Genomic DNA, 110452 nt, shown 5'->3' on the forward strand with positions numbered 1-110452 from the left:
GGCTGCTCGACCCGGCCCCGCATCGGAGGCTGCACCCACGACCATGACGAGGCAGACCGACGTACCCGCCGGGGCCGCACCCGCACAGGAGCGACTCAAGGTCCACGTCCGACAACAGCGCCCCGGTGCGGTCCCGGCCAGCCCGGCACAGGCGGGGCCCCGGGCCCCGATGCGCTCGCGTGGATGGGGCCGGTCGGCCTCTGCCTCATCGACGGCGGGCAATCTGGTTGGTGACCTCGTCGGCGCCGACGACGAGGACGACATCGGCCCGCGGGCCGTGTGGATCGGTGGCGACATCCCCCTCGCGATCCAGCTGACGTGGCGCGTCGACGGAGTGGTCGGCGTGGTCAACAGCCTGACCTTCCGCATCGACGACACCCGCCCGCCCGAACAGCATGATTCGGACAGCGTCACCCGCCCCTGACTGCTCCAGCACTGACCTCCGAACGCCCGGTGACGGCCGTCACGGCAGTCTGGCCGGCCCGGACTGCCGGGCCTTCCGAGCGCGCGCTCATCCGCTGTACGCCGGCTTCAAGGACTGACGGCGACCGGGACCGATGGCCTCAAGGCCGGACCTGCCCGGCCCTCGCGGCGGCACCCAGGCACCCGTGAGGCTGGCAGCAGGCCCAGACCCGTCCGGTGGGAACGGGTCCGTAAGCCGAAGGAGCTGATCGCCATGACGACTCTTGCCGGGGTACCGGAGCGTCCGGTCCGGGTGAACGCGGTGCTGGATGCGCCGCTGTCCCGGTGGCTGTGGCTCGTGAAGTGGATCCTTCTCGTCCCGCACTACGTGGTGCTGTTCTTCCTGTGGATCGCGTTCACCGTGGTGAGCGTGATTGCGTTCTTCGCCATCCTGTTCACCGGTCGCTATCCGCGCACCCTTTTCGACTTCAACCTGGGGGTGCTGCGCTGGAGCTGGCGGGTCGCCTTCTATTCGTACGGAGCGCTGGGCACCGACCGCTATCCGCCGTTCAGCCTGGGCGAGGAACCCGACTACTCGGCCCGGCTGGACATCACCTACCCCGAACAGCTCTCCCGCGGCCTGGTACTCGTGAAGTGGTGGCTGCTGGCCATCCCGCACTACATCGTCATCGGCTTCTTCCTCGGCGACTGGCACCTCGGCTGGTGGGCCGGCGGCCTCGTCGCCGTGCTGGCGTTGATCGCCGCCGTGACCCTCGCCTTCACCGAGACATACCCGAAGGATCTGTTCGCCCTGATCGTCGGCCTGAACCGGTGGGTACTGCGGGTCTCCGCTTACGCCGCCCTGATGACCGACGTATACCCGCCGTTCCGGCTCGACCTGGGCGGCACCGAACCGGACGGACCGGAGGAGCTGTCATGACCACCTTTGTGGTGGGGGCGTTCCTGATCGTGCACGGGCTGCTGCACCCCGGCGTGTGGACAGCACCCCAACAGCCCGACCAGCCGTCCCCGTTCGACCCCGGACACTCCTGGGCGCTGACCGCCGCCCACGTCTCCGCCACCTTGGCCAGAGCCACGGCGCTGGCCATCGCCTGGTACACCGCCCTGGTGTACGCCGTCGCCGGCGCCGGGGTGCTCGCGGGCAGCGACTGGTGGCCCACGGCCGCGCTGGTCGCGGCGGCGAGTGGGCTGGTGCTCAAGGCGTTCTGGTTCGACCCGTGGCTCAGCGTCGGCGTACTGCTGGACGTGGGCGTCATCGCAGCGGTGGCATCCGCCTGGCCCGGCTCCCTCTACTGAGCTGCTGCCGCCACCGGCTGCGCGACCGACAACAGGAACCGACCCACATGGGAACGCCAAGGTCCCGCTCTCGCGCCCGCCATCAGGACCGACACCGGTCCACGGACTCCCGGCAGCCCTGTGACCAGCAACGCACGATGAACACACGGCCTGTCTATGCCGCCTTCAGTGCTTCGAGCAGGGGCCCTCGCGCCGCTGCGGAGTGCTGAGTTGCGGCAGATCCGTCCGGCGAAGCGCAGCAGCAGGCCACTGAAAGCGATCGTCGACCCCAGCGACAGCAACCTGCCACAGTGGGGCGACACCCATGGCGATGCGCATCGGCATCAATACCGGCGCGCACGGCGACAGTATGGACAGCCAGGTCACCAGCCCGCTGTCCGGGCTGAAGGGCACCTGCGAGACGCCGACCACCCAGGCCAGGAACAACGGTGCGGCACCGACATCATGAGCCCGCCGACGTCCTCCTGGCGGGACACCGTGGTCCCAGCGCCGCGAACACCAGCGCGTAGAGGGCGAATCCAGACACGTGCCACCCCAGCACCCAGGCGACGGTGCCGATCGAGGGGCTGATCATGCCGGTGGCCAGGCCGACGCCGAGTACGGCCGGGACGACGAGCTGCTGCAGCCTGGTGCCCCGATGCCGGCCACCTTGCCCGCCTTCACCTGCCCGACCCCCTGAAGGGTGGTCGGCAACGGTGCCCGCGGTGGTCTTCTGTCCGAGCCGGGCGGCGGTGACCTCAAGCATCGGCGTCGTCGAGGTGTCCAGGAGGATCAGAAAGGCCTTGCCGCGCGCCCTCGGCGTACTTCGCCCCAGCACCTTGCTCATCACGTCCACGGCCATCGGGTCCAAACCCGAGAAGGGATCGTCCAGCACCAGGATCTCCGGGTGGTGTACCAGCCCGCCACGAACTGCACCCGCTGCTGGTCGCCCAGGCTCAGCCTCTGCACTTCGTCGCCGACCCGGCCGTCCACGCCGAGCCTTCCGGTCCACTCTCTCGTGGTCCTCGCCGCGTCGGTGCGGCTCAGCCCATGCAGCCTGGCCAGGTATTCCAACTGCTCGCCGACCCTCATCCGCGGATACAGCCCGCGCTCCTCCGGCATGTGCCCGATGCGGCTGCGGGTCTTCAGGGTGACCGGTGACCCGTCCCGGCGCACCTCCCCCGCTTCCGCCGCCAGCACGCCCGGCGCGATCCGCGTGGTGGTGGTCCTGCCCGCGCCATTGCTGCCGACGAAACCGAAGATCTCCCGCTCCCCGGCGTGAAATGATCACCATGTGGACAGCTCGGTCATCTCGCACCAACGAGGTGGCGCCTACCGGTCTTCGAGGTCGAGCAGGTCGGAGACGAGTGCGCCGAAGGCGCCCACCTGTTCGGACCGCGGACCGGACGACCGCGCACCGGACTCGGCCATCCAGCCTGTGGCGAGGGCTCCTGCCGCGTGCACCGCCCGCCCCAGGGGAGCCGTCGGCTGCATCGCACGGCCTGAGGCGTTTCAGCCGACGGCCAGATCAGGGCGCACCAGGGTCCCCGACGTCCCGTGGACGATCTCGTACGCGGCATCCAGCGCGCCGATCGCGGCCAGGGCACCGGTGCGTTCGACGAAACGGGCGGCGGCTTCCGTCTTGGGGCCCATGGAGCCGTCGGGGAAGCCGCCTTGACGCAGGTCGGCGGGGGTGGCGTCGAGGACGGGCTTGGGGTCGGGGGTGCCGTAGCCGTCGTAGACGCACGGCACGTCGGTGAGGATGAGCAGGAAGTCGGCCTTGAGGTCCTCGGCGAGCAGGGCGGCGGTGAGGTCCTTGTCGACGACCGCCTCGACGCCCCTCAGCGCGCCGGTGTCGTTGTCGGCGGTGACGGGGATGCCTCCGCCGCCGGCGCAGATGACCAGGGTGCCTCCGGCCAGGAGCTCGTGGATGGTGTCCGTCTCCAGGATCCGCTCGGGTGTGGGTGAGGGGACGACGCGGCCCGCGAGCACGTCGGGTGGCTCCTGGCCTCAGCCGATGGGCGCGGCCGCGGCCGGGTCCCTCTGCGCGTCGGCGGCCCGGCCCAGCTTCAGCAAGGACTCCTCGGCCGGATCCGGCACCTCGCGGCTGCTGCCGGACGGTGACGGGGCGCCGCCGGTAGACGGCGGCGGGAGCGGCACGTGGACGCAGGAGGACTTGCCGGACTCCAGTTCGCCGTTGATCGCGGTGATGCAGAACTCGAAGTTCCAGTTGCCCGGGAACAGGAAGGCGATCTGGTGCTCGGGGCCGTCCGTGACGTACGGGCCCTGCGTGTTCGAGCCTTCGGGCGCGTTCACGCTGCGCACCCACACCCGGTACCCGGCCGCCTCCGGGGACCCCTTCCAGTTCAGCTGGACGGTGGTGGCGTCGATGGACTTGACCGTGACGTCCGTCGGGACGGGGGGTGTCCCCGCACCGATGGTCACGGACCGGGCCGTGCCGGGGAAGCCGCCGCCAGCCCGGTTCCAGGTCGCGACCGCGACGAGGTAGTGGTGGCCCGGCACGAGTCCGTCGAGGTGCGCGGACGTTCCCTTGACGCCCGTGCTGCCGATGAACGACCCGGGCACGTCCCTGTCCCAGGTGATGATCTGGTACCGGTCGATGCTGTCGGTGTACGGGCCCTTCGCCGCGTCCCAGGACACGTCCACGCCCGTCGCGGTCGCCCGCGTGACGATGTTCCCGGGCGCGGCGGCCGTCTCGGGGTGCGAGGTGGCGCCGGCCATCTTCCAGGCCGAGGTGCCGTCGGTGTAGTTGTAGGCGCGGACCTGGTACTCCCAGGTCCAGCCGTCCTGGGTCCAGGTGGTGTCGAAGCGGTTGGACGGGACGATGGCCCGGTTCCAGTCGGAGGCGCCCACGACCCGGTAGAGGACCTCGTACCCGCGGGCGCCGAACACCGGGTTCCAGGTCACCTTGATCCCGCTGGGGACGGACTCCGCCTTGAGTCCCGACACCGGGGAGATCGGCCGCGCGGGGAACGCAGGGATGTGGTCCGGGGTCGACTGCCCGATCCCGAACTCCTCGTTGAGGGTGCGCGCGTAGGCGTAGGCGATCTGGTACTCACCCGTGAGGTTGGGGTGCAGGCCGTCGTAGCCGGCGGGGCATCCGGTCGTTCTGCAGCCGTAGGCCCTTTCCCAGTCGACCAGTTCCACCGGGGAGTTGGAGGTGCTCCAGGTCGGGACGGCGTCCTTGAGCAGGGCGTTGTACTGGTTGGTCTTGTCGACCAGGTCCTGGCGGCCGTCGATGAAGAGGCGGTGCGGGACGTTCGCCACGGCCATCTTGACGTCCGGTTTCGCGGCGCGGGCCCGGTCGACGAGGGCTTTCATGCTGTCCAGCGTCCCCTTCGCGTCGCTCACGAACCAGCCCATGTCGTTGAAGCCGAGGCCGAAGAGGATCAGGTCGGGTTCGTACTGCGCGACCATCGGCCCGATCAGGTCCTTGTCCTGGGCGGCCTGGCGGCCCCACACGGCGAAGTGGTCGCTGTCGAAGCCGGGCGCGATGTCCTGGTGGTAGGCGCCGGAGACGGGCGGGTTCGCCACCGAGGGGTTCTCGGGCGGTTCGTTCTGGAGCCGGGGCGGAGCGGGCGGGCCGGTCGGGTCGGGCTGCTTGGTGCCACGGTAGGGGCCGACGAAGTCGACGGGCACGTGCTGGTCCTTGAACCACTGCCACAACCGGTACCGCCAGGTCCAGTCGCCCTCCATCCCCTCGCTCATGGAGTCCCCGACCACCATCACCTTCAACGGCGGGTTCGTGGTGGGGTTCCCGCCCGCGCCCGGCGTGTCGTCGATGCCGCTGTCGTCGACCACCAGGTCGGCGGGGTTCACCACGACGTCGGCGGGGGCGACGATGTCGCCGGAGTCCCACAGGGCGGCCAACTGGGCCACGTAGCCCAGGGTCATGGCCCTGTAGCCGTCGTCGTTGGGCACTCCGTCGGCGTCCTGGGTGGTGTCCACGAAGCCGGCGTCGTGGGGGAAGGCGATCGGGACCTGCCGTACCGGCTGGCCCGCCCGGAGCGCGGAGGCGATGACCGCGCTCGACCGCGCGAGGTAGGAGGAGGCCCCGGTGTACATCTTGTCCCGGACGGCCGGCGTCCTGGACGGGACCGGATCGCCGACCAGCACCATCGTGCGGGGCAGGACGAAGTGGATCTGTTCGAGCAGGACGCGCAGTCGGTCCGCCTCCTGGGAGGCCGTCAGGTCTTCGTCGTCGGTGAGGTCGTTGGCGACGTCGAGCTGGAGCAGCACGACGTTGGGTCTGTAGGTGCGCAGGTCACCGACGAGGTGCTGGCGCAGCTGGTCGATGTTCTGGCCGGGGAACGCCTCCTCCTCGTTGTCGTCGTCCGTGACGCTCCCTCTGCCGACGGGGCCCACGTAGTCGAAGCTGGTCGTGCCGGCGTCCGCCGTACTCGCCAGGCTGCTCCTCTGGTCGAGGTACTCCTGGCATCCCGTCCCGTACCTGTGTATGAGGCATTCGCGCGCCGGGCCGCGCATGCCGCCGTACCTGTAGGGGATCGTCCGCCCGTTGCCGCCGTCGATCGCGAAGCCGCCGGTCGCCAGCGGGCTGTACTCCGCCACGCTGCTCGTCGGCGCGGGTGCGGGGCGGACCCAGACCGGCTGGTGGTCGGAGCCGCCCAGGCTGGGCTGCGCGCTCACCCTGTAGCTGCCGCGGTCCGAGGTCGTCCCGCGTAGTCCAGTTCCCGGCCGCTTCGGTGGGTGGGCTGTCCGCTGTTCAGGACCCGGGGAGCCAGGCCGTTCGGTGTGGTGATGATCGGCCAGTCCTCGCGCTGGGTCAGACCCCTGCCGTCCTCGGTCTCGGGCCTGACGTTGAAGTCCGCGCCCACCGTCCAGTCGTAGCGTCGGCCCTCCGGTTCAAGGGCTTCGACGCGGTCACCGATGGCGTCCAGCATGTGCACCGCGTCGTCGCCGCCGCCGGACAGCGCGTGATAGCTGAAGTACCAGTCGTCCCCCTGGCGGATACCGAGGGAGGGCCGGTTGCGCCCGCTGCTGTGGTCGGCTTCCACCACCGTGGCGTCGGTGATCTGGCTTTGCGACATCACGATCGTGTTCACCCGGCCGCCCGAGTCATCGGGATCATCGGGATTGTTGGTCTGCAGGAAGAGCAGGTACCACCTCGAGGGCCGCATGCTGGAGCGCCACTCGACATAGGTGACGAGGCGGTTGCCCTCCGTGCCCCGAGGGTTGGGCAGCTGTGCCGAGTTGTCCGGCGTTCCGGCTCCCACTTCCTGGAGCATGACGACCTGGGGGTACCTGGCTTCCCTGAGGATCGACGGCATGTAGTCGGTCCACAGGTTCACCCCCTCGGTGGTCGCTCCCTGCATGTTCCAGGTGAGGAAGGGGGTCTCGTTCGGAGGGAGCGCATGGGCCGGGGCGGCGGCCAGGACGGTGAACGGCACCACCACAAGCGCGAGCAACAGTGCCTGGACCGTGCCGAGGACGAGGGATGCGACGCGCGGTCCGCCGGACCGTGCCCGGGCGGACCTCCTTGTCCCCGATCGTCTGCGGGCCAGGCCCGGCGGGCGGGGCGCGATCTGTAAGACCATCGACTGGATTCGTCTTCCATCCGACTTGATCATGACAAACGCGAAGGTATCCCATATCCGTCGAACTGCCGCTTCCGGAGCCGGTTTTCAGACGCCGGGACTCGTCGGCCGACACACTTCGATGCCGGCCGCCGCCAAGCCGTCGACGGGGCAAGGGCTGCGGGAGTCCGTCAGACGCGGATCCAGCAGTAGAGGCGATGCCCTCGCTCGACCGCCCGGCCCGTCAGGCCGACGGCCCGCTCGAGGAACTCCGCGAGGCCGTCCGGGTCCGGCGGTACGGGGAACACGTCCGACGCGGCCCACGCCCGGGCGACGTCGTGCAGCGAACCGTGATCAGCGGCAGCGAGCGCGTCACGCAGGGCGTCCGTCAGCGACAGGCACAACAATTGTCCGTCGTCGGCCGTCGCGATCAGGTGGCCGTGCCTCGGGTCCGCCCGGACGGTCTCGGCCGACCGGCCCGAAAGGATCACTTCCGCCGGGAGCAGGTCGACGGTCGGATCCATGCCGTTGACGTCGAACCCGTCGTAGCCCGTCGCGGTCGATTCGCCGTCCTCGCGCACCACGGCCCGGACCGCGTCGCCATCGTCAGCGGCGGCGAAATAGCCATAGATGACTCCCATGCGGCGATCCTGCCATCCACCCCTGACAACCGCTCTCGGCCGACGCCCGCTCCGGAGGAACCACACCGTCTTCATCCGGTGGGTCAGCGGTGGCGCATGAGGGTGAGGGCGATGACGGCGGAGGCGAGAGGGTGACGGCCGTCGCCCTCGGCCGGGTTCCGGGGCGGCCGCCGTGCGGCGCGAGGGCCACCACGGAGGTCCGGTGGAAGGGCGCACGGTCCGGTCGACCGCGTCCGCCCTCCCACCGGGTCCCGGATCAGCCGAGCTTGGCCGCCTGGGCCTTGATGAGCGCGGCCGGCACGCTGTAGGCGATCGCCTTCTTGCCGTCCTCGGCCAGGGCCGCGAGGCTGAGCGAGTAGTACGTCGCGACGGTGTTGCCGTGACGCGCGACCTCGGCGTGCACGATCAGCGGGGACCCGTCCGCGTCAGCGGTCGCCGCGAACGCCACCGACTCGTCACCGTTCCCGGAGGCCTTCTCCCCCACGACCTTCGAGAACTTCTGCGGATCGTCCCCGCCCGTGGCGGTGAAGCCGCTGCCGCAGCCCTTGATCGCCTCGGAGACCGACGACATGGTCTCCTTCGCGCCGTCCCCCTCGTACGAGGAGAGCGAGACGAGGGTCGTCGTCGAACCGAGTGCGTCGGTGACGGAGTCCAGCGCCTTCTCGAGCTCCTCCGGCGACATGTCCTCCATGTTCTTGGTGGGGGACGCCGCCGCCTTGGCCGCCGGGTCCTCATGGGCCGTGCGGTTCACGTAGGAGGCCGAGTCGCCCGGCGCGAAGCCGGTGAGGACGTACGCGAGAGGCGCGCACTTCTCGTCGACGACCTTGACGTCCTCCTTGGCGGCGGCGAACGTCTCGGCCTTGCCGAGCGGAGCGACCTTGAAGCCCTTGACGTCGGCCGTCGTGACGATCAGTTTGCCCAGCTCGCTGTCGCTGAGGGGCTTCGCGGCGGCGGCCGAGTCCTTGCCGCCCTTGCCGCTGTCCTTGCCGTCGGAACCCGACCCGGACCCGCTGTCGGAACAGCCGGTGACCAGGGCCAGGGAGAGGACGGACACAACCGCTGCGGCTCCGGTACGAGGCCGCGCGAATCTCTTCATTATTTCGAAAATTCCTTCGACTATGGGGAGTTGCAGGGGAAGTCTGAGGTCAAGGTCAAAGGATCGTCAAGTCGATTCGTCCGGAGCGGCACGTTGGGCCCGGCGTTCGGCAACTCCTCATCCGTTTCCGCCCGTTCAGACGTGGTTTGACGTGCCGTCATCAGCCGTTGCCGCGGGTTGAACCTCACGCGAGGTGAGGATGCATCGTGGATCCATGACCGCATCTGCAACCTGGAAAGTGGGCCGGCTCGCGGAGGCCAGCGGGCTGACCGTGCGCACGCTGCACCACTGGGACACCATCGGCCTGCTCAGCCCCTCCCGGCGCACCACGGGAGGTCACAGGGAGTACACCGAGGACGACCTCGTCCGTCTCTATCAAGTGCTGGCGCTGCGCGATCTGGGTCTCTCCCTGGACAGCATCGCCGTCTGCCTCGACGCCGGGGTGGATCCGATACGACTGGTCCGCGACCATCTGACCGGCGTGGAGGCGTCCATCGCCGCGCTCGGCGTGCTGCGGGAGCGGCTCGCGCTGCTCGAAGCCGCACTGGCCTCGGGCCGAGAGCCAGGTGCCACGGCTCTGTTCGACGCGCTGGAGGCGATCGGTGGCACCGGCCAGGAGGGCGAGCACGCGCTGGGCCGTCATCTGGATGCCGACCAGATGCAGACCCTGCGGACACGTGCCGGGGCCCTCGGACCTTCGATGCGTTATCTGCTGGAGGTCGAGTGGCCGGAGTTGTACCGCAGGGCCGAGCGGCTCCGGACGGCCGGGACCCCTGCCACCGATCGAAGAGTGCGTCGGCTGGCCGCTCGCATGGACGAACTCAGCACGCTGTTCACCGGCGGCGACACCGGCATCTCCGCCGGAGTGCGGGCCGCATGGCACGACGATCCGGTCGCCCTGTCGGGAGACCCCGACGCTCCGGCCGACGACTGGCGTGAGCTGGCCGGGTACCTGGACCGCGCTCGCCGCGGCACCGCATGACCCGCGCCCACCGAGATCGCCGATGTCATCCCCCTGAACGCGGTAGCGTCCTCGGCATGCTGGACGGTCCTGATGTGTCGACGGCGCTGCGCGGCGGAGTGCGCACCCGCTTCCAGGCGTGGGAGTTCGTGCGCTGGTACGCCGATGCGTGGATGGACCGTCCGCTACGGCCGGAGGACGGCTGCACGACGGAGGAACTGGCGGACGCGGAGGACGATCTGGGCTTCGAGCTGCCGGCGGCGTTGAGCGAGGGGTACGCGCTGTTCGGCCGCCGGGACGACCTGACCCGGCAGCAGGACCCTCTGGTCCGGCCCGCGGGCCTATACGTCGATGACGCCTCGGACGGCATCCTGGTCTTCCGCCGCGAGAACCAGGACTGCGCCTCCTGGGGAATTCCGCTCGCCCGGATCGGGCAGGGCGACCCACCGGTGGTGGTCGAATCGCACCAGGGCTGGATCCCCTTCCTCGACCGGATGTCCCTGGCCTGGGTCGAACTGGTGCTGAGCGAATCGCTCTTCGGGACGGACAGCCGCTACGACGCCTGCGAGCTGCCCGACGCGTCGATGCCGAATCTCCACGCCCGCTATGCCCGGGTGGACCTGCCCGACCTCCCGATGTGGGCGAGCGAGGACGACTCGCCGGTGCGCTGGTACGCGGCCCCCGGCAGACTGGTACGCCGTGACGGACTTCAGGACCAGTCCTGGGTCCACGCGCGCGGGCACACGTTTTCCGATCTTGAGACCATCCGTGAAGAGCTGCCGGGCCCCTGGGTCGGATGAAACCGCGCCCACCACCGGCAGGAGCGCGTTCGTCACGCGGGATCGTACGGCGTGCGCGCTTGCGGGCAGCGGCAGAGACAGCCGAGGAGTTCGTCGAACAGGTTCCGCGAGATGGCGGTGCGGCGCTCGGCCGGTGTCCCGCTGGTGGTCGTGGCGGGCGTGTGGTCCGGCGGTTCCATGACACTTCTGCCGGGTAGGGCGCCCTCGGGCGGGGGAGCGAGTGGCGGGGGCGTCGTATGGGGCGGGTGGACCGGACGTGGTCCTGGCGGGTGGTCGGCGGTCTCGCCGTGCTGTGGCTGGTGGGGAGCCTGGGCGTGGTCTGGCTGCTGTTCGGCGCCCGACTGGTCGCACTGACCGGCATCGCCGGGCCGACCGGCACTTTCGTGGTCACCGACTGCTTCGAGGGGCTGGAGGACACCGACACCCATTGCCGGGGCCGGTACACGCCGTCCTCCGCGTCTACGGCCGCCGGTGCGGAGGCGTCACGGCCGATGCTGCTCCGCTCCGCCTCCGACGACTTCCGGCCGGGCACCCGACGCGAGGTCCGGCTCGTCGGTGACGTGGTCTTCGAACCCTCGCCGCTCGACGCCGCCGAATACGTCACCTTCGCCGGCTGGACGGCCGTCACCCTGGGTCTGCCCGGCCACTGGCTGCTCGCCTCCTCCCGTCGAGGGCGCTTCCTCAACGGCGAGAACTACGTCTTCGTCTGGCTCGCCTCTCTGTTCGGCGCCATCGCCCTCGGCATCATCGCCCTCCCGGTGGCCTGGCTCCTGGTGACCGTCCGGGGGTAGGAGAAGCCACGGGCTCGCCCAGGGCGACATGGACCGGGCCCTAGTCCTCGCCGAACTCCTCGGCGAGGAACTCCACTTCGCTCGGTCCGATGATGGTCAGCCATTGCAACGCGCAGCGGTTGGTGTGGTGTTGCAGGAGGTGGCGGGCCTCGTCCGGCCACGGGCCGTACTGGGGCAGTTCCCGCACGACGACCTCGTCCACGAAGTCGGCGTCCGGGTCGGCGATGTCGACCCTGGCGTGCACGATGCCCACAAGTCGCAGTGTCGCACTGGCATTCTCCGAGCTCAGCTCGATGACAGCCTCGCTGGGTCGCAGATCGCCCCGAAGGACGATCGACGTCAACCAGCAGAACTGGCCGCGCAGTTGCTCAAGGCTCACGGCTGCACACTATCCCGGGCGATTCCCGACAGGGCCGTTCCGTCGGACCGGGGTCGGCTTTCCCGGACCGCACAGGGCCAGTTCCGGGGTTCTGCATCACTCCCGGTGCCGGAGCCCCACAGGGTCACCACCGCCGTGACGCATGAATGGTCATGGCAGCGACCGTTCCCGGGCGTCGTCGGCCGGCCACACCCCGTGGCGCTCGCGAACGGTCCTCCACGGCCCGAACCGCTCCGGCGGATCACCGCGTTCCCCCGCCCCGCACCACGAGAACGAGCAGGTCAGGCGCCCGTCACACGGTCACCGGAAAGTTCCTGGCCGACGGCGGAATCAGCGGCCGCGACGCGAGGTTGTGATTGCCATGGCGACTCTTGGACTCATCGGCAGTGGAAACATCGGCGGCACGCTGGCCCGGCTGGCGGTGGACGCCGGCCTGGACGTGGTGCTCAGCAATTCGCGCGGCCCCGAGACCCTCGGCGACCTGGTCTCCGACCTCGGCCCGCGGGCCCGCGCGGCGACCCCCGCGGAGGCCGGCGCGGCGGGTGACTGGGTGGTGGTGACCGTACCGCTCAAGGCGTTCGACCAGATCCCGGTGGCTCCGTTGTCCGGGAAGACGGTCATCGACACCGGCAACTACTACCCGCAGCGGGACGGCGAGATCCCCGCGCTGAAGGACGGCTCCACCACGGAGAGCCAACTGCTCCAGGGCCACCTGCCGGACGCGCATGTGGTGAAGGGGTTCAACAACATCTTCTTCCGCCACCTGGGCGCGCTGGCCCGCCCGAAGGGAGCACCCGACCGCACCACGCTGCCCATCGCGGGCGACGACCCGGCCGCGGTGGCACACGCCGCCGAACTGCTCGACCTGCTCGGCTTCGACGCGCTGGCGTACGGCGGCCTCGCCGACAGCTGGCGCTCGCAGCCCGGCACCCCGGTGTACGGACTGCCGTACGCGGGCGACGCCGCCGACTTCATGAACGCCGAGGCCACCCCGGCCGGAGCCGACGTCGTCCGTGCCCGGCTCGAGGCCGCCACCCGCTGACACCCGCGTCACCCGCTGACACCCGCCTCCGCCGCGCCGAAGTCGGCCGACCCGAGCCGAAGGACGAGGGGGTCATCGGTCTCCGGGAGTAGGTCCTGCGCCTCAGGCGCGTCCCGTGCCTGCCTGGCTAGGGTCGGTCCTCATGGAGACCACGGAAATCGTTCGCCGCCGGACGGCGGAACGCGTGCGCGACACCCTGGAGCGGCTCGCCACCGAGCGGGACGTATGGATGTCGACGGCTCACCCCGATCGCGGGCCGCACCAGGTGCCGCTGTGGTTCTTGTGGGACGGGCGCGCGGTGTGGACGTGCACCGGCGCCGCTTCCGTGACGGCGCGGAACGTCCGCGAGGAGCCGCGTGTACGCCTGTCGCTGCCGGACACCTTCGACGTGGTGCTCCTCCAGGGGGAGGCGGAGTGCTTCCCGGACCAGGAGGTGCCCGAAGGCGCGGCGGAGGCGTTCACCGCCAAGTTCGGGTGGGATCCGCGCGCGGAAGAGGGGTCCTTTCTGTACATACGCGTGGTCCCGAGGACCGTGCGCGCCTGGCACGGCGAGCCGGAACTGCGCGGGAGGGTCGTCATGCGCGACGGGACGTGGCTCGGATAGCGGCCACCCCCGCGGGTGGGGCGACCGGGAGGAAGCCTCCGGGATCACGGGCATCACTATTGGACCGAAGCGGTCGGACTCCCGTCCGCCCGCTTCGGTCCGTTCGCGGCGCGTGCCGTGGAACGGCTGCCGGAAGGCGGCGCCGAAGCCCTTCGGGGCGCCCTCAGTCGGGCTGGAAGAACGCGAGCACCTTCTGGGCGGCGTCCGGCGACGCCAGCAGGTCGTGCATGCGCGCGGACATCCGGGCGGCGGCGCCGGCGCGTTCGAACATCTCGCGTTCGTATTCTTTGACGGCGGCGGGAAAGTCGTCCGGGTGCGCGGCCAGCGCGAGACCGAGCAGGGCACCGTCGAGCAGCGCCATGTTGGCGCCCTCCCCCACCGGGGGCATCAGGTGCGCGGCATCGCCGACCAGCGTGACGTCAGGCGCCGACGGCCAGGTCAGGCCGACCGGGAGGGTGGTGATCGACCGCGGCACGATCGTGTCGTCGCAAGCCTCGATCAGCGCGGTGAACCGTGAGTCCCAGCCGGGGAGCAGCTCGATCAGCCGCGCCCGGGCGGCGGCCGGGTCGTCGAACGGGATCCCGCTGGTGGCGAACCAGTCCTCGGCGGTGTTGTAGAAGCTGATGCCGATGCGGACGCGGCCGTCGCCGTTGCGCTGCGCGGCCAGGGATATCCCGTTGCCGAGCGCCCAGTAGGTGCCGCGCCCGACCATCGCCGCGAGGTCGGGGTGCGTGCGGTCGATGTCGGGGATGCCGACCTCGACGACGTTGTGGCCCATGTGCACCGGGCGGGCGTCGGTGAGCAGCGGGCGGACCCGGGACCGCGCGCCGTCCGCGCCGACCAGCAGGTCGTACGGCGCGCTGCCGCCGTCGGCGAAGTGCAGTCGGCCGTCGTCGGCGGACCGGAACGCGTGCCCCCAGCGCACGGTGCCTTCGGGAAGGGAGTCCAGCAGCAGGTCGCGCAGGTCGGCGCGGTCGACCTCGGGTCGCAGGAGCGGGGCGTCGTCGGGCGTGTCCTCCTGGAGCAGCAGGGTGCCGTCCGGTTCGAGGAGGCGCATGTCCTGGCCTTCACCGCGGGCGATCTCGTAGAACCCGTCGATCAGACCGGCCTCGCGCAGCGCCCGTTGGCCGGAGTGGATGTCGAGCATGCCGCCCTGACCGCGCGCGCCTCGTGACGACTCACGTTCGTACACGACGGAATCCATGCCGTTCACGTGCAGCACGCGGGCGAGCGCCAGGCCGCCGAGGCCGGCTCCGACGATGGCTATGGTCATGGTTGCCCCTCCTCGATACACCGTATCTTTCGATACACTGTATCGCTCGATGCGTTGTATCGTTGGCGGCATGTTGGTGTGGGAGAGACCGGAGCCACCGAATCGGCCCGTGCCGGCCTCGTTGAGCCGGGAACGGATCGTGCGGGCGGCGATCGATCTGGCCGACGCGGACGGCCTGGAGGCCGTGTCGCTGCGCAAGGTCGCCACCGCGCTGGACGTCCGTCCGATGCGGCTGTACGGCTACATCGCCGGCAAGGAGGAACTGCTCGACCTCATGGTCGACGCCGCCTACGCCGAGATCCGGGCGACCGGAGACGGCTGGCGGGAGGCTCTCCGGTCCCATGCCGAAGCCACCCGTCGCGCCGCTCACGAACACGAATGGCTCGCCGACCTCCTGGGTGGCCGACCCCAGCTCGGGCCGCACTCCCTGGCCAGCGGGGAGACCGTGCTGGCCGCGCTGGGCGACGTCGACGTGGACTCCGTCATGCCGATGGTCGCCGCGGTCAAGGCGTACGTGATCGGCGCGGTGCGTCGGGAGATCGCCGAGCGGCGTGCCGAACGGGCCACCGGGATGGACGAGAAGCACTGGCAGGCCTCGCTCGGGCCCTATCTGCAGCGGACCCTCGCCACCGGCCGATTCCCCGCGCTGGCCACGGTGGTGCGCGACGCCGCACACCTGGACGCCGACCAGACCTTCCGGACCGGCCTCGACTTCCTGCTCGACGGCATCGAAGCCCGCATCTCGAAGTGACACGCGACTGACGGACCGGACCGGTCAGGGAGCGCCGGGTCGGTGACGCCCGGTGCGTTCCGAAGGACGACCGCCCGCTTCCTCCTCGGCCGGAATCCACACCGTCGCCCCGATGTGACCGGGCACACCCCCAAGTGGCGCGCCCTGCCCTTGATTCCCGGAACGTCACGGCCAGGGCGAACATCCTCAAGGACGGAAAGTCTCGCCCCACGCCGTGTCCGCGCGGCGTTCGACGGAGTCCGAGGAAGCATGACCAGACGTGAATCCGTGCTGCGGCACGGATGGCGGGGGGCCGGAACGGGTCCTGGTCGTCCGCCCCAGGAGCACCGGACGAGGGCGGGGGCCCCGGCGCGCGGCCCGCTGTCCGCGGCACTGGCGATCGGTGTGCTGCTCGCGGCGCTGACCGGGTGCTCGTCCACGGACGACATCCGCTATGCCGAGGACTACGCCCGCCATGAACCCCTGCACGTGCTCGGCTACCCCTCCACCGGCTCACTCGGCGTCACGCAACAGCTCGTCTGGCGGATCGCCGACGATTCCCCCGACCGGCTCGCGGCACTCGCCACGAGTGACAGCAGCGAGGACACCGCACGCAGCACGGCCGACAACTGGATCGAGGCGTTCGGGAAGGGAGCGGGAGGGAAAGTCGCAGCCGACTTCTACGACGAGGGCTCCGAGCGTCAGACCGTCGTCCTGTACTTCCAGGACACCGGGCAGAGGAAGGAGATCAACGTGCGTCTCGACGGGAACGGGGGTGACGACGGCTGGCACGTCCTGATGGACGAGCCGTCCATGAAGGAAGCCACGGTGGAGCCGGCCTGGGCGCCTCGGACCCCGGGCGGCTCGAGGTCGTCCCACATCCGCTGACCCTTCCCCGTACGGCCGCGGCGCCCTCGCACCCGTGTCGCGCGTGCCGTCCGCATCCGTGTCGCGCGTGCCGTCGCGGCCCGCCCGGCGCGCTCGCGGAACCGGTCGCCCCCGGTCACATGGGTTCCATCACATTCCCCGGAAAGCGCGGATCGCCTGGACGTAGGCTTCGCTCAGCACGGGCGCAGCGGGGGACGGAGCACATGACGGCTGAGACGGCGCACAGGTGGGGGTCGGCCCTCGATTCGGTCGTGGTGTACGCGCAGGGCGCGGTCTGCCGCCGTTTGGCGCGGGGCAGCGTGCCGCCGGACGGCCGCGTCCGGGTGACGGGACTGCCGCGCTCGCTGGACCCCGGGTCGTTGCGGGCTCGTGTCACGGGCGCCTCCGGGCTGCGCGTCATCGAGGTACGGGTGGAAACCGAGGCCGAACCGCTCGACGCCGCCGTGCCCGACACCTTGCGGGGCGAGGTGGAGCGGTTGCGCGAGGAGCACGCGGCGGCGCAGGGACGCCGGGACCGGCAGTTGGGTCTGATCGAGGAGGTCGGGGCCCTACGGCCGGTCGCGCCGCCCCGCGGTCCGGACGCCCCGCACCGCCGCACCCCGGTCGACGCGTGGCTGGAGCTCGCCGAGTTCGTCGACGAGCGGCTGACCGGGCTGCACACCCGTCTCGTCGAACTGGAGGAGGCTCTGGGCGACGTGGAGCACAGGCTCCGTCTGGCCACCGACCGGCTCGCTCGCGCCTCCACCGACACGCCGGACACGCAGGTGGAGACCACGGTCTCGGCGGTCGTGACCTTCGACGGCACCGGTGACGCGGAAGTGGAGCTGGAGTACGGGGTTCCGGGCGCGGTATGGGTGCCGGCCTACCGTCTCACCCACCATCAGGGCGACAGCAGCGGCCGTCTGGTGCTGCGCGCCTCCGTCGCCCAGCGCACCGGCGAGGACTGGACCGGCGTACGGATCGCTCTGGCCACCGCCGACCTGCGTCGCCGCACCGACCTGCCCAGGCTGCGCTCCCTGCGGATCGGACGCCGCCAGCCCTCCCCCGCGCCTTCCGGCTGGCGCGAGCCGCCGACGGGGTTGGCCGATCTGTTCGCCGGGTACGACGGAGCGGGCCCCCGCCCCGCCACGGCCACCGCTCCCCTGCCCGTCGGGGGCGGCACCGTCGCCGCGGCGGGCGGCTTCGCGTCCGCTCCCGTTCCGCCACCGCAGCCGGTGCCGCCGGGGTACGGCCAGCCGCTCGCCGGGGCGTCGCCGACCCTTCTGGGTCACGGCCGGCCGTTCGCCGGAGGGTCACCGGCGGCTCAGGGCCAGGGCCGGCCGTTCACCGCGGCGCCGTCGGCACCTCAGGGGTACGGCGCGCCGTCCCCTTCCTTCTCTCCCGACAGCGCGTACCCGGAGGTCTTCGACAGCGGCGTGGGGGACTTCACGCCGCCGGCCCCGTCCCGACCGGCGAGCGCGGTCCCGTCCCGACCGGGGAGCAGGTCGCGTACAGGCGCGGCCTGGCCGGAGGCCCCCGCCGCCTCCGCCGCCGCGCCGCCTCCCTCGGCGCCCGCCGCCCCCGACCGGGATGCACCACAGCCGCCGTCGGCGGCGCCCGGTCCGCCGCAGCCGAGCGGTGCCGAACTCGACTACGCCGTCCTCGTCCTGTGCGGTCCCGACGGGCAGGGCGGTCGCCGAGGGAGGCTGTTCCCCGACTCCTCCTTCGATCCGGTGGCGGCCGAGCACCGCCGCCGCGCCGAAACGGTGGCCACGCTGCCGCTGCCCGGACACGCCGTACGGCCCCGCGAATCGGCCGGTTCCTTCGACCACCGCTTCGACGCCGTCGCCCGCGCCGACATCCCCTCAGACGGCACCTGGCACACCGTCACCGTCGGCGAGATCCCGGTCGGTCTGCGCACCGACTACCTCTGCGTGCCGTCCGTGGAGCAGACCGTGTACGCGACGCTGGTGCTCTCCAACTCCACCGACCAGGCGCTGCTGGCCGGCCCGATGGAGGTGAGCGTCGGCGACGACTTCCTGCTGACGACCGCGCTGCCCACGCTCGCCCCCGGCGGGGTGCGCCGGGTGGGGCTCGGGCCGGCCGAGGGCGTCCGGGTGACCCGCCGCACGAACCTGCACGAGTCGACGTCGGGGATGCGCGGCACCACCACCGTGCTCGACCACCGGATCCATGTGGAGCTGACCAACCGGCTCGCCGGGCCCGTCACCGTCGAGGTCCGCGAGCGGGTCCCGGTCACCTCCGACGCGGACATCCGGATCGAGGAACGGGCCGACTGGGCCACGCCCCGGGACGAGGCGGAAGGGGAACACCACGCGCCCGGCACCCGCCTCTGGCGGGTGGACCTGCCCGCCGGCGCCACCACCGCCCTAGACGGCGGCTACGAGATCCGCATCCCGTCCGCCAAGGCCCTGGCCGGCGGCAACCGCAGGAGCTGACCCACCCCATGTCCACGGCACCGGAACCGATCCCCCTCCCCGTCACCGCGGTCACCTGCCTGGAGGACCGCGCCCATGTCGAGCGCACCACCGCGCTCGACCTCGAGGCCGGAGTCCAGCGGCTGCGTCTGGGGCCCGTCAGCGCGCTGGTCGTCGACCGTACGCTCCACGCCGAGCTGACGGCCGAACACCCGGCGACCGTGCTCGACGTGCGGATCGTCCGCAGTTGGACTCCGCGCGGACCCCGGCCCGGCGACGACGACTCCGCCCTGCGCCACCGCGTGCACGCTCTCGAAGAGGAGCTGCTCGCCCTGGGCCGGAAGCGCGACCGGCTCCAGGCCCGCCTCGACGCACTCGGCCGTCTCGCCGCCGATCTGCTGCGGGAGATCGGCGAGGGCGCCGGCTCCGGCGAGACGGAAGGACCCCGCTGGGCCCTCGAACTGGACCGTGTGGACGACGATCGCGACTCCTACGGCGAGCAACTGCGCGCCCTGGAAGCCCGTCTGGCCTCCCTCACCACCGAACTCGTCAGGGCCCGACAGGCCATGAACCTCGCCGAGCAGGAGCCCGCCGAGCAGACCGGCGTCGTCGAACTGACGGTGGAGGCCTCGGTCGCCGGGCCGGCCGAACTGCGCTTGAGCCACCTCACCGCGTGCGCGCTGTGGCGGCCCTCCTACCGGGCCGTGCTCGACGGGGACCGTCTCACGCTGGAGACCGAGGCGACGGTCTGGCAGCGCACCGGCGAGGACTGGTCGGACGTACGGTTGACGCTGTCGACCGCCCGCTCCGCGCTGGCCACCGATCCGCCCCGGCTGAGCGAGGACCGGCTCACGCTCCAGGACCGCTCCTCCGCGGAGCGCCGGACCGTCGACGTCGAGCTGCGCGAGGAGGAGATCGCGGACCTCGGTCCGGCCCCCGTGCTCGGCCTGCCGGGAGTGGACGACGGCGGCGAGGTACGGGTGCTGCACTCCCCCGCACCGGTCGGTGTGCCCGCGGACGGCCGCGCCCACCGCGTGCCGATCTCCTCCTTCACCACGACCGCGAGCAGCGAGTACACCTGCGCACCCGAGCTGTCCCCGCTGGTGACGCACGTGGTGCGGTTCGACAACCTGTCCGGCCACACCCTGCTCGCCGGTCCCGTCGACCTCGTCCTCGGCAGCCGGTTCAGCGGTCGCGGCACCCTGGACTTCACCGCTTCCGGCGCTCCTGCCGAACTCGCCTACGGCAGCCGCGACGACCACCGGGTCACCCGGCACAGCGACGAGACCCGTGACACCGCCGCGATCAGTCAGCGCACCGTGCTCACCCGCACGGTCCGCGTGCACCTGTCCCGGTTCTCCACCCCCGACGAACACGACGAGCGAGTGATCGTCCTCCGCGAACGGATTCCGGTCTCGGAGATCTCTGCGGTGCAGACCCGGCTGCGTGAAGAGGCCTGCTCCCCCGCCCCCGACACCGTCGACGCCGACGGCATCGCCCTCTGGAACCTCGCCCTGCCTCCCAACGGCCGGCGCACCGTCACCCTGGTCTACGAAGTGACGGCGAGCGCCAAAGTCACCGGGCTCTGAGCCTGGTGACGGTTCTCGGGAGCGGCGCTGCCCGGTAGAGCCGCGCGGCACCCGCCCGTATGCCGCGGGCGGCGGCGAGGACGAGGAGGGCGACGACGGCGGCGCGGTCGTGCCGGGCGCGCGATACGGACCTGCGAGCGGTCCGCGCGGATCGTGCAGTTCTCCCACGTCCACAGGCCGCTCAGGGACGGGGCTCCAGCACCTCCAGGGCACCGGTCTCGGTGTCGTAGCTGCGCAGGGTGGTGAGCCGGACCGACAGCGGCGGCGCCGGCAGCAGTTCGGGGACTCGCCGGTCGGCGAAGGCGCCGGCCCGCCGGGAACGGCCGAGGGTGACGTGCGGGCTCCAGTGCGCGGGGTCGTGGAGAGGGTTGAGGGTCTCGGGCGGACTGTCGGAGGCCACCGCGTCCCACACCCGGTCGTGCAGGCCGGCCAGCGCGGAGTCGAGGTCAAGGCCCCAGGCCAGCACCGAGGTCGGCCGCTCGAAGCGGACCACGCCGGTGAATCGCACCGGCAGGGGCAGGGCGGCGGCCGCCTCGGCCAGTTCCCAGCGGATCGGGGCGGTCAGCTCCGGGCAGGAGGCCAGGGTGAGGTGCGGGCTGTTGGTCGGTGAGCGGTGACGCGCCTGACTGGGCAGTCCCGCATCTGCCAGCCGTCGCCAGGCTTCCCGGACCGCGAGGTCCGCCTCCTCGTCCAACAGGACCTCGACCGTACGCACCGACGCAGCTTACCGGCGACGGCCCGCGCTTTCCGCCGCCCGGCGGCCGGCACCCGCTCAGCCGGCCGACGTGTTCTGCGTCGCCTCGCGTGCTTCGGTGAGGGCTCGCTGCCTGAGGTCGCCGCCGAACAGCTGAATCCTGGTGGCGGCCAGGATGTCGTCCCTGACGATGGTCCGCCCGTCCCCGCTGCGGGCGGACGGGGCCCGGAGGGAGTCCTTGGGGAAGGGGGGTGGGGCCGGTTCGCCCGACATCACCAAAGTGGTGGTGCCGAAACGTTTGACCCCGCCCTCGCGGACGACCATGGCCGCGTCCCGGGCGAGGTCCGTCAGGAACACGCTCGCGATTCCGTCCAGGTCGCGGACCATCGCCGGGACGGCCGTCACCCCCTGACTCCGCAGCAGCTCCTTGACCCCGGCCTCGAACCTGTGGGCACCGGCCACAGCACTCGGCTTGCGGGCCCCTCTACGCTCACGAACAGGCACGATGACTCCCTCGGCGTCGTACAGGACACCGGTCCGGCCTCGAAACGTCGGGCTGTGGAGGTACCACTGGCACCCCACCTCGATCTCGACGTTCCGGTCGATCGCCGAGACGAGGTCCCGGGGAATCAGCTTCTTGCGGGCATCCTCCGCCGCTGCTCGCCTCGCGCCGTCGATGATCTCCGTCAGCACTGTCCGCGTCACCGACGCGGCGGCCCAGGCGGCCGACCGAGAGACGTGCATCGGGGTCATGTCCCTGAACACCGCTTTGACGAGAGAAGACTTGAACGGCGAGACACCCATGACCGGGACGGTCCCGGGACCGCTGCACTCAGGGCGTGCGGGCTGTGAGGTCATCAAAAGAAACGCTCCCTGCTGTCGGAGTTGCCACAAGCCCACACTTCACCACACAGAGCCGCTCTCCTCCCCCATCCTGCGTCGAAGCGGCACCCGGTCGAGGGCCTGACGGGCACATCCCGACAGCCGGGCCGATGACCAGCCACTTCCCGCACGCCCTCGTACAGCGTCTCCGGGGCGACGAGGGGAAGGACCTCAGCGAGTGACGCTGTCGCGGATCCTTTCCGCACGAGTCAGATCCGCCGGTGACCGGCGTCGCCCGCCGCCGGGCCGCCCTCCAGCACCGGGCGCCCGCGCAGCCGTACGGCGTCGAGTATGCGTTCGCCCATGGGATCGGAGTCCAGGTGGGGGTGGGCGTCGATCCGGAGGCGGCGTCCGCCATGGGAGACCACGTGGTAGGCGAGCACCTTGCCGCCGAAGAGCTTGGCTCCGTGGATCTGCCGTGAGAGCACGAGACGGTCGATGTCGTCCCAGGTCACGACGAGAGGGCGGCCGTAGGAGGTGTACACGAGACCGCCGGCGTACAGATGCGTGCGGACGAACCCCTTGGGCATTCTCCACAGCATGACCGGCAGCGCGACGATCACCAGGAAGAGCGCCGCGAGCAGGTAGAGCACCAAGGTGCTCGCCAGCTTCTGGAGGCCGGGTATGTCGGTCCCGGTCCTGCCCAGGACCCAGTTCACGCCCCACAGCGCCCCTACGATCACGGCGCCGACGGCCACGACGCCGACCACGATCTCCAGCGGGCTGGTGTTCTTGCGGGTGAAGACGTGGTCGCCCAGGGAGCGCTCGGCCGCGAGGCGGGTGACGCGGACGGACGGGGCGTACCCCTTCATCTGCGCGGCATCGGGGAACCGTTTGATGACGGCGACACCCAGGACCGTGAGGGCCAGACCCGCGAGGAGGACGGTGGCGGCGGACGAGGCCGGGGTGTCGCCGAAGACCAGCACTCCCAGGCCGTACAGCATCGTCGCCAGCCCGCCGAGCACCACCAGCAGCATCAGGCAGCCCAGGTTCAGCAGAGGCCTTTCGGAGTGTTGTTGCGCTTCGTCCGTCATGGCGTCCCCCCGGGGAAATCGTGGATGTCGTGGATGTCGACGCCGAATGTAGCCGTTCTCTGGCGGTCGGCCGGGCTTCCCGCCCCTCGGTGACAATGGCTCCGACACCGCCCACTGCCCGCCCGTCAGGTCTCCACGCGTCACGGACGAAGAACGAAGTTCATCAGGATCTCCGACTCAGGTCATCAGGGGCCGTCCGGGTCCAGGGCGTCGCGGACGGCGGCCAGGATGGCCTCGGTGTCGGCGCCCAGCGCGCGGGCGGATGACGTGAAGTCACGTGCGAGGGTGGCGAGTTGGGAGGCGTGGGGGCGGGTCGGGCCGGCCGGGGGCGCCGCGACCCGGGAGCCCGCCCCGCGGCGGGTGCGGATCAGCTCGGCGGCCTCCAGTTCGCGGTAGGCACGGGCCACGGTGCCTGGCGCGAGGCCGAGATCCGTGGCCAACTGGCGCACGGTCGGCAGCCGGTCACCCTCGACGAGCCGCCCGGTGAGGATCAGCGCGCCGAGCTGGGCGCGGATCTGCGCGTACGGCGGTACCTGACTGGTGGTGTCGACGCGGACGGCGGGCTCATTCATTGTCGGGGAACTCCTCCGCCGCGTCGTCGTCGACGGCCCGGGGAACCACCAAGGTGACCAGGGACCAGGCGACGGTGAACAGGTTCAACAGGGCCAGGGGGTAGAACACCCAGAAGGTGAGCGCGCCCATCGCACCGGCGCAGCCCGTGTCCGTCAGCGAGACGGAGACCATCAGCACGGCGTACAGCTGCTGGCTCGACACCAGCAGACCCCAGGCCCCGGTCACCGCCCACGCGCGGTCGCGCCGCTGCTGTTCCCCGCCCGGTCCGTGGGCGATGCGGCGCAGGGCCCATACGCAGGTGGGAGTGGCTACGGCGAGCGCGCCGAACATCGGGAGGCTGTAGTACAGACCGGGCCAGGGGCCCAGGGAGGCCTGCATCCCGTTGCAGGTGACGACGACGACCTTGCCCGTGCTGAAGATGCGGTCGGGGTCGACGGAGGCCGTGACGGCCGCGATCGCCAGCAGCACGGTGAGCGAGACCCCCTGAAGGGCGATCAGGGGGCCCATGCGCGGTGGAACATGGTCTCTGACCAGGCGCGGGGCGAGACTCGCGGTGCGTACCACGTCCTGGGGTACCAGGGTCAGCGCGTCGGCGAGAAGGACGCCCGCCACCGCGCACAGGCCGAAAGCCGTGATGCAGAACACGACGCGCTGCTCGAACTCGACGTCCCCCAGCGTGGACAGCACCTGTGCGGCGATGACGCCGATGGCCAGACCGGACCAGCGGGCGTAGTGGTCGGCGTGCTCGAGGAAGCGGCGCTGGAACGGGGCGGCGTCGAGCGTGTCGAGCATGGAGAGGTCCCCTCAGGTCATCTTGTACCAAGCAGCGGGTACAAGATGCCGTGGACGGAATCTTGTGTCAAATGCTCAGTACAAGTTGACGAGAAGAGAGACGGATTCCGACGCGAGGAGGTTCCTTCGCGGTGCGGAGAGAACCAACTCCGGCCTCTCCCCCTCCCCTTGTCCTGTCGGACGCGGCAGAGCGCGGGTACGGGCCTGTTGGCCCGTACCCGCGCTCGCGGAACGACTCTCGGGGGCCCGACGGCCCACCGCGCGGATGATCTGCGACTGGAACGCGCCTACGCCGACAGCTGCCACACCGCGTACGCCAACGCGTCCGCGTTCCGGTCCAGCGCGGTGTCGTTGATGTTCGACGTGGTGTCGCACGAGGAGTGGTAGCAGGCGTCGAAGGCCTTGCCCGCGGTGCCGCCCCACTTGGCGGCCTGGGCGGACGTCTTGATGTAGTCGGCGCCGCTGAACAGGCCGCCGACGGGGATGCCCGCGCTCTTGAAGGGCGCGTGGTCCGAGCGTCCGTCGCCCTCGGTCTCGATCTCCGTGGAGACACCGATCCCGGTGAAGTACGTCTTGAAGGTCTTCTCGATGGTCGGGTCGTCGTCGTAGACGAAGTATCCCGGGTTCGGCGAACCGATCATGTCGAAGTTCAGGTACCCGCTGATCTTCGAACGGTTCGCGGTGGTGAGGCTGTTGACGTAGTAACGCGATCCCACCATGCCCAGCTCCTCCGCGCCCCACCAGGCGAACCGGAGGTGCTTCGTGGGCTGGTAGTTGGACCGGGCCACCGCGAGTGCCGTCTCCAGCACGGCCGCCGAACCGGAACCGTTGTCGTTGATGCCGGGCCCCGCGGTCACACTGTCCAGGTGGGAGCCGGCCATGACGACCTGACCGGTGTTGCCGCCGGGCCAGTCGGCGATCAGGTTGTAGCCGGTGCGGCCGCTGGAGGTGAACTGCTGGACGGTCGTGGTGAATCCGGCCGCGTCGAGCTTGGCCTTGACGTAGTCGAGGGATGCCTTGTAACCGGTGCGGCCGTGCGCACGGTTGCCGCCGTTGGCGGTGGCGATGGACTGGAGCTGGGCGAGGTGGGCCTTGACGTTGGCCACGGGGAGGTCGGGCGCGGCGGCCGCTGCCACGGGGGCGGGGGCCGCCCCGGCTATGGAACCGCCGGTGAGCAGCGCGGCGGCCGCGACGACAGCGGTCGCCGAGGCACGCCCAGGAATGGAGAGCTTCATGTGGGGGGCTCCGAATTCCAGGGAAACCACCGGAGTTCCCACGAGGGGGCGTGAGGTGTCCGGGGATTCCACGGTGAGTGGGGTGCCTGGATGGTGAAGGTGGGACTGACATACCGTCAAGAGCAGTATTCGGTCACGCGCGTTCGTATACCGGATGCCCTTCGGGTATCGGCTCTGTACGGCGCGGGCACGGAGGGACATCACCCGGCGCACGACCGTCGTCAGGGTCCCCCGAACCCTCGCGTCCGATGCGCACCGACCCGGCCCGTCCCCCTGTTCCTGCAACCGCCCGCCCGCTCCTCGCGTCCGTCAGTAAGATCACCACAAGCGAGCCGGTACTCGCGAGCGAGGGGGAACGGGGATGAGCAACGGCAATACCGTTGTGCACAGAAGCAATTGGCCTTGGCGGGTCGCCGCGTCGGTCGCCGCGGCGACCGTGGTGCTCGGCGGCTGCAGTTCCGAGAGCGGCGGCAAGGCGGCCGGACCGAGCTCTTCGGCACCTTCGAAATCCGCGGCCGCGTCCGGCTCTCCCTCGGCCGCGGCGTCCACGTCCTCCCCAGGGGGTGACGCGTCACCGGGCACTCCGTTCAAGGCGGACCCCGCCAAGGTGCCCGGGACGAAGAGCCGGGCCAAGGCCCTGGCGGCGGCCGTCGCGCTGAAACCGCAGGGATGGGGCGCGGGCTTCAGGGCGCAGCAGCAGGCCGTGAGCACCCCGGGAACCGTCGCCCTGCTGGACGAACAGTGCCGGTGGGAGCGGCGCGCGCTGCCCAAGGGCGTCCTGGGCTCCCTGTCCCGCTACAGCGAGATCCCCGCCGCCGGCGGCAAGGGCGAGCTCAAGGTGAGTGCCGCGGTCACCGTGCACACCACCGTGCGCGAAGCCGACGAGCAGCTGGCCACCACCCTGGAGGAGCCGTTGCGCTGCCGGCAGCAGCAGGTCCGTACCGACGAGTGGATCTCGGGACTCATCTCGAACGCCACTCCCTACGGCCAGGGCAACAACACCTATTCCGACGACCAGGTCGTGGAAATGGGCAAGTACCTCACCGGGAAACACGAGCAGACCTACTACTGGTACGTCACCCGGCTCGGCACGGTGACCCTGGCGGTGTCGGTGAAGGGAGCCAAGGGCTACTCGGACGGTGAGTTGATCAAGTACGCCTCGAACGCCACCGCCACGATGCTCAGCCGCGTGGAGTCCGAGCTCGGAGGAGACAACTGATGGAGCCGCTGCGTTCGTCGGATCCCGCGCGTATCGCGGACCATCGCCTGCTCGGGCGGCTCGGCGCCGGAGGCATGGGCGTCGTGTACCTGGCGCGCTCGCCGGGCGGCGCGCTGGTCGCGCTGAAGGTGCTGCTCGCCGAGTACGCCGAGGAGCCGGGCTTCAAGGGCCGGTTCCGCCGCGAGGTCGAGGTCGCCCGACGGGTCGACAGCCCTTCGGTGGTACCGCTGGTGGACGCCGACCCGGACGCCGAATCGCCCTGGCTGGCGACGGCGTTCGTGCCCGGGCCGTCGCTGGCCGAGGCCGTGACCGCGTATGGCCCGCTGTCCGAGCGCGGTCTGCGCGTGCTCGGCATCCGACTGGCCGAGGCACTGGCCGAGGTGCACCGGGCCGGGCTGGTCCACCGGGACCTGAAGCCGGGCAATGTGCTGATCGCCCATGACGGTCCGCGGCTCATCGACTTCGGTATCGCCCGCGCGCCGGAGGACCGGACTCTCACGGCGACCGGAGTGGTGGTCGGCACACCCGGCTATCTGTCTCCCGAGCAGGCCGAGGGGCGGGTCGGGGACGGCATCGGGCCGGCGAGCGACGTGTTCTCGCTCGGCTGTGTCCTGGCGTTCGCGGCGACCGGCCGGGCGCCGTTCGGCAGCGGGGCGGTCGACGCCCTGCTGTTCCGGGCCGTCCACGACCCGGCGGACCTCGAGGGGGTGCCGACGTGGCTGCGCGACGTGCTGGACCGCTGTCTGGAGAAGGATCCCGCCCGGCGGCCGGACGCCGGTGAGCTGGTACGGGAGCTGACCGCCGACGGCGGCGCCCAGGACGGACGTGCGTCCGACGCCGTACCGCAGGACCAAGGGACACCCGAGGCCGCACCGCAGGACGAAGGGGCCGACGGCTGGCTGCCCGAGCCGGTCACCCGGCTGATAGCCGAGCGCTCGGCCGCCGCGCTCGCGCTGCCGGACATCGAGCACACGCTGGCGCCGTCCGACGCGCCGGCTACTCCCGACCCGGCGGAGCCCGACACGCACGAGACATCCGGGCCGGCCGAAGCCGACACCCGAGAGACGTCCGGACCGGCGGAGTCCCAGGACTCCCGCCCGGCAAGCCGCCGCCGTTTCCTGCTGGTCGCCGGCGGGGCCGTCGCACTGGCGGCGGGCGGGGGCGGGGCCTGGTGGGCGGCCGCCCGCGACAACGGCTCGGACGACGACCACCGTGCCTCCGCCACGTCCTCGCACCGACCGGTGCACACCATCGCCCTGCACGGCGACCTCAGCGGCCTGCAGCGGGAGACGGGCCGGGCCCAGGAGCGCGGACTGCGGCTCGCGGTCGCGGAGTTCAACGCGCGCAGCGACGCACCGTTCACCGTGAAGGTCAAAGCCGTCGACGACGGGGGTAATCCGGCGGCCTCGGCCAAGGTCGCCGCGCAGCTCGCCGCCGATCCGGCGGTCCTCGCCGTGGTCGGCCCGACCACCGACGAGACCGCGCAGGCGGCGCTCGCGAAGTACGACGCCGGGCTGCTGCCGGTCGTCGGCGTGTCTCCCGGCACGACCGCCCTGTCCCTTCAGGGGTTCCGATCGTTCCTGCAGGCACGGCTGCCTGACCCGGTGCTGTCCATCTATGCGAGCAACTACCTTCGCGGTCAAGCACGTTCACGCAAGGTCGGTATCGTCGTCGACCGCCCGGCCGGCGCCTACGGGACGGATCTGGCCAGTTCCCTCAGCAATTACCTCAACAGCATCCCCTACCCGTCCGTACCGGAAGTGGTCAGCGCGATGCGCCGCGACTTCGGCAGCACGGTGGACTCGATGCTCTCCGCTGGCGCCGACTCGGTGTTCTTCGCCGGTCTGCCCGACCGCGGAGCGCTGATCGCGGGGACATTGCGGGAACGCGCCTTCAAGGGTGCGCGGGTGTCCGGCCCGGCACTACTGGACGAACGGTTCCTGGCGCAGGCCCAGGAGGGGGCCGAGGGCTGGGTGATGGTGGCCCCGGTCATCGACGCGACCCGCAAGCCCGAGGCGCGAAAGTTCGCCGCCTCCTACCGCGAGCGCTTCAAGGAGGCGCCGCCCCGGTACGCGGCGGAGGCCTACGACGTGACCGGAATGCTGCTCAAGGCGCTGGCCGGACTGCCGTCGAAGAGCCGCACCCGGCAGAACCTGCTCACGGCCGTGCAGGGCGGGAAGTACCAGGGCATCACCAAGACGTTCGCCTTCCAGAAGACCGGCATGATGGCCATCGACGGCACCGGCGGCTTCCTCTGGCGGGTGGACAAGGGTGCCTTCGTCTATGACGGCCCCGCGCCGCTGACCGCCTGATGGAGCCCCTGCGGACCGGCGACCCGTCCCGGATCGGCCGCTATCGACTGCTGCGACGGCTGGGCGCCGGCGGCATGGGCGTGGTCTTCCTCGCCCGTGCGCCGGGCGGGGCGATCGCCGCGGTGAAGACGGTCCGGTCCTCGTACGCCGACGAGAGCGGGTTCCGGGCCCGCTTCCGCCGTGAGGTCGAAACCGCCCGGCAGGTCAGCAGCCACTGGGTGGTCCCGCTGCTGGACGCGGACGCCGACGCGGAGACTCCGTGGCTGGCGACCTCGTACGTGCCGGGCCCCTCGCTCTCCGAGGCGGTGCACACGTTCGGGCCGCTGTCGCTCGCGTCCGTGCGGGTGCTGGGCCTACGGCTCGCCGAGGCGCTGGAAGCGGTGCACGGGGCCGGTCTCGTGCACCGCGACGTCAAGCCGGCGAACATCCTGCTGGCCCCGGACGGACCGCGGCTCATCGACTTCGGCATCGCCCGCGCGCCGGAGGGCACCGCGCTCACGTCCAGCGGCGTGGTCGTCGGCTCCCCCGGCTTCCTGTCGCCCGAGCAGGCGCGAGCGCGGAGCGGTGAGATCGGCCCGCCCAGCGACGTGTTCTCGCTGGGGTGTGTGCTGGCGTTCGCCGCGACCGGAGTACGGCCGTTCGGCGACGGCGCGCCGGCGGGGGTGCTGCTGCGCACGATCTACGAGGAGCCCGATCCGGCGTCGCTCCCGGACGGCCTGGCACCCCTGCTGACAGCCTGTCTGCACAAGAATCCGGCTGACCGCCCGAGCCTCGCGCGACTCCGTGCGGCGCTCGGGGAGGGAACGGCCGCCGACTCCGCCGAACCGTCCGGCTGGCTGCCCGCGCCGGTCACCCGGCTGATCAACGACCGGTCGGCCGCCGTGCTCACCATCGGTGCGATCGAGCCGACCCAGATGTCCGCGCCGACGCCATCGGACACGGCGGGCAGGGCGTCGCCGGAGGCCGTGACGATGACGGCCGTCACCGCCACCCGCCCCACCGGGGGCACCATCGGCCGGCGCGGCTTCCTGCGCCTCGGCTCGACGGCGGGACTCCTCGCGGCGGGCGGCGGCGGGGCCTGGTGGTGGAGTAACCGGGCGAAGCCGGAAACGTCCACGCCGCCCGGGGACGGCCCTCGGCGCCCGGAGTTGGTCGTGGCGTTCCACGGCGATCTGACCGGCGCGAGCAAGAAGAGCGGGAAGGCCCAACTCAATGGCGCACGGCTGGCCGTCGAACAGTTCAACGCACGGAGCGGCCCCCCTTTCCGGCTGAAGCTGCGGACGTACGACGACGGCGGCGACACCGGGCGTGCCGAAGAGCTGGCCACCCGGCTGGCGAAGGACACGGAGGTGCTTGCCGTACTGGGCCCCACGACCGACGCCTGCTTCAGCGCCACCGAGAAGACGTACACCGAGGCGGTGATGCCCGTCGTATCCGTCTCGGTGGGCACCGACACACTGAGTTCGAGGTTCGGCACGGGCCTCTTCCGCTGCCATGCGGCGCTGCACGTCACGTACGGACTTCTCGCCGCCCCCTGCGTCCGCTACCTCAGCCACCACGTCGACGCCCGTCGCGTGTTCCTTGTGGACGACCGGGCGCAGGGCGACTTCGGCTGGACCGTGTGCGACCAGGCCGAGCGGGCGCTGCGGCAGAACGGCCGGGACGCCACGGTGAAACGTGTGGCCGCCAGGAAGATCGACTATGCGTCGCTCGCCGCCGAGGTGAAGGCCGCCCGCGCGGACGCGGTCGTCTTCACCGGGGACGCGAGCCGGGCCGCCGGACTCGCGTCGGCACTGGCCGACGTCCGGTTCACCGGCACCCGGATGGCGACCGAACGCGCCCTCGACCCACGGTTCCTCGCGTCGGCCGGTGCCGCCGCGAGGGGCTGGGTCTTCGCCACCGGTTTCACCGGCCCGACGGCCGGAAAACCCTCCGCCCGCGCGTTCACGGCGGCCTACCGTGCCCGCTTCCACACCGACCCCGGGTGGTACGCGGTCGAGGCCTACGACGCCGTGATGTTCCTGGCCGAGGCCTGCGACAAGAACGGCACCGTGCTGAGGGAACGGGGCGCGATCGCCCGCCGGATGCCCGAGATCACGCATCGGGGCATCACTCGCACGATCAAGTACGAGTCGGGGTTCGGCTACAGCCGCGACGCGATGTTCGAGTTCCAGGTCGTCGACGGCGCGTTCCGGTACCTGGGGCAGTACCTGGATACCGCGGTGTCGTGAAGCGGGGCGGCCGTCGTGTGTTCCGGCGGTGCGTACGTCCTGCCACGAACACCGGTCCGGCCCCGAAACCGTATGCCGTCGGCCGGTCTTCGGCACACGGCCTGTCCGCGGGCCCCGCGCACACCCGGAACTGTGGCTTCCATCATGGCAGATGTGATCTTGGCCTGATGGAATCACAGGATGCTCGGTTTCCTCCTGCGCCTCCTGCCTTTCTGGGTCCGCGAGCCCCTGCTCATCGTGGTCGGGTCCGTCTTCGGCGTACGCATCATGTATCTCGCCGTCCGGGACAGCGATCGGGTCGCGGCCGGTATCGGCGCGGTGTTCCTCGTGTTCACCGCGATACGCATCTACGTGGTGGTCCGGGCCCTGCGCGCACGCCGGAACCCGAGTCCGGCAACCTCCGCGAACGGGGCGGCAGTCGATGCTGCCGCCCAGCCCCAGCCCCAGCCCCAGGGTGCAACTGGACCGCGTTCCGGCCCGGGCACCCCGAAGAAGGATCACAACGCATGGGGCCAGGCCGTCGCGGCCGTGGCCTTGTTCGGGGCGATCGGGGCCGCGTTGTGGCTGGCCCCGGACTTCACGCCGTCCGACGTCAACACCTCGCAGCCCGCCTCGTGTTCGGACGGAACACACGAGAAGCTTCCGAAGGCCTACACGCACACGCCCCGGCCCATGACCGGTGAAGAACTGTGCAAGGCGCTCAACCGGCCGGACCTGGCCGAGCTCCTCGGAACACCTGGGGAGACCGCGACCACTGCTTCCGGCAGCAACAACACCGCTGCGCTGACCGATGGAAAGGTCGCCGAGCCGGAGGCCCAGGTCGCGTTCGACACGTACACCGTGAACGTCTCGGCCACTTACAACGACATGACCACCGATCAGTACGTGAAGCTGATGAAGTTCGGGAACGAGCAGAACATCAAGACCCTCACGGTTCTCGGACGGCCCGCGGTCCTCTTCTCGGACCACACCATGAAGCTCGAGATCAACCTCGGGAGCGGCGGATCCGGCGGACCGGTCCAGCAAGGCCCCCTGGCCAGGACGCTGTCCGTGGCCCTGGACCGTCATGACCGGGGCGGCTACTGCGACATCACCGTGTGGAGCGAGTCCGGAGCCCTCCCGGACGACAGCGCTCTCCTCCACATCGCCGAGAAGGTCCTTCCGGGGATCCCCGAGCGGTCCGCCCGATGAGACGCCGGCACCCGGGGGCCTCAGGGAATCGGTGATCCCGCCTCCAAGGGAGTGCCCGCCGTCCTCTCCGCAGGCAAGGCGCGCATGGTCCGAAGCGGCGAGAGGAAGTTGGGGAGGGCGCTCAGCGTCATACCGGCGGCGCCGATCCACAAAGTACCTGCCGCTCCGAACACAGAGCCCGACGCTCCGCCCAAAAGGCCGCCGAGAGGAACTCCGCTCCAGGAAACGAATCGAGCTGTCGCGCTCGTCCGGCCCAGGAGCGGATCCGGCGTCAGGGCCTGCTGGAAGCTCGACTGAGCCACCACTCGGACGACTCCGCCCAGCGAAAGGGCCGCGAGTCCGATCGCGGCCACGTACACGCTCCATCCCGTTCGCGCCAACGGCATGAGAGCGGTCAACGGACAAGTGACCAGTGACGCGAGCCAGATGACCGGACCTTGTCCGACCCGTTCGGAGACCTTGGCCGCCACCAGCGCGCCCAGCAGGGCACCGCACCCCATTCCCGCCAGAACGAGGCCGATACCGAAGGGCTGAAGACCCATCTCTCGATCCAAGAAGACCAGCAACATGGTTTGATACACGACCAGGAAGAGGTTGAATATCGCATCGCCCAGCATGATCGCGCGCAGGACAGGGCGCTTGACGACGAACTTCAGCCCTTCCTCGATCTCTCGAAAAAGTCGAGGACGCCCGTTCGGTTCCGGTTTCCGTTCGCGTTTCCGGATGGTGCTCGTCAGCAGTCCCGAGACGGCCATCCCGACCGAACTCACCAGAAGCGTCACAGGGGCTCCGACCAGGCCCACCAGCGGTCCCGCCACCGTCGGTCCGCCGATACTGGTCACCGAGCGCACGGCCGACAGTTTCGCGTTCCCTTCCATGAGATTGCCGCGCCCCACCAAGTGCGGAAGACAACTGACGTACGCGACATCGAAGAAAACAGTCAGTACTCCATGGATCAGAGCGACCGCGTAGAGCCACCAGATGGCGAGAAGGTCTGCCCACCACGCCACCGGTACCACCAGGAGGACCAGCGCGCGAGCGAGATCGGCACCGATCATCACCGACCGCTTCCGCATGCGCTCCACCCACGCGCCCGCCGGCAACCCGACCAGCAGCGATCCTGCCGTGGTCATCGCGGTCAGCGATCCCACCTGGAACTCGTCGGCGTGCAATACCGTGATGGCGACCAGGGGCAGCGCCAGAAAGACGATGCGATCACCCAGCTGACCGAACGCGGTGGCAGCGAACAATCGCCCGAAGTCCCGATGACGCAAGAGGCCGAGCCGGGAGGATTTTTCCATGGAACACCCCACTGTCGAACTTGCACTGCATCTCTGATGGGTTCGACGGTTACGGGCGGTCGACTCCGAACTCGTAGACCACTTCCCGGCGTGCGTCCGGAATGACCATGTCGGCCGTTTCCACCGGACGTCCGTCCGTGTCGAAGATGGTCCGCTCGATCTGAAGCACGAGGTCCCCCACGCTGATCCCCAGGAGGTTCGCCTGCGCCTGGGTGGCACGAGCCGGGCGCGGCACCTCGGTCACGGTCGAGATGACCACGCCGATGGAACGCATGCGCTCGAGCACGCCCTTTCCCGCCAGAGGGCCCGTCTCGGGCAGCACGACCGGCGTTCCGTCCGTGAGGGCCATCGGCTCCCAGGATTCGGAAAGCTGGACGGGCTGCCCGTCGGCGAGGAATTCGTAACGCGTACGGACGCAGAGGTCCCCGGGGCTGATGGTGAGCCGCTCGGCGATCGCCTCGGGGGCGGGGACGCGCACCTGGCTGTGCGAGTCCCAGGCATCGGCCCTGCCCCGCTCTCCCCTGTCGGGCCGGAGGAGAGGGCCCTCCCGGCGCTCGCGGTGCCGCGAGCGGACCAGTCGCAGGCGCTCGCGCGGCATGCGGACGTAGGTGCCCGAACCGGCGCGTCCTTCGAGGAGACCGTCGATGATCAAACGGTCCATGGCCCTCTGCATGACGTTGCGTCCGACCCCGTACTCCACGGCGAGCCGTGCCCGGGACGGCAGGCGCTCCCCGATCGCCCACTCTCCCCCGATAATCCGTGCGCGCAGCATGTCGGCCACTGCGAGGTACGGCGCCTCTCGGGGCATGGATGATCCTCCGGTTGTCCTGCTCCGCGCCGGCTGGTCGTTCCCAGGACGCATCGGCAAGCTACTGCACCGGGAAAAAGCTGCTGGAGTAGAAATACGCTCCGGGATCATGCCCCTGCCGCCGGGACGTCCCGGACGAAGCCTTCGGACTCCCGCCCGGCGAAAAGGGCGTCCAGCCGGGGCCACACTTCAGCCGCGGGTGATGGACTGTTCGATGAGGGTCACGGTGGCGCGGGGGTCGTCGACCTCGATGACGAGGCGGTCGTAGCTTTCGGCGTCGGCGAGTTCGATGACGACCGCCTTGTCCGGGTTCTTCACGTCCCAGAAGAGGCGTTCACCGTCGCGGCGGAAGCGGCCGGCGGTGATCACACCGGGGAAGTGGGTGCCGCCGACCCGGATACCCTTCGGTTCGCGGGCGATGCCGGGGTCGTGGGTGGCGCCACGCACGTGGGCGAGGGGGATCTCCAGGCGGCTCTTGAGGGTCCAGAGCTTGTCGAGGCCCTGGAATTCGGCGGTCAGCAGGCCGCGTTCACGGTCGATGGAGATCAGGGCCATGCGAGTGCTCCTTGGGGGCGGTCGGCTGGGCGCGCAGGCGCAGGCGCGCACCGAGGACGGTTGAGGCGAGTTGGGGGGCCGCGTCGCCGTGAGAGGGACGCAGGGCGTCCTCCAGCGCGGTGATGCCCTCCGCGACCAGTGCGGCGACCTCTGGGTCGTGGGGGGCGCGTTCGGCGGCGGCGAGGAGGAGGAGTCCGGCGGCCGGGCCGTTGTCGTACGAGGCGATGGCCGCCGCCAGGGCCTGCGCGGGGTCGGTGAGGGCGGCGATGGCGGCAGCGGTCGGACGGATCTCGTGGTCGAGGTGGCTACGGAGGGCGATCAGGTGCAGGTTCCGTTTGGAGCCGAAGACCTTGTAGAGACTGCCTCGGTGGATGCCGGTGGCCGTCACCAGGTCGTCCACCGAGGTGCCTTCGTAGCCATGGGTGGCGAAGAGGGCGGCAGCGGTGCTGACGGCCTGATCGGTGTGGAAGGCGCGTGGTCGTCCCATGTCCATGACCGTATGCGATTAAAGAACGATCGGTCAAGAACGAACGTTCTTTTACTGGGAGCGGCACCTGCCCGGAGCCGCTCCTCGCTCATGGGCACACGTCGGTGAGAAGCGCACCGCACCGGCACGAGGTTTCCACCTGAGTGCCGCGGCCCGGAGGGTACGGGAAGACCGCCGCGGCCGAGCCCGTTCCTGCCGGTCAGCCGGCGGGCTCGTCGGACAGCGTCAGGTTGGCTCCGGAGGCCGGGTCGAAGACGTGCATCTTGGCCGTGTCCACCCAGAGTTCGGCTCGGCTGCCCTCGCGCACCCGTGTCGAGGCGTTGAGACGGGTGACGATCTGGTGCCCGCCCGCGCCGGTGTCGGCCGTCCCCGAGTCGGCCGCGAGTTCGGCGAGTTCGGAGGTGGCGGTGGGCTGCCACTCGTCCTCGGTGAAGTAGGCGTACACGTCGGATCCCAGGGATTCGACCACGTCGATGTCCACGCTGAAGGTCGTACCCGATCCGATCTTGCCCCGGTCCACCAGGGCGGCGTCCTCGAAGGCTTCCGGGCGCAGCCCCACGATCAGGTCCCGGGGGGCGTCGTGCCGCTCGAGGGTACGGCGCAGCCGGTCGCCGAGGCCGAGGTCGCCCACCGAGGTGCGCAGGCGGCCTTCCTCCAATGTGGCGTGCAGGAAGTTCATCGCGGGCGATCCGATGAACCCGGCGACGAAGAGGTTCTCCGGCTGTTCGTAGAGGTGCTGCGGGGTCCCGATCTGTTGCACGACTCCGCCGCGCATCACCACCACCCGGTCCCCCAGCGTCATGGCTTCGGTCTGGTCGTGGGTGACGTAGATCGTGGTGCTGCCCAGGCGTTGCTGGAGGCGGGAGATCTGGGTGCGCATCTGGACCCGGAGCTTCGCGTCCAGGTTGGACAGCGGCTCGTCCATCAGGAACGCCTTGGGATTGCGCACGATGGCCCGCCCCATGGCCACGCGCTGGCGCTGGCCGCCGGAGAGGTTGGCGGGCTTGCGGTCCAGGTGTTCGGTGAGGTCGAGGATGCGGGCGGCCTCTTCGACCTTCTCCCGGATGGTCGCCTTGTCCACTTTGGCCAGCCGGAGCGCGAAACCCATGTTGTCGCGCACGCTCATGTGCGGGTAGAGGGCGTAACTCTGGAAGACCATGGCGATGTCGCGGTCCTTCGGAGTCTTGTCGTTGACGACCTGTCCGTCGATCAGAAGGGTTCCCTCGGTGATGTCCTCCAGTCCCGCGATCATGTTGAGGGTGGTGGACTTGCCGCAGCCGGAGGGGCCGACGAGGATGACGAACTCGCCGTCCCCGACGCTGAGGTTGACGTCCTTCACCGCCACCGCACCATCGGGGTAGCGCTTGGTGATGCCTTCGAGAACGATCTCTGCCACGGTCGGTCCTTCTTGTCCTGACGAACGGCTGCCGCCGGTCAGCCCTTGACGGCTCCGGAGGTGAGCCCGGCCACGATGCGCCGCTGGAAGAGCAGCACGAAGACGATGATGGGGATGGTGATCACCACGGCGGCTGCGGCGATCGAACCGGTGGGCTGGGCGAACTGGCTGCTCCCGGTGAAGAAGGCGATGGCCGCCGGCACGGTCCGGGCCGCCGAGGTCGAGGTCAGCGAGATCGCGAAGAGGAAGTCGTTCCAGCAGAAGATGAACACCAGGATCGCCGTGGTGAACACTCCCGGTGCCGCGAGCGGAGCGATCACCAGCCGGAACGCCTGCGCCGGGGTGGCGCCGTCCACCTTGGCCGCCTTCTCCAGGTCCCAGGGGATCTCCCGGAAGAAGGCCGACAGGGTGTAGATGGCGAGCGGCAGGGAGAAGGTCATGTACGGGATGATCAAACCGGTCCAGGTGTCGAAGATGCCGATGATCCGCTCGATGTTGAACAGGGGCGAGACCAACGAGATCGGGGGGAACATGGCGATCAGCAGCGACATCCCGATGAGCAGGCTCTTGCCGGGAAAGCGGAGCCGGGCCACGGCGTAGGCCGCCATGGTGCCCAGCACGACCGCGATCACCGTGGAGATGAGAGCGATACCGATGGAGTTGATCAGCGCCCGGGTGAACTCGGAGGTCTGGAAGATCCCCTGGTAGTTCTCCCATGTCCAGTCCGTCGGGATGAAGTTGCCGTCGGTGAGGGTGCTGGGCTCCTTGAAGGACAGGGCGATGATCCACCAGACCGGGAACAGGGCGTAGGCGATCACGAGGATGTTGATCACGGCCCACTGCGACACGCGTCGTCGTCCGGTGGCGGACATCAGCGTCCCCCTTCCTGAGCACCGGGGGCGGCTGCCCCGAAGAGTTTGATGAAGGCGAAGGCGATCAACGCCACACACAGGAAGATGAGTACGGAGATGGCCGAGCCGATGCCGAGGTTGAGCGCGGTGAAGAGGTTGTCGTAACCCAGGATGGACACCGAGCCGGTGCCGTGCGCGCCGGAGGTGAGGATGTAGATGTTGTCGAAGATCCGGAAGGCGTCCAGGGTGCGGAAGAGCAGGGCGACCAGGATGGCCGGCTTCATCAGCGGCACGGTCACCAGGAAGAAGCGCTGCCAGGCTCCGGCTCCGTCCACCTGGGCCGCGCGCAGCGTCTCCTCCGGCACCAGGGCGAGGCCGGCGAGCAGCAGCAGGGCCATGAAGGGGGTGGTCTTCCACACCTCGGCCAGGATGATCAGGCCGATGGCGGGCCAGTGTTCGGTGAGGGGCGCGGAACCCGAGGGCAGGAGAGCGGCCAGGTAGCCGGTGTCCGGGGTCCAGGCGTACTGCCAGGAGTAGGCGGCGACCACGGTGACGATGCCGTACGGGACCAGGATGGCGGTGCGCACCGTCCCTCGGCCGAAGATCGCGCGGTGCATGACCAGCGCCAGGGCGAATCCGAGGACGAGTTCCACGGCCACGGAGACCACGGTGACGAACACCGTCACCCACAGGGCTTCCCACCAGAACTCGGAGGACAGTACCGCGCCGTAGTTGCTGAGGCCGACGAATTCCGCTTGTTGCGGGAACCGCAGGTCGTATCGCTGGAGCGAGAGGTAGACGGCGTAGACGATGGGATAGGCGGTGACGGCGAGCATGACGATCACGGCGGGCGCGCACAACATCCAGCCCAGCCGGCGCTCCTGCCGGGCCCCTTCGGACAGGGGGCGGTTGCCTTCGGGCGCCTGTGCGTCCTGCGGAGCGGTCGGAGCCGACTGGGTCACGGGATCAGCCCCTTCGAGGCGAGGGCGTCCTTGATCTGGTCACCGATCTTCTGCACGTCCGGTCTGGGGTCGATCCCGTTCGGCGGGGACAGGGTGTGCGAGATCGCGATGGACACGTTCTGGTACGCGGGGGTCTTGGGCCGGATGCTGGCGTTCTCCAGGGAGGCCAGAACGGTGGAGGCGAAGGGGTAGTTCTTGACCAGGGAGGGATCCGAGTAGAGCGGGCGGAGCGTGGGCGGGAGGCCCCCCTTGAGCGCCGCGGTCAACTGGTTCTGCCGGTTCCGCAGGCACAGCGCCGCCTCGAAGGCGAAGTCGGAGTGGCGGGAGTAGGCGCCGACGGCCAGGTCGATGCCGCCGATCGTGGGCTTGGCCGACCGGCCCCTTTCGACCGCCGGGTAGGGCGCCCATCGGAACTGCTTGAAGAGCTCGGGGTTGTTCGCCTTCATCGAGGGATACACGAAGGGATAGTTGAGCTCGAAAGCCGCGCTGCCGGACTCCATGGCCAGGCGGTTCTGGTCCTCCATCTGGTTGGACAAGGACGGGTCGGCCGCAGCCGAGGTGGCCAGCGTCTTCATGACGGAGGCCGCACGCACGGCGGGCGGGCCCAACGAGGGAGCCGTGGCGGTGGCGTTCAGGACGGAACCGCCGGCGCTCTCCACCAGTGTGTTGAACCAGACCGTGAGTCCTTCGTACTGGGCGCCCTGGATCTCCACGTAGTGCGGCTTGCCCTGCTTCGCCAGACGGTCGGCCATCAGGAGCATCTCGGCCCAGGTCTCGGGCGGCGTGGGCACCAGGTCCTTGCGGTACCAGAGCAGCTGGGTGTTCGTGTTGTACGGGACGGCGTACAGCCGACCCTTCCACGTGGCCGTCCGCAGCGGAACCTCCAGGGTGTCCCGCGTGGCCTCGGTGCGATTGCTCCCCGTCCACGGCAGGATCCATTTGGCTTCCGCGAACTCCGCGGGCCAGGTGACGTCCAGCCCGATGATGTCGACCGTGTCGTCCTTGGCCGCGAGCCGCCGTACCAATTGCTGGCGCTGTCCGTCCGCGGTGCGGGGCAGCTTGTTGTAACTGATCCGGTAACGCCCACCGGACTGTTTGGAACAGACACTGGCCGCGCTGTCCAACGCACCCGAATCGTCGGGGAAGTTGTACCAGTTGAGCGTGACCGGCCCGCCGCCCCCGCCACCGCAGCCGGCCAGCGGAGCCGCCGACAGGCACAGAGCCAGCAGAATCCGCGGGAGGCCACGGATACGGGACAGACGCACCACCCGCACACTCCTTCCTGGCCAGGACCGAGAATCCGGACAGAACGAATGAAAGGTCGAATGCGCGACACATTAAGCCCATACCCGGCCTCACGCCCGCACGCCTCACCGATGATCATCCGATCGGCCGCCCTGAGCGCGGCACACACACCTCACAGCCGAGGCGGTCCGCGAGCAGCGGATTCGCAGTCGCCGCCGTCGTCGATGCCGTCGACAGGCGGCTTGTGCCCCCACGGCAGGGATGTCACGACTCTCTTTCCACGGTGATCCGCTGCCCGTCCCAGAGGAGCGTGTCCCCCGGCCCCGCGACGATCATCGCTTCGTCACCGCGCTGGATGACGTATCCGCCGTGCCCCGCGACGGCTCGGTAGCCGTGTTGGTGACACCAGCGCTGGGGGATGTCGATGAGCATCGTCCAGGTGATGGCGATCCGGCCGGGATCGACCGCCTCACGGTTGCAGACCATGCGCCGGAACAGCCTCGCCGATTCCAGGAGCGCCCGCCGGTCGCGCTGCCACACCAGCAGACCCACCGCTTCACACTCGTAGTCCCAGGCGAGGTCGAGCAGCGTCCCGCTCACGGCGCCCCTTCCTCACCATGGTGACCGGGGCGCCGGGCGAACGGCCGGGCGACGGCCCCGGAGGTGTCGACGTCGGTTTCCGGCTCGTAGCGTGCGCGCGGGAAGTCGGCGATCTCGCTCACTGCATCACCCCGAGGTCGATGGTGTCGATGAGTTCATTGAGTGCGTCCTGGTGGAAGTGCCCGGACAGCGGTTCGTGACGTCGTCCGGGTCGCCCACTGCCGTGGGGCGAACTCCTGCGGGTACCGATTCACCAACGTGGTGGACCGGGCCACGGACACGCCCGGGGCGAGGAGTTTGTCGTACGGCTTCCAGAAAGGCCGTGGCCTGTTCAGCGGATCGATTGTGGTGCTCCCCCGGTCGGTGCGACCGTCCGGACCGCCTCACCGGTGGCCGTATCCGATCGGTACGCGATCGACACGACCGGCTCTTTCCGGAGGCATATTCGGCAAGGCGTACTGCTCATAGCCTTGCGCGGGCCATGCCATGCCCCTTATAACCGTCCGTGCAGGCATCGGTGGGGATGGCCGGAAATGGCAGGTGCCGCCGGCCAGGGGGATCCTCAGCTCCGCCGGGATCAGCAGCAGCGCACGCCGACCCACGGAGACCCGAGAACATGACCGACAACGCCTTCCGCGATGCCATGACCCGCCTTGCCGTCGACCCGGCCTTCAGAGCCGAACTCGACGGTGACACCGAGGAGGTGGCCCGAAGACTCGGTCTGACACCCGCGCAGGTCGGCGAGCTCCGCGCCCTCCGCGTCGAATCCGGCACCGGCGAGGGGCCGGCCGCACTCGACCCGCGACTGTCCAAGTCGTCCCTGTTCTTCGGGAGCGCCGCACACGCGTTGGCGCACCATGACGTTCCGCACGTCCCGGTCGACCACCTGTCCGGTGATCACGCCTCCGTCGATCAGACCTCCGTCGGTCACACCACCGACCTGCCGGTTCCCGCTGACGGCCACGAGAGCACCGGCGGCTTCGACGTCCCTGCCACCGGTGCCCAGAGCCTGCTCGGCGGGGGGCTGGTCCAGGAGTCACCGGCCGACGTGAGCGGCGGATTCGGTGAGTTCGGTGAGTTCGGTGACTTCGGAGGATTCGGGAACGAAGCCGGGACAGACATCGGCGGGCTCGGGGGGCACGACGGTGGGGGTGCCGAGGGTGGCTTGGGCGACTTCGGCGGCTTCGGTGACGGCGGTACCGACGGTGGGTTCGGCGGCGGGTTCGGTGACGGCGGCGGCCTCGGGGGTCATGGCGGCGGCTTCGGCGGCGAGGGCGGCGGGCTCGGGGGTCACGGCGGCGGCTTCGGCGGCGAGGGCGGCGGGCTCGGTGACGGCGGCGGCCTCGGGGGTCATGGCGGGGGGTTCGGTGACGGCGGCTTTGGCACCGGGGGTCACGGCGGTGGCTTCGGCGGCGAGGGCGGCGACGGTGCCGGCCACTTCGGACACGGCGGTATCTACGACCGCGGCGAGGGCGGCGACGGCGGTGGGGACAGCGGCGGCGGCGACAGCGGTGGGGGCGGCGGCGACCAGGAGAACACCGGACGCCGACCCGGCGGTGGCGAGGGCGGCGGGAGCGGTGGCGGTGAAGGCGGCGGTGGCGGCGGTGAGGGCGGCGGCGGAACCGGTGACGGTGGCTCCGGCCACGGTGGTTCCGGCGGCGGTGAAGGCGGCGGACACGGCGGCTCCGGCGGTGGCGACGGCGGTGGGGGTACGGGCGGCGACGGTGGCGGCGGCGAAGAGGGCGGCGGACACGGTCACGACGGCGGCTCGGGCGGCGGTGGTGGCGGTGAGGGCGGCAGTGGCGGCGGCGACCAGGAGAACACCGGACGGCGGCCGGGCGGCGGCGGAGAGCCCGGCGGTGGTGGCGACGGCAACGGCGGCGGCAGCCAGGAGAACACCGGACGGCGGCCCGGTGGCGGCGGCGGAGAACCCGGCGGCGGCGGCGACGGGGGCGAAGGCGGCGGTGGCCGCGCGGGCATGGTCGACGGCACCGAGCGCATGCGCGGCGGTGTGAGCGCCCCCGGTCTCGGCAGCATCTCCACCCACCTCTCGCCCTCCGCGCCCGACACCGACGGCGGCTTCACCGACGGAACGTCTCTCAGCGGATCCGGCGCGGGCTGAACCGGCCCATGCTCTGCCACGCCTGCCGCGTCCACGTGCGACGCGACTTCCCGTACTGCCTGCACTGCGGCACGCTGCGCCGTGGCGCGGCACCGACGTCGTACGCCGCGCCGCACCTGCGCGGCCTGGACGATCCGACCCTGCTCGTCCCGCTCACCGGCCCGGTCACCACGCTGGGTCGGGGCGCGGACAACGACGTCGTCCTGGCCGACGCCAGCGTGTCGCGCAGCCACGCCCGGATCGTCCGCACCGAATCGGGCTTCCGGGTCGAGGACCTGGACTCGTTCAACGGCACGGCCGTGGCCGGCGTCGATCTGCACGGCGGCGCGGCCCGCCTCGCCGACGGCACCGAGTTGTCCGTCGGCGACGTGCGCCTGGTGTTCGAACAGCCCCGCGACGCCCACATCGGCCAGCGCACCCAGGTCGTCGGCACCCAGCTCACCCAACTCCCCGCCGCCGCACAAGAGGAGACGGCGCCGGAGGCGAACGGCCCGCTCACCGCACGTCCTCGCCGCCGCTCCGGCTGGGCGCTCAAGCAAGTCCCCACCGACCGCGGCGAACCCCGTTGGGTGCTGAACAACACCCGCACCGGCGTGTACCTGGAGCTGGACGAGCGCGAGGTCTTCCTCTGGCACGCCGTCGACGGCGAGAACACCGTACGGGACCTGCTGTTCGCGTACGCCGACCGCTTCGGCGAGCTCGCCCTCCCGCGCATCGAGGCGGCCCTCGCGGCGTTCGCGAACGCGGGACTGCTGCGCGGCCTGCCCGGCCGCCCCGAGGAAGCGGAGCGGAAGGGCTGGCGGCGCCCGGTACACGCGGTGTACCGGGCGCTGTTGAAGCTGGAGGTCTCCGTTCCCGGCATCGACCGGTTCGTCACCCGCTTCTACAACACCGTCGGCTGGCGGTTCTTCACCCGGACCGGAGTGGTACTGGTCTGGCTGTCGGTGATCGGCGGCCTGGCCGCGTTCTTCGTCGCCCAGGACCGGCAGCACCTGCTGGACTTCGGCGGAGCGGGCGTCCTGGGTCCGGTGCTGCTCGCGACCGGGTACATATCCGCCCTCGTCGTCCACGAGTTGACGCACGCGCTGGCCGTGAAGTCGTACGGCCGCAAGGTCAGGCGCGGCGGGTTCCTGCTCATGATGGGCATGCCGTTCGCGTTCGTGGACACCAGCGACATGTGGTTCGGCACCCGCTGGTCCCGGGTCGTCGTGGCGCTGTCCGGGCCGCTGTCGACGGCGGCGCTGGCCGGCTGGTGCGCGGCGGGCGCGGCCTTCCTGCCCGCGGGACCGGCCTCGGCCGTCCTCTTCCAACTGGCCTTCGGGCTCTATCTGAACACGCTCTACAACTTCAACCCCCTGATGCCGCTGGACGGTTACCAGGCCCTGACCGACGCGCTGCGGGTGCCGCGGCTGCGCGAGGAGGCGAGCGCGTACTTCCGCAAGGGCCTCTGGCAGGACCTGCGCGCGGGCAGCCGGCCCGGCACGCGGCAGGCGGGCATGGCCGCGTACGGCCTCGCGGTCGTCGTCGGCACGTACGGCTTCCTGGTCCTCGCCCTGCTGGCCTGGCGCTCCCGGATCGGTGACCTGCTGGACGGGTGGCTGTCCCCGGCGTGGACCACGGCCGTCGAGGTCCTCGTGGTCGCCCTGGTGGCCTTCCCGGTGTGGTCCGCGCCGGTGCGGTGGCTGGCCCGCCGGGTGCGGCGCCGACGCGACGCACGGGGTGCGGCACCTGCTCCGGCGACGGTCGCGGCCGTGGAGGGAACGGCATGAACGAGGACACCGGTGGACCCGGCCGGTGGGCCGTCCCCGACTACGAAGAGGTGCGTACGCTCGGCGAGGGCGCCGGCGGACGGGTCGTGCTGGCCCGGCACACCGCGACCGGGGTACCCGTAGCGATCAAATACCTCGGCGAACGCCTGCGTGACGACCGCGAGTTCCTCGCCCGCTTCCGGGCGGAGGCACGCCTCCTCGGCGAGTTGCGGCACCCGTGCGTCGTGCGGCTGTACGAGTACGTCGAGGCGCGCGGCGGAGCCGCGATCGTGATGGAGGCGGTGGACGGCGTCAGCCTCCGCCAACTGCTGCGCCGGCACGGGACGACGGGCCCCGAGGCCGCCCTGGTCCTGCTCAAGGGCTCGTTGTCGGGCCTCGGCGCGGCCCACACGGCCGGGGTGGTCCACCGCGACTACAAGCCCGAGAACGTGCTGGTCCGCGCCGACGGCACGAGCGCGCTCGCCGACTTCGGGATCGCCGTACGCGCCGGACGCGAGACCGAGGTCGTCGGCACGCCCGCCTACATGGCGCCCGAGCAGTGGCAGGGCCGACCGGCGGGACCGGCGGGCGACGTGTACGCCGCGGCGGCCGTGTTCCACGAATGCCTCACCGGACGCCGCCCGTTCACCGGCGACGACGTGACCGCGCTGCGCCTGCAGCACCTGAGGGCCCCCGTCCCCCTGGACGACGTGCCCGCCCCCGTACGCGGACTGCTGCGCCGGGGAATGGCCAAGGACCCCGCACAACGGCCGGGCATCGAGGACTTCCTCGCCGACCTGGAGCGGGCCGCCACCGAGGGGTACGGCGCCGGCTGGGAAGAACGCGGACGCCGCAGGCTCGCCGAACTCACGGCACTGCTCGCCCTGTTGTTCCCCTTCACCGCGACGGCGACCCTGGAGGCTCCGGCCCAGGCCCTGACGCTGCTCGGCCGGTTGAGGCGCGGCGGCTGGAAGGCCGCCGCCGGGGCCGCCGTGCTGGCGGTCGTCGCGGGCGGACTGACGTCCGTGGCGGCCCGTCCGCACGACACGTCGACGACGGTGGCCAGTTCGGTGCCCTCGGACGTCGACTCGCCGACGCCGTCGGCTCCTTCACCCTCCGCGTCCGCCACCGACGCCTCCGCCTCCCCCACGGCCGACACCACCCCGACCGGAACCCCCTCGGACAGCCCGACCGTCTCGTCCACCCCCACGGTGAGCAGCGTCCCGCCGGCGGAATCCCCCACACCGACGACCGCGAGCCCGGCCACGCCCACACCCGGCACGGTCACGATCACCATCGGCTCCTGGCAGCGGGGACAGACCCCCGGCACGCTGGTCGCCGACGTCACCGTGGACACGACCGGCACCGGGCCCGTGACCGTCACGGCCGACTACTACGTGGACACGCCCGCCGATCCCTACGGCCACCAGACCCGGCAGTTGTCCGGCGGCACGCACTACCCCGTGACCTTCGTGGCCGACTTCGCCAACCACCCGTGCCGGGGCACCTGGACGGTCACGCTCACCAGCACTCCGGCCGCCGCGAACGGACCACAGACGGCCTCCCTGGACGCTCCGCCGTGCTGAGCGACGACGAACGACGGCGAGAACGGACCGACATGACGACCACCACCATCGCCGGGCGCCCCCTGTCCGGCTGGACGCGGGACGCACGCCACGGCACCTGGCACGCGCTGCTCCCGGCCCGGCCCGGCGAGACCGAGCTCGGCGCGCTGCGCATCGACCGTGCCCTGCTCGCCCCGGAGGGCACGCGCGAGCGGCTCGCGGCGGCCGTGCTCGCCGTCGCGAGGCTCCGGCTGCCCGGGGTGCTCGGCACGGTCGACCTCGTCGCGGAGGCCGGGGAGGTGTGGCTGGTCACCGCCCGACCACCGGCTCCCACCCTCACGGACCTGCTGGCCCGCGGGGACACGGGTCCCGACGCGGGCAGCGCGGCCAGTGTGCTGAACGAGACCGCGCAGACGTTGCTCGCCCTGCACGCGGCCGGTCTCGCCCACGGGGCGCTGGACCCGGACACCGTCGTCCTCACCCAGGACGGCATCGCCCTGCTCGCCGAGGCCGCGCTGGGCACGGTGCTGGGCGACGCGCCGGACTCCGCGCGCCGCGGGGCGGACATCACGGCCTGGGCCGCGCTGTCCCGCACCCTCGGCGAGGCCTGGGCGGCCGCCGGAACCCCCGCGGCCGACCTGTTCGCGCGCTGTTCCGCCACCGCGGGTTCCGAAGGGCTCGCGGCGGCCCGGGCGGCACTGGTCGCCGGACGCGCGGTGCTCCCCGAGGGTTTCCTGCGGCGTACGGAACTCCGCGCGGCGGTGGCCGCTGCGGCTTCGGGGAGCACCACCGCAACGACGGCCGAGGAGACGGGCGCTGACACCCAGGGCGTGCGCCCTCGGCAGGAGGGATGCGAAGCCCCCGGTTCCGGCGCCGCCGGCTGCGACGTCGCTGGTCCTGAAACGGCGCAGCCGGGGGCAGCGGAGTCCGAGGGCGCGGGGGCCGGGAGCGCGAATGCCGGGGACGGGGATCCCGAAGGCGCAGACACCAGGGACAGAGGTTCCGAAGGCGCAGGCCCCAGCGGCAGGGATCCCGAAGACACAAGTCCCAGCGACAGGGGTTCCGAAAAGACAGGTCTGAACACAGGTCTTGGAGACGTGGTCCCGGAAGTGGACAGGTCCGGGCCCAGGCGTGCCGTGCCGGGCGAGCAGCTCACCGTGCCCGGCCGCACCCGCTCCGCCCCGCACCGGCCCCGCTCCGCCGTCCCGGACGATCAGGCCACCCTCCTCGGCAGACGCAACCGCACCCCCGCCGGGCCCCCGACGGCGACATCCACCGGGACGACGCCACCCCCGGCCGGCGAGGACGACGAGATCCTCCTGCGCTTCGGTCCCGGCGTCCCCCTCGATGCCCAGGACGTCCTGCGCGCCCAGTGGCGCACCGCGCCCGTACCACCTGACGGCCACCGTGCCCGCCGCCGAAGACGGCGGGCCTGGATCGCCACGACGGCCTTCCTGACCGCCGCGGCCGTCCTTCTCTGGCTGCTGCGCCCGTCCCCGGCTCCGGTGGTCACCGCCGTCGAAGTCCGGGCGCCCGCCGGGCGGTTGCACTGCGGACAGACCGCCGATCTGGTCGGCGTCGTGACCACGGACGGCCGCGGCGGCGCGGTGACGTACCACTGGCTGCGCAGCGACGGCCACGACTCCGGCGAGCTGGTCCGCATGACCCGCCGGGGCGACCGCAAGGTCACCGTGCACCTCCGCTGGACGGTCCGCGGCCCCGGCAGCTTCCGGGGAACCGCCCGCCTGCGAATCGCGCACCAGCCCGAACCGACCGAGGCGGAAGCGACCTTCACCTACGCCTGCTCCTGACGGCCCCGGCAACGGCCCGCCGTGGCCGGTCGACGTCACCGCGGTCCTTCCTCGGCTGACTCCGCCGGCGCGCACGGCGATCCGGTTGCACCCCGCCCCGGAACTCCGACACCGCACGGCAGTTCGGTCGGCGGGCCGCTTCTGTGGCCCGCCGACGAGCCCTGGCCGCACTGCGACGGGCCGCACGACCGGGCCGACCAGTCGCACGAGGGGCCGTGCGTGCTCGCGCCGGAGCGGATCACCGAATGTCCCAACCCGCTGGATCCGGGCGAGGAGATGCGACAGCGACTGGAGGACCAAGTCCCCGCCGCGCCCGGCAACGTCAACGTGAACAACCCGCCCGGGGTCTACGTCGGCAGCACCGACCATCTGCAGATCCACGTCTGTCCGGGGTCCCCGGATCATCCGCACACCGACCTGGTCCAGTGAGCCGCCGCTCTCCTCGTCCGGCTCCGGTCATGACCCGGCGGGCGGGACCCGGAGCGTGGCGATCTCACTCAGAACCCGTGCCGCCGGTGCCGGGTCGACCAGCCACTTCAGGTGGCTGCCGGTGAGCGTACGGACGTCGTAGGGGTTCTCCGGCGTCAGCGCGTCGCCCTCGCGGATCATCCGGTCCTGCATGGCGAGCGGCAGGCAGGTGTCCTCGGTCAGCCGGACGTACGTCTTGGGGATCCGCCCCCAGGTGTCGGCCCGCGCCCGGTCGTCGGGGGAGCCGACGTCGAGGTTCTCGTCGGGCTGGAAGGTGTTGAGGAAGACCATGAACTCCTCGTCCGTCCCGTCGGCGAGGAAGGCCGCTTTGAAGGCCGCGAGGACACCGGGGTCGGCGGTGCGGAAGTTGGAGCGCAGCAGTCCGAGCTCGGCGGGGTTCCCGACCATCGCCGACGCCAGCCCCGCGGCGTCGACCGCGGCCATCTCGGGCTCGGCGTAGTAGGCGCTGACCTCGAGGTCTACGGGGCACCAGGCGGAGACGTAGACGATGCGGTCGATCAGTTCGGGCCGCTGGTTGGCCGCGGCGGTGGCCGTCATGCCGCCACGGCTGTGGGAGACGAGGACGACAGGCCCGTTCCGCTTGGCCCGCTCCAATGTCCCGATGAGGTGCGCGGCGTTGTCGGCGAGCGTGACGCCCTTGATGGCCCCCGGCGCGGTGGCGAGCCCTTCGAGGTCCTGCGGCGCCTGGTAGGCCCGCGGGTACGTCGCGGCGAACCCGTGCCCCGGGAGGTCGACGGCGACGGAGCGGTGTCCGAGGAGGCCGAGTTCGGCCTGGAGCGGCGCGAAAGAGAAGGAGTTCGCGAAAGCTCCGTGAACCAGTACTAACGTCGGTTGCATCTGTCTGCTCGCTTTCTGGTCTGTGCGGCGTCGGTGGCACGCGCGTCGCCCGTTCCGGCACCGCGTGCCGTCTCGTGACCGGGGCCGGGGAACGAGACGTCGTCCGACGGCCCACCGTCCCCGCCGCGGAGGCGTCTTCGCGCGGGACGAGCGCCGACGGTCAGGCGCGGAGTCACGAGGGCGGCTCACGGGCAACCGCCCATGATCCGATGCGTCACAGTACTCAGGGAAAGATCATTCGCACTACTCGTACGGGTCGTTCCGCTTGTGCGCTTCGTTCTCCGTGCCCGCACGGTCTCGGCCTCGGTGGACGGACCTCGTCGCCACCGCCAAGGAGCAGGACCATGAAAAGCGGGGCCCGGCGACAGCCGGGCCCCGCCATCCGCTTCGAGTGGTCAGCCGCGGACGATGTTCTCCGCCTGAGGACCCTTCTGGCCCTGGGTCACGTCGAAGGTGACTGCCTCACCCTCGACCAGCTCTCGGTAGCCGTTGCCGGAGATGTTCGAGTAGTGGGCGAAGACGTCGGGGCCGCCACCGTCCTGCTCGATGAAACCGAAGCCCTTCTCGGAGTTGAACCACTTCACGGTGCCGCTGGCCATGCTGATGTCCTTCGATATCGCCGGGGAGGACCCCCGGCTGCTACATGAAACGGGCTGTCCGTCACCGGACAACACCCGACGTCCGTTCTACCCCAGAAAGCGGCCGCCGTCACTGCGGCTCCGGGGTGAGTTGGATCATGAGTCGCCGGCGGGCCGCCCGCATCGGCGGCGCCGACGCCGAGGACCGCTTGCTCCCGCGGTCCCTGATCCGTAAGCCCGCCGTGGCGCGGACACTACCGGCCATTTCCGTCTCAGGCATAGACATGACAGGTCGCCAGTGGTGTCATGCCGTTCGGGACAATCTTTTGCAACGTTAGAAACGCTGCCCCGGCAACCGCTCCGGGCGCCTCCTCTCCGCAGCCCCGTGCCAAGGGTCCCCGCGCTCACCGCACCGCACCGCGCAACGCACGGCCGACCGGCCTCGCCCCCGTACCCGGACATCTCCGAACGGCCGTCCGCCGTCGCCCACGCATCGGAGAGCGAATCACATGGCGACTCCCGAAGACTCCAGCGCCCGCGGACCCAGCCGTCGCGCGCTCTTGCGGTGGAGCGGCGTGCTGGCCGCCGCCACGGCCGCCGACGGGTCGTTCACCGCGCGGGCCGCAGGGGCTGCCGCGCCTTCCGAGGTCCGTCCGGCCCCGTCCGCGGGGGCCCTCGCCGGATCCACGTTCAGTCCCCTGCGCCCGCCCGCCGTCCCGCTGGCCGTGCGCTCGCCCTACCTCTCCACGTGGGTGCCCGCGGACAACCTGGCCGGGACCTGGGCCACCTTCTGGACCGGCCACGTCACGGCCCTGTGCGGCCTGGCCAGGATCGACGGCGCGGCCTACGTCTTCGCCGGATCTCCCGCACTGCCCGCCGGCCCCGCCCTGACCACGATGCGGCAGCTCTCGCTCCAGCTCACCGCCACCCGCTCCGTCTACACCCTCAGCGGCGGCGGGGTGACCCTCACCGTCACCTTCTTCTCCCCGGTGGACCTGGAGAACCTCCGGCGCCAGTCGGTACCGCTCAGCTATGTCACCGTGCAGGCGGCGAGCGACGACGGACGGGCCCACAGCGTCGACGTCCATGTCGACGCCTCCGGCGAGTGGGTACACGGCGACAACACCACCCCCATCACCTGGGCGCAGCAGCGGTCCGGCGGAACGACCGTCCTCAGCGCCCAGCCCGCCTCCCCCGCGGTCCTCCAGGAGAAGGGCGACCAGGCCGCGTGGGGGCGGCTGATGCTCGCCGCCCCCACGGACACGGGGACCACCTGGCAGATCGGCCAGGACACCGTGGTGCGCGCCGCCTCGGCGAGCGGCGGGCGCCTCGCCGGCACCGTGGACGGCGACCGGCCCCGGGCGATCGACGACCGCTGGCCGGTGCTGGGTTTCAACCGGGACTTCGGGACCGTCGGCCCAGGTGCGCCCTCGACCGCCTTCACCCTCGCCCTCGGCCATGTCCGCACGCCCGCCGTGAGCTACCTCGGCACCCGGCTCCAGCCCTGGTGGACCCACTACTGGAGTTCCTGGACCGACATGGTCGCCTGGTTCGACGCCGACCATGCCGCCGCGCTGGACGCCGCCACGGCCCTCGACCGGCGCATCCACGACGAGGCGGTCGCCGCCGCAGGCGGGGGCCCCACGGGTGAGCACTACGCCGCGGTGTGTGCCCTGGCGTTGCGCCAGGCCGTGGGCAGTGCCGAACTGGTGGACCGGGGCGGTGTCCCCTGGGCGTTCCAGAAGGAGATCTCCTCCAGCGGCAACATGTCGACCGTGGACGTGGTGTACCCGACGTTCCCGGTGTACCTGTACCTCTCCCCCGCTTACCTGCGGATGCTGCTGGAGCCGCTGCTGGACTACCCGGAGCACGGCGGCTGGCCCAACACCTTCGCCCAGCACGACCTGGGACGGCTCTACCCCGACGCGGACGGGCACGACGACGGCAACGAGGAGTCCATGCCGGTCGAGGAGTCGGCCAACATGCTCATCATGGCCGCCGCCGTCATCCAGCGGCTGCCCGCCGCCGACGCCGCCGCTTTCGCCCGCACCCACTACGCGATCCTGCGCCAGTGGGCCGAGTACCTGGCCGCCAACGCCCTCGACCCCGGCTACCAGAACCAGACCGACGACTTCACCGGCTTCATCGCGCACAGCTCCAACCTGGCGCTGAAGGGCATCGTCGGGATCGGCGCGATGGGCGTCATCGCCGGCGCCGACGGCAACACCGCGGACGCCGCCCACTACTCCGCACTCGCCCGCAGCTGCGTCAGCCGCTGGACGACGCTCTCCGAGGACTCCTCCGGCAGCCACCTCAAGCTCGCCTACGACCAGGACGGCACCTGGAGCCTGAAGTACAACGGCTTCCCCGACCGGCTGCTCGGCCTGGACCTGGTGCCGCTCGGCACCGCCGCCCGAGAGGCGTCCTGGTACTCGGCGCACGCCGGGGCGTACGGGGTGATCCTCGACCCGCGCAACGACTACACGAAGGTCGACTGGGAACTGTGGACCGCGGCTTGGCTGGCCGATCACCCCGCCACCCGCGACACGCTGGTCGACGGTGTCTACGCCTTCGCCGACAGCACCGCCCAGCGGACCCCCTTCACCGACTGGTACGTGGTCGCCACCGCCGCCCAGCGGGGCTTCGCCGACCGGGCCGTGGTCGGCGGGGCGTTCGCGCTGCTGCTGCCCCCGGCCGCCTCCGGCACCCTCTGGCGCCGGATCCAGAACCGCAACTCGGGAAAGGTGCTGGCCGTCTCCGGGATGTCGCTGGCCGACACGGCCGAGGTCACCCAGTACGCCGACAACGGCACCGCCGACCACCTGTGGACGCTGATCGACAACGGCGACGGCACCGTGCGGATCGCCAACCGCAACAGCGGCAAGGTACTGGCGGTGCACGACCAGAGCCTGGACGACGGCGCCCATGTGCAGCAGTACCAGGACAACGGCACCCCGGACCATGTCTGGTGGATCGTCGACGGCGGCGACGGCTGGTCGAAGATCGTGAACGTCCGCTCGGGGAAGCTGCTCGCCGTCGACGGGATGTCCGGCGCGGACGCCGCCCAGGTGACCCAGTGGCAGGACAACGGCACCGCCGACCGCCTGTGGCGGTTCCTGTAGCCCTGTTCCGTTGAAAGGCCCCTGTCAGGAGGACCAGCCATTGTCCGTTCATCCTCTGCCCCGAATCCTGCTGGTGCTGGCGCTGGTGCCGCTGCTGCTCGCCGCGGGCCGGACCCGGGCACCGGAGGCCGCCGCGCCACAGCCGTCGGCGGCGGCCGCGGTGTGCTCCGTGTACTGCGACACGCTGGACCCGTCGAAGGCCGCGCAGGAGACCTTCCCGGTGCCCGACGTGAACCTCAACGGCCGGCTGCTGCGGCTGCACGTCGACGACGCCGACGGCATGGCCTGGGCGAGCATCGACCGCGGGAAGCAGAACGACGCCGTCTGGCTGGACCGTTCCTGGGACGGTGGTGCCACCTGGGAGGGACTGCTGGGCAAGGCGACCGTCCCGGCGACGTGGACCGGCACCCGGACCCTGATGTACAACCTGTACGACCCCGGCGGCCACCGGCGTGGCCTGTTGCGTGCCTGCGGTGACGCACAGGGCGTGACCTGCACCGCGTGGGCGCACACCGCGGTCTGCGCGGCGGTCTGCGACGGCGGGGGCGCGGCCCCCGGCGACAGCCGGCCGGTGGCCCCCACCACCCTCGCCGGACGCACCATCGCCCTGCACACCGACAGCGCCGGAATGGCCTGGGCGACCCTGGCCGGCGGCCGGGCGGGCGACGAGGTGTGGCTGGACCGGTCCTGGAACAGCGGCGCGAGCCGGCCCGACGGCTCCTCGCTCGGCCGGCTGCCGGTGCCCGCCGGGGCGAGCGGGACCGGCACCACCCGGTTCAACATCACCGATCCGCTGGGCCGCCTCTACGGCGGCACGGTGCGGGCCTGCGGGCGCCCGGTGGAGGGCCAGAACGGCAGCTGCACCGCCTGGGCCCGGCCGGTGACCGGCCGCGCGTCCGCAGCGGCCGACGCGCTGATGTATTCGTACGACCCCACCACGGCCTACTGGCGCTCCAGTTGGTGGAACTCCGCGGTGGCGCTGACCACCGTCATCGACTATCTGCGGCAGAGCGGCGACACCAGGTACACCTGGATCGTCGAGCAGACCTTCAGGATCAACCGGGTGGCCTTCCCCGCCGGGGCGCGCAGCTCCGACCCCATCGACGGGGACTTCATCAGCCGCTCCACCGACGACTCCGAATGGTGGGCACTGGCCTGGATCGACGCCTACGACCTCACCCATGACAGCCGCTACCTCGACGAGGCCGTCACCATCGCGAATTACGTCAAGGGCCTCTGGGACAGCGGAAGTTGTAGTGGAGGAGTGTGGTGGGACCGCGAGCGGACGTACAAGAACGCCATCACCGCCACGCTGTACGTCCGTCTCACCGCCGCGCTGCACAACCGACTGCCCGGCGACACCGTCTGGCTGGGCCGGGCCACCACCGCCTGGAACTGGTTCCTGGACAGCGGGATGGTCAACGCCTCCGGCCTGGTCAACGACGGACTCACCAGCGGCTGCGCCAACAACGGCCAGACGGTGTGGAGTTACAACCAGGGCTTGGCGATCGGCGCCGCGGTGGAGGTCTGGCGGGCCACCGGCGGTGCCGCCGCGCTCGCCACCGCCCGGCGCCTCGCCGACGCCGCTCTCGCCTCCCCCGCGCTGGTGGACGCAGGCGTCCTCACCGAGTCCTGCGACGCGCTCACCTCGGACTGCGACGACAACGCCAAACAATTCAAAGGGGTCTTCATGCGGTACCTCCAGGACCTGGACTCCGTCACCGGCGACAGCTATCTCGCCTTCGCCACCGCTCAGGCCGACAGCGTCTGGACCGCCGACCGCGACAGCCTCAACCGCCTCGGCCAGCGCTGGTCCGGCGGTGGCTCCGCCGCCCATCCCAACGCCGTCGACTGGCGGACCCAGGCTTCCGCCCTGAGCGCGCTGCTGGCGGCAGGCTGACCGCGGAGCGGACCGCCCGGTCATGTCTCGGCCGCACAGGTCAAAGGGACACACGGGGAGAGCGGTACGGCGATGCGCGTCCTGGAGCCGGGGGATCCGCAGCGGTGAAGGTGGTCAAGGCCGAGCCGGCCGAAGAGCACGAGTTCCGGGCCCGGTTCCGCCAGGAGGTCGCCACGCTGCACCGGATGGGCGGCGAGTGGACGGCGCCGGGTTCAGCAGCACCGGCTCGGTGACGGCGCATTTCCAGGTGCGCCGGTCGCCGCCGAGGACGATGCGGTCGTCCGGACCGGCCGGCTCCGAAGGGCATGGCGGAGCAGGGCCAGGCCGGCGAGGACCACGACCAGTGCGCACACCCCGTTCCAGCCGAAGGCGGTGTAGGCGCGGACGCCGAGCCACGATCCGGTGCTGCCGCCCAGGAACGCGCAGGTCATGTACGCGGTGTTGAGGCGGGCGCGAGCCTCGGCGCGCAGAGCGAGGATGCGGGCCTGGTTGGCCACCTGGCCCGACTGCACGGCCACGTCGAGCAGCAGCATGCCCGCCCCCAGTCCGACGAGGCCGACGGGCCCGCCCAGGCTCCCGGTCAGCAGGAGGGCCCCGGCCGCGACGGCTCCGATCATGCATACGAGGTTGACGGCGTCGGGTCCGCTCCGGTCGGTGTGCCGGCCCGCGACCGGGGTGGCGAACATGCCGGCCGCGCCGACGAGGGCGATGACGCCGACCGCCGGGGTCCCCAGCTCGTACTCGGGGCCGGTGACGAACAGCGCGAGCGCGGTCCAGGCGGCGCTGAACGCGGCGAACACGAGGACTTGGTACTGGCAGGAGCGCCGCAGCAGCGGCTCGGTGCGCAGCAGGTGGACGGAGGCCGCGAGCAGCGTCGGGTAGGGCCGGCCGGTGCTCGGTGCGGTGCGGGGCAGCGCCGCCGCCGTCACGAGGGCGAGGAGCAGGGCCAGGGCGGCGGCGACCAGGCAGGGGGCGCGCCAGCCGAGCCACTGTCCGAGGGTGCCGGAGAAGGTGCGGGCGAGCAGGATGCCGCCGATCAGGCCGGAGAGCAGGGTGCCGCGCCGTTGCGGGGCGGTCAGCCCCGCGGCCATGGGGATGAGGATCTGCGGGATCACGGTGGTCAGGCCGACCAGAGCGCCGGCGACGGCCAGGACGGGGAGGGAGGGGGCCGCGCCGGCCAGGACGAGTCCCGCGCAGGTGAGGAGCAGCAGGGTGGTGACGAGGCCGCGGTGGCGCAGCCGGTCGCCGAGGGGCACTACCAGGAAGATGCCTGCCGCGTAGCCGAGTTGGGCGCAGGTGGCCACGAGGGCCGCGGACGAGGAGGTCACGTCCAGGTCGTCGGCGATCAGCGGGCTGAGCGCCTGCGGGAAGTAGACGTTGGCCACCGTGATGCCGCAGGCGATGGAGAGGAGCAGGATCAGCGGCCGGCTCAGAACCGGCCACCGCTCGTTTCCGCGGCGGTGCGGGCCGGCTGTGCCTCGACTTCATGCGCACCTTGCCGCTGCGCGGCACGGACGACGCCACCGAGGAACTGGCCACCGCCGAGGACCTGGCCGACTGGGTCGCCCAGTTGGGGCCGTACCCCGCGGACACGGCCGTACCGGTTCCGACGGCGGCCGTCCTCGGTCAGGCGCGGGCCCTGCGTGAAGCGGTCCATACGCTGCTGACGGCGGCTCGCGGCGACGGCGGGGCGGCCGCCTGCCCTCCGGGCGAACGCGAGCTGTCGAACGCGGCCGCCGCCGGGGCCCCTCCCGTCCCGGAAACCGCCGCTGGTGCTCGATGGAGACGTGCGGGAACAAGTCCAAGAAAAGCACCTGGCGCGCCAGGCACACGACCGCGCCCGACGCCTGACCGGCGGCGACCGCACCGCGCGGTTCCACGTGCCGTTCGGATCACCGGGGGCCGGCTCGGCGTTTCAGCCAAGATCGCTGTCGCCCCAGACCCTGCGGAGTACGGGTAGTTGTACCCGGAACATTCTGCATCCCTGTCGCCAGGCGGATCTCAGCACGTCCGAAAAACGTGCGTTCGAAGGCTCTTCGGTGTCGTTGAGCCAGACAACCCCGCATCCTCGCGCGCCGGGAAAGGGAGGCTCATTGCGCCCACGGCTCGGCACCGATCCAGCCGGTCCCGTGCTCCAGGAGGGCACCTTCCGTGAACCGGCCGACCGGCCCGGGCCGAACACGCCCTCGTCCGGTACGCACGTCTCAGGTGCGCAAGCCGTCCTGGACGCGCCCGCAGTCCCGCACTCCTTCGACCGCCCCACGCTCTCCCGAGGTGATGACGTGCCGCTCTCCCGCTCCCACGTCCGCGCGACCGTGAAGGAATGTCCGACCCGGTACCCGCAGGAGCGGGAGGCACTGGCCTGCCTGCCGTCCGTACTGGACGGCCCCCGCGACCCGTTCGGCCGTGCCGCCCGGCCCGGCCACGTCACCTGCGGCACGGCCGCCATCGACCGTGGCCGGCACGTGATCGACGTCCACGACATCGACGCCGCTCCGGCCGGAGGCGAAGTCGCGTACCAGCACCACGACTTCCGTTTCGTCTTCTGCCTCACGGCCGAACGGCCGCCCCCGCCCGCCGTCCGGGACGAAGAGGTTCCCGAAGCCCGCCTGACCGCCGGGAACGAGGGTCTCGACCGGCTGAACCCGAGTCCCGGTCTCGGCGACCTGATCCGTCGGCACGCGGCCGAACACCCGCCGGCCGCCGTCCCGGGGCCGGATGCCGGACGTCTGTACTCGCGGATGGGGCGGGGCCGACGATGAGCACCCTGGACACGGGTCCCGCCGCGGGCGGCCGGGCGGCAGGACGGACGGCACGGTCGGCCGACGGCGATCCGCCGACCGGCGCGCCGGATCCCGCGGCCGCGCGGGCGGCGATGGTCGCCCGGCTGGAGAGGACCGGAACGCTGCGGCCGGGTCCCGTCCGCGACGCCCTGCTGGCGCTGCCCCGTGAGGTGCTGATGCCGCAGGCGTACGTACGGCGCAGCGCCCCGGGCGAGGAACCCCCGCGGTGGGACCTGCTGGACTGGTCGGTGCCGCGGGACCGCCCCGAACTGCTCGGCCTGCTGTACGACGGGGCCGGTGTGCCCGTCCAGCACGACGGGGAGCCGTTGCTGGGCCGGAGGAGCGGATCACGGTCGGGGGCGTCGATCACGTCGATGTCGACGCCGATGGAGCTGACCGCCTCGCTGCTGGACGAACTCGACCTGCGCCCCGGTCACCGGGTGCTGGACGTGGGGACGGGCGCGGGGGTGACCGCCGCGGTGGCCTGCCAGGTATGCGGCGACCGGGGGGTGGTCACCCTCGATCGGGACCGGCATCTCATCGACGCGGCCGCGACCCGGTTGGCCGACCTCGGGTTCCGGCCGGAGACGGTGTGCGGATCGGGTGAACAGGGTCTGCCCGGGAGGGAGTTCGACCGCGTCTTCGTCTCGTACGCGATGGAGCGCGTGCCGACGGCTCTCGTCGAACAGCTCGCCCCCGGAGGCCGGCTGCTGGCACACGTCACCAGCGCGTCCCCGTCGTGGCCCGGCCTGGCCGTCATCGAGCGCACCCTCGACGGACGCGTCGGGGCGCACCTGCGGGCCGTGGAATTCGCCCACCGGGCCGGGCACGGCATGGAACGGATCCGGCTCAGCGACGAGTTCCGTCGGCGCATCGTCACCGGCCCCGGCACCTGGACCCAGCTGAGCAAGCTGGTGCCGCCCGCGGACGGCGACCGCGGCCTGTGGCTGGCGGCGGACCACCTCCTGAAAGGGCTGGTGCGGGACTTCGGCGCCGAGCACCTGGCGATCGGTGCGCCCGGCTGCGGGTCGTGGCTGCGCGTGCGACCGGCGGGGCGCAGCCGCTGGAACGTCACCGTCCACGGCCCGCGTGACATCTGGAAGGAGATCCAGGACCTGGCCGGTCAGTGGCGGGCGGCCGGCAGCCCCGGCGACTACCGCCTCGTCCTCGAACCGGACGGTGGCCAGCGGGCCGCTTCGGCATGCGGCCGTCTGTCCTGGCGGCTTCCCGCCCCCCGCCCGCCCGACGAGGGAACATCCACGTGATCTGCCCCGACATGTCCGTCCCCGGCCCGCCCCCGGACAGGACGGCACCGCACTCATCGACAGGAGAAGCCTGGTGAACGCCGACCCCACACTCACCGCCGCGGCCACGGCCGGGCCGCAGGACACCGCCGGGCGACCCCCGGTCCGCGCGGCGACACCGGCGGACGCCGAGGCCGTCATCCGGATGCGCTCCGAGCACGTCCTGTCCAGGCCCTTGGACGAGGACTGGATCCGCCGGTGCACGCACGAGCTGGCGCCACGGCTGACACCCTCGGGAGACGCGCGGGCCTTCGTCATCGACGCCCCGGACGGCACGATGGCCGCCTGCGCCCTCGGCCTGATCCATCCCGTGCTCCCGGCCCCGGCCTACTCCCACGGCCTGGCCGCCCGCGTGCAGGTGGTCGCCACCCACCCGGGGCTGAGGCGCCGCGGCTACGCCCGGGCCGTGGTCTCCGCCCTGCTCGACCACCTCGCCGACGTCGAGCACGTCACCCTGTTCGAACTGAACGCCAGCGTGGAAGCGGCACCGCTCTACCGTGAGCTGGGCTTCGCGGGCAACCCGGCGCTGATGCGGATGACCCGGCTCGAGGAGCCGACCGCCGCGAGCACCGCGGAGAACGGCACCACGTGGCTGCCGCCGCAGCAGTACGCCGAGACGGTTCCCAAGGCCACCGCGTTCGCGTGCCTGTACTTCACCGACGAGGAGGACCGGCCGCTCCAGTTGCACTCCGTCTACTCCCCCGCGCATCCCTGGCAGTTGGTCGGCGGCACGATGGACGAGGGCGAGCGGCCCTGGGACACGGCCGTGCGCGAATGCCGGGAGGAGACCGGCCTGACCGTCTCCGGGCCGCCCCGGCTCCTGGCCACCGTGTACGGGCTGCCCGGAGCCGAGTGGCCCTACAGCACGATCGGGATGGTCTTCGACGGCGGCCGCCTCACCGCGGCGCAGATCCGCGGCATCACCCTGGACCCGCGGGAACACGACGAGGTCCGCGTCCTGCCCCTGACGCGGTGGGAGGCTCTGATGCCGCCCCACGACTTCGCGCGCCTGAGCGCGGTGGACGCGGCCCGCCGCACCGGCGAGGCCGCGTACTTCGGCACCTGGGACTGGGACAACACCTGAGCAGCGGTGTCCTGTCGACGTCCCGCCACGGACTCCCGCGCCCAGGCCACCGTGAGCCACCCGCCCGGGCGGCGTTCGTCGAACTGCTCGCCTCGCCCGCGAGGAAAGCCGATCTCGGTCTGCTCGCAGTGATCAACGGCTGGCCCGCTCCGGAGAGCCTGGCACCGGCGTTCGACTGGTCCGTCCAGGCCGTGCGCGTCCGAACGGAACGGCAGTGAGCCGGGGTTCGCCGGCGCCCGGGCGGGAGCGGCTCGGAAGATCCTGGCGACGCGGTGCGAGACGCCGTGCCGCCTCCGTCTTCGCCTCCTCGTCCTCGTCCTCGTCCTCGTCCTCGTCCTCGGGGGACGGTTCCCGACGTACCGGTGCCGGCCGCCCGGATCCGGCTTCGCTCACCCTCTACCGTCCGCGCCCCGTTCACCCCACTCTGGAACGGACGGCCCGGCCGGATCGACCGGCCGGCCCGCGACACGAACGGAGCGTGACGGGATGAATTGCCCGCGCTGCGGCGGCACCGCACAGCAGGGCCCCGGCGGATCCTGGCTCTGCCCTCAGTGCGGCCCGATCTCGGGTACGGCACCGGGGCCGCGGGTAGAGTCTGGTCCGTGAGACGGCCACAGCGCACCCAGCACCCCGCAGCCGACACGGCCGCGACCGCCGCAGCGGCCGCCGCGTTCCTGGACACGCAGGAGATCACGACGACGGGCTGCCGCAGGTGCGGGACCGAGATCGCCGGGGTGAACGGACGCTATTCGTGCGGGGCCTGCGGATGGACGAACCCGTGGCACGAGGGGCACCGGGATCTGCCGGGTGCCGAGGACGATCCGGACTGGCCCGGCCGCAGGCGGAACTCCGGGAGCTGACGACACCCCGCCGGTGTGAGCTGCGGGCACCCGCCGTGTGAAGGAACCGGGGCAAGGGCGACGGACGTCTCCTCGAACGATCAGACGTGAGGAGACGTCGCGGTGCGGATCTACATCAGCGCGGACATGGAGGGCATCACCGGGCTGGTGGACGCCGACGACGTCCAGCCCGGCGGCCGGGACTACGAGCGTGGACGGCTGATGATGGCGGAGGACGTCAACGCCGCCGTCCGCGGCGCTGTCGCGGCCGGTGCCACCGACATCACCGTCAACGACGCGCACGGCCCGATGCGCAACCTCCTGCCCGAGTCGCTGCACCCGGCCGCGCGCCTCATCCGCGGCAAGCCCAAACAGATGGGCATGCTCGAAGGACTCGGTCCCGAGCACGACGCCGCGCTCTTCGTCGGCTACCACTCCCGGGCCGGTGCGCTCGGTGTGCTCAGCCACAGCTTCATGGGGCACGAGATCGAGGACATGTGGCTGGACGGCCGGCCTGTGGGCGAGATCGGCCTGGCCCACGCCACCGCGGCCGCCATCGGCGTGCCGGTGGCGGCCCTCACCGGTGACGACTGCGCCTGCGCGGAGATGGCGGAATGGGACACCTCCGTGACGACCGTGGCCGTGAAGTACGCGCGAGACCGGTTCTCGGCGGATCTGCGGCCGTCGGAGGAAGCGCGTACGGCCATCGAGAAAGCGGTCGCCGCACGTCTTTCCGTACCACCGAAGGCTCCGGCCGCCGCGGCGGTCCCCTCCACGCTCACGGTCCGCTGGCAGTCGGCTTCCGTCGCCTCGACGCTCCTGGGAATCCCCGGCGTCACCTCGACGGACACCCGGACCGTCCGGGCCCAGGGCGCTCTGCCGGGTCTCTTCCGGCTGTTCGGCGTGTGGATGCGGGTGGCGGCGTCCCTGACCGGTCAGCACCCCTACTGCTGACCGTCGCGAGCAGCCGCCCCCGCGCACGGCATCGGTGGACCGGGCGTGGGCGGCCGCCACCGACTCGGGTCGCGGGTTTCCGGGCACCGGATCAGGTGATGCGGTGCCCCCCGTCGACGTGCAGCACGGTTCCGGTGATGAATCCGTTGCGCATCACCGAGAGGAACGCCTGCGCGATGTCGTCGGGGGTCCCGACCCGGCGGGCCGGGAGCCGCTCGGCCAGCTCGGCGAAGGCCGCCCGTTTGTCCATGCCGAGTTGGTCCCAGATGGGGGTGTCCACCCACCCGGGGGAGATCACGTTCACCCGCACGGGCGCCAGTTCGATCGCCAGCCCGTACGCCAATGACGCGAGCGCGCCGTTGGCCGCCGCCATGATGGTGTTCGACCCGTTCGGCCGGTACGCGTTGATGCCCGAGGTGTACGTGATCGAGCCGGTGGCCCGCCCGGCCGCGTGCTTGCCGACCAGCCAGGCACCGAGCAGCTTGGTGTCCACGACGGCCCGTGCGGTCGCGGTGGCGACGTCGGCGGTCCGGCCGTACACGCCGGTCGCGTCCGCCGCGGTGACCACCACGTGCTCCACTCGCTCCACTCGGGCGAACAGTGCGGCCACGTCCTCCTCCCGCCCCATGTCGGCCGCGATCGCGCGGACCCTCCCGTGCCCGGGACGCTCCAGTTCCGCCCGGGCGGTCGCGAGCCGGTCCGCGGACCGGCCGACGATCGTCACATCCATGCCCTCGGCCAGCAGGGTCCGGGCCAGGGCGAGGCCCATACCGGAGCCGCCGCCGATGATGATCGTGTCAGTCATGATCCGAGGCTGCACCGCCGGACCCGTCGCGGGGAGGCCGCGTGGTTCCTGGGTGTGCCACGGCCACCCGGGAACGGGCCGGCCGGTGGCAGACTCGGCTCCGTGAACGCGATGGCGGAGTTCCTTCGGATCCGGCGCGGGCGGATCGGCCCGGCCGACGTCGGGCTGCCCACCGGGCCGGGCATCCGGCGCACCCCCGGGCTGCGCCGCGAGGAGTTGGCCGCGCTGGCCGGGGTGAGCGTGGACTACTACATCCGGATCGAGCAGGGGCGGGAGAGCACGCCCAGTGACGCGGTACTGGGCGCGCTGGCCCGGGCTCTGCGGCTCACCGCCGACGAGCACGCCCATCTGCTCGGCCTCGCCGACCAGGTCGCCGGGCGGACACCCCGCCACCGGCCGGCCGACCCGCGACCGGCCGGCCCCGGCCTGCGGCTGCTGCTGGAGTCGGTCCGGCCCAGCCCGGCGTACGTACTCGACGAGGTCAACGACGTGCTGGCCGCGAACCCGGAGGGACTCGCACTGATGCCCGGGCTCGGCGACTGGCCGCCCGGAGCGCGCAACACGATCCGGTACACCTTCCTCCACGCCTCCGCGCGGGCCCTTTTCGCCGACTGGGACCGGGTGGCCCGCAACAGTGTCGCCCACTTGCGCACCGCCGAACTGACCGCCCCGGGGCGGACCGCCGCGCTGGTCGCCGAACTCTCCGCGGCCAGCGGCGAGTTCGCCGCTCTGTGGCGTCGGCACGAGGTGTGGGTCAAGCGCGGCGGCGAGACCGCGTTCCGGCACCCGGTGATCGGTCCGGTCACTCTCGCCAACGAGGTGCTCGGTACCGCCGGTGACGGTCAGCGCCTGCTGGTCTACCAGGCCCGGCCCGGCACGGCCGAGCACGACGCCCTGGTTCTGCTGGCGTTGACCACCGAGGACGTGGGAGCCCCGTGAACTCGCGCTTCAGGACGTGATCTGACGAACGGTCACCGCCGGTACCGCGACCGACCGGATGTGCCCGGCGAGTTCACCGGCCGTCCAGTGGTGCTCGCGGTCCACCGACCGCACGTCGGCGAACCAGTCGCGCAGCGGGAAGGCGGGCCGACCGGTGCCGCGGGCCAGGTCGAGCAGGCGTCCGCGCCCGGAGGGGACTGCACGGCGCACGAGGTCGGACGCCAGTACGATCAGCGCCGTGAGCGGCTCCCCGCACGGCCCGACAGGCCACCGCACGAAAGGTGACAAGTTCGTGAAGGCCCTGCGCCTGCTGACCATGAACACCCTCTTCACCGGCGATGTCCCGGCTCGGCTGCGCGCCCTCGGCGCGGCGCTCGACCGGTCCGACCACGACATCGTCTGTCTGCAGGAGGTCATGTTCCGCCGCAACGCCCGGCTGATCCGCCGTGCCGCTCCCGCGTACCGGCACTTCGCCTGCTCGGGCACGGTCCTGCTCCAGGGCGGCCTGGTGCTGCTGTCCCGGTGGCCGATCAGCCGGTGGCGGTTCGTGCGGTACCCGATGACGGGCCCGGTGCGCGGTGAATTCCTCATGCGCAAGGGTGCCCTGCTGGCGTCCGTCACCACTCCGGACGGTGAACTGGTGGTCGTGAACACCCACTTGTCGGCCAACCGTGACGACGACTGGTCCCCCACCAACCGGTACATGCGGATCATCGACGCCGAACTGGCCCGGCTCACCGGGCTGATCGCGGACATCGACCCGTCCCTGCCCGTCGCCGTGGTCGGCGACCTGAACATCCCGCGCGACTCGGCGGCACTCACCGGCTTCGTCGCCGCGACGGGGCTGCGCGACGTCCTCGCCGGTGACACGCGTCCGACCTACCGGCCCACACCTCGATGGCCGTCGCCGCCGGCCCTGGACCACGTACTGGTCCGGGCCGCCGCCGGGGAGACGCTGGCCGGCGACGCCGACCTGGTGTTCCAGGACGAGGTGACACTGGGCGACGGCCGCCAGGCCTACCTGTCCGACCACTACGGCGTGCGGGCACGGCTGATCCGGACGCCATGAATGCCGGAGGGCAAGCCACCGGCACTCGGCCGGACTTGGTCCGCCCCACCCGGCAACCACCCCTCCGGTGGGCCCGGTTCACAACGGTGAGGCGCTTCCCGTCTCCGCGAAGTCATTGAGAAGATTTCTTTGCATAGATATCTTCTCATCATGTCCGATCACCAACCACGCGTGCTGTCCGACATCAACGCGCTCAAGGCCCTCGCCCATCCACTGCGTCAGGAGCTCCTGGCCAGGCTCCGGCGGCACGGACCGGCCACATCCGCCGACCTGGCGGCCGAGTTCGACGAGGATCGCGGCGCCACCAGCTATCACCTGCGGCAACTGGCCCGGTTCGGGTTCGTCACGGAGGACACGGAGCGTTCGTCCGGGCGCCGCAAGTACTGGCGTGCCGTGCCGCAGGACATGCGGCTGCCGCGCCACCCGACGGATCCCGAGACCGCTGCCGCCGCGGACGAGCTCGGCCGCCAGTGGCTGGCGAGCGCCGACCGCGATCTGACCGCCTACCTTTCCGACCGGCAGGCATTCGGCGATTTCACGGCCGCGGCCATGCACTCCTTCGGCGGCACCACGCTCACCGCCGAGGAGTTGACCCGGTTCGGCGAGGAGTACATCGCCTTCCTCTCCCGCTGGAGCCGCGCCCCGGAGCAGGCCTCCCCCGGCAGCCGGCACATCTCCGTGGTGTTCCACGCGTTCCCCACCCCTGAGCACGGAGACGCGTCGTGACCGCCCCGACCGCGCAGGGGAACGCCGCCCGACAGCCTTCGTTATGGCGCAACCGCGACTTCTTCACCCTGTGGGGCGGTCAGGCCGTCTCGACCCTGGGCGCCCAGACCAGCGGGACGGCGATGCCGCTGCTCGTGCTCGCGACCACCGGGTCGCCCTCCGACGCCGGGATCGTGGGTGCCGCCGGCACACTTCCCTACCTCGTCGCCCACCTGCCCGCCGGAGCTCTGGTCGACCGGTGGGACCGCCGCAGGATCCTGCTGACCAGTGAACTCTGCGCGGGCCTGGCACTCTCCACCGTCGCTGTCGCCATATGGCTGGGCAGAGTCACCGTCGCGCACCTCGCCGTGGTCGCCTTCGTGCAGGGACTGTGCTTCGTCTTCTTCGGGCTGGCCGAGCGCGCGGCCCTTCCCAGGATCGTCCCCGCGGCGCTGCTGCCCACCGCGACAGCCCACAACGAAGCCAGGAGTCGTGGTGCGGCTCTGGCCGGCCCTCCCCTGGGCGGCATGCTCTTCGGCATCGGTCGCGCCGTGCCGTTCCTGGCCGACGCCCTCTCCTATGTCATCGCCTCCGTCGGCCTGCTGTTCATCCGGAGCGATCTGCAGGACCGGACGGCGACACCGGCGGAACCGCTGTGGCGGGCGACGGCCGAAGGCCTGCGGTGGGTCTGGCGCCACCCCCTCATCCGCGCCGCCGTCTTCCTGATCGCCGCCGGCAACCTGGTCTTCCAGGCGCTCGTCCTGATCCTCGTCGTCCTCGCCCAGCACCACGGCGCCACTTCCACCACCATCGGTACGATGCTCGGCGTCTACAGCGGTGGCGGTCTGATCGGAGCGCTCGCGGCAGGCACGTTCCATCACCGGTTCGCGCCCAGGACCGTCATCGTCGGAGTCAACTGGATCTGGGCCGCGCTCCTGCCCCTGTTCGCTCTCGCCTCGAACCCTCTGCTGATCGGAGCCGTCGGCGCCGCCTGCGCGTTCGTCGGACCGCTGTGGAACGTCGTGATCATCAGCCATACGACGGTCCTGGTCCCCAACGAGCTGCTGGGACGGGTCACCAGCGCGGCCATGACCCTGGCCTGGGGAGTCATGCCCATCGCCTCCCTCGGCGCCGGCTATCTGCTCACCGCTCTCGGACCGGTCGGCTCCATATGGGTACTGGCCGCGGTGATGCTCGTCGTCGCGGTGGCCGCCACCGCCAGCCCGGCCGTCCGTCATGCCCCGCGGCTTCCGCTCGGGACGGACGCCGACCGGACGACCCCTTGAGAGGAAGGTCTCGACCACGGGGTTCGACGTTCGAGCGGTGGGCGACCGGCGTCTCGAGCACCCGGGCCGCCCCGGCCGGCGTGGTGCGTCGGCTACCGCTTCTTGACGGCGTAGGTCAGGTGGGTCACCCGGGACGACGCGTCCGTGCGGGTCTGGTCGAGGGCGAGGCGGTCCGGGTCCACGCGGTCGAACAGGCGGATGCCGGTGCCGAACAGCACGGGCGCGAGGGTGATCGAGAACTCGTCGATCAGGCCCCCGTCCAGGTACTCCTGGATCGTCTCGGCGCCGCCCGCGATGCGGACGTCGCGGTCACCGGCGGCCTCGCGGGCCTGGTCCAGTGCGCTGGAGATGCCGTCGTTGACGAAGTGGAAGGTCGTGCCGCCGGGCCGCTCCCACGGGTCGCGCTCGGTGTGGGTGACGACGAACACCGGGGTGTGGAAAGGCGCTTCCTCCGGCCACGCCAGTTCGCCGGCGTCGAACATGCGCTTGCCCATGACGCTCGCGCCGGTGCGCTCGTACGTCGCCCGGGCGACGTCGTTGTCGAGTCCTTCCTCGCCGCCCTCGCCGAGCTTGAGGTTCTCCCGGAACCACCGCTGCGGGAACAGCCACGCCTGCAGCTCCGACCACTTCGTCATCCAGCGCCGGACCCTCGGGTCGTCCCGGCCCTCGGGAGAGAAGACGTCCTCGACGGGCACGGCCTCCGGCGCCATGAAGCCGTCGAGCGACATCGTCACGCTGAAGAACACTTTCCCGGCCATCAGCCCTCCGCTCCCTTCGGTGCGGTCCCGTTCCGCGCGGTCCCGTTCCGGACGAGTTCGGCGACGTAGGCCGCCAGGTTGGACAGCGTCTGCTCGCCGCCCTCGATCGCGTGGTACTTCTCCACCGCCTGGTCGCGCAGTTCCTTGGTGGGGAACACCGTGCGCATCACGATCCGGGTCTCCTCGCCGGCCGGCTCGAAGGTCAGGACCGACTCGAAGGCGTCGGGGTCGTCGCGGGACTCGCCGTGCACCAGCGCGATCCGCTCCGGCGGGACGATCTCGGTCCAGGTGATCCATTCCTGGTAGTCGGTCCCGTCCGGCCCGTGCAGCACGAAGTCCCAGACCCCGCCCGCGCGGAACTCGAAGGACCGCGTCGTGGTGGTGAACCCCTCCGGCCCCCACCACCGCGACAGGTGCCGGACCTGCGTGAACGCCTCGAACACCAGCTCCCGTGGGGCGTCGATGGCCCGGGAGATCACGATCTCGCGGTCCGCGGCCGTGCGCTCGGGCCCGCCGCCGCTACTGGTCGTCGTCATCGGGTGGCTCCTCCTGTCTCGCCTGCTTCAGATCTCTCACGTACTCGTCCAGCCGGTCGAAGGTCTCGTTCCAGAACCGTTCGAAGCCGCCCACCCATTCGTGGATCGGCCGCAGCCCGCGGGCGTCCAGGCCGTACAGACGCTGCTTGCCCGCCTCACGGACCCGCACCAGCCCGACCTCGCGGAGCACCCGCAGGTGCTTGGACGCCTGCGGCTGGCTCATCCCCAGGTCCCGCGCCAGTTCGGTCACGGACCGTTCGCCGCCCCGCAGCAGCATCAGGATCTCCCGGCGCTGCGGCTCGGCGATCGCGTTGAACGCGTCGGAGGTCGTCGCCGCTCGTGCCATGGCACCATCATATTCCTATATCGGAATGCGTCAATGGTGGCGGCCCTCCCCCTCGGACCGGCAGGCCATCGCGTTCTACCGCGGTCGCATCAGGCGCAGGTCCGAACCCCATGCGTCCAGGACCGCTCCGTGCCCGGCCCGCCGGGCCACTGTCTCGACCCGGGCGAAGAGGCGGCGCTGCGTGGACACGTCGCCCGTGGCCGAGACGAGGCCCACCGCATCGAGCAGCCGCCCGGTGTCCCAGCCGGGGAGCGGGAACCGGGCGAGCTCCCACTCCAGATACTTGTTGTAAGGGCGGGGACGACGGTCCAGGGCGAAGAGCGACTCCAGCAGGAACCGGACACTGTCCGCGGCGTCGAGCCGGGCGGCGAGGGCATGTCCGTCGCGGGTGTTCTTGACCGACCGGTAGAGGGAGTTGGCGTAGGCGTCGAGCCATTCGTCCGCCTCCCGGAAGGCTTCACCGGCGTCCAGCCGTGCCTTGTCGGCCAGGATCCGCGTGATGGTTCCGTCGAGCCGGTCGAGCACGACTCGTGCGCGGGCGAGGGCGTACCGCTCGAAGCCGGGCATGCCCGCGGCACGGAATTCGTCCAGGGAGAGGACGACGAGGTCGAGCTCCGGGGTGCGGTGTCCGGCGAACCGGGTGAGGTCCGTCGTGGCACCATCGGCCAGCACGACGTACAGATCGTGGTCGGAGTGTTCGGTGGTCATGCCCTCATGGGCCCGGGAGCCCTTGAGGACAAGGCCTACGACAGCAGGGTCCGCCGCGGCGAGGTCGACGAACGCGTCGAAGGTCATGGGCTTTCGAGCGGTCATTGCGCGATCTCCGGTGTGGGGTGGTGGGCATGGCAGCAGGGCGTCCCCCGGTCACCGGGGTCGCCCGCACCGTCCGCGGCGGCACTCGGCCGCCGCCCGGAGGATCAACGCACGCGGGGACCCTATCGACCGGCGCTCCGAACGGTCCCGGTTTCGGTCGTCCCAGGGCCGATGGCCACGTGGTCCGTCCCGAGCCCCTGAAGTTCCCGGCCGCCGGCGGAACTTGCCACCGGGCCGGCCGGCCCGGCTGCTGGAGGCCGGGGACGAATCCGTGCCGCACGCGGTGTTCCGGCGAGTCCTGACGGCCGACTCGTGCCGCCACGGGCCCGGATGGACCGCACCCCCACCGAGACCGGCCTCCGACGACCGCGCGGAACCACCTCCCGGCCCAGCCGACAAGCGCTGGCTCGTGCCCCGTCCCGTACCTCAGGATTCTCGGTGTGACAGACACGGAACCCGCCGGAGGAGAGACGCCGGACGGGCTGCCGGGCTGGTGCCTGGTGGCCAACGTGGCGCGAGAGACCGTGCGCGGCGAGAGCGGCCTCGGCATCCAGCACGGCACGAAGCACTTCCGCGCGGGTGCCCTGCTCTGGCTCCCGCCCGTCCGCTGGGATCCCGGCCATGGTCGCCGGCACGCGGTGGGCCGGCACCGGGGCAACGGTCGCCGGTACGTCAACATGGTGGTGCGCATGGACGACCTGGAGAACTTCCGGGTCAAGGGCGTCTACAGCGAAGCCCTGGTACGCGGCCTCAACGGATACGACCACGATCCGGCCGCCCCGCGGACCCTGCAGAACCCGTGGACCCGCGAGCGGGCCCAGGAGTGGGCGGATGCCCGGAACCACTTCCGGGAGCCCCTCTTCATCGAGGGCCACCCCTATGCCCACCCCCGGATCTTCGTCCCCAACCCTCCGCTGGCCGAGATCCGGATCGACGGTGAGACCCTCCACCTCGCCCGCTACGGCACCGGAGGGGCCCACTACAGCCGCACACCCCCTCCCACGGAGTGGATTCCCGGGCCCTGAGCGGGAGCGTTCCCGGCATCGGCGCGGGCGTCGACGTACGCGTCCAGCGCGGCGAACGTCGCTTCGGGGCGCTCGATGTGCGGCAGATGGCCGGCCTCCGCGATCGGCTCGAACCGCCCTCGCGCGAAAGCCTCCGCGTAGGCCCGCCCGTACGCGGGCGTGACGATGCGGTCGCTCTCGCCCCACAGCACGAGGGCCGGGATCCGCACCCGGCCGAGCCGGCCCAGGAGCTTCGGGTCGTGCATGTACGGATCACCGGCCAGAAGACGCGCATGGGCCATGTTGGCCTGCTGGAGCGCGATCCGCTCCTCGGTGAGGGTGGCCGGGTCCACGGCGAAACGGGCCGGATCGTGGAACGAGTACGCGGCGATCTCGTCCGGCCGCATCCCGAAGATCTCGCGGACCGGTTCTCCCGGGACGGCCACGCCCACCGCGTTGACCAGTACCAGTGAGCCGATCGCCGCGCCGTCGTCACGAAAGGCCATCTCGGCCGCGGTCCAGCCGCCGATCGAGGAGCCCACGACGAGGACGTCACGGTGGCCCTCGTCCCTGAGCCAGTGCAGATAGGTGATCGCCAGGTCGTCGACGCCGGTGAGCCAGTCGGGGCGTTCGGTCCCGTTCCAGCCCGGGTGTGTGGGGACGACGCCCCGCATGCCGTGCCGATCGGCCAGGTGCGCGGCGATGCCCTGGACGGTGGCGGGCCCGCCGCCTCCGTGCAGGACGAGCGCGAGGCGACCGTCGGCGGGCCCGGTCTCGGTGAGGGTGAGGGGGAGGTCGGGGCGCGGGTGGACGGTACGGGTACGCATCTCGGTGTCGGTCATGCGCCCCACGCTATATACGCATACGTATATACGCAACCTTAGATTCTGGATTAGGATGCGGCCATGACCGCGAACCATGAGGACCCGCCCTCCGCTCCCGCCGACCTCGAAGAGCTGGGGCGCGCCGTGAAGGAAGCGCAGTACCGGCACCACCGCGCGCTCGACACCCGTCTCGCGGCGGTCGGCACGACACTGGCGCAGTGGGACGCGCTGCGGGCGATCGCCCGTACGCCCGGAGCGTCCGCGCACGAGCTGGCGGTCGCGACCTTCCAGGGCGACCAGTCCTTCGGCACCCTGGCCTCCCGGCTCGCGGCCCAGCACCTCGTCGAGCGCCGGCCCGGTCGCGGCCGGCGTATCGAGCACCACCTGACGGAGGCCGGCGAGCGCGTCCTGACGGCGGGGCGCGCCGTCACCCGCGATGTCCTCGCCGCGTCCTTCGGCCCGCTGGACGAAAGCGAACGCGCCACGCTGCTCGGCCTGTTGCGCCGCATCGGCACTCCGGGCGAGGAACCCCAGGATCAGCGGCCACGCAATTGACAGGTCCCGTCGCCCTGGTGCGCGACGGAAAGAGGATCCGGGCGGTCAAGGGCCTGTACGACTTGCCCCCTTCCGAACTCCGTCACCGGCCCCCGGTATTCACGCCCCGGCGCTCCCGCCGCCCCGCTCGACCGGGATCCACAGCTGGGAGTCGGTCTCCGCACCGACCTCCACCGGCCGCGTCCGCAGCAGCTCCGGACCCGGCCGGCTCACGTACAGGTTCGAGGGGAACCACTGCGTGAACACGTCCCGCCACAGCTCCTGGAGGGCACTCGGATAGGGCCCGTGGTTGTCGAAGACCGCCCAGGTCCCGGCCGGCACGTCGAGGGCGTCGAGCTCTTCGGCGGCCGTCTCCGGACCGGTCACCACACCGATCCAGTAGTCCGCCTCGGCGCCCTCCTCCCGGCTGTCGGTCAGGTACACCACCGCCGACAGGACCCCCGCGGGCTCCCGGTGGGCCAGTGCCTTCATCCGTACGATCGCCTGCGCGTCCAGACTCCCCAAGTGCGCCGCGGCGGCCGCGTTGACCCCCTCGTGCACGAGGGGGACCCGGGCCTTCCTGCCGAGGACCCGGAACGGCTCCTTCTCCACGATCCGGTACCGCATGGCCGTACTGCCTTCGACGACGACGCGGAAGGACATGCGCGGCTGTGCCGTGAGCACCGCGCCCGTGCGCCGGGCCTCGGCCGGCCCGATGCCGTGCACCGACCGGAACGCCCGGGCGAACGCCTCACCCGAGCCGTACCCGTACCTCACCGCGACGTCGAGCAGCGTCAGTTCCCCGGCCAGCACCTCGGCCCCGGCGAGCGTCATCCGCCGGCGCCGCACGTAGAGCGGGAGCGGCATCCCGGCGAGCGCGGAGAACAGCCGCCGGAAGTGGTACTCCGACACCGCGGCGATCCGGGCCACCTCGGCCATGTCGACCTCCCGGTCGAGGCAGGCTTCCAGGTGGTCCAGCGCCTCGTTCAGCCGCTCCAGCACGCGTGTCCGCCCTTCCTTGCGCCCGAGTAGAGGAAATCCGATCGCGCCCCGCCCGACAGAACCGGTACGGGAATTGTCGGGCGGAAAGTCCTGGCCTCGACCGAGGCTTACACCATGACCGACATCAAGGGGTATTGCGATCCCCGGTTCGCCGCGGTCCGTGAGGCACTCGCGGTCCTGCTCGACAAGGACGACGTGGGCGCCTCGGCGGCCGTCTACGTCGACGGCGAGCCGGTGGCCGACGTCTGGGGCGGGTACGCCGACGCGGACCGCTCCGTCGACTGGGAACGCGACACCCTCACCGCCGTGAACTCGACGACCAAGAACATGACCGCCCTGTGCGCGCTGGTCCTGGCCGACCGGGGCGAGCTCGACCTGTCCGCGCCGGTCGCCGCCTACTGGCCCGAGTTCGCCGCGGCAGGCAAGGAGGACGTGCTGGTGCGGCACGTGCTGTCGCACACCGCGGGGCTTCCGGACCTGCCCGGGCCGACGACGGTCGAGGAGCTCCACGACTGGGAGGGCGTGACGGCGGGACTGGCCGCGCGGGCACCCGAATGGGAGCCGGGAACGGCCGCCGGCTATCACGCGCTCACCTTCGGCTTCCTCGTGGGTGAGATCGTCCGCCGCGTCACCGGCCGCAGCCTCGGTGAGTTCTTCGCCGAGGAGGTGGCCGGACCGCTGGGCGCGGATTTCCACATCGGACTCCCCACCGGTCATGACCACCGCGTCGCACCGCTCGTCCCGCCACCGTCGCTGACCGACGAATACGCCGCCGACGCACCGCCGGGGCCGGACGGCACACGCCGGAAGAACACCGGTGTCACGATCCGGGTCAAGGACGTCAACTCCGTCGCCTGGCGCCGCGCGCAGATCCCTGCGGTGAACGGTTTCGGCAACGCTCGCTCCGTCGCCCTCGTCCAGTCGGTACTGGCGAACCGGGGTTCGGCCGGCGGCGTGCGGCTGCTGTCCCCCGAGGGCTGCGGGCCCGCGTGGCAGGAGGTGTTCCGCGGCGACGACCGCGTACTGGGGACACCGATGTGCTGGACGGCGGGCTTCGCCAGGTTCGGCGACGCCTTCGGCTGGGGTGGCTGGGGCGGCTCACTGGTCGTGAGCGATCCCGGTTCACGCATGACGGTGGCCTACGTCATGAACCAGATGATCGACCGGGAGCGGCAGGAGGACGACCGCGGCATGGAGATCGTGACGGCCGCCTACAGCGGCCTGCGCTGACAGCGCGACGAGGGGATCGGGTCAGTTCCACTGCTCGTCGGCGAGGGAGGTGACCGGCTGGGGCTTGCCGATGACCGCCAGGGCGATGAAGAAGCCGATCTGGCCGATCGCGATGGTCAGGGTGGCCAGGGCCTTCTGGTCGTAGTGCCTGGCCACCTCCGCGTACAGCTCGTCCGTGACACGCTCCCTGCCGTACGGAGCGGGCTGCAGGGTGGCCTCCACCAGGGCCAGGGCGGCACGCTCGGCATCGGTGAAGCACGGGGCGTCCTGCCAGGAGGACACCGCCGTGATGCGCTCCTCCGACTCCCCCGCCTTGCGCAGGAAACCGGTGTTCAGGACCGTCAGATACGTGTTGCCGACGATCTGCCCGGCCCGCAGGTGGACCAGGCTCATCGTGGTCCGCGGCACCGAACGGTTGCCCGTCGCCCGGAACAGGGCCGCGCTGATGTCCTTCAGCTCGGGCACGAACTCGCCCGGGTTCGGCATCCGGGAGATCGAGGTGTTCGTCATGAGCGCACTCCTTCACATCCATCTGCTCAGCGTCTTCACCTCACTGACGGACCAGCGCACCGGAATGTGACAGGGACCCGGGAAATGTTCTCGGCCGGGGCCGGGGCCGTCAGCCGAGGGCGTCGAGCAGCTCGCGCTCGCGCCGGGCGCTGAGGCCGGCACGCCTCGCCCGGTCGAGGCCCTGCTCGCGCTCCCAGCGCAGCGTGTCGGCCAGCAGTTCCGATCGGGACCGGTGGCGCAGCCCCGCGGCACTCGCCGCGGACCCGCTCCGGGCCGAGAAGCCTTCCCAGCCCGGTTCGGCCACCCACATCGGCAGGGACTCGGGGCCCATGAACTCGCTCACGCCGTTCGCCAGCAGCCACGCCGAGTCGGCGGTGACCACCGGAGCGGTGTGTCCGCCGACGGCGCGGGACAGCTCGATCCACTCCCGGAACGGGACGACCGGGCCGACGGCGTCGTAGGTCCCGGTGCTCCCCGCCTCCGCGGCGTCGAGCAGCCAGGTGGTGAGGTCCCGTACGTCGACCGTCTGGGTCGGCGCGTCCGGTGCGTCGGGAACCAGCATCGGCCCCTGCCGATCGCGCGCGGCACGGGCCACCCAGTAGCCGGAGCGTCCGCTGTGATCGCCCGGGCCTCCGATGAGACCGGCGCGGGCGACGAGGAGGCGGTCGCCCACGACGTTCGCCGTCGCCTGCTCGCAGGCGACCTTGGCCTCCCCGTACGACGCGCGGTCGACCTCGCTCCGGTCCGTCGGGGCGAGGAGGGCCGCGGACTCGTCCGCGCCCGGCGAGGCATGGTGGGCGTAGGCGCTGACGGAGGAGACGTAGACCCAGTGCCCGGCCCTGTCACCCAGTGCGTCGACCGCTCCACGAACGAAGGCGGGCTGCCAGGACACCTCGACGACCGCATCCCATTCCCGGTCGAGCAGGGGCCCGTACGCCGAGGGATCGCGCCGGTCGGCGGCCACCAGCCTCGCGCCGTCCGCGACGTCCCCGCTCTCACCGCGGGCCAGGCACGTCACCCGGTGACCGCGTTCGACCGCCCGCCGTGACAACTCCCGGCCCACCCAGGCCGTACCGCCCAGAACCAAGATCTCCATCCCGCCACCCAAGCACTCCCGGGGCCGAACGCCCAGGCCGATCTGCCGACGGCAGATCGGACACGCCCGGGGACGGCTCCTCCGTCCGCACGGGGGTCGCCGTGCTCATGGGCGAGCCGGCCCGGCGACAGCGCCGAACACGCGATCAGGAGGTGCCGGCTCCCACTTTTTCCGCCGCGGCCAGGTAGGCCCGCACCGCGGGCCGCTCGTCGTCCTGGCGCGCGGCCACCGCCAGACGGGCCGGGGAGATGCCGCGGACCGGCACGGCGATCACCTCGTCCCGGACGACCAGCGGGGCGTTGCCGGTCGCCAGCAGTGCCACTCCCTGTCCGTTGGCGACCGCCTCGTGGGTCTCCTCGGCGCTGGCCACCACCCCGCCTATCCGTGGCGCGCGATCACCACGGGAGTCCAGGGCCAGCCAGTGGTCCCGCAGTGGACCGGCCTCCGGAGGGAGGGCGAGGAACGGCTCGTCGAGGAGATCGGTGAAGTCCACCGCGCCCTCGCGGTCGGCCGCGGCCCGCGCCGCCAGGGGGTGACCGTGCGGAAGCGCCACGACGCGCGGTTCCTGGGCCACGATCGCGTACCGGTAGCGTTCGCCGTCCGGGAGCGGCAGCCAGACGAACGCGACATCGCTGGACCCGTCCGCCAGTCCGGCACTGGGGTCGGCCCAGTTGACCTGCCGCAGGACCGGCCGTGCGTCCGGGTACAGGGAGACCAGCCGGGTCCGCAGGGCGGGCAGCAGCCCGCGGCCCGGGCTGGTGGACATGCCGATCACCAAGGTGTGCCGTTCGGCGGCCTTCGCCTCCTCCACCGCCGCCTCGGCGGCCCGCCAGGCGGCCAGCGTCTCGCGGGCGTGCGGCAGCAGGGCCTCCCCCGTCGCCGTCAGCCGCACCGCCCTCCGGTCCCGGCGGAACAGACACGCGCCGAGCTGTTTCTCCAGCATCCGTATCTGTTTGCTGAGCGCGGGCTGGGAGACGAACAGCCGCTCGGCGGCCCGTGTGAAGCTTAATTCCTCGGCGATCGTGACGAAGTAGCGCAGATCGCGCCCGTGGACGTCCATAACGCATGGCTATCACAACAGGTCTTGGACACGGTCCTGGATCCCGGCCGAGGATCGGTGCTGTCGGCGGGGATGTCCCGGACGGCAGTCGACGAGGGAGACGAAGAGATGACCGAGAACGGCAAGGTCTGGCTGGTCACGGGCGCGAGCAGCGGCTTCGGGCGGGCCATCGCCGAGGCCGCGGTCGCCGCCGGGGACACGGTGATCGGTACGGCCCGACGGACCGAGGCGCTGGCCGACCTGGTCGCCGCGTACCCCGACCGGGTGGAGGCGATCGGTCTCGACGTCACCGACGGCGGGCGGATCGACGCGGTGGCCGCCGACGTCCTGGCTCGCTACGGCCGGGTCGACGTGCTGGTGAACAACGCCGGGCGCACGCAGATCGGGGCGTTCGAGGAGACCACCGACGACGAACTGCGGGACCTGTTCGAGGTGCACGTGTTCGGCCCGGCTCGTCTGACCCGGGCGCTGCTGCCGCAGATGCGGGAGCGGGGCAGCGGATCGATCGTGAACATGAGCAGTTTCGGCGGGCAGTTGTCCTTCGCCGGATTCTCCGCGTACAGCGCGACCAAGGCGGCGCTGGAGCAGCTGTCCGAGGGCCTGGCCGACGAGGTGGCCCCGTTCGGCATCAAGGTGCTGATCGTGGAGCCCGGTGCCTTCCGCACCAACCTGTTCGGCAAGGGCGCGGCCTACTTCTCCGAGGAGCACCCGGCGTACGCGGAGAAGGTCGGCGCGACCCGGAAGATGGTGCGGGACGGTTCCGGCACGCAGCCCGGGGACCCGGCGAAGGCCGCGGCGGCGATCCGGCAGGCGCTGGAGGCCGAGAACACCCCGCTGAGGCTCGCCCTCGGCGGCGACGCGGTGGACTTCCTGGTCGGTCACCTGGATTCGGTGCGGGCCGAACTCGCCGCGTGGGAGAAGGTCTCCCGGGGCACGGAGTTCGACACGCAGTGACGATCCGGCGTGGGGTGGGACCCGGGCGGAACCCGTTCCTCCCGGGTCCGGCGCCGACCACGCCACCGGGATCACGACGACCGGGCCGGCCCCGGCCGGGCAAGGTCATGTCCGTCCACCGGGAGCCCCTTCCAGGGACACAAGAAGAGAGCGCTGTCAGTACCCTGACGCGGTGACGGCCAACAACACCCTCTTGTCGAGAGCCATGAGCGGCATCGTCAGCCCACCCCTGCTCCCGCTGCCCGACCGTGTCGCGGATCTTCTGTCGGAGCTGGGCAGTCCGCCGCGGCTGGCGGCCCACCTGCGGGCCGTCCATGACGTCGCGCACCAACTGGTCGACTGGATGGAGCGGACCCACCCCGCGGTGGTCTTCGATCGCGAGGCCGTGCTCTTCGGAGCGGCCACGCACGACGTGGGCAAGACGGTGCACCTCTCCGAGCTCTCGGGTCCCGGGGCCGCGCACGAGGAGGCCGGGCAGACGCTTCTGCTCGGCCACGGCGTCAGCCCGAGGCTGGCTCGCTTTGCCGCCACGCACGCGTCGTGGGCGGAGTCGCCCGTCGACGTGGAAGACCTTTTGGTGGGCCTCGCCGACAAGATCTGGAAGAACAAGCGCGTTCCCGACCTGGAGGATCTCGTCGTGGCTCGGCTGGCCGAAGCGACCGGCCGGGCGGCATGGGAGGAGTTCATCGCGCTCGACGGGGTTCTCGCCGACATCGGCGACGCGGCGGACGAGCGCCTGGCGTTCCAGGCGTCCTTCCCGGTCCACGGCTGAGGGCTCGGGGCCGTCGGGCCGTTCGCCCGGGTCCTTCCGGCCCCCTCACGCCGGGGTGCGGTTCACAGGTCGGGGTCGTACGGCGGGATGGTCCAGCGCAGTACCGCTTCACCCGCACGGGGTTCGACGGTGGCGGGGTAGACCTGTCCGTAGGCCCGCTCCCCGTGGTGACGCATGGAGTGGTCCCCGGGGTCCCAGCCGAGACCGAGCACCGAGCACCCTCCGACGTCGATGACACCCGCCAGCAGTGGGTGGCTCCAGCCCGCCCGGTTGAAACGGTGGAAGTCGGTATGGGCGTCGACGGAGACCATCAAGCCGTTGCCGGGTCCTTCACGGACCCAGGTCCGGAGCCGTTCGGCGACCGCTTCGGCCTCGGCCAGAGGAAGGTCGAGCCACCCGCGCGGGCCGTGTCCGCTGAAGTGCTGCGGGATGTGGTCACCGCCGAACCGCGCATGGACGGTGTCCCCGTACTTGCCCCAGTAGGTGACGTCCGCCAGGCCGTCGGTGGACCGGCCGTCCAAGCCGATGAAGTCGTCCAGCGCACGGGCGTCACCCAGGACCATGCCGCATCGGTCGACCGGCAGGTCGCCGAGCCGCACGGGTTCGCCGTCATCAGGGCCGGACCAGGGCAGGCCGAGGCCGACCTCCAGGACGGCGATCGTCGGTTCCTCGCCGAAGGGCGAGGCCGACGTCCGGGCCCGAACCTGCAGGGGCCGGTCTGCGGCGGCGGCTACAGCGATCGCCTCGCACGTCCAAGTGGACGGCTCACCGTCCTCGGGCCCGTACAGGTGGCCGCCGCCGGTGGCCATTGCGGTCCGGGCCCGCTCGGACAGCGGCCGGCCCACCTGCGGCCAGTGGTCGATCCAGCCCGCCATCCCCAGCACGAGCATCCCGGAGGGCGCGGTGACGGTGCCGAGGTCGACATCGGTCTCAGTCATCTGCTGATTGAACAGGCACGGGACCGAAAGGATCAAGACGCCGTCGTGTCCGAGGCCCGCGGCACGCTCCTGTGCCGTCATGGCTGACCGTTGTCCGTAGTCGTCACGGATCGACGAAGCGCGCGTCCTGACGATCGCCCCGCGGCCGCGCCCGTTTGCCGGCGGTCGCGCGTGCGGCACTGCCTCCGGTTCCGTGGAAACCCGATTCAGGAGCACACTGTGGCAGTGAACCCGAGCAGTCGCGCCTCACAGCAACCGCCCTTGCCTCCGAAGCCGGTCATGCCCGACGCGGCCGCAGCACGCCGTCACGGGCCTGCCGCGGTCGTCGAAGCCCGGTGGCTGTCCATACAACTCGCCTGGCAGTGGAAGCGCGACGTCCATGAGATCCGCTCGCCCGGACGTCCCTATCCAGGCATCGTTCCGTTGCTGAAGGCTGCTGCCGCAGCGCCCCGGCTGCGGCGGCTGTATCCGTTCACCAGCCACTTCGCTCTGCTCTTCAGCAGCCACACCAGCTACCCCTGGACCGTCCAGGCCGGCCCCGTCGAACCCCTGCGCAACGGATCGTTCAGGGTCCACCGCCGCGATCCCTCCACCGTGATCGGCACATTCGGAACCGCCGAAGAAGCCGTGGACCTCGTCGTGAGGCTCCTGCCCGCCGACTTCGAACCGGTCATCACCGTCCCGGCCGACAACCACGTATGAAGGTGCGCGGCCGCAGCTTTTCCTCACACGCCGGCGAACAGGCGTCGACCAGTAAGGGCAGTGCGTCGGTGGCCGCGCGCAGCGAGATCCACATCTGACGAGGAATGCTCGGCTCCCTGAGCCGAACACCTCCGTCCGGGTGGGGGGTTCGGCCGGGTGACCGCCAGAGGTCCCGTGACGCCGTCGTCGGACCTGCCGTCAAGGGACCTGCCGTCAAGCGGATTCCTCGGCCGCGTGTTCCTCGACGGTGCGGGAATCGGTGAGGCTCAGCGCACCGCCGGCCGTGATCAGCCCGACGAGGACCGCGAGAAGGCCGTAGATGATCCGTTCGCCGTGGAAGAACGACGCGACGAGGTCGCCGCTCCAGGTGCCGGCCGGGAGCTGGGTGGTGACCAACGCCGCGATCAGGGTGCCGACGACAGCCGTACCGACGCTGGAACCGACCTCCTGGGCGGTGTCGTTGAGGGCGGCGCCGATGGAGGTGCGGTTGCTCGGCATCGCGTCGACGAGTGCGACCGCGCAGATCGTCATCACGGTGCGCAGTCCCACGGTCATGAGCACCATGCAGACGGCGATGGCGGCGTACCCGTGGTCGACGCCCCAGGAGAGACCGGCCAGCGAGCCGGCCAGGCAGGCCGCGCCCACCAGACAGGCGACGCGGTGGCCGAACCGGCGCGCGAGCCACTCGGACAGAGGGGTCGCGACGAGCATCGTCACGATGATCGGCAGGTTGGCCAGGCCGGCCCGCACCGGGCTCCATCCGTAGGCGTACTGGAAGTGGAGGATCAGCCCGAACATCACGCTGGCCATCGCGATGGACGTCCCGATCTGCGCGATGGCGGCGCCGCGGACGGTGCCGTCGGTGAAGAGACGCAGGTCCAGCATGGGTGCCGCGCTGCGGCGCTCGTGCCGCACGAACGCGATCGCGGCGACGAGGGCGCCCGCGATCGACGCGAGGGTGACCGCCGAGAGCCAGCCGTGGTCGACACCGCTGGTCAGCGAGTAGCAGGCGAGTCCGATGGTGGTGATGCTCAGGACGGCGCCCGGCATGTCGAGCTTGTCGGCGGTCAGGTCCTCCGGCCGGTCGGCCGGGACGCCGAGGCGGACGCCTATGCACGCGATCAGGGCGATCGGGGCGTTGACGACCAGCAGCCATTCCCACCCCACATGGGCCAGTGCGGTGCCGCCGAGCAGCGGTCCGAGGACGAAGCCGGACATGCCGACGACGATCATCACCGTCATGGCGCGCATCCGCAGGGCCCCGTCGTCGAACAGGCGGAAGACCAGTGAGTTCGTGATCGGGGCCATCGCCGCGGCGGCGATACCGAGCACGGCCCGCAGGGCTATGAGTTCGCCCGCGGTACTGACGAGGACGACGCACAGGCTCACCGAGCCGAACACGGCGAGTCCGATCAGGAGCACCCGGCGGCGGCCGAGCCGGTCGGCCATCGAGCCGGCGGTGAGCAACAGACCGCCGAAGGTCAGCGAGTACGCCCCGGTGACCCATTGCAGCGCGGTCGTCCCGCCGCCGAGGTCACGGCCGATCGTGGGCAGCGCGATCGACAGCAGCGTGTTGTCGACCATCTCGACGAAGAAGGCCAGACAGAGGGCGGCCAGGGGGATCCATGCCGCCCGCAGCGACGGATAAGTGCGTGGTGGAGGGGCTTGAAGCGTGGTGGTGGTCATGGTGATCAGTCCTTCGTATCGAACGTCGTACGGTTATCGAACAGCGTACGATGCGATACAGTAGAACAACGTTCGATACGATGCAAGGACGACGGGAAGGAAGCCATGACACGCCTGCAGAACCGCTCGAGCGGGGGCCGTCGACGGGCTTCGCACTCGATGGAGTCCGTGCTCACCGAAGCGGTGGCCCTGCTCGACGAGGCCGGGGCGCCGGCGCTGACGTTCCGGGCGCTCGCGCAGCGCCTCGGCGGTGGCGTCGCCAGCATCTACTGGTACGTGGCGAGCAAGGAGGAACTCCTCGACCGCGCCACCGACCACGTCGTGGGCGCGGTGCTGGCCGACATCGAAGCGCTTCCGGGCAGCGACGACCCGATCGACGACCTGCGCGCGATGGCCGTGACACTGTTCGACGCGATCGTGCACCGGCCCTGGCTGGGCGCCTACTTCATGCGCAACACCGACATCCAGGGCAACGCCTTGCGCCTGTACGAGAAGCTCGGCCGGCAGACCCTTCGCCTGGACCTCAGCGCGCGACAGCGGTTCCACGCCGTGTCCGCGATCACGGGGGTCGTCGTCGGCTCCGCCGTGGACCTGGGTCAGGAACCGCCCGAGGAGATCCTCGCCGGCGCCGTGGACCGCGAGGAGTACCTCGGCCGCTTCGCCAAGACCTGGCGAGAGCTCGATCCCGAGGAGTTCCCGTTCGTGCACGAGATCGTCGACGAGTTCGACGGGCACGACGACGTCGACCAGTTCCGCTCCGCGCTGGATCTGACACTGGCGGGTCTCCGTCTGCAGGCCGGAGCCTGAACCGAGCCGGTTTCTCCGACGGCGCCTTCGGGCCCGGTGGCACCACCTTCCAGGTCATCCGTTCGGCGGACGGCGACAGTGCGGACGACGACAGTCATGCCGGGCCCGAAGGGGATTTTCTGCCGCGACACCGTCGTGCGGGGAACACTCCGGCGGACCCCCTCGTTCGACCTCAGGCTTACTGTTCCGAACCGTGAACCGAGGGAGTACCTTGCCCGACACCTCGTCCACCGTCACCGCATCCCCTCTCCCGCCTCTCGCCGCCCAGGCGGAACGTCTGATCGAGCTCGGGGTGCACGAACTCGCGCGGATCCCCGCCGACGACCTGCGCGCCTTCGCCGAGAACGCGGGCCGTGAAGACCGCGCCGCCCTGCTCGCCGTCCATCCCGACCACGCCCCCGCCTCCGCCCTCGCTCCGTTGCTCCGCCGCGACGACAAGCCGGGCTTCGTCGTCACCGACATGACCGACGTCGACCGGTTCGCCCCCTGCGCCGTCGAACTCCCCGACGCTCCCCTCTACCTCGTCACCGGCCTCGACCGCGGCGACCACATGGCCAACTGGAGCCCCGAGGAGGCACTGCCCGCCCTCACCAAGGAGGACCGCACCCCGCTGCTGCTCACGGAAGGCATCCACTGGGTGCTCCAGCAGCCGGCGGTCCTCGAACGCAACCGCTGCTTCATGACCATCGGTTCACGGCTGCGCAAGGCCAACGGCGCCCTGGACGCCCGTACCCCGGCGATCTGGATCAGCAACGGCACGGGGCGGGACGGCCGCGAGCGACGCGACGCCCCGAAGGTCGGCTGGTGCTGGTGGGGCAACCGCCACACCTGGCTGGGCTTCGCCTCCGCCACGGACCGCAGAGTCCGGTAGCACTCGGCCACACAGCCGTTCGCCTCGCCGCCCGGACCCGCGCCGCCGAAAGGCGGTCCGGGCGGCGGGTGAGCCGAGAACCTTCTCGGAGAACCGATCACACGGGGCTGCCGCAGCCGCCTCCGCGTCATGGTCAGGCCGTGGCCGTCTCGTACCGCGGTCGGCCGGTGGTGCGGTACGTCTGGATCGTCAGCCCCCTGGGGGTGGACCGCGCGTCGACCAGCCGGAGCCCCAGATCCGGTCCGGTGGAGGGGAAGAGCCGCGTGCCCTGGCCGACGACCACGGGATAGGTGAGCAGGACGATCTCGTCGACGAGCCGGTGGTGGAGCAGCCAACGGATCAGGGTGCCGCTGCCCCACACCTGCAGTTCACCGCCCGGCCCGGCCCGCAGCGCGCCGATGGCGTCCACGAGGTCACCGGACAGGACGGTCGTGTTCGTCCATCGAGGGTCGGTGAGTGTGGTCGAAGCGACGTACTTGGGCCGCGTGTTCAGCGCTTCCGCGACGGGGTTTCCCGGATCCGTGCCCGCTCCCCAGGAGCCGGCGAAGATCTCGTAGGTCCGCCGGCCGAACAGGAACGCGTCGGCGCGCTGGAAGGTCCGGCCGATGAACGTCGAGGCCTCGTCGTCGAGCAGGGGCGGGGCCCATCCGAAGCGGTCGAACCCACCGCCGCCGTCCCCGTCGGGCGCGTCGGGTTCGGGTCCGGTTCCCCCGTCGATCCGCCGGTGTCCCTGGGTCACTCCGTCGACGGAGATGTTCGTGACGGTCGTCAGCTTCATGGCCGCTGCTCCCTTCGCGTCGAGGTCGCCGTTCGGTACGACCGGACCGCGGCGCGGATGTCATCGGTCGTGGAGGGACCCGGACCGAGGGCGCCCGAGGGAAACGGCGGCCGCGCGAGACCGGGACGGTGGGTTCCCCTCACGTACAGCATGACGGCCCCGCGCGAGCGCGGAGCCGGCGCGCGGGGTCCGGTCGCCAGGTGCCGGGCGAGTCGGTCGATGGTGTCCCAGACGTCGCCGTTCACGACTCGGCGTCTCCTTCGGGGAGCGGCACGCCGAGGTGGTCACCCCGCCGGACCTCGGATCCCGGAGACGTCCGCCGCGCGTGGCTGTCGGACGTCGACGAAGTCGCCGCTCGCGCTGACGGCGGCGGTGGTACCGGTCCCCGCGAAGGCGAAGCGGTAGTACCCGTCGGAGCCGGCGGTGGTCGTGCCCGTCACCGCCCCGCCGCTGCCGCTCGTGACGGTCCTGACGGTGGTGTAGGTGCTGCTGCCCGACTTGCGGAACTGGAGACTCACCTTCTGGCCGCTGAACCCGACGTATTTGTCGGTGGCCCAGTCCGCTCGCGTGAGCGCCCCCTTCACCGTGATCGTCCTGCCCTTCTTCACCGGCTCGGGCGCGGCGTCGACGGTGAGCCTGGCGGCGCGCAGCAGCTTGAAGGTGTACTTGTCCTGGTTCTCGTAGGTGGCATCCCACGCGTCGACGTGGAGGTGGACCTTCCAGGTTCCGGCCGGAGCGCTGCTCTGGGTGAACACCTTGATCGGATCCACGGTGTAGGCACCGGTGCAGGTCGCCGTGGGCTTGGTATCCGCACAGTCGAGCATTTGACCGAGATCCGTGTAGACGACCGCGTACGACGGACTGAACAGGGGCGCGCTGATCTGGTAGACGCCGGAGGCGTGCGTCGCGGTGACCGCGACGGGGAACTTCACCACCGCATGCGTGCCGACCACCACGAGCTTGCCCCCGTTGACGACGACGCTGTCGACCCTGATCCGGCCGCCCCCGCCGCCTGCACGGGCGCGGTCGCGAACGCGCCGCCCGTGAGGGCACAGACCGCGCCGACGATGACCGCTCGCCTGATACCGGTGCACATGCGCCCTCCAGGAACACGAGACCGAAGACCTCCCGAACTCTCCTTCCAGAAAGGCTTGTTGACGATTCGGAGCGTACAACGGCTCACCGGTTCGGTGCCTCCGCGAAGCTCACGACGAGGGTGCCGGGCGACAGGTCCCCGCCGAGGCGCTCCACGGCCCTTCCGGCCCTGGTGCCGTACCGGCGGAGGGTGACCCGCCACCCTGACCGCACGTCGAAGCCGAACGCGTCGGCCGCGGCCGGCACGGGGCAGGACGCGAAGGACGAGCGGGACGGACGAACACGTTCGTCCCGAACGCATTGAACCTAAAATCGAGCCCATGCCTACCCCGCAGAACCGCCGCGAGCGCCCGGCCAAACCGGCCCTCACCCGTGAGGGCATCGTCGACACCGCCGTGTCCCTGATGGAGCAGGAGGGGCTGCAGCGCGTCACCATGCGCCGCCTGGCCCAGGCCCTGGACACCGGACCGGCGTCGCTGTACGTCTACTTCGCGAACACCGGCGAACTGCACGCCGACATCCTGGACCGCCTCATGGGGCGAGTCGACCTGGCCGCCACCGGCGCCGACTGGCGTGAGCGACTGGACGCGGTCCTCGCCAGTTACGAGGAAGTGCTTTTCGCCCACCCCGCGCTCGCCCAGTCGGCGCTGACCGCCCGCCCCTCCGGCAGCAACTACCTCGCACTGCTCGACACGCTGCTCGCCCTGCTGGCCGAGGGCGGCGTACCCGACCTCCAGGCCGCCTGGGGCGTCGACATCCTGCTGCAGAGCGCCACGTCCTCGGCCGCGGAGCATTCCGCCCGCCGCGAGGACTCCAGGGCGGACGAGGACTGGGCCCGGCTGAACGACGCCCTCGCCGCCGCCTCCCCCGACGTACATCCGCACGTGCGGGCCCAAGCCGCCCATCTGGTCTCCGGCACACCCGCGGAACGCCGTCGTTGGAGCGTGAACATGCTGCTCAACGGCATCCGGACCACCCCCGCGACAGCAGCGGACTCATGACGAACTTGTTCGTTACGAACATGTTCGTTAGATTGGAGGCATGACTCCGCACTACCCCACAGCCATCCTCGGGGGCGGCCTGGGCGGTCTGATGCTCGCCCGCGTCCTGCACGTCAACGGCACCGACGTCCCCGTCTTCGACCTCGAGCCCTCCGCCGGCGCACGCGTCCAGGGCGGAATGCTCGACATCCATGACGAGACCGGACAGCAGGCGCTGCGCCAGGGCCACCTGCACGGCGAGTTCCTCGCCAAGGTCCATCCCGGCGGTCAGGCGCTGCGCGTGACGGACAAGCACGCGAACGTCGTCCACGAGGAAGCCGACGACGCCGACGGCACCCGGCCCGAGATCGACCGCGGTGACCTGCGCGGCCTCCTGCTCGGCTCGCTGCCCGACTCCACCGTGCACTGGGGTTCCAAGGCCACCGGAGTACGGGGGCTGGCCGACGGCCGGCACGAGGTCGTCCTCGCCGACGGCCGCGCCTTCACCACCGACCTCCTGATCGGCGCCGACGGCGCCTGGTCGAAGGTGCGGCCACTGCTCACCGACGCCCGCCCCGCCTACAGCGGCGTCTCCTTCGTCGAGCTCGACCTCGAAGACGCCGACCACCGTCATCCCGGAGCCGCCGCGCTCGTCGGCGGCGGCATGTTCTTCGCCCTCGGCGACGACAAGGGTTTCCTCGCCCACCGCGAGACCGACGGCAGTCTGCACTTCTACGTCGCCCTGCGCATCGAGGAGACCTGGCTGCGCACCATCGACTTCGCCGACACCGCCGCCGCGAAGCAGGCCGTACTGGGGCACTTCACGGACTGGGACGACGCCCTGCGGCGCGTGATCGCCGACGCCGACGGGGCACTGACCCCGCGCTGGATCCACGCGCTGCCCGCCGGGCTGTCCTGGACCGGCCGCCCCGGCGTCACGCTCCTGGGCGACGCGGCCCACCTCATGTCCCCCTTCGCCGGCGAAGGCGCCAACCTCGCCCTGTTCGACGGTGCCGAACTGGGCCGCCACCTGCTCGCCCACCCGGACGACACCGGCGCCGGCGTGCGCGCCTACGAGCAGGAGATGTTCATCCGCGCCGCGGAGACGGCCGGTGAGTCCGCCCGGGCCCTCGACGTGATCTTCCATCCCCAGGCTCCGGCACCGCTCGCCGACACGTTCCGCGGCCTGCACGCCACCGGACGGTGACCCCGCCGCACGGAGCACCTCACGCGCCCGGCATCGCCCGAACCATCGCTCCTCTGCCGCGGCGACGTTTCACGTCCCTCAGAACGGCGCCGTTCCTTCACCGATGAAAGCCACGGACATCTCGTCGTCGGGGCCGGCGAGAAGACGGATCCGGCGCACCCGGCCGGTCTGCAGCCGCAAGCGGGCCTCGACGTCCCTCATGGAACTCGCCAGCCCTCCTGGAATGTTGTGCAGGACACCGCCCCACAACCCCGTGTCCGGGAGGAACAGGCCCAGGTCGACCTCCACGACGATCTGCTGATCCCCGACGAGAAGCCAGCCGTCTTCAGAGCGCAGGTGGGCTGCCACGCCCCCCCATCCTCCACCCGCGACAGGCTCGACGGGCGGCACACGACCGCCGTCGGCCGCCCGGCCAGGTGATGCCGCGTTCCGCGACAGCTCATCGCGAGGGCGGAGGGGCGTCGCAGGCCAGGTCCGGCCCCTACCCCCGCGTGGTGGTGTCGCGGGTGCGCACGCGGGCCGAGGAGTGCGGCGAGAGGTGGCGGGCCAGCACCTCCAGGGCGTCCGCGACCTCCTTGCGATCCTCGGGCGTGCTGTCGGCGAGGGCGGTGGCGAGCGCGTCCTCGATCGTGGTGGCCCTGACCTCGGCCACGCGGGCGGAGAGTTCGGGGGCCTGACGGACGAGCAGCCGACGGCGGTCGGCGGGGTCCGGCGCGGTGACGACGGCGCCGGCCTCCTTGAGGCGCGCGACCGAGGTGGACACCTGACTCTGCGGCAGGCCGGTGCGGGCGGCGATCTCCCCCACGGCGCTGCCGGGGTGGGCCGCCACGTCGCTGGCGACGATGAGCACGGAGCGCACGCCGCCGCCGTGCCGCTCGCCGCCTTCGGGTTCCGGCATCGCGGCTTCACCGATCTTCATCAGGGTGCGCCCGAGAAGGAAGAGCTCGACTCCATTCACGTCCTCATGTTACATCAATGGAGATGCATCGAACTTGATACATCTAGAAAGATGGATTACCTTCGTGGCAGACACCCGGAGACCGCCGGGTCGGGACAAGGAGCGGGACCGTGCGAAAGTGGCGAGCGAACCCCTGGGCCGTCCTGGTGACTCTGTCGCTCGGGTTCTTCATGACCCTGCTGGATCTCACCATCGTGAACATCGCGATCCCGGACATGATGGACGGTCTGGGCGCCTCGCTCGGCCAGGCCTTATGGGTGGTCAGCGGATACGCGCTGACGCTCTCGGCCCTGATCATCACGGCCGGCCGGCTCGGCGACCTGCGCGGCCCGCGGAACCTGTTCGCGGTGGGCCTCGCGGTCTTCACCCTGGCCAGCCTCGCCTGCGGCCTCGCCCCCACGACGACGGCCCTGGTCGCCGCCCGTGTCGTCCAGGGCCTGGGCGCGGCCCTCCTCACCCCACAGACGATGACACTGATCGTCGCCGTCTTCCCGGCCGAGCGGCGCGGCACCGCCATGGGTGTCTGGGGCATGGTCGCCGGCCTCGCCACCCTGTCCGGCCCGACGCTGGGCGGCTTCCTGGTCTCCGCCCTGGACTGGCGCTGGATCTTCCTGGTCAACCTTCCCATCGGGATCGCCGCCCTCGTCCTGACCTTCCTCGTCGTGCCCGACATCAGGCCCGGCCGCGCCCACCGCCTCGACCTCACCGGCGTCGCCCTGGCCACCGGCGCCCTGTTCTGCCTGGCCTTCGGCCTGCAAGAAGGCGAGGGCCATCACTGGGGCGCCGGGATCCAGGGACTGCTCGTCGCCGGGGCCGCGCTCGCCGCCGGGTTCCTGCTGCACCAGCGCCGCCGCCAGGACCGCGAACCCCTCGTCCCCTTCGCCCTGTTCCGCGACCGCAACTTCACCTCGATGACGGTCCTGGTCGGTCTGGTCTCCGTCGCGATGCTCGGCCTGGTCCTGCCGTTCAACCTCTATCTGCAGTCGGTCCTCCACCTCAGCGCGGTCAAGGCCGGCCTGGTGCTCGCGCCCTCGTCACTGGTGTCCATGACCGTCGGGCCGTTCGCCGGACGCCTCGCCGACCGCGTCGGCGGCCAGTACGTCCTGCTCACCGGGCTCACCTGCTACGCCGCCGGGATCATCACCATCGCCCTGACAGCGGCGCCGGGCACCGCCTGGTTCGCGTTCGTGCCCGCCACGCTGCTGACCGGTCTGGGCGTCGGCTGCATCATCGCCCCCATGTCCACCGAGGCGATGCGGTACGTGCCGCGGCACCTCGCCGGCGCCGCCTCCGGCGTCAACAACACGGTGCGGCAGACCGGTTCGGTGATCGGCGCCGCGGCAGTCGGCGCGCTGCTGCAGAGCCGGCTCGCGGCCGAACTCGCCACCGGCAAGACCTACGCGGCCGCCTTCACCGCCACCCTGCACACCACCGCGATCCTGCCGGTCGCCGTGCTGATCGCCGGCGCCCTGACCTGCCTCCTCCTACGCCCCCGCACCACGCGGCGCGAGGCGAGCGCTCCGGCCGCCGCCGCACCGCGACCCGCCACCACCCGCTGATCCGGAACCCCTCCCCGGCGGTCCGGTGCTCGGCGCCCGCATCGGGCCCCGAGCACCGGACCGTGTCGGAGCCGAAGGACGACGACCGGGCGCGGGACGGTGGAAGCCGCGCCGGCCTGCGACGGGGCTCGGCCGCCGCAGGCCGGTGGCCGACTCGGGCCGGCCCGCGGTCTAGCAGGTCTTGCGCACGTAGCCGCTGCTGCCAGCCGGTTTCACGTCCACGTCGCGCTGGACGATGCTCAGCGTGCGGCCCCACCCGTTGCAGGCCTTCGACCTGCCGGAGTTGGTGTACTCGATCACGATCACGTTGTTCCCGAAGGCGCTGGTGTAGTCGCCGCACTCGTCGTACTGGCCGCACTCCTCGGCCACGGCGAAGTCCAGGCCGTTGGCGGTGTGGTTGCCCGCCAGCTCGGGAGTGTTCTTCTGGGCGATGGCCAGGCCGTCCGCGTGGGCGCGGGCGGAGAGCAGCTTGACGTACGCCTGCGCGTTGGCGGCCGTCAGGCGATTCCCGGAACGGGTGTAGCTGTCGTAGTTGTCGGGCTCGATCGCCTGGAAGCCCTTGGTCTTGCAGCTGTCGATCAGGCTTCCGATCCTGCCGGCGATCCGCTGCCTCTTGCCGTCGGTGCCGATGTCGAGGAAGGCCTCGCCCCAGTCCTCGTCGTAGACGACCTTGCCGGACGAGTCGCGCAGCAGCAGGTCGGAGTCCCACTCGCCCTCCGCACCCGGCTGCGCCTGGAAGGCGTTGACGTAACAGATGTTGTACAGGCCCCCCGCCGGGGAGGCGGCGTTGTCCCGGGTGACGACCTTCACCCCGGCCGGCGGGGTGTAGGCACCGCCGATCTGATAGTCGAAACCGACGTGCGTGGGCGGCAGGGACACGGCCGCGGCCTGCGCGGAGGCAGTCGGGGCGACCAAGGCACCGACCAGCGCCGCCGCGCCGATGACGGTGCCCGTGAACTTGCGGGAAGTGGGACTGAAACGGCTCATGTGGATGAGCTCCCAGGGGGAAGAGGGCACGTCCCCGCCTCGGACGCGTAAGAACGTCCTGGCGACTTGGGCCGGGCTCGTGGCGCGAGGCCTGCATACCGGCTGGGCGTGTCTCTGAACACGGAGCACGGCTCCGTGTCGTCCGGGAGTAAAGCGACTGCCCGTGAAGATGTCAACGCAGGAACTCCTCTCCGACGAGTTCCCGCGTTCCGTCGCTCGCGGCGGACCATCCGGAACCCGGCCCGGGGGCGGTCCGTGTCGGCGGGATCCGCTAGCTTCTCCCCGACCGCCGCGCACTTGGAAGACAAGGAGGCCCGGACGTGACGTTCGCGCCCTGGTTCGCCGCCCTCGGCACCATCGACCGTGTTCCGTTCGCCGAGGCGGCCGACCGGTACGCGGGGTGCGCTCCGGACGGACTCACCGACACCAACAGCGACTGTTTCGGCGGCGACCTGGAAGAGGTCCTCGTCCATCGCGGCACCGTCCACCACACCGGCGACCTGGTCATCGGGTCCGACACCCACCAGCCCGTCTGTCACGGCGGCGACTGCGGCATTCACGTCGTGGACGGTGATCTCACGGTCGAGGGGACGCTCGTGTTCACCGAGTGGGACCAGGCCAACGTTCTGGTGGTCACGGGAGACGTACGCCTGCACGGCCTCCTGATCGAGGACGAGGCGCACCTGTACGTCGGGGGCGCCCTGCGGATCGAGGGGCTGCTGGTCTCGGGTCTCTCCCACGGCGGGATGCTGGCCGTCGCGGGGGACACGACCGCCTCGGCGTGCCTGTGCGCCGGCCCCGTGCACGAGCCGATGGTCCTCTTCGGCGCCCCTCCGGCGCATCCGGGCGATCCCGACCGCCTCGTCGACCTCACCGGCATGGATCAGGCCGGACTCGTCCTGCCGGAACTTCTCGACGCGTCGGGCCATTGGGCCGACCGTGCGAAGGTCCGCGCGGCCCTGCTGGACGGCCGGCCGGTGCTGAGGACGTCCGGCGGGCCGCGGAAGCGGCGGTGACACGCCGGCTTCTGCCGGACGGTACCGACGACGCACACCCCGGGATTCTCCGGGGAGGAACGGGATCCGCGGTGCTCACAGGTTCTCGACGGCCGTGAGCAGGCGGTTCACGGCCTCGTCGACCGTGGAACGGGGGCAGCCCAGGTTCACCCGCATGTAACCGTGCCCCTCGGCCCCGAACTTCTGCCCCTTGTCCAGCCACAGCCGCGCCTGGGTCAGCATGAACGTGTCCAGCGAGTCGGCGTCCATCCCCAGCCCCCGGCAGTCCATCCACGCCAGGTACAGGGAGTCGGCCGGCAGGACCCGCACCTTGGACGTGGCGGAGTTGACCGCCCGCGCGAAGTGCGCGTGATTGCCGCGCAGATAGGCGAGCAGTTCCTCCAGCCAGGGCTCGCCGTGCGCGTAGGCCGCCTCGGCCGCGACCATGCCCAGCACGTTGACCAGCGGGAACACGTTTCGTTCGTACTGACGGGCCAGTTCTGCCCGCAGTCCGGGATCAGGTACGAAGACGTTGGCGCTCTGCAGGCCGGGGAGGTTGAACGTCTTGCTGGGGGCGGTGCAGGTGATGCTGTTCCGTGCGAACTCCTCGCCGAGCGAGGCGAAGGGGATGTGTTCGCGGTCCGGGCTGATGACGAGGTCCTGGTGGACCTCGTCGGAGACGACCAGGACGCCGCTCCGGGCGCAGATCTCGCCCATGGTCCGCAGTTCCTCCTCGGTCCACACGTTCCCGGTGGGGTTGTGGGGATGGCTGAGGATGAAGAGTTTGGTGTCGGGACGGATGGCGGCCTCGAACACCCGGGCGTCGAAGCGGTAGCCGTCGTCGGTCCGCTGCAGCGGTGCGAAAGCGAGGTGACGGCCGTTCAGCAGGACGTCCTCGTGGAAGTGGACGTAGACCGGGGGCTGGATGAGGACCGAGTCACCCGGCGCGGAGAACGCCTGCACGACCGTCTTGAGCGTGGTGATGATGCCGGAGGTCTGCATCACCCACTCCCGGGGCACCTCCCAGCCGAACCGCTTGGCCTGCCAGCCGGTCACGGCGTCGAGGTAGCTGTCCGTCGCGCCGCCGGGATACCCGAACACGCCGTACTCCACGGCCTCGTGGAGTGCGTCGATCACCACCTGGGGCGCTCTGAAGTCGGTGTCGGCGACCCACATCGGCAGCGGGTCGGCCGCGGCCTCGTCAGCCGTCAGGAACTGGCGGGCACTGGCCCACTTCATGGAGTTGCTGTGCCTGCGGTCGATGACGGCGTCGAAGATCGAGCGGGCTCCGGCCGGGGGGCTGTTCCGTGGCGCCCGGTCGTGGGGGGTGCTGTCGGTTGCCATGGGTGGATGCTAGCCACGATCACGGACGAACCGTCCGCGGACTTGAGCGCGGCACGCGAGGCCGGTCCGTTCCCGGTCCGTTCCCGGTTCGACAAGGGCCGTCGTGCGTCACGGCGCCGTACGAGCCGGGGGAAAGGCGCGATGCCGGGCGACGGCGACGGTGAGCAGGCCGGCTGCTCCCAGGACCGAGGCGGCGGTGGCCACCGCGGTGACGCCTACGCCTTGCAGTACGGCACCGCCGATGATCCCGCCGAGCGCCATCGCGGCGTTCCACAGGGTCACGAGGACGGCCTGCGCGGTATCGGCGACGGCCGGGCCGCGTCGCATGCCGGCGTGTCCGGCAGCGGTCTGGAGCAGGGTGGGCATGCCGCCCCAGCCCAGACCCCACACGACGGCGGCGGCCCAGACGACCGGGTGCGCGGTCGTGACGGCGAACGCGGCGGTGGAGAGGGTGAAGAGTGCCGCCCCGGTCGACGCCAGCACCCGCAGGTGCCGGTCGATTTGCGCGGCCACGTGGAAGGTGTTGGAGTGCGTCACGTTCCGCGTGACGACGACCTCCGGGAGATCGCTCGTCGCCGGCAGGAGCGGGGCGAGCACCACCGGGTCCGGTCGGCCGCGGACCCGGTGGCCGGTGTCGTCGGCGGCGGTGCCGAACCGGTCGGTCCGAAGACTCAGGCCGTCCTCGAGCGTGACGAAGTCGACGCCGCCCGACGCGGCTGCCCGGGCCCGGGCGACCCAGTGGTCACCGGTGAAGAGTTCGGCCGGCCCCACCCCGCCGAGTACGACCACGACGCCGGGTGCCGGCCCGCGCCTTCCAGTGCGATGCCCACGCGAAACGATCCGTCATCCGGCATGACCCGATTCCAGGACACTCACACTGATGTGAAGGTCAACCGCACGGTCACTCCCGTGACCGGTCGACGACGGGCACGGCGGTGGCGGGGTCGTGGCCCGCGGCAACCAGCCGCATGACGAAACCCGCCACGTCCTCGAGCTGCCGGGCGTGCTCCAGCCCGCCTATCACGGCGGGCACGCCACCGAGGTCGCGGATCAGACCGGCGGCGACACCGAGCGCCGCGTCGTCGTCGCCGCACATCGCCACCGTCCGCTTCGGCCGCCCCGTCGGCGTCGGCGCCAGCCAGCTCGCCCCCGCGAACAGGTGCAACGCCTTGACCACATGGCTGCCGACGGCTCGCTCGGCGATGTGTTCCACCGCCGACCCGGTGGACAACTCGAGCAGGCCCGAGGCGTGGTCGACCGCGTTGGTGCAGTCGATCACGGTCTTGCCCGCCAACGACCCCTGGCCCGCCCCGGCGAGAGCGAGCACCTGGTCGACCCCCTCCCACGCCACGGCCACGACCACGGCGTCCCCCGCCCCGGCCACCTGTGCGGGGGTGGCAGCCTCGACCGCCCCGCCGAGCCGCTCGGCGATCGCCCGGGCCCTGTCCTGCGAACGGCCTCCGACGAGGACGTGATGCCCATGTCGCGTCCATGCCTCCGCCAGTGCCGCCGCCATCACCCCGGTGCCCAGAATTCCGATACGCACGCCGCTCTCCCCGTCTCGAAGACCTGATGTCCCGACTACGGTAGGAACCTCGGACCCACCGATCGGTAGGCCCGAATCCGGTAGGAAGAGACGCGTGGACAACCACTGCTCGCCCTTCGCCGCCGACTGTTCGGTGCGCCTGGCCACCGACCTGATCGCCCACACCTGGGACCCCGTGGTGCTGATGGCACTGCGGGCGGGCAGGCGCCGCCGCATCGACCTCCTGAACGGCATCGCGGGCGTCAGCGACAAGGTCCTGACCCAGGCGCTCCGCCGTCTGCACACCAACGGTCTGATCACACGGATCACCACACCGGCCGACCGCTCCGTGGCGTACGAACTGTCCGAACTGGGCGGCAGTCTCGCGGACGGGCCGCTGGCCGCCCTCGGCCAATGGGCGATCGACCACGTCGATCAGGTCCTCGCCGCCCAGGAGCACCACGGCGCCCGGAGCGGTTCACCCGGGTGAGCCGCTGCGGGCGGCGGGTCGCGTGAGGTCAGACTCCGCTCCCGCACCGGCCCGCCGACGGGGTCGAGGACCAGGTCCAGGCCCCGGCCGTCGGTCACCTCGGTCAGGTGGTCCACGACCGTCCCCGCCACCTCCAGATGCTCTCCAGCGGCCCCATCCGTCAACTGCTGCCGCTGGAGCCTGAGTTCGGATTCGGGCAGGCACCCGGTGCCGACCGGACGGCGGGAGTCGGTGTGCTTCCGTGCCGCACGGCCCGGGCGGCCCGACGGGCGGCGGCGAGGTTGTCGCGGACGGCCAGGGTGTCCGGGTCGGTGCCGGGTGGGGCGAGCAGGCTGTGCTCGATGTCGTCGTGTGCGAGCCATGCCGCGGTGCAGAGCGTGTTCACCGCCAAGGGGTCCCTCTGGGCCAGGGTGCGCAGGGTGACGTCCCAGACGCGGGCGACGGTGCGTTCGGCCGGAATGCCGTCGGCAGCCTTGTCGAGTCTGGTGCCCAGCCTGCGGCGGTAGCCGTCGAGGGTGACGCCCCGGTTCTGGGCGAGACAGGCGCCGGCCTGTTTCAACGCCAGGGGCAGACAGCCCGGTTCGGCGGCCAGGACAGATACGCGGCCTCACCGTACGCAGGACTTCCGACGAGCTTCCACGTGCGCGGGGACAGGCACCGCACGACGACGCCGAAGTTCACCCGGACGACTGGCGGGCCAGTTCCAGGTTCGACCGGTGGGGGCCGGAGAGCCAGTCCTGCTCAAGACGCGCGTCGATCGGTTCCTCTCCTCGCCGCAGCGCGTCGATGTACGCGCGATCGGCGGCAAGGCGGGCCGCCACCTCGGGACCCTCGGCAACGGCTCCATGACCGGGGACCAGGACATCGACGTGCCGGACAACCTCCCCCAGCCGGTCGAGTGCCGTCTCGTAGGCACTCACCTGATCGGGGCGGCGGGGGTCGAGGAGCGGGATCAGGACGTCGGAGAGCATGTCGCCGGCGAGCAGGACGCCACGGTCCGCGAGGAGAACCGCGGCGTGGCCGATCGCGTGCGCCTGGTGCTCGACGATCTCGCCCGGCACGGGTCCCCCGTCCGCGGGCAGCGGGGTGAGGAGCCCGATCAGCTCGAGAGGGACGCCCGACGTGCTCCGCTCCGCCATCCGCCGCGCCGCTTCCCGGGCTTCCCCGGCGGCTCGGGCGCCGCCGGGGGTGGCGTAGCGCGGCACGTCGCCGAACCGGGAATGCCAGAGCAGGTGGTCCCAGTGGGGATGGGTGGAGAACCCGGCGACCACCTCGATGCCGAGCCGGTCCACGTCATCGGCGAGCTGGTTCAGATCGGAACCGTCAATGCCGGGATCGACCAGGATCAGCCCGTCCTCCCCGCGTACCACGACGGCGTTGCTCCAGACCCACTCGCTCTGCCGGACCCAGACTCCGTCGGCCACCCGATTCAGCATCGGTCCACTGTGTCAGGTGTCCGCGCCCGGAGCGGGTCGCGACGCCCTCCGAGCCCGGATTCGCGACCGGATGGATCTCGCGGGTCGGGTCGCCCTCGGAGCACCGCCCGACTCCCCCGTCGGGCCGGTGCTCCCGGGGCGTGCGTCTTCCCCGGCGTACGCGAGGGCCTCTTGCGGCTCCGGCGGCGTGCCGGTGGACCCGGCACGCCGCCGGGTCCGCGCCCACCGCCGACCGGACGCGTCTCAACGGTTGACGGAGCGCATACCCGCCTCGTCATAGCGCTCACCAGCCGCCTCGGGCAGCTCCGCGTCGATGCGGGCCAGGTCGTCCTTGGTCAGCGTGATGTCGACCGCGGCGGCGTTCTGCTCCAGGTAGGTGCGGCGCTTGGTGCCCGGGATCGGCACCAAGTGCTCGCCCTGGGCCAGCACCCAGGCGATGGCCAGCTGGGCCGGGGACACCTCCTTCTCGGCGGCGATCTCCTTCACCTTCGCCGCCAGCCGCAGGTTCGCCTCCAGGTTGGCGTCCTGGAAGCGCGGGTTCTCGCGGCGCCAGTCGTTCGCGTCCAGCTCGTCCGGCGAGCTGAACCGGCCGGCGAGGAAGCCGCGGCCGAGCGGCGAGTACGGCACGAAGCCGATGCCCAGTTCACGGCAGGCGGGCAGCACCTCGGCCTCCACATCCCGTGACCACAGCGAGTACTCGCTCTGCACCGCGGTGACCGGGTGCACGGCGTGGGCGCGCCGGATGGTCTCCGCGCTCGCCTCGCTCAGGCCGATGTACCGCACCTTGCCCTCGGCGACCAGCTCGCCCAGCGCGCCGGCCGTCTCCTCGATGGGTACGTTCGGGTCGACCCGGTGCTGGTAGTACAGGTCGATGTGGTCGGTCCCCAGACGCTGCAGGGAACCCTCGACCGAGCTCCGGACGTGCTCGGCCGAGCCGTCCTGCGGGCCGACCGTGCTGATGTCGCCGGGTACGGCATCGTCCATCCGGTAGTTGAACTTCGTCGCGATCACGTATTCCTCGCGACGTCCCCGGATCGCCTCGCCGACGAGCGACTCGTTGGTGAGCGGCCCGTACATCTGCGCGGTGTCGAGGAAGTTCACCCCCAGGTCGAGGGCGCGCCGGATGGTCGCGATCCCCTCCTCCTGGTCCGCGGATCCGTAGAAGGCGGACATGCCCATGCATCCCAAGCCGATGGCCGATACCTGAAGGTCTCGCAGACTGCGCTTCTGCATACCGCGTCCCAGCCTCTCTCTGCACACTCGTTCGTCGTTCGTCGTTCGTCGGACAGCACGGAGCCCCTCGTCCATCTAGCGACGTTTTTCACGGCCCGGCATCCTGTGAGGTGCACCGGACCCGTGGGCTTCGTGAGCCGTACCGTGCGTGACGCTACGACCTGGAGCGCTCTCCAACGCAAGTCGGCCCCGGACCTGCCGGCGCGTTGCCGGGAGTCGCGGTGGACGCGGCGGCGGACGGCACCCCGCCGGAGAGCGGGGCCCCGCCCGTCGCTTCGAACTCCCGCTGGCGAGCGCCCGGGCGACGCCCACCAGCGCGTGTCACTGCTGCGCGAAGTGTTCCTCGAGCCGGCTGAGCAGGGCGGCGAACGCCGGGGACATGGTGGTGTCGGACCGGGTGAGAGTGGTCGAGCGGCCACCGTCCTCCACCGTGATCGTGTAGCTCATCGCGTCCCTGGCGTGGCCGGGCCGTTCCTCTTCTGCCTCCGGGACGGCCGCCGCCACCAACCGGTCCAGTTCCACCGCCGCGCTCTCGGGCAGGGCATCGGTGTCCAGCACCTTGGGCGGGAGACCCAGGCGGATCGCGGCCGCCTGCCCTCCGTGCGCTGCCCAGGTCACCTTCATCGGGCACGCCCTCCCGCTCGGCCGACCGGCACTCCTCGCCGTCGGGGCCGCCCGCGTCGACCGCCGGCGGTCATCTGCTCTTCAGCGCGGTCACGTCCTTGGCCAGCCCCGTCACCTGGGCGGCCAGTGCGCCGATCTGCTGGTTCACGGTCGCCAGGCCGCTGTCCCCGCCCGGACCACCGCTCCGGTTGGCGGCGAGGCTCCGCGCCCGGGCGACGCCTGCCAGGATCCCGCTGATCTGGATGCCCACGTCCTGCCAGGCCGCCAGTACGGCCAACTGCTCGGCGCTGTCGTCGCCGAACAGTTCCGCGGCCTTCCGGTAGGTGGTGTTCGCGAACTCCTGGAACTGGGTCTCGGAGTGGGAGGCCTTGAGCGATTCGTACCAGATGAGTCCGGGAGCCTCCCACGCGAATCCGCCGATGCGCAGTGCCGCCAGGAAGAACGCCTTGTTCGGAATGCCGGAGTTGACGTGCACTCCGCCGAAATCACCCATCTCGGTGTCCGGCAGTTTGACGTAGTTCTCCATGTTGTCGGGCTGGGGGTCCCTGCCGAACAGGTCGTTGTCGTACGCGTGCCCCGGGGCCTTCATCGAGCGCAGGGCGTCGGCGTCGATCCCGGGAGTGAAGATCTCGGGCCCGATCAGCCAGTCCGCCTCGTCGGCCGACTGCCTCAGCGACCACTGCTTGACCAGCGATCCGAAGACGTCCGACATGGACTCGTTCAGGGCCCCGGACTGGTTGTGGTACTCGAGCCCCGCGGTGTTCTCGGTGACTCCGTGCGCCAGCTCGTGGCCGATCACGTCGACGGATCCGGTGAAGTCGGAGAACATCCTTCCGTCCCCGTCACCGAAAACCATCTGCTGCCCGTCCCAGAAGGCGTTGTTGAACTTCTTGCCGAAGTGGACGAACGCGTTCAGACGCATCCCGTGGCCGTCGATCGAATTGCGGTTGAACACCGTCCTGTAGAAATCACGCGTCGCACCGAGTCCGTCGAACGCCCGGTTGACGGAACCGTCCGCGGACTCCGCTCCGTCCTCCGACCGGGCGAGAACGGCCGACGACAGGAAGGTCCTGTTCTTGCAGTCGAAGACGGTCCGTCGACCGCCGACGGGGGCGGCGGCGGCACCGGCGAAGGACGCCCGAACCCCTCGCTCGCCCCGCAACCGAGAGGTGGTCAGCAAGGTGTCCAGCGCCGCCTGGCGCACCTCGCTCTCGTCACTCCTCAGGAGCTTCTCGAGAATGTGTGGGGGAATGATGCAGTTAAGGTGACAGGTCCTGGTCATGGAACACCTCGCGCACATGAGGAGGAGCGGTGAAGCGCTGCTCCTCGGATGTTGTTGCGTGGATCGTTCTTCGCGTTCCGGACGATCACACCGGGCCCGACCGGAGCTCGCCGTCGTCGGTCGCCTGCGCCGGAGGCAGCACACCGACGGTATCGATCACCAGGCGGACGGTTTTGCCGTGACCGGACAATCGCGTCTGACGCGCCGGACGACACCTGCTCCGTACATACGGACGGCGCGGTGAGTTCCGGGATGCCGGCTCAGCCGTGTAGCGAGCGGTTTCACCATCTGCTTGGCACGCACGGCCGAAGAGGTGAGAACCGTGTCTACTTCGAGTATCCTCTCGGCACCATCGACACGCACCCCGAACAAGGCACTTTTTCGCACGACGACGCGGACCTGTCGACAGCTTTCCCGGGGCAACAACTTCTGCGCACACCCGGCCACTTCGAACGCGGCGCCGGTGGTCACCGGCCATGGCGGCGCCCCACTGCCCCGGGAAGGGCCGACGTCACCAGCCGTCGGCGTTTCCGGGGCCGACTCCTCCACGCCCCGCTCCGTCAGAATGCCGCCGTGCCCTCCACCGGTTCCCGCAAGTCGACCGTGAATCCGGCCTGTTCGAGTGCCATGGCTCCGCTCGTGCTCGCCATGGCCAGCACGAGCCGGGCGGAGGCGATGCGCACGAGCACGACCTCGGTCCGGTTCGCGACCGCCTTCAGCGCGAGCGGCCCCCGCCCCTCGGACAGCTCGATCCGCGCCCGGAAAACGGGGCGGCCCTCCATGGCGGCGCGGGTGAACACGGGGTGAGCCGCCGTACGCAGCCCGGCCTCCCTCGCGAACGCGCGCTCCTGGGGATCCTCACCCACGAAGACGCACTCATCGGCCGCAGCGGGCGCCATACCCTCCTCCGCCGTACCGGCGACCGCCTCGTCGAAGATCTTCCGGCTGTCCTTGGGACCCCAGTGCACGAGCGCGTCGTCCGTGAAACGGCCGGGGAACGCCTTCTGCAGGGCCGACGCGGCACGTTCCGTGTCGCCTTCACCCGGACCGGGGTCGGAAATGACGCCCTTGCGCACCTCGCTCAATTCTTCGAGCACGGCGAGGACACGAGGCAGGGGCGACAGCACCAGTGAACCGTCCGCCTCCCTCCGGACGTCCGCCAAGGTCGCTCCTATGTCGAAGAAGAGCACGGGCATCTCGGTGCCTCCGCGACGTGAAACCGGATCCGGAATCGGCATGCGCCCGAGCGAAAAGGCCAGAGCGGCAAGGCCCGTTCGGGAGCGAACGGAGCCGAAGGAGCGGGTGCCGCCCGATACGAGGAACCCCGGCGCTCCGCGGCGCACAGGCGTTCCGGGAACGGACTCCCGGCCACTCCATCGTCCGCCCCCGGTTGCGCTTTCGCATCCCGGGATGTAGGCGAATGCCGTTTAATCTCGGACAGTTGAAATAAATACGGAGTGGCGGTGATTACGAGTCGCCCCTGAGCCATCGGTGGCCGGTCAGCCCCGCGACGGGACGGCTTCCACGTCATCTCCTCAACCGGCTTTGTCTTCCTGGGCCTTGCTCCGAGGCCGACGGGAAGATCTCATCGAATCGGATATCCTGGAATAACCCCCTCGGTGACTTCCGGCGACGATCGACATCATTCACCTCCAGATCCAGCGGACGGCGTTCGACGCCTCCGTCCAGGGGCCTTCTACGGGACGTACGCGACAACGTGTGGGAGCGACGCCATGCACCTCTCGCCAGTCGAGATCAAGGTCAACATCGAGGACGACACGGCGGCCGCGCTGTCGGCCCTCGGCGCATCGGACAGTGCGATGATCACGCGCCGCATCTGGTTCGCCGAGGACCGGGAGGGCGTCGCCCAGGGACGCGTGCCCCTGTTGGAGGGCGGCGTGATCGTGAGGTTCAGGGTCGGCGGCGATGCGGACGACCTGACCGTCAAATTGCGTCCATGCGTCCGGGAGCAGCTGGTCGGCCGGTTCTCCGCTCCGTTCGACGCGGAGCCGTTCACGTACAAGATCGAGGAGGACTGGTCGGGGAAGAGCCGCGTACTGTCCGCTTCCCTGGTTCACGATCACCCGCCGGGAGCGTTGTCGGGTGCGGTGGGGACCGGAGCCGACCCCGCCACGGCGATCGACTCCGTGCAGGAACAGTTCCTGCACGCCTGCGTGCCCGCCGTCCCGCTCGGCGGGCTGGTCGCGCTGGGGCCGATCCGCTCGACGAAGTTCGACGACGTCCAGCTCGACGACCTGGACGTGGACCTGGAGGCGTGGTCGGTCGCCGGTCTGGACTTCCTGGAGGGATCGATCCGGGTGAAGCCGAAGGACGAGGACGACCTGGAGAAGCTGACGGAGCGGGCCGAACGCAAGCAGCGAAAGCTGGAGGAGGCGGTGCGGGAGCGCGGGGTGACGCTCTCCGAACATCCCGAGAGCAAGACCCGACGCGTCCTCACCGCCCTGGCGGGTTCCGGACAGACATGAAGATCCGTCATACGATCACGACGCACGGCCTTCCGAGACAGTCGCCCTGGGCGTGCGGTCCACCGGACAGACCCTGTCAGTGATCGGGGCCGCGCGGACCGACGCGAACCGAAGGGCGGACATGAACGGCCCCACCAGAAGAGGCGACCTGTTCGACGACGTCGACGGCGCTCGCCGGTTCACCGGCCCGACGACCGGCGACGAACGGCGCATGCTCATCGATGTCCTGAGTGCCCAGCGCTCGACACTGCGGCTGAAGTGCTCCGGTCTGGGACCGGAGTTGTCCCTGCGGTCCGTGGAACCGTCCGCGCTCTCGCTGCTCGGCCTGGTCCGGCACCTCGCCGATGTGGAACGCCGCTGGTTCCGCCAGGTCCTGGCCGGGCAGGACGCGCCGCCCCTCTTCTCCTCGACGACCGATCCCGACGGGGACTTCGACGGCGCCACGGACGACCCTCAGGTCGTCGCGACAGCCTGGGAGGCGTGGCGGACAGAGGTGGCCTTCGCCGAACAGTTCGTCACCGAAGCCCCCGGCCTCGACATCGAGGGCGAGGACTCCTGGCGCGGAACGGTCTCGCTGCGCTGGGTCCTCATCCACATGATCGAGGAGTACGCCCGCCACAACGGCCACGCCGACCTGCTCCGCGAGCGCATCGACGGGGCGATCGGCCTGTGACTTCCTTCCCCCCTCTCGGCCAGCTCCCGCGCCGGTGACGGCAGGGCCGGGCTGCGGTGTCAGTCCGCTGAAGTAGCCTTCCAGCCACCGCACACCGACTGGGAGGACCCAGAGAATTGACTGACATGTCTGCTTTCCCGCTGCCCTTTCATGCTTCCCGTTCCATATCGCTCGCGACACCCCGAACGCTGCGGGAACTTCAGATGATGCAGTGCAGTGCCCATATTCGGGCGAAGCCCGGGTGGTTCGACAAGATGAACGACGCCGACATCGTCGCCAGGTGGACGCAAGAAGCGGTCTCCCAGGGCCTCACCGAAGCGCAGGTTCGTTACGTGCTTGCCGAACTCGCGCATTACGCCGCGCTGCGGGACGGACGAACCGGCGTCGAGGTGTCCGCCGTCGACGGGGTGTGGCAGTCGGACACGCTGGTCGACGACGAGCTCGGATCCCGGCTGCGCGAGGCGGTCCGGGTTCTGGAACAGGTCCCCGAAGCAGAACAGGACTGGCACCCCGGATCCGACGGCCAGGTACTGGATCTGGTTCATCCCTCACTGTTCTGCCTGGTGCGGGAGGCGAGCGGCGCGCCCGAGCGGGCCTGGCGGAACCCGACGGACCGTTACTCGAAGTACGAGTTCTCGGAGAAGTTCCAGTGGCTGCCCACGGACGTCGACGTCAGCGACGACGGCGATGTCGTCTTCCGTTCGTACGTCAACAACGTCCACCCCGAGACGCATCGCGAACTGGCCTCCGTGCTCCCGGACTTGTTCGCGTCCATGCGCCCGCTGCTGGAGAACGTGCTCACCGATCTGCGTCATCCGCGGCCCCTGCGCATCGAGGTCGATCCTTACGGGTGGTACGAGTCGCAGGAGCCCAACTATCCGGACAAATCGTCCTACAGTGACGACGAGGCCTACACGGAAGCCGTCCGCGTATGGGAAAAGGCTCAGGACGACTGGTGGGAGAACCGCAGCCCGACCATCCCGGACGCCCCGGTCTTCACCCCGCCCGAGTCACCTGACGAATCCGCCCGGGTCGACCTGCGCGGCCGCGGTCTCCAGGTCATCGTCAAGCTCGCCACCATTCATCTCACCCCGGACAAGCCCGAGTACCCCGGTGGTTCCTGGCATGTCGAGGGGATGTTGAACGAGCGGATCGTCTCGACCGGCATCTATTACTGGGACAGCGAGAACATCACCGAAAGCCGGCTGAGTTTCCGGGCGGCACTCGACGACCCCCACTACGAACAGAGCGACGACGACGGCATGCGCGAGGTCTACGGCCTGGAGGACGCGGACGCCCTGAACCAGGTGCTGGGATCGGCGTCGACCCCGGCGGGCCGCTGCCTGGCGTTCCCGAACATCCTGCAACACCGCGTCGGCTCGTTCCGCCTCACGGACCCGACCCGCCCGGGACACCGCAAGATCCTCGCGTTCTTCCTGGTCGACCCGTCGGAGAAGATCGTTTCGACTTCCGATGTGCCGCCGCAGCAACCGTGGTCCGAGACTTCGACCATGACGCTCGAACAGGCCGAGAACTACCGCGAACAACTCATGCGGGAACGCAAGTTCTTCGTCGACGAACACAACGAGCAGCTCTACGAACGAGAATTCTCCCTCTGCGAGCACTGAACCTCTTCCGCCCTGAATGCGGACAGGTCGGGAGGGTGTGGACGCCTGAGACACGACGACAGACGTTGCCTTCGCGGCCGATCCGCACCGGCACCGGGCTCAGGACCAGCCCGGCGTCGGCGGGAGCGGCCACCGGGGCGGGGTCGGCAGCGGAACGTCCGACCGGAGCCGCGCGTCCGTACCTCGCCCGGCGAGCCAGGCGAGGATGGAATGCCCCGTGCCGATGACGGTGGGACCGGCCGGGGCCAGGGTCCAGACGCGGTCGAGGTCGGTGGCCTGGATACGGGCGACCGGGAAGTCGCGTGCGGTGAGCGCGGCGACGGTGTCGTCGAGTGCCCATGTGACGTAGTCGGAGGGCCAGTCGGCCGCGGTGTGCCCCAGGTCCAGGTCGACGTGGTGCGTCTCGAGTTCACGTCGGCAGCGCTGGAGGGTGAACCAGGCGGGGTGCCGCCATCCCGCGAGCGCGGTGACCAGGATGGACCAGCGTTCGGCCGGCACGGCTCGGGCCTCGTCGAGCAGTCGGTCGAAGCTGTCGCGCAGATCGGCCACGAGCTCATCGGCGGAGCGCTCGGCCCCCTCGCGCAGCGCACGGTCCAGGGCGGCGGCGTCCGCCCGCGGGCCGGGTTCCCCGCCGGTGCGCGCCGACCTCAGCAGCCACCGGTACGCGTCGGCGCCGCGGGCGAGGTGGGTGATGACGTGGCCGCGGCTCCAGCCGGGCAACGCCGACGGCTCGCGGGCCTGGAGGTGGCTCAGCGAGCCCAGGCGGGCGCCGACGCGCGCGACGGAATCCTGGATCTCGTCGAGGAGGTGGTCGATGCCCGTGAGGGTGATGCCGGAGGTCTCGGTCACAGTCGTCATTCTTTCGCGCATCCGGTGAGCCGTCAGCGAACGAAGGCACCGTGGCGGGTCCGGCGGCACGAGCCAAGGACGAAGCAACCGTCCGGACACCGCGTGACGGCGTTCGGCTGGAACCGGTATCACTCCTGCGGATCACTCCTGGGGACGCGTCACGTCCTGCAGGGGGAAGGCCATCATGCTGACGCCCAGGGGGGTGGTGCCGGGCGTGTGCGGCGGCCGGGCCGCCTCGTGGAGCTCGACGGCGAGTTCCGCGAGTCGTCGTCGGACGCTCTGCCAGGTCCGGGGGTCCACCCACAGTTCGGCGTCGACGGTGACGCCCTCGCCGCCCTCCACGCGCCGCCTGGCGCGTTCCCGGAGGGTGTGCGCCATGGTCTCGGCCAGCATCGGGGTCCCGTCGTGCTGGTCGGACAACGGCGTGCCCTGGACGGTGCGGTAGCGGCGCTCCCTGCCACCGCGGCGAGTGCGTTCCTCCGCCAGCTCGACCAGGCCCACCGCGTCCAGGCGCCGCAGGTGCTGACTGGCCAGCGCGTGGGAGATGTCCAACTCGCGGGAGAGCTCGGCGGCCGACATCGGCCCCGGCCACATGAGGCTGAGCATCCGCAGTCGCACGGGATGGGCGAGCGCGCGCAGCACGGGATCGGTATCGGTCACGCAAGCCAGTAAAGCGCACGTCGGCACCACGGGCCCGCTACCACCAATCAAATGATTGGGGGTAGGTTGTGCAGCCACACACGCCAAGGGGGCGGACATGGGCTGGAACACGTCGAAGGTCTTCCGGGACCGCAACGCGGGTCTCTATCTGGGCGGAGTGATCGTCTCCGGTTTCGGTGACTCGGCCATGTCGCTGGCCGCCGGGATCTGGGTCAAGACGCTCACCGGTTCCAGCAGCCTCGCCGCGCTCGTGGGCTTCTGCGTCTGGCTGCCGACGTTCGCGGGGCCGGTGATCGGCACCGTGGCGGACCGGGTGCGCCGCCGCCCGCTTCTGGTCGCCACCAATCTGGTCCTGGCCGCCGTCATGACCGCGCCGTTCGTGGTGCGCTCGCAGGAGCAGGTCTGGCTGCTGTTCGCCGTGCTGACCCTGGTCGGCACGGGCATGGTGCTCACGGACGCGGCCGAGACGGCCCTGGTGGCGGCCGCCGTTCCGGACGAACTGCGCGGCGACTTCAACGGCTTGGTGCTCACCGCCATCGAGAGCATGAAGCTGCTCGCTCCGCTGGCCGGCGCCGGCCTGTTCACCGCCTTCGGCGGGCCGACGGTGGCGCTGCTGGACGCGGCCACCTTCGTCCTGGCGGCGGCCGCCTTCAGACTGATCCGGGTGCAGGAAGCCCCGCCCGCGGCACGCGTCAAGCGATCGTGGACCGCCGAGACCGCCGAAGGAGCCCGCTACCTGCAGCGGCACCCGGTACTGCGCCCGCTCGTCGCCACCAGCGGGACGGCCCTGGTGCTGGGCGCCCTCAGCAGCACGGCCACGTACGCGATGCTCGACGCCGGACTCCACCGGTCCCCGGCCTTCGCCGGTGTGCTCACCTCGCTCCAGGGCCTCGGATCGGTCGTCAGCGGACTGGCGGCCGGCACACTGATGCGCCGGTGGCCCGAGCGCACCTTCCCGGCGGCCGGACTCGCCCTCCTCGCCGTCGGCGTGCTGGCACGGGCGACTCCCTGGACGCCCGTCGTCCTCGGCGGCAGCCTGGCACTCGGGCTGGGCCTGCCCTGCCCGCTCGTCGCAGCGCTGACAGCCGTCCAGAGGCACACCCCGCCCGAGTTGCTCGGCCGGGTCGCGGCGACGGCCAACACCTTGATGTACGCGCCCACCGGACTCGCCCTGCTCCTGGGCACGGGAATGGTGGCCGGCCTCGACTACCGGGTACAGCTCCTCGCCGCCGGTACGTTCGGCCTGGCCGCGGCGGCCGTGCTCGCCATGACCGGCCGCACCACGCGCACCACGGCACCGGCCGGCGCCCGGTCCACGCCCGAGACGGAGGAGGCCGACGCGCCGTAGAGGGAGCGACGCCGGGAGACGGGCCGCCGGAACCCGCCGCGGTGTTCCGGCCGCGGCCCGCCGGTTCCACCGCCGCCCGTCCCGCGTCCTGCGGCGGGGCGGGGGCGGGCGGCGATGTCGTGCGTGCCTGTTCGTACGCGGCCGGTGCCGTCGAACCCGTATCCGCTCCTCTCCCGCGTACGCCGCTCGACAGGCGGCACGCGGGCCGGTCGCGGCGGGGAGAAGCAGGATGGCGGAGCGTTCGCGAAGGCGTCGGCCGGCTCAGCGGTCACCGCTCCGTCGACTCCGTCGACGGACTACTTGCTGACGGCGAAGCGCATCAGGGCGTGCTCGTCCCCCTGCTTGATCTTCCCTGTCGTGTTGATGACTTCGAGCTTCCAGCCGGTGCCGACCCGCATCGCCTTCGCCACGGCACAGCCGTTGTCCTGGGTGAGCAGGCTGGGCCATATGTCGGCGACCTGCTGGGAGCTCCCGCCGGTCGCGTCGTACACCTTGAAGCTGATGTTGCGCGCCTTCTCGAAGGCGCTGCCCTTCTTGTACGCGGCGGCGACGAACACGATCGACGTGATGTGGGGCGGGATCCCGGCGAACTCGACGGTCACCGTCTCGTCGTCGCCGTCCCCGTGCCCGGTCTGGTTGTCACCGCTGTGGACCAACGAGCCGTTGCCCATGGGGTCGAGCGAGTCGAGGCCCGCGAGGCGTACCGGGTCCCGGCCCTGCATGGCGATGGCGATCAGATCCAGGTCGGTACCCGACTTGCGGCGCAGTTTGCCCAGCACTCCACCACTGCTGCCGGCCGTGGGATCCCAGGACACGCCGATGGACAGATGGGTCACTCCGTCCAGGTCCGCGGGGCCGTCTTCCTTGGTGAGCGTGATCATGCCTGGGCCGTCCTCTCGATCAGGGCTACACCACGCAGAGTGTGCCTGGGCCCTCGTTGGTTCCACAGTCGCGGGGTCCGCTTTCGCCGGACTCGGCCGCGGTCGCGGCACCGGACGTTCCCGCGCGGGCCGTCGACGCCTCCGCCGCGGCGGCCGTGCGACGTCTTCGTGACGGTGCGGGCCCGGCGGACGGCAGGGCGGGATGGACACCCGCGCGATACGGGGAACCCTCGCGGGCGTCAGTTCAGCCGGTCACACCGACGGGCGCACCACCGGGCGAGCCCCCATCACCACCCGCGGTCCCCGCCACGGCACGCCGACACGGGCGCTGCTCGCGTGGCGGCCGCTCGATGGACGACCACTCGCGAAGGCGACACCGCCGTCGGCCGTCACCCGGATGCGTGCGTGGGCTCGCCGGACAGTGCCGCGCGATGGGCTTCGTCATGAATGAGGAGCGAGAGGAGCGAGGCCACCGTCAGCCCCTGACCCGCTTCGGTCGGATGGCGCAGGATCTTGCCGGGGTCGATCTGGTAGATGTTGCCGCGCCCCTGGCGGATGTGCGAGAGATATCCGGCCTGCTCCAGGTCCGCGATGATCTTCTGCACCGCCCGTTCGGTCAGCCTGCACCGGGCGGCGATATCGCGGACGCGAGCGCTCTGGTTGTCCGCGATGGCCGCGAGGACGCGAGCGTGGTTCGTCAGGAACGTCCATCCGTTGTGTGACTCGGGTACCCCATCCATGCTCCGAGTCTACTGAGCAAGCATGCGCGTATCCAAAAACACGTACTACCGTTCACGTATCAGTTGACGTACGTTGCCTTCCTGGGGGAACGTTGAAGTGGACCACGCGAACGCATGTGGGAGTGAGCCATGAAGCAACCCTCGCACCGGGCCCGGACCCTCACGGCGCCCGACTCCCCCTGCCCCGACGAAGGCGGCACCGCGGGGCTGCTTCCGTCCGGCCGGGTATCCGTGTCGTCCGCGCCGAGCGGCGATCCGACCCCGGTGGCGGTGCGGGGTGAACTCGACCTCGTCTCGGGGCGTCAGGTCCGGGATCGACTGGGCGAAGCCCTCGCCGCTTCGGCCGGCGGTCTCGAGCTGGACCTGAGCGGGCTCACCTTCTGTGACTGCGCCGGCCTGAACGTGCTGCTGGAACTCCGGCACCGGGCCCTGGGCCAGGGCAAGGCCGTCACCATCCAGGCCGCCGACCCCGCGATCGTCAGGCTGCTCGACCTCGTGGGCGTTCAGGAGCTCTTCTCGCCCCCGCAGGCGCGGTGCGCGGAACCGCGTCGTCGCGAGCCCGTCGCCCTGGCCCCGCCGAAGCCGGGAACACCGCCCGGTGTCGATGTGCAGCGTGCCCGCTTCCCGTCACTGCTCGTGTCCGAGCCCGCTTGAAGGAAGCCGATCACCCGGTGGAACCGGTCCAGCCGCGAGGCCCGTCACGCCCGGCCGGCAGGACCTCACGCAACCGCCGGCCCTGACGGTGCCGGGCACCGGTCAGGGCAGAACACCAGGTCGTATCCGTCGTCGAGGACGCTGGGGAAAACGTCGTGGAGAGCGAGAAAGCGTACCGGCCGCACCCGTTGGAGGTCGCCTCCACCGCCTCCGGCGGCATCGTCGTGGTGACCGTCTCCGGTGCGATCGACCACGCCAGCGTCGGGCCCCTGGTCCAGGCCCTGGCCCCCGACCGCCTCGCCGGTCGGTCCTGCGTGATCGTCGACATGCAGCATGTGTCCTTCATGGACTCCAGCGGCATCAACGCCTTCCTCGCCACCCACCGCGACCTCACCCGCGCCGGGGGCTGGCTGCGCCTGGCCGGGGTTCCCGACTCCGTACGGCGCACTCTGCGGAGAGTCGGCGTCGATGCCGTCATCCCCTGCTACCCCGGCCTCCGTGAAGCCCTCGCCGCCTGAACCGGCCACGGCGGGGAGGTCCGGGCGGGAAGGGGTCCGGCGGATCCTGCCGGGCCCGCGCGCCGGGAACGGCTGGAATCTCCCCCAGGGGGAAGTCCTACTGTCCTGACCGACCGCACGCAATGCTTCGAAAGAGGTCTGTCATGACGACGTTTCTGCTGGTCCCGGGGCTTTTCATGGGTGGCTGGGCCTGGGAGGCGGTGGCCGCCGAGCTGACCGCGCAAGGGCATCGGGCGCTTCCGGTCACCTTGCCCGGCATGGCCGAGCGGGCGGGAGAGGACCCCGCCGACGTCGGGCTGGGCGAGCA

116 protein-coding genes and 3 pseudogenes (1 of these 119 cut by a window edge) are annotated in these 110452 nt (G+C 71.1%); 55 read left to right on the forward strand and 64 right to left on the reverse strand.

The window, feature by feature from the left end:
* The first annotated feature begins 43 nt into the window (after positions 1–43).
* The 4 genes from ACICHK_RS01615 to ACICHK_RS01630 all read left to right on the forward strand — a co-directional run bounded on the left by ACICHK_RS01615 (position 44) and on the right by ACICHK_RS01630 (position 2167).
* Positions 44–424, forward strand: a complete 381-nt coding sequence (locus ACICHK_RS01615; RefSeq protein ID WP_406835201.1) for a hypothetical protein — start codon at positions 44–46, stop codon at positions 422–424.
* Between the two features lie 252 nt (positions 425–676).
* Positions 677–1342 carry a DUF4389 domain-containing protein gene (locus ACICHK_RS01620; RefSeq protein WP_406835202.1) on the forward strand — a complete coding sequence of 222 codons (666 nt, stop codon included), beginning with the start codon at positions 677–679 and terminating at the stop codon, positions 1340–1342.
* A complete protein-coding gene (locus ACICHK_RS01625; protein ID WP_406835204.1) occupies positions 1339–1719 on the forward strand; it encodes a hypothetical protein in 381 nt (126 codons plus the stop codon). The genes ACICHK_RS01620 and ACICHK_RS01625 overlap by 4 nt, the downstream gene beginning before the upstream one ends.
* 304 nt (positions 1720–2023) lie before the next feature.
* A complete protein-coding gene (locus tag ACICHK_RS01630) occupies positions 2024–2167 on the forward strand; it encodes a hypothetical protein (protein WP_406835205.1) in 144 nt (47 codons plus the stop codon).
* Here ACICHK_RS01630 and ACICHK_RS01635 read toward each other — a convergent pair.
* The 8 genes and pseudogenes from ACICHK_RS01635 to ACICHK_RS01670 form a co-directional block, all read right to left on the reverse strand.
* Entirely contained in the window at positions 2162–2593 is a 432-nt protein-coding gene (locus tag ACICHK_RS01635) for a hypothetical protein (RefSeq protein WP_406835206.1), read from the reverse strand. The two genes, ACICHK_RS01630 and ACICHK_RS01635, sit on opposite strands and share 6 nt — an antisense overlap.
* Positions 2545–2961, reverse strand: a complete 417-nt coding sequence (locus ACICHK_RS01640; RefSeq protein WP_406841137.1) for an ABC transporter ATP-binding protein — start codon at positions 2959–2961, stop codon at positions 2545–2547. The genes ACICHK_RS01635 and ACICHK_RS01640 overlap by 49 nt, the downstream gene beginning before the upstream one ends.
* Before the next feature lie 69 nt (positions 2962–3030).
* On the reverse strand, positions 3031–3192 hold the full coding sequence (locus tag ACICHK_RS01645) for a hypothetical protein (protein WP_406835207.1): 162 nt from the start codon (positions 3190–3192) through the stop codon (positions 3031–3033).
* A gap of 18 nt (positions 3193–3210) precedes the next feature.
* Positions 3211–3678 (reverse strand): annotated as a pseudogene (locus ACICHK_RS01650) (carbamate kinase); the annotation flags it as partial.
* 30 nt (positions 3679–3708) lie between these two features.
* Positions 3709–6366, reverse strand: a complete 2658-nt coding sequence (locus ACICHK_RS01655; protein WP_406835209.1) for a GDSL-type esterase/lipase family protein — start codon at positions 6364–6366, stop codon at positions 3709–3711.
* Positions 6363–7274, reverse strand: a complete 912-nt coding sequence (locus tag ACICHK_RS01660; protein ID WP_406835210.1) for a hypothetical protein — start codon at positions 7272–7274, stop codon at positions 6363–6365. Before ACICHK_RS01660 ends, ACICHK_RS01655 begins: the two co-directional genes overlap by 4 nt.
* 170 nt (positions 7275–7444) lie before the next feature.
* On the reverse strand, positions 7445–7894 hold the full coding sequence (locus tag ACICHK_RS01665; protein WP_406835211.1) for a hypothetical protein: 450 nt from the start codon (positions 7892–7894) through the stop codon (positions 7445–7447).
* 256 nt (positions 7895–8150) lie between these two features.
* Positions 8151–8948 (reverse strand): hypothetical protein, encoded by a 798-nt coding sequence (locus ACICHK_RS01670; RefSeq protein ID WP_406835213.1) that lies wholly within the window; start codon positions 8946–8948, stop codon positions 8151–8153.
* A 256-nt stretch (positions 8949–9204) separates the two neighbouring features.
* Between ACICHK_RS01670 and ACICHK_RS01675 the strand changes: the two genes are divergently transcribed.
* Positions 9205–9972, forward strand: a complete 768-nt coding sequence (locus ACICHK_RS01675) for a MerR family transcriptional regulator (protein ID WP_406835215.1) — start codon at positions 9205–9207, stop codon at positions 9970–9972.
* A gap of 56 nt (positions 9973–10028) precedes the next feature.
* Positions 10029–10751: an SMI1/KNR4 family protein gene (locus tag ACICHK_RS01680; RefSeq protein WP_406835217.1), complete on the forward strand. Its 723-nt coding sequence runs from the start codon at positions 10029–10031 to the stop codon at positions 10749–10751.
* A 32-nt stretch (positions 10752–10783) separates the two neighbouring features.
* Here the strand turns inward: ACICHK_RS01680 and ACICHK_RS01685 are convergent, their stop codons facing one another.
* A complete protein-coding gene (locus ACICHK_RS01685; RefSeq protein WP_406835218.1) occupies positions 10784–10930 on the reverse strand; it encodes a hypothetical protein in 147 nt (48 codons plus the stop codon).
* A 66-nt stretch (positions 10931–10996) separates the two neighbouring features.
* Here ACICHK_RS01685 and ACICHK_RS01690 point away from each other — a divergent pair, with 66 nt between their 5' ends.
* The gene (locus ACICHK_RS01690) at positions 10997–11542 is read left to right on the forward strand and encodes a hypothetical protein (protein ID WP_406835220.1); all 546 of its coding nucleotides are present in this window, start codon (positions 10997–10999) and stop codon (positions 11540–11542) included.
* Positions 11543–11582: 40 nt separating this feature from the next.
* Here the strand turns inward: ACICHK_RS01690 and ACICHK_RS01695 are convergent, their stop codons facing one another.
* Positions 11583–11921, reverse strand: coding sequence for a hypothetical protein (locus tag ACICHK_RS01695; protein ID WP_406835221.1), 339 nt, complete (start codon positions 11919–11921; stop codon positions 11583–11585).
* Between the two features lie 361 nt (positions 11922–12282).
* Between ACICHK_RS01695 and ACICHK_RS01700 the strand changes: the two genes are divergently transcribed.
* Together ACICHK_RS01700 and ACICHK_RS01705 are read left to right on the forward strand one after the other, a co-directional pair.
* Complete coding sequence (locus ACICHK_RS01700) at positions 12283–12963, forward strand: NADPH-dependent F420 reductase (RefSeq protein ID WP_406835222.1); 681 nt, start codon at positions 12283–12285, stop codon at positions 12961–12963.
* Positions 12964–13105: 142 nt separating this feature from the next.
* On the forward strand, positions 13106–13567 hold the full coding sequence (locus ACICHK_RS01705; RefSeq protein WP_406835223.1) for a pyridoxamine 5'-phosphate oxidase family protein: 462 nt from the start codon (positions 13106–13108) through the stop codon (positions 13565–13567).
* Between the two features lie 163 nt (positions 13568–13730).
* Here the strand turns inward: ACICHK_RS01705 and ACICHK_RS01710 are convergent, their stop codons facing one another.
* Complete coding sequence (locus tag ACICHK_RS01710; protein ID WP_406835225.1) at positions 13731–14840, reverse strand: FAD-dependent oxidoreductase; 1110 nt, start codon at positions 14838–14840, stop codon at positions 13731–13733.
* A 70-nt stretch (positions 14841–14910) separates the two neighbouring features.
* Between ACICHK_RS01710 and ACICHK_RS01715 the strand changes: the two genes are divergently transcribed.
* The 4 genes from ACICHK_RS01715 (at position 14911) to ACICHK_RS01730 (ending at position 20464) form a co-directional block, all read left to right on the forward strand.
* Positions 14911–15591, forward strand: a complete 681-nt coding sequence (locus ACICHK_RS01715) for a TetR/AcrR family transcriptional regulator (protein WP_406835226.1) — start codon at positions 14911–14913, stop codon at positions 15589–15591.
* Positions 15592–15840: 249 nt separating this feature from the next.
* Complete coding sequence (locus ACICHK_RS01720) at positions 15841–16458, forward strand: hypothetical protein (RefSeq protein ID WP_406835227.1); 618 nt, start codon at positions 15841–15843, stop codon at positions 16456–16458.
* A gap of 203 nt (positions 16459–16661) precedes the next feature.
* Positions 16662–18896, forward strand: a complete 2235-nt coding sequence (locus ACICHK_RS01725; protein ID WP_406835229.1) for a DUF4139 domain-containing protein — start codon at positions 16662–16664, stop codon at positions 18894–18896.
* Between the two features lie 8 nt (positions 18897–18904).
* Positions 18905–20464 (forward strand): mucoidy inhibitor MuiA family protein, encoded by a 1560-nt coding sequence (locus ACICHK_RS01730; RefSeq protein ID WP_406835231.1) that lies wholly within the window; start codon positions 18905–18907, stop codon positions 20462–20464.
* A gap of 181 nt (positions 20465–20645) precedes the next feature.
* Here the strand turns inward: ACICHK_RS01730 and ACICHK_RS01735 are convergent, their stop codons facing one another.
* The 6 genes from ACICHK_RS01735 to ACICHK_RS01760 form a co-directional block, all read right to left on the reverse strand.
* A complete protein-coding gene (locus ACICHK_RS01735; RefSeq protein ID WP_406835232.1) occupies positions 20646–21179 on the reverse strand; it encodes a 2'-5' RNA ligase family protein in 534 nt (177 codons plus the stop codon).
* Between the two features lie 57 nt (positions 21180–21236).
* Entirely contained in the window at positions 21237–22016 is a 780-nt protein-coding gene (locus ACICHK_RS01740; RefSeq protein ID WP_406835234.1) for a hypothetical protein, read from the reverse strand.
* A gap of 233 nt (positions 22017–22249) precedes the next feature.
* A complete protein-coding gene (locus ACICHK_RS01745; RefSeq protein WP_406835236.1) occupies positions 22250–23074 on the reverse strand; it encodes a hypothetical protein in 825 nt (274 codons plus the stop codon).
* A gap of 185 nt (positions 23075–23259) precedes the next feature.
* Complete coding sequence (locus tag ACICHK_RS01750; protein ID WP_406835238.1) at positions 23260–23646, reverse strand: GntR family transcriptional regulator; 387 nt, start codon at positions 23644–23646, stop codon at positions 23260–23262.
* On the reverse strand, positions 23639–24439 hold the full coding sequence (locus ACICHK_RS01755) for a hypothetical protein (protein WP_406835240.1): 801 nt from the start codon (positions 24437–24439) through the stop codon (positions 23639–23641). The genes ACICHK_RS01750 and ACICHK_RS01755 overlap by 8 nt, the downstream gene beginning before the upstream one ends.
* A gap of 287 nt (positions 24440–24726) precedes the next feature.
* The gene (locus tag ACICHK_RS01760; RefSeq protein WP_151467707.1) at positions 24727–25674 is read right to left on the reverse strand and encodes a M28 family metallopeptidase; all 948 of its coding nucleotides are present in this window, start codon (positions 25672–25674) and stop codon (positions 24727–24729) included.
* 361 nt (positions 25675–26035) lie between these two features.
* Between ACICHK_RS01760 and ACICHK_RS01765 the strand changes: the two genes are divergently transcribed.
* The 4 genes from ACICHK_RS01765 to ACICHK_RS01780 all read left to right on the forward strand — a co-directional run bounded on the left by ACICHK_RS01765 (position 26036) and on the right by ACICHK_RS01780 (position 32627).
* A complete protein-coding gene (locus ACICHK_RS01765) occupies positions 26036–26893 on the forward strand; it encodes a hypothetical protein (RefSeq protein ID WP_406835242.1) in 858 nt (285 codons plus the stop codon).
* Complete coding sequence (locus ACICHK_RS01770; protein ID WP_406835244.1) at positions 26893–29205, forward strand: bifunctional serine/threonine-protein kinase/ABC transporter substrate-binding protein; 2313 nt, start codon at positions 26893–26895, stop codon at positions 29203–29205. Before ACICHK_RS01765 ends, ACICHK_RS01770 begins: the two co-directional genes overlap by 1 nt.
* The gene (locus ACICHK_RS01775) at positions 29205–31436 is read left to right on the forward strand and encodes a bifunctional serine/threonine-protein kinase/ABC transporter substrate-binding protein (protein WP_406835245.1); all 2232 of its coding nucleotides are present in this window, start codon (positions 29205–29207) and stop codon (positions 31434–31436) included. Before ACICHK_RS01770 ends, ACICHK_RS01775 begins: the two co-directional genes overlap by 1 nt.
* A 180-nt stretch (positions 31437–31616) precedes the next feature.
* Positions 31617–32627: a DUF6215 domain-containing protein gene (locus ACICHK_RS01780; protein ID WP_406835246.1), complete on the forward strand. Its 1011-nt coding sequence runs from the start codon at positions 31617–31619 to the stop codon at positions 32625–32627.
* A gap of 20 nt (positions 32628–32647) precedes the next feature.
* On the opposite strand, the gene ACICHK_RS01785 is transcribed toward ACICHK_RS01780, so the two are convergent.
* The 12 genes from ACICHK_RS01785 to ACICHK_RS01840 all read right to left on the reverse strand — a co-directional run bounded on the left by ACICHK_RS01785 (position 32648) and on the right by ACICHK_RS01840 (position 42879).
* Positions 32648–33928, reverse strand: a complete 1281-nt coding sequence (locus ACICHK_RS01785) for an MFS transporter (protein ID WP_406835247.1) — start codon at positions 33926–33928, stop codon at positions 32648–32650.
* Between the two features lie 49 nt (positions 33929–33977).
* The gene (locus ACICHK_RS01790) at positions 33978–34736 is read right to left on the reverse strand and encodes a GntR family transcriptional regulator (RefSeq protein WP_406835249.1); all 759 of its coding nucleotides are present in this window, start codon (positions 34734–34736) and stop codon (positions 33978–33980) included.
* 189 nt (positions 34737–34925) lie between these two features.
* Entirely contained in the window at positions 34926–35291 is a 366-nt protein-coding gene (locus ACICHK_RS01795; protein ID WP_406835250.1) for a hypothetical protein, read from the reverse strand.
* Positions 35266–35778, reverse strand: coding sequence for a TetR/AcrR family transcriptional regulator (locus tag ACICHK_RS01800; protein ID WP_406835251.1), 513 nt, complete (start codon positions 35776–35778; stop codon positions 35266–35268). The genes ACICHK_RS01795 and ACICHK_RS01800 overlap by 26 nt, the downstream gene beginning before the upstream one ends.
* Positions 35779–35977: 199 nt before the next feature.
* Positions 35978–37174 carry an ABC transporter ATP-binding protein gene (locus ACICHK_RS01805; protein WP_406835253.1) on the reverse strand — a complete coding sequence of 399 codons (1197 nt, stop codon included), beginning with the start codon at positions 37172–37174 and terminating at the stop codon, positions 35978–35980.
* Between the two features lie 38 nt (positions 37175–37212).
* Complete coding sequence (locus ACICHK_RS01810; protein WP_151467717.1) at positions 37213–38046, reverse strand: carbohydrate ABC transporter permease; 834 nt, start codon at positions 38044–38046, stop codon at positions 37213–37215.
* Positions 38046–38888 carry a carbohydrate ABC transporter permease gene (locus ACICHK_RS01815; protein ID WP_406841138.1) on the reverse strand — a complete coding sequence of 281 codons (843 nt, stop codon included), beginning with the start codon at positions 38886–38888 and terminating at the stop codon, positions 38046–38048. The genes ACICHK_RS01810 and ACICHK_RS01815 overlap by 1 nt, the downstream gene beginning before the upstream one ends.
* Before the next feature lie 95 nt (positions 38889–38983).
* A complete protein-coding gene (locus ACICHK_RS01820) occupies positions 38984–40252 on the reverse strand; it encodes an ABC transporter substrate-binding protein (protein ID WP_406835254.1) in 1269 nt (422 codons plus the stop codon).
* A 244-nt stretch (positions 40253–40496) separates the two neighbouring features.
* Complete coding sequence (locus ACICHK_RS01825; protein WP_406835256.1) at positions 40497–40832, reverse strand: hypothetical protein; 336 nt, start codon at positions 40830–40832, stop codon at positions 40497–40499.
* The gene (locus ACICHK_RS01830) at positions 40829–40954 is read right to left on the reverse strand and encodes a hypothetical protein (RefSeq protein WP_406835257.1); all 126 of its coding nucleotides are present in this window, start codon (positions 40952–40954) and stop codon (positions 40829–40831) included. Before ACICHK_RS01830 ends, ACICHK_RS01825 begins: the two co-directional genes overlap by 4 nt.
* A gap of 455 nt (positions 40955–41409) precedes the next feature.
* The gene (locus ACICHK_RS01835) at positions 41410–41763 is read right to left on the reverse strand and encodes a hypothetical protein (protein WP_406835259.1); all 354 of its coding nucleotides are present in this window, start codon (positions 41761–41763) and stop codon (positions 41410–41412) included.
* Between the two features lie 105 nt (positions 41764–41868).
* Positions 41869–42879, reverse strand: a complete 1011-nt coding sequence (locus tag ACICHK_RS01840) for a hypothetical protein (protein WP_406835260.1) — start codon at positions 42877–42879, stop codon at positions 41869–41871.
* Positions 42880–42962: 83 nt separating this feature from the next.
* Here ACICHK_RS01840 and ACICHK_RS01845 point away from each other — a divergent pair, with 83 nt between their 5' ends.
* From ACICHK_RS01845 to ACICHK_RS01860, 4 genes are all read left to right on the forward strand, one after another.
* Positions 42963–44723, forward strand: coding sequence for an FHA domain-containing protein (locus tag ACICHK_RS01845; protein WP_406835261.1), 1761 nt, complete (start codon positions 42963–42965; stop codon positions 44721–44723).
* On the forward strand, positions 44720–46288 hold the full coding sequence (locus tag ACICHK_RS01850) for a protein kinase domain-containing protein (RefSeq protein WP_406835263.1): 1569 nt from the start codon (positions 44720–44722) through the stop codon (positions 46286–46288). The genes ACICHK_RS01845 and ACICHK_RS01850 overlap by 4 nt, the downstream gene beginning before the upstream one ends.
* 32 nt (positions 46289–46320) lie before the next feature.
* Entirely contained in the window at positions 46321–48078 is a 1758-nt protein-coding gene (locus tag ACICHK_RS01855; protein WP_406835264.1) for a hypothetical protein, read from the forward strand.
* Between the two features lie 219 nt (positions 48079–48297).
* Positions 48298–48507, forward strand: a complete 210-nt coding sequence (locus ACICHK_RS01860) for a hypothetical protein (protein ID WP_406835266.1) — start codon at positions 48298–48300, stop codon at positions 48505–48507.
* 27 nt (positions 48508–48534) lie between these two features.
* On the opposite strand, the gene ACICHK_RS01865 is transcribed toward ACICHK_RS01860, so the two are convergent.
* Complete coding sequence (locus ACICHK_RS01865) at positions 48535–49404, reverse strand: alpha/beta fold hydrolase (protein WP_406835267.1); 870 nt, start codon at positions 49402–49404, stop codon at positions 48535–48537.
* Between the two features lie 395 nt (positions 49405–49799).
* On the reverse strand, positions 49800–50003 hold the full coding sequence (locus ACICHK_RS01870) for a cold-shock protein (protein WP_406835268.1): 204 nt from the start codon (positions 50001–50003) through the stop codon (positions 49800–49802).
* A gap of 488 nt (positions 50004–50491) precedes the next feature.
* Here ACICHK_RS01870 and ACICHK_RS01875 point away from each other — a divergent pair, with 488 nt between their 5' ends.
* Positions 50492–53104, forward strand: a complete 2613-nt coding sequence (locus ACICHK_RS01875) for a glutaminase domain-containing protein (protein WP_406835270.1) — start codon at positions 50492–50494, stop codon at positions 53102–53104.
* A 40-nt stretch (positions 53105–53144) separates the two neighbouring features.
* Entirely contained in the window at positions 53145–55004 is a 1860-nt protein-coding gene (locus ACICHK_RS01880; RefSeq protein WP_406835272.1) for a glycoside hydrolase family 76 protein, read from the forward strand.
* Positions 55005–55216: 212 nt separating this feature from the next.
* On the opposite strand, the gene ACICHK_RS01885 is transcribed toward ACICHK_RS01880, so the two are convergent.
* The gene (locus ACICHK_RS01885; protein WP_406835273.1) at positions 55217–56389 is read right to left on the reverse strand and encodes an MFS transporter; all 1173 of its coding nucleotides are present in this window, start codon (positions 56387–56389) and stop codon (positions 55217–55219) included.
* A gap of 101 nt (positions 56390–56490) precedes the next feature.
* Here ACICHK_RS01885 and ACICHK_RS01890 point away from each other — a divergent pair.
* The 8 genes and pseudogenes from ACICHK_RS01890 to ACICHK_RS01925 all read left to right on the forward strand — a co-directional run.
* Positions 56491–56751 (forward strand): annotated as a pseudogene (locus ACICHK_RS01890) (ABATE domain-containing protein); the annotation flags it as partial.
* Between the two features lie 32 nt (positions 56752–56783).
* Complete coding sequence (locus ACICHK_RS01895) at positions 56784–56855, forward strand: hypothetical protein (protein ID WP_406841139.1); 72 nt, start codon at positions 56784–56786, stop codon at positions 56853–56855.
* A gap of 242 nt (positions 56856–57097) precedes the next feature.
* On the forward strand, positions 57098–57766 hold the full coding sequence (locus ACICHK_RS01900; RefSeq protein WP_406835275.1) for a hypothetical protein: 669 nt from the start codon (positions 57098–57100) through the stop codon (positions 57764–57766).
* The gene (locus tag ACICHK_RS01905; protein ID WP_406835276.1) at positions 57763–59052 is read left to right on the forward strand and encodes a methyltransferase domain-containing protein; all 1290 of its coding nucleotides are present in this window, start codon (positions 57763–57765) and stop codon (positions 59050–59052) included. The genes ACICHK_RS01900 and ACICHK_RS01905 overlap by 4 nt, the downstream gene beginning before the upstream one ends.
* 73 nt (positions 59053–59125) lie before the next feature.
* Positions 59126–60175 carry a GNAT family N-acetyltransferase gene (locus ACICHK_RS01910; protein WP_406835278.1) on the forward strand — a complete coding sequence of 350 codons (1050 nt, stop codon included), beginning with the start codon at positions 59126–59128 and terminating at the stop codon, positions 60173–60175.
* 116 nt (positions 60176–60291) lie between these two features.
* A pseudogene (locus ACICHK_RS01915) lies at positions 60292–60393 on the forward strand (MerR family transcriptional regulator); the annotation flags it as partial.
* A gap of 384 nt (positions 60394–60777) precedes the next feature.
* Positions 60778–61035, forward strand: coding sequence for a hypothetical protein (locus ACICHK_RS01920; protein WP_404818432.1), 258 nt, complete (start codon positions 60778–60780; stop codon positions 61033–61035).
* Between the two features lie 102 nt (positions 61036–61137).
* Positions 61138–61968 (forward strand): M55 family metallopeptidase, encoded by an 831-nt coding sequence (locus ACICHK_RS01925; RefSeq protein WP_406835280.1) that lies wholly within the window; start codon positions 61138–61140, stop codon positions 61966–61968.
* A 91-nt stretch (positions 61969–62059) separates the two neighbouring features.
* Here ACICHK_RS01925 and ACICHK_RS01930 read toward each other — a convergent pair whose 3' ends face one another.
* The gene (locus ACICHK_RS01930; RefSeq protein WP_406835281.1) at positions 62060–62773 is read right to left on the reverse strand and encodes an SDR family oxidoreductase; all 714 of its coding nucleotides are present in this window, start codon (positions 62771–62773) and stop codon (positions 62060–62062) included.
* Between the two features lie 111 nt (positions 62774–62884).
* Between ACICHK_RS01930 and ACICHK_RS01935 the strand changes: the two genes are divergently transcribed.
* Positions 62885–63712: a helix-turn-helix domain-containing protein gene (locus ACICHK_RS01935; RefSeq protein WP_406841140.1), complete on the forward strand. Its 828-nt coding sequence runs from the start codon at positions 62885–62887 to the stop codon at positions 63710–63712.
* A 9-nt stretch (positions 63713–63721) separates the two neighbouring features.
* On the opposite strand, the gene ACICHK_RS01940 is transcribed toward ACICHK_RS01935, so the two are convergent.
* Positions 63722–63922 carry a hypothetical protein gene (locus ACICHK_RS01940; RefSeq protein WP_406835282.1) on the reverse strand — a complete coding sequence of 67 codons (201 nt, stop codon included), beginning with the start codon at positions 63920–63922 and terminating at the stop codon, positions 63722–63724.
* 28 nt (positions 63923–63950) lie between these two features.
* On the opposite strand from ACICHK_RS01940, the gene ACICHK_RS01945 reads away from it, so the two are divergent.
* The 3 genes from ACICHK_RS01945 (at position 63951) to ACICHK_RS01955 (ending at position 66772) form a co-directional block, all read left to right on the forward strand.
* Positions 63951–64781, forward strand: a complete 831-nt coding sequence (locus ACICHK_RS01945; protein WP_406835283.1) for an endonuclease/exonuclease/phosphatase family protein — start codon at positions 63951–63953, stop codon at positions 64779–64781.
* A 150-nt stretch (positions 64782–64931) separates the two neighbouring features.
* The gene (locus ACICHK_RS01950; protein WP_406835285.1) at positions 64932–65507 is read left to right on the forward strand and encodes an ArsR/SmtB family transcription factor; all 576 of its coding nucleotides are present in this window, start codon (positions 64932–64934) and stop codon (positions 65505–65507) included.
* Positions 65504–66772 carry an MFS transporter gene (locus ACICHK_RS01955; protein ID WP_406835286.1) on the forward strand — a complete coding sequence of 423 codons (1269 nt, stop codon included), beginning with the start codon at positions 65504–65506 and terminating at the stop codon, positions 66770–66772. Before ACICHK_RS01950 ends, ACICHK_RS01955 begins: the two co-directional genes overlap by 4 nt.
* Before the next feature lie 92 nt (positions 66773–66864).
* Here the strand turns inward: ACICHK_RS01955 and ACICHK_RS01960 are convergent, their stop codons facing one another.
* The 4 genes from ACICHK_RS01960 to ACICHK_RS01975 form a co-directional block, all read right to left on the reverse strand.
* Positions 66865–67530, reverse strand: a complete 666-nt coding sequence (locus ACICHK_RS01960; protein WP_406835288.1) for a dihydrofolate reductase family protein — start codon at positions 67528–67530, stop codon at positions 66865–66867.
* Positions 67530–68066, reverse strand: a complete 537-nt coding sequence (locus tag ACICHK_RS01965) for an SRPBCC family protein (protein WP_406835289.1) — start codon at positions 68064–68066, stop codon at positions 67530–67532. The genes ACICHK_RS01960 and ACICHK_RS01965 overlap by 1 nt, the downstream gene beginning before the upstream one ends.
* Positions 68050–68412 carry an ArsR/SmtB family transcription factor gene (locus ACICHK_RS01970; RefSeq protein ID WP_406835291.1) on the reverse strand — a complete coding sequence of 121 codons (363 nt, stop codon included), beginning with the start codon at positions 68410–68412 and terminating at the stop codon, positions 68050–68052. Before ACICHK_RS01970 ends, ACICHK_RS01965 begins: the two co-directional genes overlap by 17 nt.
* A 75-nt stretch (positions 68413–68487) precedes the next feature.
* Complete coding sequence (locus ACICHK_RS01975) at positions 68488–69225, reverse strand: hypothetical protein (RefSeq protein ID WP_406835292.1); 738 nt, start codon at positions 69223–69225, stop codon at positions 68488–68490.
* Between the two features lie 440 nt (positions 69226–69665).
* Between ACICHK_RS01975 and ACICHK_RS01980 the strand changes: the two genes are divergently transcribed.
* Positions 69666–70250: a hypothetical protein gene (locus ACICHK_RS01980; protein WP_406835293.1), complete on the forward strand. Its 585-nt coding sequence runs from the start codon at positions 69666–69668 to the stop codon at positions 70248–70250.
* Here ACICHK_RS01980 and ACICHK_RS01985 read toward each other — a convergent pair.
* Positions 70205–71071 (reverse strand): alpha/beta fold hydrolase, encoded by an 867-nt coding sequence (locus tag ACICHK_RS01985; RefSeq protein ID WP_406835295.1) that lies wholly within the window; start codon positions 71069–71071, stop codon positions 70205–70207. The genes ACICHK_RS01980 and ACICHK_RS01985 overlap by 46 nt on opposite strands.
* A gap of 63 nt (positions 71072–71134) precedes the next feature.
* Here ACICHK_RS01985 and ACICHK_RS01990 point away from each other — a divergent pair, with 63 nt between their 5' ends.
* A complete protein-coding gene (locus ACICHK_RS01990; protein WP_406835296.1) occupies positions 71135–71608 on the forward strand; it encodes a MarR family winged helix-turn-helix transcriptional regulator in 474 nt (157 codons plus the stop codon).
* Positions 71609–71707: 99 nt separating this feature from the next.
* Here ACICHK_RS01990 and ACICHK_RS01995 read toward each other — a convergent pair whose 3' ends face one another.
* Positions 71708–72589 carry a GyrI-like domain-containing protein gene (locus ACICHK_RS01995; protein WP_406835297.1) on the reverse strand — a complete coding sequence of 294 codons (882 nt, stop codon included), beginning with the start codon at positions 72587–72589 and terminating at the stop codon, positions 71708–71710.
* 114 nt (positions 72590–72703) lie between these two features.
* Here ACICHK_RS01995 and ACICHK_RS02000 point away from each other — a divergent pair, with 114 nt between their 5' ends.
* Positions 72704–73819, forward strand: coding sequence for a serine hydrolase domain-containing protein (locus ACICHK_RS02000; protein WP_406835298.1), 1116 nt, complete (start codon positions 72704–72706; stop codon positions 73817–73819).
* 21 nt (positions 73820–73840) lie between these two features.
* Here the strand turns inward: ACICHK_RS02000 and ACICHK_RS02005 are convergent, their stop codons facing one another.
* The 3 genes from ACICHK_RS02005 to ACICHK_RS02015 all read right to left on the reverse strand — a co-directional run bounded on the left by ACICHK_RS02005 (position 73841) and on the right by ACICHK_RS02015 (position 76485).
* Positions 73841–74329, reverse strand: a complete 489-nt coding sequence (locus tag ACICHK_RS02005; RefSeq protein WP_406835299.1) for a carboxymuconolactone decarboxylase family protein — start codon at positions 74327–74329, stop codon at positions 73841–73843.
* Positions 74330–74438: 109 nt separating this feature from the next.
* On the reverse strand, positions 74439–75425 hold the full coding sequence (locus tag ACICHK_RS02010; RefSeq protein ID WP_406835300.1) for an NAD-dependent epimerase/dehydratase family protein: 987 nt from the start codon (positions 75423–75425) through the stop codon (positions 74439–74441).
* 145 nt (positions 75426–75570) lie between these two features.
* Complete coding sequence (locus ACICHK_RS02015; RefSeq protein WP_406835301.1) at positions 75571–76485, reverse strand: LysR family transcriptional regulator; 915 nt, start codon at positions 76483–76485, stop codon at positions 75571–75573.
* 108 nt (positions 76486–76593) lie between these two features.
* Here ACICHK_RS02015 and ACICHK_RS02020 point away from each other — a divergent pair, with 108 nt between their 5' ends.
* Positions 76594–77439, forward strand: coding sequence for an oxidoreductase (locus ACICHK_RS02020; protein ID WP_151467745.1), 846 nt, complete (start codon positions 76594–76596; stop codon positions 77437–77439).
* Between the two features lie 205 nt (positions 77440–77644).
* Positions 77645–78211 carry an HD domain-containing protein gene (locus tag ACICHK_RS02025; protein WP_406841141.1) on the forward strand — a complete coding sequence of 189 codons (567 nt, stop codon included), beginning with the start codon at positions 77645–77647 and terminating at the stop codon, positions 78209–78211.
* A 62-nt stretch (positions 78212–78273) separates the two neighbouring features.
* On the opposite strand, the gene ACICHK_RS02030 is transcribed toward ACICHK_RS02025, so the two are convergent.
* A complete protein-coding gene (locus ACICHK_RS02030) occupies positions 78274–79149 on the reverse strand; it encodes a hypothetical protein (RefSeq protein WP_406835303.1) in 876 nt (291 codons plus the stop codon).
* Positions 79150–79428: 279 nt separating this feature from the next.
* Between ACICHK_RS02030 and ACICHK_RS02035 the strand changes: the two genes are divergently transcribed.
* A complete protein-coding gene (locus ACICHK_RS02035) occupies positions 79429–79851 on the forward strand; it encodes a DUF6193 family natural product biosynthesis protein (protein WP_406835304.1) in 423 nt (140 codons plus the stop codon).
* Positions 79852–80064: 213 nt separating this feature from the next.
* On the opposite strand, the gene ACICHK_RS02040 is transcribed toward ACICHK_RS02035, so the two are convergent.
* Positions 80065–81537, reverse strand: a complete 1473-nt coding sequence (locus tag ACICHK_RS02040; protein ID WP_406835305.1) for an MFS transporter — start codon at positions 81535–81537, stop codon at positions 80065–80067.
* Positions 81538–81696: 159 nt separating this feature from the next.
* Between ACICHK_RS02040 and ACICHK_RS02045 the strand changes: the two genes are divergently transcribed.
* Both ACICHK_RS02045 and ACICHK_RS02050 read left to right on the forward strand, forming a co-directional pair.
* Positions 81697–82344, forward strand: a complete 648-nt coding sequence (locus ACICHK_RS02045) for a TetR/AcrR family transcriptional regulator (RefSeq protein WP_406841142.1) — start codon at positions 81697–81699, stop codon at positions 82342–82344.
* Positions 82345–82555: 211 nt separating this feature from the next.
* A complete protein-coding gene (locus ACICHK_RS02050) occupies positions 82556–83215 on the forward strand; it encodes a DUF5701 family protein (RefSeq protein ID WP_406835307.1) in 660 nt (219 codons plus the stop codon).
* Positions 83216–83348: 133 nt separating this feature from the next.
* Here the strand turns inward: ACICHK_RS02050 and ACICHK_RS02055 are convergent, their stop codons facing one another.
* The 3 genes from ACICHK_RS02055 to ACICHK_RS02065 all read right to left on the reverse strand — a co-directional run bounded on the left by ACICHK_RS02055 (position 83349) and on the right by ACICHK_RS02065 (position 85334).
* Complete coding sequence (locus ACICHK_RS02055; RefSeq protein ID WP_406835308.1) at positions 83349–83993, reverse strand: dihydrofolate reductase family protein; 645 nt, start codon at positions 83991–83993, stop codon at positions 83349–83351.
* A 284-nt stretch (positions 83994–84277) separates the two neighbouring features.
* Positions 84278–85087 (reverse strand): calcium-binding protein, encoded by an 810-nt coding sequence (locus tag ACICHK_RS02060; RefSeq protein WP_406835309.1) that lies wholly within the window; start codon positions 85085–85087, stop codon positions 84278–84280.
* Between the two features lie 85 nt (positions 85088–85172).
* Positions 85173–85334 (reverse strand): hypothetical protein, encoded by a 162-nt coding sequence (locus ACICHK_RS02065; protein ID WP_406835311.1) that lies wholly within the window; start codon positions 85332–85334, stop codon positions 85173–85175.
* A gap of 74 nt (positions 85335–85408) precedes the next feature.
* On the opposite strand from ACICHK_RS02065, the gene ACICHK_RS02070 reads away from it, so the two are divergent.
* The gene (locus tag ACICHK_RS02070; protein ID WP_406835313.1) at positions 85409–86089 is read left to right on the forward strand and encodes a TetR/AcrR family transcriptional regulator; all 681 of its coding nucleotides are present in this window, start codon (positions 85409–85411) and stop codon (positions 86087–86089) included.
* Between the two features lie 40 nt (positions 86090–86129).
* Entirely contained in the window at positions 86130–87275 is a 1146-nt protein-coding gene (locus ACICHK_RS02075; protein WP_406835314.1) for an FAD-dependent oxidoreductase, read from the forward strand.
* 78 nt (positions 87276–87353) lie between these two features.
* Here the strand turns inward: ACICHK_RS02075 and ACICHK_RS02080 are convergent, their stop codons facing one another.
* Both ACICHK_RS02080 and ACICHK_RS02085 read right to left on the reverse strand, forming a co-directional pair.
* Complete coding sequence (locus ACICHK_RS02080; RefSeq protein WP_406835315.1) at positions 87354–87623, reverse strand: hypothetical protein; 270 nt, start codon at positions 87621–87623, stop codon at positions 87354–87356.
* A 133-nt stretch (positions 87624–87756) separates the two neighbouring features.
* Positions 87757–88233, reverse strand: coding sequence for a MarR family winged helix-turn-helix transcriptional regulator (locus ACICHK_RS02085; protein WP_406835316.1), 477 nt, complete (start codon positions 88231–88233; stop codon positions 87757–87759).
* A gap of 110 nt (positions 88234–88343) precedes the next feature.
* On the opposite strand from ACICHK_RS02085, the gene ACICHK_RS02090 reads away from it, so the two are divergent.
* Positions 88344–89792, forward strand: a complete 1449-nt coding sequence (locus tag ACICHK_RS02090; RefSeq protein ID WP_406835317.1) for a DHA2 family efflux MFS transporter permease subunit — start codon at positions 88344–88346, stop codon at positions 89790–89792.
* A gap of 171 nt (positions 89793–89963) precedes the next feature.
* Here the strand turns inward: ACICHK_RS02090 and ACICHK_RS02095 are convergent, their stop codons facing one another.
* Complete coding sequence (locus ACICHK_RS02095) at positions 89964–90779, reverse strand: endo alpha-1,4 polygalactosaminidase (RefSeq protein WP_406835318.1); 816 nt, start codon at positions 90777–90779, stop codon at positions 89964–89966.
* Positions 90780–91099: 320 nt separating this feature from the next.
* Here ACICHK_RS02095 and ACICHK_RS02100 point away from each other — a divergent pair, with 320 nt between their 5' ends.
* On the forward strand, positions 91100–91795 hold the full coding sequence (locus ACICHK_RS02100; RefSeq protein WP_406835320.1) for a hypothetical protein: 696 nt from the start codon (positions 91100–91102) through the stop codon (positions 91793–91795).
* Positions 91796–91870: 75 nt separating this feature from the next.
* Here ACICHK_RS02100 and ACICHK_RS02105 read toward each other — a convergent pair whose 3' ends face one another.
* From ACICHK_RS02105 to ACICHK_RS02115, 3 genes are all read right to left on the reverse strand, one after another.
* Entirely contained in the window at positions 91871–93118 is a 1248-nt protein-coding gene (locus tag ACICHK_RS02105) for a MalY/PatB family protein (RefSeq protein WP_406835322.1), read from the reverse strand.
* Between the two features lie 108 nt (positions 93119–93226).
* Entirely contained in the window at positions 93227–93907 is a 681-nt protein-coding gene (locus ACICHK_RS02110) for a hypothetical protein (protein ID WP_406835323.1), read from the reverse strand.
* A gap of 112 nt (positions 93908–94019) precedes the next feature.
* Positions 94020–94664, reverse strand: coding sequence for an NADPH-dependent F420 reductase (locus tag ACICHK_RS02115; RefSeq protein WP_406835324.1), 645 nt, complete (start codon positions 94662–94664; stop codon positions 94020–94022).
* Positions 94665–94758: 94 nt separating this feature from the next.
* Here ACICHK_RS02115 and ACICHK_RS02120 point away from each other — a divergent pair, with 94 nt between their 5' ends.
* On the forward strand, positions 94759–95133 hold the full coding sequence (locus ACICHK_RS02120; RefSeq protein WP_406835326.1) for a winged helix-turn-helix transcriptional regulator: 375 nt from the start codon (positions 94759–94761) through the stop codon (positions 95131–95133).
* Between the two features lie 160 nt (positions 95134–95293).
* Here the strand turns inward: ACICHK_RS02120 and ACICHK_RS02125 are convergent, their stop codons facing one another.
* The 6 genes from ACICHK_RS02125 to ACICHK_RS02150 all read right to left on the reverse strand — a co-directional run bounded on the left by ACICHK_RS02125 (position 95294) and on the right by ACICHK_RS02150 (position 100904).
* Complete coding sequence (locus ACICHK_RS02125) at positions 95294–95692, reverse strand: hypothetical protein (RefSeq protein ID WP_406835327.1); 399 nt, start codon at positions 95690–95692, stop codon at positions 95294–95296.
* Between the two features lie 118 nt (positions 95693–95810).
* A complete protein-coding gene (locus ACICHK_RS02130) occupies positions 95811–96569 on the reverse strand; it encodes an MBL fold metallo-hydrolase (RefSeq protein WP_406835328.1) in 759 nt (252 codons plus the stop codon).
* A 243-nt stretch (positions 96570–96812) separates the two neighbouring features.
* Entirely contained in the window at positions 96813–97802 is a 990-nt protein-coding gene (locus tag ACICHK_RS02135) for an aldo/keto reductase (protein WP_406835329.1), read from the reverse strand.
* A gap of 321 nt (positions 97803–98123) precedes the next feature.
* Positions 98124–98426, reverse strand: coding sequence for a protealysin inhibitor emfourin (locus ACICHK_RS02140; RefSeq protein ID WP_406835331.1), 303 nt, complete (start codon positions 98424–98426; stop codon positions 98124–98126).
* Positions 98427–98496: 70 nt separating this feature from the next.
* A complete protein-coding gene (locus ACICHK_RS02145) occupies positions 98497–99708 on the reverse strand; it encodes a M4 family metallopeptidase (RefSeq protein WP_406835332.1) in 1212 nt (403 codons plus the stop codon).
* Between the two features lie 560 nt (positions 99709–100268).
* Positions 100269–100904 carry an HAD family hydrolase gene (locus ACICHK_RS02150; protein ID WP_406835334.1) on the reverse strand — a complete coding sequence of 212 codons (636 nt, stop codon included), beginning with the start codon at positions 100902–100904 and terminating at the stop codon, positions 100269–100271.
* 537 nt (positions 100905–101441) lie between these two features.
* Here ACICHK_RS02150 and ACICHK_RS02155 point away from each other — a divergent pair.
* The 3 genes from ACICHK_RS02155 to ACICHK_RS02165 all read left to right on the forward strand — a co-directional run bounded on the left by ACICHK_RS02155 (position 101442) and on the right by ACICHK_RS02165 (position 104495).
* Positions 101442–102194, forward strand: coding sequence for a hypothetical protein (locus ACICHK_RS02155; RefSeq protein WP_406835335.1), 753 nt, complete (start codon positions 101442–101444; stop codon positions 102192–102194).
* Between the two features lie 121 nt (positions 102195–102315).
* Positions 102316–102867 carry a DinB family protein gene (locus ACICHK_RS02160; protein ID WP_406835337.1) on the forward strand — a complete coding sequence of 184 codons (552 nt, stop codon included), beginning with the start codon at positions 102316–102318 and terminating at the stop codon, positions 102865–102867.
* A 125-nt stretch (positions 102868–102992) separates the two neighbouring features.
* Positions 102993–104495 carry a DUF4246 domain-containing protein gene (locus tag ACICHK_RS02165; protein WP_406835338.1) on the forward strand — a complete coding sequence of 501 codons (1503 nt, stop codon included), beginning with the start codon at positions 102993–102995 and terminating at the stop codon, positions 104493–104495.
* Positions 104496–104594: 99 nt separating this feature from the next.
* On the opposite strand, the gene ACICHK_RS02170 is transcribed toward ACICHK_RS02165, so the two are convergent.
* Both ACICHK_RS02170 and ACICHK_RS02175 read right to left on the reverse strand, forming a co-directional pair.
* Positions 104595–105344: a maleylpyruvate isomerase family mycothiol-dependent enzyme gene (locus ACICHK_RS02170; protein WP_406835340.1), complete on the reverse strand. Its 750-nt coding sequence runs from the start codon at positions 105342–105344 to the stop codon at positions 104595–104597.
* Between the two features lie 141 nt (positions 105345–105485).
* Positions 105486–106004: an ArsR/SmtB family transcription factor gene (locus ACICHK_RS02175; protein WP_406835341.1), complete on the reverse strand. Its 519-nt coding sequence runs from the start codon at positions 106002–106004 to the stop codon at positions 105486–105488.
* 97 nt (positions 106005–106101) lie between these two features.
* Between ACICHK_RS02175 and ACICHK_RS02180 the strand changes: the two genes are divergently transcribed.
* On the forward strand, positions 106102–107352 hold the full coding sequence (locus ACICHK_RS02180) for an MFS transporter (protein ID WP_406835342.1): 1251 nt from the start codon (positions 106102–106104) through the stop codon (positions 107350–107352).
* Positions 107353–107648: 296 nt separating this feature from the next.
* On the opposite strand, the gene ACICHK_RS02185 is transcribed toward ACICHK_RS02180, so the two are convergent.
* Together ACICHK_RS02185 and ACICHK_RS02190 are read right to left on the reverse strand one after the other, a co-directional pair.
* Positions 107649–108233, reverse strand: coding sequence for a TerD family protein (locus ACICHK_RS02185; RefSeq protein ID WP_151467775.1), 585 nt, complete (start codon positions 108231–108233; stop codon positions 107649–107651).
* Positions 108234–108622: 389 nt separating this feature from the next.
* Positions 108623–108973 (reverse strand): helix-turn-helix transcriptional regulator, encoded by a 351-nt coding sequence (locus ACICHK_RS02190; RefSeq protein ID WP_406835344.1) that lies wholly within the window; start codon positions 108971–108973, stop codon positions 108623–108625.
* Positions 108974–109102: 129 nt separating this feature from the next.
* Between ACICHK_RS02190 and ACICHK_RS02195 the strand changes: the two genes are divergently transcribed.
* From ACICHK_RS02195 to ACICHK_RS02205, 3 genes are all read left to right on the forward strand, one after another.
* Positions 109103–109627, forward strand: coding sequence for an STAS domain-containing protein (locus ACICHK_RS02195; RefSeq protein WP_406835345.1), 525 nt, complete (start codon positions 109103–109105; stop codon positions 109625–109627).
* Positions 109628–109782: 155 nt separating this feature from the next.
* Positions 109783–110145, forward strand: a complete 363-nt coding sequence (locus tag ACICHK_RS02200; protein ID WP_406835346.1) for an STAS domain-containing protein — start codon at positions 109783–109785, stop codon at positions 110143–110145.
* Between the two features lie 143 nt (positions 110146–110288).
* Positions 110289–110452, forward strand: the 5' end (the start) of a protein-coding gene (locus ACICHK_RS02205; protein WP_406835348.1) for an alpha/beta fold hydrolase. The gene runs 577 nt beyond the window's last position; the window shows 164 of its 741 coding nt (coding positions 1–164); the start codon lies at positions 110289–110291; its stop codon lies beyond the right edge, outside the window.

The organism is Streptomyces sp. AHU1, assembly GCF_045343905.1.
In the GTDB taxonomy this organism is placed as follows: Bacteria; Actinomycetota; Actinomycetes; order Streptomycetales; family Streptomycetaceae; genus Streptomyces; species Streptomyces triticiradicis.

Coding starts and splice junctions, on each gene's coding strand:
- ACICHK_RS02035 (WP_406835304.1), top strand. CDS start 79,429: ATGCCCGACGCGGCCGCAGCACGCCGTCACGGGCCTGCCGCGGTCGTC.
- ACICHK_RS01620 (WP_406835202.1), top strand. CDS start 677: ATGACGACTCTTGCCGGGGTACCGGAGCGTCCGGTCCGGGTGAACGCG.
- ACICHK_RS01810 (WP_151467717.1), bottom strand. CDS start 38,046: ATGTCCGCCACCGGACGACGACGCGTGTCGCAGTGGGCCGTGATCAAC.
- ACICHK_RS01990 (WP_406835296.1), top strand. CDS start 71,135: ATGACCGCGAACCATGAGGACCCGCCCTCCGCTCCCGCCGACCTCGAA.
- ACICHK_RS01970 (WP_406835291.1), bottom strand. CDS start 68,412: ATGGCACGAGCGGCGACGACCTCCGACGCGTTCAACGCGATCGCCGAG.
- ACICHK_RS01685 (WP_406835218.1), bottom strand. CDS start 10,930: ATGGAACCGCCGGACCACACGCCCGCCACGACCACCAGCGGGACACCG.
- ACICHK_RS02055 (WP_406835308.1), bottom strand. CDS start 83,993: ATGAAGCTGACGACCGTCACGAACATCTCCGTCGACGGAGTGACCCAG.
- ACICHK_RS01790 (WP_406835249.1), bottom strand. CDS start 34,736: ATGCCCCGAGAGGCGCCGTACCTCGCAGTGGCCGACATGCTGCGCGCA.
- ACICHK_RS01930 (WP_406835281.1), bottom strand. CDS start 62,773: ATGACTGACACGATCATCATCGGCGGCGGCTCCGGTATGGGCCTCGCC.
- ACICHK_RS01815 (WP_406841138.1), bottom strand. CDS start 38,888: ATGTTGTGCGCGCCCGCCGTGATCGTCATGCTCGCCGTCACCGCCTAT.
- ACICHK_RS01755 (WP_406835240.1), bottom strand. CDS start 24,439: ATGCTCGACACGCTCGACGCCGCCCCGTTCCAGCGCCGCTTCCTCGAG.
- ACICHK_RS02160 (WP_406835337.1), top strand. CDS start 102,316: ATGAACGGCCCCACCAGAAGAGGCGACCTGTTCGACGACGTCGACGGC.
- ACICHK_RS01870 (WP_406835268.1), bottom strand. CDS start 50,003: ATGGCCAGCGGCACCGTGAAGTGGTTCAACTCCGAGAAGGGCTTCGGT.
- ACICHK_RS01975 (WP_406835292.1), bottom strand. CDS start 69,225: ATGACCGCTCGAAAGCCCATGACCTTCGACGCGTTCGTCGACCTCGCC.
- ACICHK_RS01740 (WP_406835234.1), bottom strand. CDS start 22,016: ATGACCTCACAGCCCGCACGCCCTGAGTGCAGCGGTCCCGGGACCGTC.
- ACICHK_RS01615 (WP_406835201.1), top strand. CDS start 44: ATGACGAGGCAGACCGACGTACCCGCCGGGGCCGCACCCGCACAGGAG.
- ACICHK_RS02150 (WP_406835334.1), bottom strand. CDS start 100,904: ATGCCCGTGCTCTTCTTCGACATAGGAGCGACCTTGGCGGACGTCCGG.
- ACICHK_RS01965 (WP_406835289.1), bottom strand. CDS start 68,066: ATGACGACGACCAGTAGCGGCGGCGGGCCCGAGCGCACGGCCGCGGAC.
- ACICHK_RS02140 (WP_406835331.1), bottom strand. CDS start 98,426: ATGAAGGTGACCTGGGCAGCGCACGGAGGGCAGGCGGCCGCGATCCGC.
- ACICHK_RS01725 (WP_406835229.1), top strand. CDS start 16,662: ATGACGGCTGAGACGGCGCACAGGTGGGGGTCGGCCCTCGATTCGGTC.
- ACICHK_RS01785 (WP_406835247.1), bottom strand. CDS start 33,928: ATGGAAAAATCCTCCCGGCTCGGCCTCTTGCGTCATCGGGACTTCGGG.
- ACICHK_RS01950 (WP_406835285.1), top strand. CDS start 64,932: ATGTCCGATCACCAACCACGCGTGCTGTCCGACATCAACGCGCTCAAG.
- ACICHK_RS02145 (WP_406835332.1), bottom strand. CDS start 99,708: ATGACCAGGACCTGTCACCTTAACTGCATCATTCCCCCACACATTCTC.
- ACICHK_RS01715 (WP_406835226.1), top strand. CDS start 14,911: ATGTTGGTGTGGGAGAGACCGGAGCCACCGAATCGGCCCGTGCCGGCC.
- ACICHK_RS02000 (WP_406835298.1), top strand. CDS start 72,704: ATGACCGACATCAAGGGGTATTGCGATCCCCGGTTCGCCGCGGTCCGT.
- ACICHK_RS02135 (WP_406835329.1), bottom strand. CDS start 97,802: ATGCAGAAGCGCAGTCTGCGAGACCTTCAGGTATCGGCCATCGGCTTG.
- ACICHK_RS02025 (WP_406841141.1), top strand. CDS start 77,645: ATGAGCGGCATCGTCAGCCCACCCCTGCTCCCGCTGCCCGACCGTGTC.
- ACICHK_RS02030 (WP_406835303.1), bottom strand. CDS start 79,149: ATGACTGAGACCGATGTCGACCTCGGCACCGTCACCGCGCCCTCCGGG.
- ACICHK_RS01750 (WP_406835238.1), bottom strand. CDS start 23,646: ATGAATGAGCCCGCCGTCCGCGTCGACACCACCAGTCAGGTACCGCCG.
- ACICHK_RS02045 (WP_406841142.1), top strand. CDS start 81,697: ATGGAGTCCGTGCTCACCGAAGCGGTGGCCCTGCTCGACGAGGCCGGG.
- ACICHK_RS01760 (WP_151467707.1), bottom strand. CDS start 25,674: ATGAAGCTCTCCATTCCTGGGCGTGCCTCGGCGACCGCTGTCGTCGCG.
- ACICHK_RS01765 (WP_406835242.1), top strand. CDS start 26,036: ATGAGCAACGGCAATACCGTTGTGCACAGAAGCAATTGGCCTTGGCGG.
- ACICHK_RS01875 (WP_406835270.1), top strand. CDS start 50,492: ATGGCGACTCCCGAAGACTCCAGCGCCCGCGGACCCAGCCGTCGCGCG.
- ACICHK_RS02015 (WP_406835301.1), bottom strand. CDS start 76,485: ATGGACGTCCACGGGCGCGATCTGCGCTACTTCGTCACGATCGCCGAG.
- ACICHK_RS02180 (WP_406835342.1), top strand. CDS start 106,102: ATGGGCTGGAACACGTCGAAGGTCTTCCGGGACCGCAACGCGGGTCTC.
- ACICHK_RS02095 (WP_406835318.1), bottom strand. CDS start 90,779: ATGAGCCGTTTCAGTCCCACTTCCCGCAAGTTCACGGGCACCGTCATC.
- ACICHK_RS01960 (WP_406835288.1), bottom strand. CDS start 67,530: ATGGCCGGGAAAGTGTTCTTCAGCGTGACGATGTCGCTCGACGGCTTC.
- ACICHK_RS02165 (WP_406835338.1), top strand. CDS start 102,993: ATGTCTGCTTTCCCGCTGCCCTTTCATGCTTCCCGTTCCATATCGCTC.
- ACICHK_RS02005 (WP_406835299.1), bottom strand. CDS start 74,329: ATGACGAACACCTCGATCTCCCGGATGCCGAACCCGGGCGAGTTCGTG.
- ACICHK_RS01795 (WP_406835250.1), bottom strand. CDS start 35,291: ATGGCCCTGATCTCCATCGACCGTGAACGCGGCCTGCTGACCGCCGAA.
- ACICHK_RS02185 (WP_151467775.1), bottom strand. CDS start 108,233: ATGATCACGCTCACCAAGGAAGACGGCCCCGCGGACCTGGACGGAGTG.
- ACICHK_RS01905 (WP_406835276.1), top strand. CDS start 57,763: ATGAGCACCCTGGACACGGGTCCCGCCGCGGGCGGCCGGGCGGCAGGA.
- ACICHK_RS01845 (WP_406835261.1), top strand. CDS start 42,963: ATGCTCTGCCACGCCTGCCGCGTCCACGTGCGACGCGACTTCCCGTAC.
- ACICHK_RS01935 (WP_406841140.1), top strand. CDS start 62,885: ATGGCGGAGTTCCTTCGGATCCGGCGCGGGCGGATCGGCCCGGCCGAC.
- ACICHK_RS01630 (WP_406835205.1), top strand. CDS start 2,024: ATGGCGATGCGCATCGGCATCAATACCGGCGCGCACGGCGACAGTATG.
- ACICHK_RS01855 (WP_406835264.1), top strand. CDS start 46,321: ATGACGACCACCACCATCGCCGGGCGCCCCCTGTCCGGCTGGACGCGG.
- ACICHK_RS01745 (WP_406835236.1), bottom strand. CDS start 23,074: ATGACGGACGAAGCGCAACAACACTCCGAAAGGCCTCTGCTGAACCTG.
- ACICHK_RS02130 (WP_406835328.1), bottom strand. CDS start 96,569: ATGCTGAATCGGGTGGCCGACGGAGTCTGGGTCCGGCAGAGCGAGTGG.
- ACICHK_RS01660 (WP_406835210.1), bottom strand. CDS start 7,274: ATGGTCTTACAGATCGCGCCCCGCCCGCCGGGCCTGGCCCGCAGACGA.
- ACICHK_RS01865 (WP_406835267.1), bottom strand. CDS start 49,404: ATGCAACCGACGTTAGTACTGGTTCACGGAGCTTTCGCGAACTCCTTC.
- ACICHK_RS01675 (WP_406835215.1), top strand. CDS start 9,205: ATGACCGCATCTGCAACCTGGAAAGTGGGCCGGCTCGCGGAGGCCAGC.
- ACICHK_RS01775 (WP_406835245.1), top strand. CDS start 29,205: ATGGAGCCCCTGCGGACCGGCGACCCGTCCCGGATCGGCCGCTATCGA.
- ACICHK_RS01780 (WP_406835246.1), top strand. CDS start 31,617: ATGCTCGGTTTCCTCCTGCGCCTCCTGCCTTTCTGGGTCCGCGAGCCC.
- ACICHK_RS01700 (WP_406835222.1), top strand. CDS start 12,283: ATGGCGACTCTTGGACTCATCGGCAGTGGAAACATCGGCGGCACGCTG.
- ACICHK_RS02010 (WP_406835300.1), bottom strand. CDS start 75,425: ATGGAGATCTTGGTTCTGGGCGGTACGGCCTGGGTGGGCCGGGAGTTG.
- ACICHK_RS01645 (WP_406835207.1), bottom strand. CDS start 3,192: ATGCAGCCGACGGCTCCCCTGGGGCGGGCGGTGCACGCGGCAGGAGCC.
- ACICHK_RS02155 (WP_406835335.1), top strand. CDS start 101,442: ATGCACCTCTCGCCAGTCGAGATCAAGGTCAACATCGAGGACGACACG.
- ACICHK_RS01710 (WP_406835225.1), bottom strand. CDS start 14,840: ATGACCATAGCCATCGTCGGAGCCGGCCTCGGCGGCCTGGCGCTCGCC.
- ACICHK_RS02190 (WP_406835344.1), bottom strand. CDS start 108,973: ATGGATGGGGTACCCGAGTCACACAACGGATGGACGTTCCTGACGAAC.
- ACICHK_RS01625 (WP_406835204.1), top strand. CDS start 1,339: ATGACCACCTTTGTGGTGGGGGCGTTCCTGATCGTGCACGGGCTGCTG.
- ACICHK_RS02075 (WP_406835314.1), top strand. CDS start 86,130: ATGACTCCGCACTACCCCACAGCCATCCTCGGGGGCGGCCTGGGCGGT.
- ACICHK_RS01730 (WP_406835231.1), top strand. CDS start 18,905: ATGTCCACGGCACCGGAACCGATCCCCCTCCCCGTCACCGCGGTCACC.
- ACICHK_RS01665 (WP_406835211.1), bottom strand. CDS start 7,894: ATGGGAGTCATCTATGGCTATTTCGCCGCCGCTGACGATGGCGACGCG.
- ACICHK_RS01800 (WP_406835251.1), bottom strand. CDS start 35,778: ATGGGACGACCACGCGCCTTCCACACCGATCAGGCCGTCAGCACCGCT.
- ACICHK_RS02020 (WP_151467745.1), top strand. CDS start 76,594: ATGACCGAGAACGGCAAGGTCTGGCTGGTCACGGGCGCGAGCAGCGGC.
- ACICHK_RS02040 (WP_406835305.1), bottom strand. CDS start 81,537: ATGACCACCACCACGCTTCAAGCCCCTCCACCACGCACTTATCCGTCG.
- ACICHK_RS01705 (WP_406835223.1), top strand. CDS start 13,106: ATGGAGACCACGGAAATCGTTCGCCGCCGGACGGCGGAACGCGTGCGC.
- ACICHK_RS01680 (WP_406835217.1), top strand. CDS start 10,029: ATGCTGGACGGTCCTGATGTGTCGACGGCGCTGCGCGGCGGAGTGCGC.
- ACICHK_RS01985 (WP_406835295.1), bottom strand. CDS start 71,071: ATGACCGACACCGAGATGCGTACCCGTACCGTCCACCCGCGCCCCGAC.
- ACICHK_RS01850 (WP_406835263.1), top strand. CDS start 44,720: ATGAACGAGGACACCGGTGGACCCGGCCGGTGGGCCGTCCCCGACTAC.
- ACICHK_RS01770 (WP_406835244.1), top strand. CDS start 26,893: ATGGAGCCGCTGCGTTCGTCGGATCCCGCGCGTATCGCGGACCATCGC.
- ACICHK_RS02195 (WP_406835345.1), top strand. CDS start 109,103: ATGAAGCAACCCTCGCACCGGGCCCGGACCCTCACGGCGCCCGACTCC.
- ACICHK_RS02105 (WP_406835322.1), bottom strand. CDS start 93,118: ATGGCAACCGACAGCACCCCCCACGACCGGGCGCCACGGAACAGCCCC.
- ACICHK_RS02070 (WP_406835313.1), top strand. CDS start 85,409: ATGCCTACCCCGCAGAACCGCCGCGAGCGCCCGGCCAAACCGGCCCTC.
- ACICHK_RS01720 (WP_406835227.1), top strand. CDS start 15,841: ATGACCAGACGTGAATCCGTGCTGCGGCACGGATGGCGGGGGGCCGGA.